The organism is Mycobacterium sp. 663a-19 (assembly GCF_035616495.1).
Lineage (GTDB): Bacteria > Actinomycetota > Actinomycetes > Mycobacteriales > Mycobacteriaceae > Mycobacterium.
Window position 1 is genome coordinate 281,861 of the sequence record NZ_JAPJAV010000004.1, and the last position, 115,343, is coordinate 397,203.

Annotated in this window: 96 protein-coding genes and 2 pseudogenes (2 of these 98 running past the window's edge); 48 read left to right on the forward strand and 50 right to left on the reverse strand. The window is 69.0% G+C overall.

Annotated elements, in window-relative coordinates; translation table 11 throughout:
• The 8 genes from OQ968_RS09990 to OQ968_RS10025 form a co-directional block, all read left to right on the forward strand.
• A protein-coding gene (locus tag OQ968_RS09990; protein ID WP_324677193.1) for an ABC transporter permease crosses the window boundary here: on the forward strand, positions 1 to 165 show its final stretch. Its footprint begins 708 nt before the window's first position; 165 of the gene's 873 nt are visible here — the last part of the coding sequence; its start codon lies off the left edge, out of view; it ends in the stop codon at positions 163 to 165.
• A gap of 5 nt (positions 166 to 170) precedes the next feature.
• The gene (locus OQ968_RS09995; RefSeq protein ID WP_324677195.1) at positions 171 to 1,487 is read left to right on the forward strand and encodes an MCE family protein; all 1,317 of its coding nucleotides are present in this window, start codon (positions 171 to 173) and stop codon (positions 1,485 to 1,487) included.
• The gene (locus OQ968_RS10000) at positions 1,484 to 2,524 is read left to right on the forward strand and encodes a virulence factor Mce family protein (protein ID WP_324677197.1); all 1,041 of its coding nucleotides are present in this window, start codon (positions 1,484 to 1,486) and stop codon (positions 2,522 to 2,524) included. The genes OQ968_RS09995 and OQ968_RS10000 overlap by 4 nt, the downstream gene beginning before the upstream one ends.
• Complete coding sequence (locus tag OQ968_RS10005; RefSeq protein ID WP_324677198.1) at positions 2,521 to 4,080, forward strand: MCE family protein; 1,560 nt, start codon at positions 2,521 to 2,523, stop codon at positions 4,078 to 4,080. The genes OQ968_RS10000 and OQ968_RS10005 overlap by 4 nt, the downstream gene beginning before the upstream one ends.
• Complete coding sequence (locus OQ968_RS10010) at positions 4,077 to 5,633, forward strand: virulence factor Mce family protein (protein WP_324677200.1); 1,557 nt, start codon at positions 4,077 to 4,079, stop codon at positions 5,631 to 5,633. The genes OQ968_RS10005 and OQ968_RS10010 overlap by 4 nt, the downstream gene beginning before the upstream one ends.
• Positions 5,630 to 6,799, forward strand: a complete 1,170-nt coding sequence (locus OQ968_RS10015) for a virulence factor Mce family protein (protein ID WP_324677202.1) — start codon at positions 5,630 to 5,632, stop codon at positions 6,797 to 6,799. The genes OQ968_RS10010 and OQ968_RS10015 overlap by 4 nt, the downstream gene beginning before the upstream one ends.
• Positions 6,793 to 8,340 (forward strand): MCE family protein, encoded by a 1,548-nt coding sequence (locus tag OQ968_RS10020; protein WP_324677204.1) that lies wholly within the window; start codon positions 6,793 to 6,795, stop codon positions 8,338 to 8,340. Before OQ968_RS10015 ends, OQ968_RS10020 begins: the two co-directional genes overlap by 7 nt.
• A gap of 193 nt (positions 8,341 to 8,533) precedes the next feature.
• Positions 8,534 to 9,031 carry a hypothetical protein gene (locus OQ968_RS10025; protein ID WP_324677206.1) on the forward strand — a complete coding sequence of 166 codons (498 nt, stop codon included), beginning with the start codon at positions 8,534 to 8,536 and terminating at the stop codon, positions 9,029 to 9,031.
• Positions 9,032 to 9,356: 325 nt separating this feature from the next.
• Here OQ968_RS10025 and OQ968_RS10030 read toward each other — a convergent pair whose 3' ends face one another.
• The gene (locus OQ968_RS10030) at positions 9,357 to 10,022 is read right to left on the reverse strand and encodes a TetR/AcrR family transcriptional regulator (RefSeq protein WP_324677208.1); all 666 of its coding nucleotides are present in this window, start codon (positions 10,020 to 10,022) and stop codon (positions 9,357 to 9,359) included.
• A gap of 98 nt (positions 10,023 to 10,120) precedes the next feature.
• Here OQ968_RS10030 and OQ968_RS10035 point away from each other — a divergent pair, with 98 nt between their 5' ends.
• From OQ968_RS10035 to OQ968_RS10045, 3 genes are read left to right on the forward strand one after another with little or no spacing between them, the layout of a single operon-like run.
• A complete protein-coding gene (locus OQ968_RS10035; RefSeq protein ID WP_324677210.1) occupies positions 10,121 to 11,251 on the forward strand; it encodes a VOC family protein in 1,131 nt (376 codons plus the stop codon).
• Complete coding sequence (locus OQ968_RS10040) at positions 11,248 to 12,186, forward strand: fumarylacetoacetate hydrolase family protein (protein WP_324677212.1); 939 nt, start codon at positions 11,248 to 11,250, stop codon at positions 12,184 to 12,186. The genes OQ968_RS10035 and OQ968_RS10040 overlap by 4 nt, the downstream gene beginning before the upstream one ends.
• A gap of 11 nt (positions 12,187 to 12,197) precedes the next feature.
• A complete protein-coding gene (locus tag OQ968_RS10045; RefSeq protein WP_324677414.1) occupies positions 12,198 to 13,781 on the forward strand; it encodes a bifunctional 3-(3-hydroxy-phenyl)propionate/3-hydroxycinnamic acid hydroxylase in 1,584 nt (527 codons plus the stop codon).
• Here OQ968_RS10045 and OQ968_RS10050 read toward each other — a convergent pair.
• Positions 13,723 to 14,601: a universal stress protein gene (locus tag OQ968_RS10050; RefSeq protein WP_324677214.1), complete on the reverse strand. Its 879-nt coding sequence runs from the start codon at positions 14,599 to 14,601 to the stop codon at positions 13,723 to 13,725. The two genes, OQ968_RS10045 and OQ968_RS10050, sit on opposite strands and share 59 nt — an antisense overlap.
• Positions 14,602 to 14,731: 130 nt before the next feature.
• Here OQ968_RS10050 and OQ968_RS10055 point away from each other — a divergent pair, with 130 nt between their 5' ends.
• The gene (locus tag OQ968_RS10055) at positions 14,732 to 15,874 is read left to right on the forward strand and encodes a peptidase M42 (protein WP_324677216.1); all 1,143 of its coding nucleotides are present in this window, start codon (positions 14,732 to 14,734) and stop codon (positions 15,872 to 15,874) included.
• A gap of 2 nt (positions 15,875 to 15,876) precedes the next feature.
• Here OQ968_RS10055 and efeB read toward each other — a convergent pair whose 3' ends face one another.
• From efeB to OQ968_RS10100, 9 genes are read right to left on the reverse strand one after another with little or no spacing between them, the layout of a single operon-like run.
• A complete protein-coding gene (gene efeB, locus OQ968_RS10060) occupies positions 15,877 to 17,163 on the reverse strand; it encodes an iron uptake transporter deferrochelatase/peroxidase subunit (RefSeq protein WP_324677218.1) in 1,287 nt (428 codons plus the stop codon).
• A gap of 1 nt (position 17,164) precedes the next feature.
• Positions 17,165 to 18,331 carry an iron uptake system protein EfeO gene (efeO, locus tag OQ968_RS10065; protein ID WP_324677416.1) on the reverse strand — a complete coding sequence of 389 codons (1,167 nt, stop codon included), beginning with the start codon at positions 18,329 to 18,331 and terminating at the stop codon, positions 17,165 to 17,167.
• A 37-nt stretch (positions 18,332 to 18,368) separates the two neighbouring features.
• Complete coding sequence (efeU, locus tag OQ968_RS10070; protein ID WP_324677220.1) at positions 18,369 to 19,976, reverse strand: iron uptake transporter permease EfeU; 1,608 nt, start codon at positions 19,974 to 19,976, stop codon at positions 18,369 to 18,371.
• A gap of 45 nt (positions 19,977 to 20,021) precedes the next feature.
• Positions 20,022 to 20,858, reverse strand: a complete 837-nt coding sequence (locus tag OQ968_RS10075) for a DUF3097 domain-containing protein (protein WP_324677222.1) — start codon at positions 20,856 to 20,858, stop codon at positions 20,022 to 20,024.
• Positions 20,859 to 20,910: 52 nt separating this feature from the next.
• Positions 20,911 to 21,981 carry a sn-glycerol-3-phosphate ABC transporter ATP-binding protein UgpC gene (locus tag OQ968_RS10080; RefSeq protein WP_324677224.1) on the reverse strand — a complete coding sequence of 357 codons (1,071 nt, stop codon included), beginning with the start codon at positions 21,979 to 21,981 and terminating at the stop codon, positions 20,911 to 20,913.
• A gap of 3 nt (positions 21,982 to 21,984) precedes the next feature.
• Positions 21,985 to 22,827 carry a carbohydrate ABC transporter permease gene (locus OQ968_RS10085; protein WP_324677226.1) on the reverse strand — a complete coding sequence of 281 codons (843 nt, stop codon included), beginning with the start codon at positions 22,825 to 22,827 and terminating at the stop codon, positions 21,985 to 21,987.
• Positions 22,814 to 23,740 carry a sugar ABC transporter permease gene (locus OQ968_RS10090; protein WP_324677228.1) on the reverse strand — a complete coding sequence of 309 codons (927 nt, stop codon included), beginning with the start codon at positions 23,738 to 23,740 and terminating at the stop codon, positions 22,814 to 22,816. The genes OQ968_RS10085 and OQ968_RS10090 overlap by 14 nt, the downstream gene beginning before the upstream one ends.
• Entirely contained in the window at positions 23,737 to 25,059 is a 1,323-nt protein-coding gene (locus OQ968_RS10095; protein ID WP_324677230.1) for a sugar ABC transporter substrate-binding protein, read from the reverse strand. Before OQ968_RS10095 ends, OQ968_RS10090 begins: the two co-directional genes overlap by 4 nt.
• Entirely contained in the window at positions 25,049 to 26,002 is a 954-nt protein-coding gene (locus OQ968_RS10100) for a sigma-70 family RNA polymerase sigma factor (protein ID WP_324677232.1), read from the reverse strand. Before OQ968_RS10100 ends, OQ968_RS10095 begins: the two co-directional genes overlap by 11 nt.
• A gap of 120 nt (positions 26,003 to 26,122) precedes the next feature.
• Here OQ968_RS10100 and OQ968_RS10105 point away from each other — a divergent pair, with 120 nt between their 5' ends.
• Positions 26,123 to 26,473, forward strand: coding sequence for a DoxX family protein (locus tag OQ968_RS10105; protein WP_324677234.1), 351 nt, complete (start codon positions 26,123 to 26,125; stop codon positions 26,471 to 26,473).
• Between the two features lie 6 nt (positions 26,474 to 26,479).
• On the opposite strand, the gene OQ968_RS10110 is transcribed toward OQ968_RS10105, so the two are convergent.
• Both OQ968_RS10110 and pncA read right to left on the reverse strand, forming a co-directional pair.
• Positions 26,480 to 27,274: a nuclear transport factor 2 family protein gene (locus OQ968_RS10110; protein ID WP_324677236.1), complete on the reverse strand. Its 795-nt coding sequence runs from the start codon at positions 27,272 to 27,274 to the stop codon at positions 26,480 to 26,482.
• Positions 27,274 to 27,834: a pyrazinamidase PncA gene (gene pncA / locus OQ968_RS10115; protein ID WP_324677238.1), complete on the reverse strand. Its 561-nt coding sequence runs from the start codon at positions 27,832 to 27,834 to the stop codon at positions 27,274 to 27,276. Before pncA ends, OQ968_RS10110 begins: the two co-directional genes overlap by 1 nt.
• Positions 27,835 to 27,928: 94 nt before the next feature.
• On the opposite strand from pncA, the gene OQ968_RS10120 reads away from it, so the two are divergent.
• Positions 27,929 to 28,855: a DoxX family protein gene (locus OQ968_RS10120; protein ID WP_324677240.1), complete on the forward strand. Its 927-nt coding sequence runs from the start codon at positions 27,929 to 27,931 to the stop codon at positions 28,853 to 28,855.
• 9 nt (positions 28,856 to 28,864) lie between these two features.
• Here OQ968_RS10120 and OQ968_RS10125 read toward each other — a convergent pair whose 3' ends face one another.
• The 5 genes from OQ968_RS10125 to OQ968_RS10145 are packed head-to-tail and all read right to left on the reverse strand — an operon-like array spanning position 28,865 to position 34,849.
• The gene (locus OQ968_RS10125) at positions 28,865 to 29,233 is read right to left on the reverse strand and encodes a DUF2784 domain-containing protein (protein ID WP_324677242.1); all 369 of its coding nucleotides are present in this window, start codon (positions 29,231 to 29,233) and stop codon (positions 28,865 to 28,867) included.
• A gap of 3 nt (positions 29,234 to 29,236) precedes the next feature.
• Positions 29,237 to 29,725, reverse strand: coding sequence for a gluconokinase (locus OQ968_RS10130; protein ID WP_324677418.1), 489 nt, complete (start codon positions 29,723 to 29,725; stop codon positions 29,237 to 29,239).
• Positions 29,726 to 29,763: 38 nt separating this feature from the next.
• Positions 29,764 to 31,761, reverse strand: a complete 1,998-nt coding sequence (locus tag OQ968_RS10135; RefSeq protein ID WP_324677244.1) for a phosphotransferase — start codon at positions 31,759 to 31,761, stop codon at positions 29,764 to 29,766.
• A gap of 18 nt (positions 31,762 to 31,779) precedes the next feature.
• Positions 31,780 to 33,285, reverse strand: a complete 1,506-nt coding sequence (locus tag OQ968_RS10140; RefSeq protein WP_324677246.1) for a carboxylesterase/lipase family protein — start codon at positions 33,283 to 33,285, stop codon at positions 31,780 to 31,782.
• 55 nt (positions 33,286 to 33,340) lie between these two features.
• Complete coding sequence (locus tag OQ968_RS10145) at positions 33,341 to 34,849, reverse strand: HNH endonuclease signature motif containing protein (protein ID WP_324677248.1); 1,509 nt, start codon at positions 34,847 to 34,849, stop codon at positions 33,341 to 33,343.
• Positions 34,850 to 34,908: 59 nt separating this feature from the next.
• Here OQ968_RS10145 and OQ968_RS10150 point away from each other — a divergent pair, with 59 nt between their 5' ends.
• Positions 34,909 to 35,592, forward strand: coding sequence for a hypothetical protein (locus tag OQ968_RS10150; RefSeq protein WP_324677250.1), 684 nt, complete (start codon positions 34,909 to 34,911; stop codon positions 35,590 to 35,592).
• Here OQ968_RS10150 and OQ968_RS10155 read toward each other — a convergent pair.
• Positions 35,579 to 36,538 carry an SDR family NAD(P)-dependent oxidoreductase gene (locus OQ968_RS10155; protein WP_324677252.1) on the reverse strand — a complete coding sequence of 320 codons (960 nt, stop codon included), beginning with the start codon at positions 36,536 to 36,538 and terminating at the stop codon, positions 35,579 to 35,581. The two genes, OQ968_RS10150 and OQ968_RS10155, sit on opposite strands and share 14 nt — an antisense overlap.
• Positions 36,535 to 37,749, reverse strand: a complete 1,215-nt coding sequence (locus OQ968_RS10160) for a cytochrome P450 (protein WP_324677255.1) — start codon at positions 37,747 to 37,749, stop codon at positions 36,535 to 36,537. The genes OQ968_RS10155 and OQ968_RS10160 overlap by 4 nt, the downstream gene beginning before the upstream one ends.
• 93 nt (positions 37,750 to 37,842) lie before the next feature.
• Here OQ968_RS10160 and OQ968_RS10165 point away from each other — a divergent pair, with 93 nt between their 5' ends.
• Positions 37,843 to 38,469, forward strand: a complete 627-nt coding sequence (locus OQ968_RS10165; protein WP_324677257.1) for a helix-turn-helix domain-containing protein — start codon at positions 37,843 to 37,845, stop codon at positions 38,467 to 38,469.
• 5 nt (positions 38,470 to 38,474) lie between these two features.
• Here OQ968_RS10165 and OQ968_RS10170 read toward each other — a convergent pair whose 3' ends face one another.
• The 3 genes from OQ968_RS10170 to OQ968_RS10180 are packed head-to-tail and all read right to left on the reverse strand — an operon-like array spanning position 38,475 to position 41,156.
• Positions 38,475 to 39,275, reverse strand: a complete 801-nt coding sequence (locus tag OQ968_RS10170; protein ID WP_324677259.1) for a mycofactocin-coupled SDR family oxidoreductase — start codon at positions 39,273 to 39,275, stop codon at positions 38,475 to 38,477.
• The gene (locus OQ968_RS10175) at positions 39,276 to 40,358 is read right to left on the reverse strand and encodes a dihydrodipicolinate reductase (protein ID WP_324677261.1); all 1,083 of its coding nucleotides are present in this window, start codon (positions 40,356 to 40,358) and stop codon (positions 39,276 to 39,278) included.
• A gap of 9 nt (positions 40,359 to 40,367) precedes the next feature.
• A complete protein-coding gene (locus tag OQ968_RS10180; RefSeq protein WP_324677263.1) occupies positions 40,368 to 41,156 on the reverse strand; it encodes an SDR family NAD(P)-dependent oxidoreductase in 789 nt (262 codons plus the stop codon).
• A 211-nt stretch (positions 41,157 to 41,367) separates the two neighbouring features.
• Here OQ968_RS10180 and OQ968_RS10185 point away from each other — a divergent pair, with 211 nt between their 5' ends.
• Positions 41,368 to 41,967, forward strand: coding sequence for a TetR/AcrR family transcriptional regulator (locus OQ968_RS10185; protein ID WP_324677264.1), 600 nt, complete (start codon positions 41,368 to 41,370; stop codon positions 41,965 to 41,967).
• A gap of 4 nt (positions 41,968 to 41,971) precedes the next feature.
• Here the strand turns inward: OQ968_RS10185 and OQ968_RS10190 are convergent, their stop codons facing one another.
• Positions 41,972 to 43,072 carry a dihydrodipicolinate reductase gene (locus tag OQ968_RS10190; RefSeq protein WP_324677266.1) on the reverse strand — a complete coding sequence of 367 codons (1,101 nt, stop codon included), beginning with the start codon at positions 43,070 to 43,072 and terminating at the stop codon, positions 41,972 to 41,974.
• Positions 43,073 to 43,341: 269 nt separating this feature from the next.
• On the opposite strand from OQ968_RS10190, the gene OQ968_RS10195 reads away from it, so the two are divergent.
• From OQ968_RS10195 to OQ968_RS10235, 9 genes are all read left to right on the forward strand, one after another.
• Positions 43,342 to 44,037 (forward strand): hypothetical protein, encoded by a 696-nt coding sequence (locus OQ968_RS10195; protein WP_324677419.1) that lies wholly within the window; start codon positions 43,342 to 43,344, stop codon positions 44,035 to 44,037.
• A gap of 136 nt (positions 44,038 to 44,173) precedes the next feature.
• The gene (locus tag OQ968_RS10200) at positions 44,174 to 45,703 is read left to right on the forward strand and encodes a MorD protein (RefSeq protein WP_324677268.1); all 1,530 of its coding nucleotides are present in this window, start codon (positions 44,174 to 44,176) and stop codon (positions 45,701 to 45,703) included.
• Positions 45,700 to 46,482: a CbbQ/NirQ/NorQ/GpvN family protein gene (locus OQ968_RS10205; protein WP_324677270.1), complete on the forward strand. Its 783-nt coding sequence runs from the start codon at positions 45,700 to 45,702 to the stop codon at positions 46,480 to 46,482. Before OQ968_RS10200 ends, OQ968_RS10205 begins: the two co-directional genes overlap by 4 nt.
• 13 nt (positions 46,483 to 46,495) lie before the next feature.
• Positions 46,496 to 46,624: a hypothetical protein gene (locus OQ968_RS10210; RefSeq protein WP_324677272.1), complete on the forward strand. Its 129-nt coding sequence runs from the start codon at positions 46,496 to 46,498 to the stop codon at positions 46,622 to 46,624.
• Positions 46,625 to 46,713: 89 nt separating this feature from the next.
• On the forward strand, positions 46,714 to 47,319 hold the full coding sequence (locus OQ968_RS10215; protein ID WP_420715883.1) for a hypothetical protein: 606 nt from the start codon (positions 46,714 to 46,716) through the stop codon (positions 47,317 to 47,319).
• Positions 47,320 to 47,339: 20 nt separating this feature from the next.
• On the forward strand, positions 47,340 to 47,768 hold the full coding sequence (locus OQ968_RS10220) for a hypothetical protein (RefSeq protein ID WP_324677276.1): 429 nt from the start codon (positions 47,340 to 47,342) through the stop codon (positions 47,766 to 47,768).
• On the forward strand, positions 47,765 to 48,820 hold the full coding sequence (locus OQ968_RS10225) for a dihydrodipicolinate reductase (RefSeq protein WP_324677279.1): 1,056 nt from the start codon (positions 47,765 to 47,767) through the stop codon (positions 48,818 to 48,820). The genes OQ968_RS10220 and OQ968_RS10225 overlap by 4 nt, the downstream gene beginning before the upstream one ends.
• Positions 48,821 to 48,833: 13 nt before the next feature.
• The gene (locus OQ968_RS10230) at positions 48,834 to 49,271 is read left to right on the forward strand and encodes a hypothetical protein (RefSeq protein WP_324677281.1); all 438 of its coding nucleotides are present in this window, start codon (positions 48,834 to 48,836) and stop codon (positions 49,269 to 49,271) included.
• Positions 49,271 to 50,530, forward strand: a complete 1,260-nt coding sequence (locus OQ968_RS10235) for a cytochrome P450 (RefSeq protein WP_324677421.1) — start codon at positions 49,271 to 49,273, stop codon at positions 50,528 to 50,530. The genes OQ968_RS10230 and OQ968_RS10235 overlap by 1 nt, the downstream gene beginning before the upstream one ends.
• Here the strand turns inward: OQ968_RS10235 and OQ968_RS10240 are convergent.
• From OQ968_RS10240 to OQ968_RS10250, 3 genes are all read right to left on the reverse strand, one after another.
• Positions 50,503 to 53,079, reverse strand: coding sequence for a sugar epimerase family protein (locus OQ968_RS10240; RefSeq protein WP_324677283.1), 2,577 nt, complete (start codon positions 53,077 to 53,079; stop codon positions 50,503 to 50,505). The genes OQ968_RS10235 and OQ968_RS10240 overlap by 28 nt on opposite strands.
• 9 nt (positions 53,080 to 53,088) lie before the next feature.
• Complete coding sequence (locus tag OQ968_RS10245) at positions 53,089 to 65,595, reverse strand: type I polyketide synthase (protein ID WP_324677285.1); 12,507 nt, start codon at positions 65,593 to 65,595, stop codon at positions 53,089 to 53,091.
• Between the two features lie 307 nt (positions 65,596 to 65,902).
• Positions 65,903 to 66,253, reverse strand: coding sequence for a hypothetical protein (locus OQ968_RS10250; RefSeq protein WP_324677287.1), 351 nt, complete (start codon positions 66,251 to 66,253; stop codon positions 65,903 to 65,905).
• Positions 66,254 to 66,410: 157 nt separating this feature from the next.
• Here OQ968_RS10250 and rbpA point away from each other — a divergent pair, with 157 nt between their 5' ends.
• Positions 66,411 to 66,746, forward strand: a complete 336-nt coding sequence (gene rbpA / locus OQ968_RS10255) for an RNA polymerase-binding protein RbpA (protein WP_324677289.1) — start codon at positions 66,411 to 66,413, stop codon at positions 66,744 to 66,746.
• Between the two features lie 4 nt (positions 66,747 to 66,750).
• On the opposite strand, the pseudogene lnt reads toward rbpA, so the two are convergent.
• The 3 genes and pseudogenes from lnt to OQ968_RS10270 all read right to left on the reverse strand — a co-directional run bounded on the left by lnt (position 66,751) and on the right by OQ968_RS10270 (position 71,587).
• Positions 66,751 to 69,452: pseudogene (gene lnt / locus OQ968_RS10260) on the reverse strand (apolipoprotein N-acyltransferase).
• Positions 69,445 to 70,977 (reverse strand): amidohydrolase, encoded by a 1,533-nt coding sequence (locus OQ968_RS10265; protein ID WP_324677423.1) that lies wholly within the window; start codon positions 70,975 to 70,977, stop codon positions 69,445 to 69,447. The pseudogene lnt and the gene OQ968_RS10265 overlap by 8 nt, the downstream one beginning before the upstream one ends.
• Before the next feature lie 103 nt (positions 70,978 to 71,080).
• Complete coding sequence (locus OQ968_RS10270; protein ID WP_324677291.1) at positions 71,081 to 71,587, reverse strand: FxsA family protein; 507 nt, start codon at positions 71,585 to 71,587, stop codon at positions 71,081 to 71,083.
• A 73-nt stretch (positions 71,588 to 71,660) separates the two neighbouring features.
• Between OQ968_RS10270 and OQ968_RS10275 the strand changes: the two genes are divergently transcribed.
• On the forward strand, positions 71,661 to 72,353 hold the full coding sequence (locus tag OQ968_RS10275) for a dienelactone hydrolase family protein (protein WP_324677293.1): 693 nt from the start codon (positions 71,661 to 71,663) through the stop codon (positions 72,351 to 72,353).
• A 2-nt stretch (positions 72,354 to 72,355) separates the two neighbouring features.
• Here the strand turns inward: OQ968_RS10275 and OQ968_RS10280 are convergent, their stop codons facing one another.
• On the reverse strand, positions 72,356 to 73,213 hold the full coding sequence (locus OQ968_RS10280; protein ID WP_324677295.1) for a type 1 glutamine amidotransferase domain-containing protein: 858 nt from the start codon (positions 73,211 to 73,213) through the stop codon (positions 72,356 to 72,358).
• Positions 73,214 to 73,226: 13 nt separating this feature from the next.
• On the reverse strand, positions 73,227 to 73,613 hold the full coding sequence (locus OQ968_RS10285) for a PPOX class F420-dependent oxidoreductase (protein ID WP_324677297.1): 387 nt from the start codon (positions 73,611 to 73,613) through the stop codon (positions 73,227 to 73,229).
• Between the two features lie 99 nt (positions 73,614 to 73,712).
• Here OQ968_RS10285 and OQ968_RS10290 point away from each other — a divergent pair, with 99 nt between their 5' ends.
• From OQ968_RS10290 to OQ968_RS10305, 4 genes are read left to right on the forward strand one after another with little or no spacing between them, the layout of a single operon-like run.
• Positions 73,713 to 74,969, forward strand: coding sequence for a DUF1214 domain-containing protein (locus OQ968_RS10290; RefSeq protein ID WP_324677299.1), 1,257 nt, complete (start codon positions 73,713 to 73,715; stop codon positions 74,967 to 74,969).
• On the forward strand, positions 74,966 to 76,111 hold the full coding sequence (locus OQ968_RS10295; RefSeq protein WP_324677300.1) for a sulfotransferase: 1,146 nt from the start codon (positions 74,966 to 74,968) through the stop codon (positions 76,109 to 76,111). The genes OQ968_RS10290 and OQ968_RS10295 overlap by 4 nt, the downstream gene beginning before the upstream one ends.
• A gap of 4 nt (positions 76,112 to 76,115) precedes the next feature.
• Entirely contained in the window at positions 76,116 to 76,727 is a 612-nt protein-coding gene (locus tag OQ968_RS10300; protein WP_324677302.1) for a TetR/AcrR family transcriptional regulator, read from the forward strand.
• Between the two features lie 24 nt (positions 76,728 to 76,751).
• Entirely contained in the window at positions 76,752 to 77,555 is an 804-nt protein-coding gene (locus OQ968_RS10305) for an SDR family NAD(P)-dependent oxidoreductase (RefSeq protein ID WP_324677304.1), read from the forward strand.
• An 82-nt stretch (positions 77,556 to 77,637) separates the two neighbouring features.
• Here the strand turns inward: OQ968_RS10305 and cobN are convergent, their stop codons facing one another.
• Positions 77,638 to 81,213: a cobaltochelatase subunit CobN gene (cobN, locus tag OQ968_RS10310; RefSeq protein WP_324677306.1), complete on the reverse strand. Its 3,576-nt coding sequence runs from the start codon at positions 81,211 to 81,213 to the stop codon at positions 77,638 to 77,640.
• A gap of 59 nt (positions 81,214 to 81,272) precedes the next feature.
• Between cobN and OQ968_RS10315 the strand changes: the two genes are divergently transcribed.
• Positions 81,273 to 82,103, forward strand: coding sequence for an SDR family oxidoreductase (locus tag OQ968_RS10315; RefSeq protein ID WP_324677308.1), 831 nt, complete (start codon positions 81,273 to 81,275; stop codon positions 82,101 to 82,103).
• Positions 82,104 to 82,106: 3 nt separating this feature from the next.
• Here the strand turns inward: OQ968_RS10315 and OQ968_RS10320 are convergent, their stop codons facing one another.
• Positions 82,107 to 83,564 (reverse strand): NAD(P)/FAD-dependent oxidoreductase, encoded by a 1,458-nt coding sequence (locus OQ968_RS10320; protein WP_324677310.1) that lies wholly within the window; start codon positions 83,562 to 83,564, stop codon positions 82,107 to 82,109.
• A gap of 68 nt (positions 83,565 to 83,632) precedes the next feature.
• Here OQ968_RS10320 and cobG point away from each other — a divergent pair, with 68 nt between their 5' ends.
• Genes cobG through OQ968_RS10340 form a run of 4 tightly spaced genes read left to right on the forward strand, consistent with a single transcriptional unit; the run spans position 83,633 to position 87,257 of the window.
• Entirely contained in the window at positions 83,633 to 84,730 is a 1,098-nt protein-coding gene (gene cobG, locus OQ968_RS10325) for a precorrin-3B synthase (RefSeq protein ID WP_324677312.1), read from the forward strand.
• Positions 84,731 to 84,734: 4 nt separating this feature from the next.
• Positions 84,735 to 85,361, forward strand: a complete 627-nt coding sequence (locus OQ968_RS10330) for a precorrin-8X methylmutase (RefSeq protein WP_324677314.1) — start codon at positions 84,735 to 84,737, stop codon at positions 85,359 to 85,361.
• Positions 85,358 to 86,833 carry a precorrin-2 C(20)-methyltransferase gene (locus OQ968_RS10335; RefSeq protein ID WP_324677316.1) on the forward strand — a complete coding sequence of 492 codons (1,476 nt, stop codon included), beginning with the start codon at positions 85,358 to 85,360 and terminating at the stop codon, positions 86,831 to 86,833. The genes OQ968_RS10330 and OQ968_RS10335 overlap by 4 nt, the downstream gene beginning before the upstream one ends.
• A gap of 55 nt (positions 86,834 to 86,888) precedes the next feature.
• Positions 86,889 to 87,257: an STAS/SEC14 domain-containing protein gene (locus OQ968_RS10340; protein ID WP_324677318.1), complete on the forward strand. Its 369-nt coding sequence runs from the start codon at positions 86,889 to 86,891 to the stop codon at positions 87,255 to 87,257.
• Positions 87,258 to 87,269: 12 nt separating this feature from the next.
• Here the strand turns inward: OQ968_RS10340 and OQ968_RS10345 are convergent, their stop codons facing one another.
• A complete protein-coding gene (locus OQ968_RS10345) occupies positions 87,270 to 88,811 on the reverse strand; it encodes a PPE family protein (RefSeq protein WP_324677320.1) in 1,542 nt (513 codons plus the stop codon).
• A 152-nt stretch (positions 88,812 to 88,963) separates the two neighbouring features.
• Between OQ968_RS10345 and OQ968_RS10350 the strand changes: the two are divergent.
• Together OQ968_RS10350 and sigC are read left to right on the forward strand one after the other, a co-directional pair.
• Positions 88,964 to 89,575 (forward strand): annotated as a pseudogene (locus OQ968_RS10350) (DUF2275 domain-containing protein); the annotation flags it as partial.
• 192 nt (positions 89,576 to 89,767) lie between these two features.
• On the forward strand, positions 89,768 to 90,322 hold the full coding sequence (sigC, locus tag OQ968_RS10355) for an RNA polymerase sigma factor SigC (RefSeq protein WP_324677425.1): 555 nt from the start codon (positions 89,768 to 89,770) through the stop codon (positions 90,320 to 90,322).
• A 3-nt stretch (positions 90,323 to 90,325) separates the two neighbouring features.
• Here the strand turns inward: sigC and OQ968_RS10360 are convergent, their stop codons facing one another.
• From OQ968_RS10360 to OQ968_RS10375, 4 genes are read right to left on the reverse strand one after another with little or no spacing between them, the layout of a single operon-like run.
• Positions 90,326 to 91,051 carry a cobalt-precorrin-6A reductase gene (locus OQ968_RS10360; protein WP_324677322.1) on the reverse strand — a complete coding sequence of 242 codons (726 nt, stop codon included), beginning with the start codon at positions 91,049 to 91,051 and terminating at the stop codon, positions 90,326 to 90,328.
• The gene (gene cobM / locus OQ968_RS10365) at positions 91,051 to 91,806 is read right to left on the reverse strand and encodes a precorrin-4 C(11)-methyltransferase (protein WP_324677324.1); all 756 of its coding nucleotides are present in this window, start codon (positions 91,804 to 91,806) and stop codon (positions 91,051 to 91,053) included. The genes OQ968_RS10360 and cobM overlap by 1 nt, the downstream gene beginning before the upstream one ends.
• Positions 91,803 to 92,963: a precorrin-6y C5,15-methyltransferase (decarboxylating) subunit CbiE gene (gene cbiE / locus OQ968_RS10370; protein ID WP_324677326.1), complete on the reverse strand. Its 1,161-nt coding sequence runs from the start codon at positions 92,961 to 92,963 to the stop codon at positions 91,803 to 91,805. The genes cobM and cbiE overlap by 4 nt, the downstream gene beginning before the upstream one ends.
• Positions 92,960 to 93,709, reverse strand: coding sequence for an SDR family NAD(P)-dependent oxidoreductase (locus tag OQ968_RS10375; RefSeq protein ID WP_324677328.1), 750 nt, complete (start codon positions 93,707 to 93,709; stop codon positions 92,960 to 92,962). The genes cbiE and OQ968_RS10375 overlap by 4 nt, the downstream gene beginning before the upstream one ends.
• Before the next feature lie 35 nt (positions 93,710 to 93,744).
• Here OQ968_RS10375 and OQ968_RS10380 point away from each other — a divergent pair, with 35 nt between their 5' ends.
• The 6 genes from OQ968_RS10380 (at position 93,745) to OQ968_RS10405 (ending at position 99,301) form a co-directional block, all read left to right on the forward strand.
• A complete protein-coding gene (locus tag OQ968_RS10380) occupies positions 93,745 to 94,155 on the forward strand; it encodes a F420-dependent biliverdin reductase (protein ID WP_324677330.1) in 411 nt (136 codons plus the stop codon).
• Between the two features lie 197 nt (positions 94,156 to 94,352).
• Positions 94,353 to 95,924, forward strand: coding sequence for a hypothetical protein (locus OQ968_RS10385; protein ID WP_324677332.1), 1,572 nt, complete (start codon positions 94,353 to 94,355; stop codon positions 95,922 to 95,924).
• A 20-nt stretch (positions 95,925 to 95,944) separates the two neighbouring features.
• Positions 95,945 to 96,253, forward strand: coding sequence for a hypothetical protein (locus OQ968_RS10390; RefSeq protein ID WP_324677334.1), 309 nt, complete (start codon positions 95,945 to 95,947; stop codon positions 96,251 to 96,253).
• Between the two features lie 618 nt (positions 96,254 to 96,871).
• On the forward strand, positions 96,872 to 97,708 hold the full coding sequence (locus OQ968_RS10395; protein ID WP_420715884.1) for a hypothetical protein: 837 nt from the start codon (positions 96,872 to 96,874) through the stop codon (positions 97,706 to 97,708).
• Between the two features lie 364 nt (positions 97,709 to 98,072).
• On the forward strand, positions 98,073 to 98,525 hold the full coding sequence (locus tag OQ968_RS10400; protein ID WP_324677339.1) for a hypothetical protein: 453 nt from the start codon (positions 98,073 to 98,075) through the stop codon (positions 98,523 to 98,525).
• A 353-nt stretch (positions 98,526 to 98,878) separates the two neighbouring features.
• Complete coding sequence (locus OQ968_RS10405; RefSeq protein WP_324677341.1) at positions 98,879 to 99,301, forward strand: hypothetical protein; 423 nt, start codon at positions 98,879 to 98,881, stop codon at positions 99,299 to 99,301.
• A 62-nt stretch (positions 99,302 to 99,363) separates the two neighbouring features.
• Here OQ968_RS10405 and OQ968_RS10410 read toward each other — a convergent pair whose 3' ends face one another.
• Positions 99,364 to 99,864, reverse strand: a complete 501-nt coding sequence (locus OQ968_RS10410; RefSeq protein ID WP_324677343.1) for a hypothetical protein — start codon at positions 99,862 to 99,864, stop codon at positions 99,364 to 99,366.
• A 1,035-nt stretch (positions 99,865 to 100,899) separates the two neighbouring features.
• Between OQ968_RS10410 and OQ968_RS10415 the strand changes: the two genes are divergently transcribed.
• Positions 100,900 to 101,550, forward strand: a complete 651-nt coding sequence (locus tag OQ968_RS10415; protein WP_324677345.1) for a DUF5631 domain-containing protein — start codon at positions 100,900 to 100,902, stop codon at positions 101,548 to 101,550.
• Between the two features lie 53 nt (positions 101,551 to 101,603).
• Positions 101,604 to 101,948 carry a DUF2563 family protein gene (locus tag OQ968_RS10420; protein ID WP_324677347.1) on the forward strand — a complete coding sequence of 115 codons (345 nt, stop codon included), beginning with the start codon at positions 101,604 to 101,606 and terminating at the stop codon, positions 101,946 to 101,948.
• On the opposite strand, the gene OQ968_RS10425 is transcribed toward OQ968_RS10420, so the two are convergent.
• Both OQ968_RS10425 and OQ968_RS10430 read right to left on the reverse strand, forming a co-directional pair.
• Positions 101,920 to 104,175, reverse strand: coding sequence for an alpha/beta hydrolase-fold protein (locus OQ968_RS10425; RefSeq protein ID WP_324677349.1), 2,256 nt, complete (start codon positions 104,173 to 104,175; stop codon positions 101,920 to 101,922). The genes OQ968_RS10420 and OQ968_RS10425 overlap by 29 nt on opposite strands.
• A 10-nt stretch (positions 104,176 to 104,185) precedes the next feature.
• On the reverse strand, positions 104,186 to 105,310 hold the full coding sequence (locus tag OQ968_RS10430) for a Xaa-Pro peptidase family protein (RefSeq protein WP_324677351.1): 1,125 nt from the start codon (positions 105,308 to 105,310) through the stop codon (positions 104,186 to 104,188).
• 41 nt (positions 105,311 to 105,351) lie between these two features.
• Here OQ968_RS10430 and OQ968_RS10435 point away from each other — a divergent pair, with 41 nt between their 5' ends.
• Positions 105,352 to 106,308: a 5'-3' exonuclease gene (locus OQ968_RS10435; RefSeq protein WP_324677353.1), complete on the forward strand. Its 957-nt coding sequence runs from the start codon at positions 105,352 to 105,354 to the stop codon at positions 106,306 to 106,308.
• A 4-nt stretch (positions 106,309 to 106,312) separates the two neighbouring features.
• Here the strand turns inward: OQ968_RS10435 and OQ968_RS10440 are convergent, their stop codons facing one another.
• The 8 genes from OQ968_RS10440 to prcA form a co-directional block, all read right to left on the reverse strand.
• Positions 106,313 to 107,068: a DUF4333 domain-containing protein gene (locus tag OQ968_RS10440; RefSeq protein ID WP_324677355.1), complete on the reverse strand. Its 756-nt coding sequence runs from the start codon at positions 107,066 to 107,068 to the stop codon at positions 106,313 to 106,315.
• Between the two features lie 76 nt (positions 107,069 to 107,144).
• Positions 107,145 to 109,901 (reverse strand): RNA helicase, encoded by a 2,757-nt coding sequence (locus OQ968_RS10445; RefSeq protein ID WP_324677357.1) that lies wholly within the window; start codon positions 109,899 to 109,901, stop codon positions 107,145 to 107,147.
• Entirely contained in the window at positions 109,885 to 110,841 is a 957-nt protein-coding gene (gene tatC, locus OQ968_RS10450) for a twin-arginine translocase subunit TatC (RefSeq protein ID WP_420715873.1), read from the reverse strand. The genes OQ968_RS10445 and tatC overlap by 17 nt, the downstream gene beginning before the upstream one ends.
• 55 nt (positions 110,842 to 110,896) lie before the next feature.
• Positions 110,897 to 111,151: a Sec-independent protein translocase subunit TatA gene (tatA, locus tag OQ968_RS10455; protein WP_324677359.1), complete on the reverse strand. Its 255-nt coding sequence runs from the start codon at positions 111,149 to 111,151 to the stop codon at positions 110,897 to 110,899.
• 72 nt (positions 111,152 to 111,223) lie between these two features.
• Complete coding sequence (locus tag OQ968_RS10460; RefSeq protein WP_324677361.1) at positions 111,224 to 112,198, reverse strand: YafY family protein; 975 nt, start codon at positions 112,196 to 112,198, stop codon at positions 111,224 to 111,226.
• The gene (locus OQ968_RS10465) at positions 112,195 to 113,196 is read right to left on the reverse strand and encodes a YafY family protein (RefSeq protein ID WP_324677363.1); all 1,002 of its coding nucleotides are present in this window, start codon (positions 113,194 to 113,196) and stop codon (positions 112,195 to 112,197) included. Before OQ968_RS10465 ends, OQ968_RS10460 begins: the two co-directional genes overlap by 4 nt.
• A gap of 43 nt (positions 113,197 to 113,239) precedes the next feature.
• The gene (gene pafA, locus OQ968_RS10470; protein ID WP_324677365.1) at positions 113,240 to 114,598 is read right to left on the reverse strand and encodes a Pup--protein ligase; all 1,359 of its coding nucleotides are present in this window, start codon (positions 114,596 to 114,598) and stop codon (positions 113,240 to 113,242) included.
• A gap of 65 nt (positions 114,599 to 114,663) precedes the next feature.
• A protein-coding gene (gene prcA / locus OQ968_RS10475; RefSeq protein WP_324677367.1) for a proteasome subunit alpha crosses the window boundary here: on the reverse strand, positions 114,664 to 115,343 show its 3' portion. Its footprint extends 52 nt past the window's final position; the window shows 680 of its 732 coding nt (coding positions 53–732); the start codon falls outside the window, past its right edge — the gene reads right to left on this strand; it ends in the stop codon at positions 114,664 to 114,666.

Consider the following 115,343-nt stretch of genomic DNA (forward strand, 5'->3'; position numbering starts at 1 on the left):
ACCACCCACTGCTACTACGGCTACACGGCCCGCGGCGGGCCGGTCGGCGTCGGCGAAGCGGTCGGCCGGTCGATGCGGCTGTCCCTGATCACGATCGTCGTGGTGGTCGTCCTGACGGCGATGGCGGTCTACGGCAAAAACCCGAACTTCAACCTCACTGTGTAGCCGCCATGACAGCCCCGGCCCCGAAACTCAAGGAGAACCCGCCACGGATCCCGCCGTACAAGACGGCGGCCGCGGTGTTCCTGGTGATCTCCACGGCGGCGTTGGCGTTGGTGTGGCTGCAGTTTCGGGGCGAGCTCACGCCGACGACGCGGTTGACGATGGTGGCTCCCCGGTCCGGCTTGGTGATGGATCCGGGATCGAAGATCACCTACAACGGCGTGGAAATCGGGCGGGTGGCCGGTATTTCGGAGATCCAGCATGACGGCAAGCCGGCGGCCAAGGTCGTCATGGACGTGAATCCGAAATACATCGAGCTGATCCCGGCCAACGTGGACGCGAACATCAAGGCGACCACGGTGTTCGGCAACAAGTACGTGGCGTTGACCTCGCCGAAAAACCCTGCGCCACAGCACATCAACCCGCAGCAGGTGATCGACGCGAGGTCGGTCACGACGGAGTTCAACAGCCTGTTCGAGACGCTCACCACGATCGCGGACAAGGTGGACCCGGTCAAGGTGAACCTGACTTTGGCCGCGGCCGCGCAGGCGCTGGCCGGGTTGGGCGACAAGTTCGGCCAGTCGATCGTCAACGGCAACGCCATCCTCGACGACATCAACCCGCAGATGCCCCAGATCCGCCACGACATTCAACAGCTGGCGGCCCTCGGCGACACCTACGCCAACGCGGCGCCGGACCTGATCGACTCCCTCAACCACGCGGTGGTCACGGCGCGCACGCTGCACCGGCAGGAGGCCGACCTGGACGCTGCGTTGCTGGCCGCGACCGGGCTGGGCAACACCGGCGCGGACATCTTCGCCCGCGGCGGGCCCTACCTGCAGCGGGGTGCCGCCGACCTGGTGCCCACCGCCCAGCTGCTGGACACCTACAGCCCGGAGATCTTCTGCACCATCCGCGGCTATTACGACACGGAACCCAAGGGCTACGAAACGACGGGCGGCGGCAACGGCTACGCGCTCAAGACCATGACCGAGCTGACGTCGGGATTGGGCGGCATTCTGACCCTCCCCGGGCTGGTCGGCACGGTGGCCACGGCGGGGCTGCTGGGGGTGGCCGGGCTGGTCGGCGGCGCGCCGAATCCCTATGTGTATCCGGACAATCTGCCCCGGGTGAACGCTCGCGGCGGCCCGGGGGGCGCGCCGGGTTGCTGGCAGTCCATCACCCGCGATTTCTGGCCGGCGCCGACCCTGGTCATGGACACCGGTGCCAGCCTCGCGCCGTACAACCATCTGGACACCGGCTCGCCGTACGCGATCGAGTACGTGTGGGGCCGCCAAGTCGGGGACAACACGATCAACCCATGAAAATCACCGGCTCCGCCCTCAAACTCGGCATCGTCTCGTTGGTGCTGGCGCTGATCACCGCGTCGATCGTCGTGGTCTTCGCCCAGATGCGCTTCAACCGCACCAACAGCTATTCCGCCGAGTTCCACAACGCCACCGGCCTGAAGGACGGCCAGTTCGTCCGCGCCGACGGCGTGGAGATCGGCAAGGTCAAAAAGGTGCGGCTGGTCGACGGCGGCACCCGGGTGATGGTGGACTTCGCCGTCGACCGCTCGATACCGCTCTATCAGTCGACGACCGCGCAGATCCGCTATCTCAACCTGTTCGCCGACCGCTACCTGGAGCTCAAACGCGGCGAGGGCGAGGGCGCCGACCGGATCCTGCCGCCGGGCGGGTTCATCCCGCTGTCCCGCACGTCGCCGGCGCTGGATCTCGACGCCCTGATCGGTGGCTTCAAGCCGCTGTTCCGGGCGCTCGATCCGGAGAAGGTCAACACGATCGCGTCGGCCATCATCACCGTCTTCCAGGGCCAGGGCGGCACCATCAACGACATCCTCGACCAGACCGCGCAGCTGACCGAGCACCTCGCCGAGCGCGACCAGGCGATCGGCGAGGTGATCAAGAACCTGAATGTCGTGCTGGACACCACGGTTCGGCATCGCAACGAGCTCGACCAGACCGTCGACAACTTCGAGCGGCTAATCACCGGGCTGCGCAACCACGCCGACCCGCTGGCCGCCGGCACGGCGAACATCAGCAACGCCGCCGGAACGGTGGCCGAGCTGCTGGCGGACAACCGGGCCTTGCTGCACAAGGAGATCAACTACCTGCAGGCCCTGCAGCAGCCGCTCATCGACCAAAAGGATCGGCTCAGCGATCTGATTCACAAGACGCCGACCGCCCTCAACCTGATCGGGCGCAGCATCGGCCTCTACGGCGACTGGGTGAACTTCTACGTCTGTGACCTGACGATCAAATGGAACGGGTTGCAGCCCGGCGGCCCGGTCCGCACGGTCAAGCTCTGGCAGCAACCCACGGGCAGGTGCACGCCGCAATGAGAACGCTGACGGAATTCAACCGCGGCCGTGTCGGTCTCATGGGCATCACGGTGCTGGTGCTCGGCGTCGCCGTCGGCCAAAGCTTCACCAGCGTCCCGATGCTGTTCGCCAGTCCGGTCTACTACGGGCAGTTCACCGACACCGGTCAGCTGAACAAGAACGACAAGGTGCGCATCTCCGGCGTGAATGTCGGCAACGTTCAGGCGCTCGACATCGACGGCGACCACGTCGTGATCAAGTTCTCCATCGGCACCAACAGCATCGGCACCGAGAGCCGGCTCGCGATCAAGACCGACACCATCCTGGGCAAGAAGGTGCTCGAGATCGAGCCGCGCGGAGCCAAGAAATTGCCACCCGGGGGTGTGTTGCCGCTGGGCCAAAGCACCACCCCCTATCAGCTCTACGACGCGGTCTTCGATGTCACCAAGGCCGCCACGGGCTGGGACATCGAGAGCGTCAAGAAATCGCTGAACGTGTTGACGCAGACCATCGATCAGACCTACCCGCACCTGAGCCCCGCCCTCGACGGCCTGGCCAAGTTCTCCGACAGCATCGGCAAGCGCGACGACCAGATCAAGCACCTGCTCGCCCAGGCCCACCAGGTGGCCAGCGTGCTCGGTGACCGAAGCGAGCAAATCAACCGGTTGCTGGTCAACGCGAAGACGCTGCTGGCCGCGTTCAACGAACGGGGACGGGCCATCGACGCCCTGCTGGGAAACATCTCCGCGATCTCGGCTCAGGTGCGGGGGTTCATCAACGACAACCCGAACCTGAATCCCGTGCTCGAACAGTTGCGCACGCTCAGCGACGTGCTGGTGGCGCGCAAGGACGACCTGGCCCAAACCCTCACGTATGTAAGCCAATTCGCCGCGTCGCTGGGGGAATCCGTCGCGTCGGGACCGTACTTCAAGATCGTCCTGGCCAATCTGCTCCCCTACTGGGCGCTGCAGCCGTGGGTCGACGCCGCCTTCAAGAAGCGCGGTATCGACCCGGAGAACTTCTGGCGCAGCGCCGGGCTGCCCGCGTTCCGCTGGCCCGACCCGAACGGCACCCGGTTCCCCAACGGCGCGCCGCCGCCCGCACCGCCGGTGCTCGAGGGCACCCCGGATCATCCGGGGCCGGCCGTCCCGCCGGGAACGGCGTGCTCGTACACCCCGGCGCCCGACGCGCCACCGCGGCCGTGGAACCCGTTGCCGTGCGCGGGCATTGACGTTGCCCCGTTCGGCGGAAGCTTCCCGGCGCCGATCGACGTGCAGACGTCCCCGCCCAACCCGAACGGGCTGCCACCGACCCCCGGCATTCCGATCGCCGGGCGACCGGGCGAGCCGCCCCCGGACGTCCCGGGCACGCCGGTGCCGCTGCCCGCCCAGGCGCCGCCGGGGGCTCGCACCGAGAACCTGCAACCGGCCGGACCCGCCCCGCCGCCGTCGACCTTCGCGCCCGGGCTGCCCCCGGGGCCGCCCGCGCCGCCGGGACCCGGGCAGCAGCTGCCGGCGCCGTTCATCAACCCGGGCGGCGCGGGAGGCAGCGGCATCACGGGAGGTAACCAGAATTGAGCACCCGCTTCGACATCCGAAACCTGCGGCGCCGGAGGACCGTCGTTGCGCTGGTGGTCGCGCTGGCCCTGGTCGCCGGGCTCATCGGCTGGCAGCTCTACAAGAAGCTGACCACAAACACCGTGGTCGCCTACTTCCCCGCGGCGAACGCGCTCTATTCCGGGGACAAGGTCCAAATCATGGGCGTACGCGTGGGTTCGGTCGACAAGATCGAGCCGGCCGGCGACAAGATGAAGGTGACGTTCCACTACAACAACAAGTACAAGGTGCCCGCCAACGCGTCCGCCGTGATCGTGAACCCCACGGTGGTGGCGTCGCGGAGCATCCAGCTGGAGCCGCCCTACAAGGGGGGCCCGGTAATGGCCGACCACGCGGTGATCCCCATCGAACGCGCGCAGGTGCCGACGGAGTTCGACCAGCTGCGCGAGAGCGTCGCCAACGTCATCGACAAACTCGGCCCGACGCCGCAGCAGCCCAAGGGCCCGTTCGGTGACGTCATCGAGGCGTTCGCCGACGGGCTGGCCGGCAAGGGCAAGCAGATCAACACGACGCTGAACAGCCTGTCGCGCTCGCTGACCGCCCTGAACGAGGGCCGGGGCGACTTCTTCGCGGTGGTGCGCAGCCTGGCGATGTTCGTCAACGCCCTGCACAAGGACGACCAGCAGTTCGTCGCGCTGAACCACAACCTGGCCCAATTCACCGACCGGCTAACGGGATCCGACCAGAGCCTCGCCGATGCGATACAGCAGTTCGACAGCCTGCTGTCCACCCTGCGCCCGTTCCTGGACAAGAACCGCGAGGTGCTCGCGCACGACATCGACAACCTCGCCACCCTGACCACCACGCTGGTCCAGCCCGATCCGCTGAACGGGCTGGAGACCGCCCTGCATGTGCTGCCGACGCTGGAGACCAACCTCAGCCAGATCTACCACCCGTCGCACGGCGCGGTGATGTCCATCCCGGCCATCCCGAACTTCGCCAACCCAATGCAGTTCCTGTGCAGCATGATTCAGGCCGGTAGCCGGCTGGGCTATCAGGAATCCGCCGAGCTGTGCGCGCAATACCTGGCGCCGATCCTCGATGCGATCAAGTTCAACTACCCGCCGTTCGGGCTGAACCTGTTCAGCACCGCCGAGACGCTGCCCAAGGAGGTCGCCTACTCCGAGCCCCGGCTGCAGCCGCCGAACGGGTACAAGGACACCACGGTGCCCGGGATCTGGGTGCCCGACACCCCGTTGTCGCACCGCAACACCCAGCCCGGCTGGGTTGTCGCGCCGGGCATGCAGGGCACCCAGGTGGGGCCGGTCACGGGCGGCCTGTTGACCCCTGAATCCCTGGCCGAACTGCTGGGCGGCCCGGATGTTGGACCCCCGCCGCCGGGGCTGCAGACCCCGCCGGGACCGCCGAACGCCTACGACGAGAACCCGGTGGTGCCCGTCATCGGGCAGAACCCGCCGCAGGTGCCGATCCCGCCGCCGCCGCCGGCACCGGGCGTGATCCCCGGACCCGTCGCACCGACGCCGGCCGCCGCGGCGACGGGAGCCGGATCATGATGGGCGCCTTGGCTATTCGAATCCGGCACCGGACCTGGCAGGGGCTGGCCCTGCTGGCGAGCGCCGTGGCGCTGACGTCGTGCGCGAAGTGGCACGGGATCGCCAACGTGCCGATGCCCGGCGGGCCGGGCAGCGGGCCCGGCTCCTACACCGTCTACGTGCAGATGCCCGACACGCTGGCGCTGAACGACAACAGCCGGGTGCGGGTGGCCGACGTCTTCGTCGGCACGGTGCGCGCGATCGCCCTGAAGAACTGGGTGGCCACGCTGACGCTGCGACTGGACAAGAACGTCAAGTTGCCCAAGAACGCCACTGCCAAGATCGGGCAGACGAGCCTGCTCGGCTCCCAGCACATCGAGCTGGCGGTGCCGCCCAACCCGTCCCCCGAGCTGCTGAAGGACGGCGACACCATCCCGCTGAAGAATTCGTCGGCGTATCCCACGACCGAGCAGACGCTGGCCAGCATCGCCCTGATCTTGCACGGCGGCGGCATTCCCAACCTCGAAGTGCTGCAGAACGAGGCCTACAACATCCTGCACGGCCGGGCCGACCAGATCCGCGCCTTCCTCGGCAAGCTGGACACCTTCACCGCCCGGCTCGACGAGCAACGCAACGACATCACCCGGGCCATCGACTCCACCAACCGGCTGCTGGCGTACGTGGGTCCCCGCTCAGACGTGCTGGAGCGGGTCCTCACCGAATTCCCGCCGCTGATCAAACATTTCGCCGACAAACAGAACCTTCTGATCAACGCGGTCGACGCGACGGGACGGTTCGGCGGACTCGTCGACCAATACCTGTCCGCCTCGCGGGGTGACCTGCACCAGGACCTGCTGTCGCTGCAGTGCCCGTTGCGGGAACTCGGCCGTTCCTCCCCGTATCTGATCCAGGCGCTCAAGCTGATCCTCGTCCGGCCGTTCGACGTCGACGCGGTGCCGAAGTCGTTCCGCGGCGACTACTTCAACCTGTCGCTGACGGTGGACCTGACGCTGAGCGCGGTCGACAACGCGGTCCTCACCGGGACCGGGTTCTCCGGAGCGCTGCGCGCGCTCGAGCAATCGTGGGGCCGTGACCCCGAAACGATGATCCCCGACGTCCGCTACACGCCGAACCCGAACGACGCCCCGGGCGGGCCGCTGGTCGAAAGGGCGGACAGGCAATGCTGACCCGCTTCATCTGGCGCCAGCTGATCATCTTCGGCATCCTGAGCGCGATCACGGCCGTCGTGCTGGGCTGGTACTACTTGCAGATCCCCACCGCGGTCGGAATCGGCCAGTACACGCTGAAGGCGGACCTGCCCACGTCGGGCGGGCTGTACAAGACGGCCAACGTGACCTATCGCGGTGAGACCATCGGCACGGTCACCGCCGTCGAGCCGAGCCACACGGGCGCGCGGGTGACCATGAGCATCGGCAGCCGCTACAAGATCCCCGTCGACGCCTCGGCGAACGTGCATTCGGTGTCGGCGGTCGGCGAGCAGTATCTGGACCTGGTGTCGGTGGGCAACCCCGGCGAATACCTCTCGCCGGGACAGACCATCACCAAGGGCACCGTGCCCACCGAGATCGGGCCGGCGCTGGACGCCGCCAACCGCGGGCTGGCCGCGCTGCCCAAGGACAAGATCGCCTCGCTGCTCGACGAAACGGCCCAAGCGGTCGGCGGATTGGGCCCGGCGCTGCAACGACTGGTCGACGCGACTCAGGCGATCGCCGGCGACTTCAAGACCAACATCGCCGACGTCAACGACATCATCCAAAACTCCGGGCCGGTCATCGACAGCCAGGTCAACTCCAGCGACTCGATCGAGCGCTGGTCGCACAACCTGAACACACTGGCGGCGCAGAGCGCGGAAAACGATCAGCACCTGCAAAGCATCCTGACCCAAGCGACACCGACCGCCGATCAGGTCAACGAGGTCTTCGGCGACGTCCGCGAGTCGCTGCCGCAGACGCTGGCGAATCTCGAGATCGTGCTGGACCTGCTCAAGCGCTACCACAAGGGCGTCGAGCAACTGCTGGTGTCCTATCCGCAGGGCGCAGCGGAAGGCCAGACGGTGACGGCGCCCTTCCCCGGCTACGCCGCGCTCGGCACCTCGCTGACGATCAACCAGCCCCCGCCGTGCCTGACCGGGTTCTTGCCCGCATCCGAGTGGCGCTCCCCCGCGGATACCAGCCTGGCGCCGATGCCGTCCGGAACCTATTGCAAGATCCCGCAAGACACCCCGGCCAACGCCGTGCGCGGCGCGCGCAACCTGCCCTGCGTCGACGTGCCCGGTAAGCGCGCCGCGACGCCGCGGGAGTGCCGCGACCCAAAGCCCTACATCCCGTTGGGCACCAACCCCTGGTACGGCGACCCGAACCAGCTGTTGACGTGCCCGGCGCCCGCGGCGCGCTGCGATCAGCCAGTGAAACCCGGCCTGGTGATACCCGCGCCGTCGATCAACAACGGCGTCAACCCGGCGCCCTCCGACCGGGTGGCGGGGACACCGCCGCCCGTCAGCGACGCACTGCAGCGCCCGGGATCGGGCACCGTCCAATGCAACGGTCAGCAGCCGAACCCCTGCGTCTACACCCCCAGCGGGCCTCCCTCGGCCGTCTACAACCCGCAGCGCGGCGAGCTGGTGGCGCCCGACGGGGTCAGGTACGCGGTCGAGAACTCGACCAAGACGGGGGACGACGGCTGGAAGGACATGCTCGCGCCCCGCTAAACGTCTGAGGCAGAATGCTTTTCGCTCGCGAGACGGAACTGTCCGCGGTGTTGATGCCTGCCCGGGTCTGCACCGGCCCGGCGCGGCCGGACGCCTTGACACTGACCGCACGTACAGTCATATACTTAGCGTCGAGGTTCGGGTGCCGCGCCCACTCGGCGGCCGGTCGGTGAACCCCGGAGATCGGAGCGAGATGCCGGAAGTGATTGGCCTGGGCCAACTCCGGAGCGACGCGTGTGCGTATCTCGAGCGGGTGGCCGCCGGCGAGACGATCGATGTCGTCCGGCGCGGCAAGCTCGTGGGCCGGATCGTGTCGGTCGGCGACTGGCGGGTGGCCCCGATCCCCGCGCGATCCGTCCAACTCCTCGCCCCGAGCGCCGGCGGTTGGGTCGGGCTCGACGAGCTGCGAACCCGCGCCGGGCGGTGCTTCGATCGGGTTGCGGCCGGAGAGACGATTTACGTCGTCCGTGGCGGCACGTTGCTGGCGCGGATCGTGCCGGCCGGCGACTCGGCAACGGCCCCGATCCCGGTCGACACCGGCCGGCAGATCGAGCTGGACGAGCTGCGCAAGCGTGCGGGCCGCTGCCTCGATCGGGTCGCGGCGGGCCAGACGCTCGACGTCGTCCGCGGCGGCGAAGTGGTTGCTCACATCGTGTCGGCCACCGGAAACGAGGCACGCAAGACCGCCTGATGCGGGTGTGACCGGAAACACGGTTGCCTAAGTTGCCCAGTCCAGTTGGTTAGCCTACCCTAACCAGAACTCTGGACGGAAGGGCTCACCGTTGGCGATTTGGCGGCCGATCGTTCCCCATGCCGACGCCTCTCGGCGTGCCTGGCTGACCTGTCCGAACTGCGGATGGGGCCGCAACAGGTGTTCGGAGTGCCGAAGCACCCGCAACTGCGGCTCGCACTGGCAGTACCTGTTGGGCAATCGGGCCACGCGGGTCAGCCTGCAATGCCCGGGTTGCGCCAACCTGTGGTCGATCGACACACGAAATCGCTAGCGGCACAACGGTTTAGGACTCGAACGACGCATCGTCGGGCAGCGGGCGCCGACACACCGCGTGCGCCTCGTCGGCGCTCAGCCCGAAGAGCCGCAGCACGTTCTCGGTGACCGTGTCGGCGGCGCGCCCGTCGTCACGGTCGGGATCGTCGCGCAACAGCTGTCCCAACCCCAACAGCGCGCCGCCGGCCACGGCCAGCGCGAGTTTTGGGTCCGCGGCAACCTCACCGCGGAACCTGCCCGCGTCGGCACCGGCCTTGATGTCGCGCAGCGCCCGTGGCGCCAGGCCGCGGTCCGACGACAGCAGTGCGGGCCCGTTCGCCAACAAGATCTCGCTCTCCTGGGGGCGCCGCCGGAACAGCCGGCCGGTCAGCCGGAAGCTGGTGGCGAACGTTTCGGCGGGGTCGTCGATCGACGCGGTGAGCCGGTCCAGCATCGCCCCGTGGGCGTCGAGCACCTCGGCCACCGCGGCCTCGAACAGCTGCTCCTTGCTGTCGAAATGGTTGTAGAAGGAACCCATTCCGACGTCGGCGGCCTGGGTGATCTCCAGGACCGGCACGTTGATCCGCCCCTCGGCCATCAACCGCTGCGCGGCCTTGACCAGCGCCGCCCTGGTGCGCCGTTTGCGCCGCTCCAGGCGGTTGGACGACGGCGCGGACTCGTCGGGAACCGTGCTCACGAGTAGAAGTATGCATCACTTTTGAGGATTTCGTCATTGGGCTTGACTGAACGTTGCCTCGTATGTGACGATTTCGTCAGTTAAAAGGGAGACGACGAATGATGCCGATGGATGCCACCCACCATGGCCTGCACAGTGAGCACGGCGGGCTGCCCGATGAACACCCGGGCCGCTCGCGGAATCCGATCATCAAAATCGTCGACATCGCCTGGCTGGAGTTCGAGAAGCCGGACCTGCCCCGCACCGAGGCGTTCGCGCGGGCCTTCGGCTTCCACGCCGCACACCACGGCCCGGACGAGGTTCGGCTGCGCGGCACCCGCGCGGGCGCACCGTGTGTGATCGTGCGCCGCGGTCCGCGGACCCGCTTCAGCGGCGTGGCGTTCCGGGCCTGCGACGAGGCCGACGTGCTGCGGCTGGCCGACAGATCCGGCGCCGCCGCGCGGCCGCTGCCGGAAACCATCGGCGGGTTGTCGGTCGACCTCACTGATCCCAGCGGCATGCCGGTGCGCGTCGTCGCCGGCATGCACGAGCTTCCCGAGCTTGCGGACCAGCCGCCGCACGTTTTCAACTTCGGACGCGACGCGCGGCGCACCAACGCCGCCCAACGTCCCCCGCGCGCGCCCGCGCGGGTGCAGCGCCTGGGCCATCTGGTGGTGCAATCGACGAAGTACCTGCAGACGTTGAACTGGTATCTGGACAACCTGGGAATGATCGTCAGCGACTTCCTGTTCTTTCCCGGCCAGCGCCGACGCGGGCCCACCATGAGCTTCATCCGCTGCGACCGGGGATCGACGCCGGCCGATCACCACACGCTGGCGCTCGCACTGGGCCCGGCCAACCGGTACGTGCACTCGGCTTACCAAGTCAGCGACCTCGACGCGCTCGCGGCCGGTGGCGAATACCTCAGGGAGAAGGGATATTTGCGGTCCTGGGGAATCGGCAGGCACATCCAGGGCAGCCAGATATTCGACTACTGGCGCGATCCGGACGGCTTCCTGGTGGAGCACTTCGCCGACGGCGACCTATTCGACAACACACTCGAACCCGGCTGGGCGCCCTTCACCGCATCCGGGTTGGCCCAATGGGGACCCCCGGCGAGCAGGGACTTTCTCGGGACCAACCTCAAATCCGCCCCGCACGAGGTGGTTTCGATGATCACCGCGCTTCGCGACAGCAACGAGTTCGACATTCGCCGCCTCGCCGGCCTGCTGAAGGTGGCCACGTCATGAGCGTCTCGATCCTGCGCACGGCCGAAGCGTGGTGGCGCAAGACGCCGAAGGGCGCGGTGCAGATCGACACCGACGCGACCACGACCGCGCAGCTGTTGGCCGACCGCGCGGCGATCGATGCCGCCGCCGCGGGCACCGACACCGTCGCCGTCGAAAGCCTGAAGCTGGTCTCGCCGGTGACCCGACCGTGCCGAGTCGTGGCCCAGATGACCAACTTCGCGTCCCACGTCAAGGATGCGGGCATGGACCCGGCGACGGTTCCGCTGACCTTCTTTCGCAAGGCGTCGGCGTCGATCAACGGGCCGTTCGACGACATCGTCAAACCCGAACACGTCAAGCTGCTCGACTACGAGGTGGAGATCGGGTTGGTGATCGGGCGCCCGATCCCGGTCGGCACCAGTATCTCCGACGCGAACCTCGCCGAGCTCATCGCCGGGCTGGTCGTCACCAACGACGTTTCCGCGCGCGACATCCAGCTGCCGCAGACGCAGTTCTACGAAGCGAAGTCCTATCCGACGTTCACACCTGTCGGCCCGGAGTTGGTGCTGCTGAGCGCCGACGAGCTCAACCGGTTCGGCGAGCTGAGGCTGCGCCTGAGCGTGAACGGCGAGGAGCGGCAGAACGCACTCGTCGACGGGGACATGCTGTATCGACCATTGCAGGCGCTGCAATCGCTCACCCAGTTCCAGGAGCTCGCCCCGGGCGACCTGATACTCACCGGCACCCCGGTCGGCACCGCGCTGAGCGCGCCGCCCAAGCCGCTGCAGCTCATCGGAAACCTGTTGCCGCCGGCGGTCAAGTGGAAGGTGTTCTTCAAACGTCAGGCCGGTAATCCGAAATATCTGCGGCACGGCGACGTCGTGGAGGCCTCCGTGGCCACCGACGACGGGGCCATCGACCTGGGGACGCAGCGCACCGCCGTCCGATTCGCGTGACCGGCAGGGCTATTCGGGACGTTCCGGCCGTTCCCGTCGTTCCGGTCGTCTCCGTCGTCCCCGTCGTCATAGTCGGCGCCGGGCCGACGGGTATCACCGCGGCCACCCTGTTGGCCCAATACGGCGTGGAATGCCTCGTCCTGGACCGCTGGCCCGGCGTATACCCGCAGCCCCGTGCCGTCCATCTGGACGACGAAATCTACCGCGTCATCGCCCGTCTCGGGGTCGCCGAGAAATTCGCGGCCATTTCACGGCCCACGACGGGTTTGCGGTTGCTGGACAATCGATTCAGGGTGCTCGCCGAGTTCCACCGCGACACATCGCGCAGCCGCAACGGCTTCCCGCAGGCCAACATGTTCGACCAGCCGGAGTTCGAGGCCCTGCTGCGAGCGAACCTCGAGCGCTTTCCGAAAGCGCAATTGCGCGGCAACGCCGAAGTCACCGGGGTGACGGCGGGCGAGAATCTCGTGCGCGTCACCTACACCGACCGCTGCGACGGGCGGGCCCATCATGTCGATGCCGAGTACCTGCTGGGCTGCGACGGCGCCAACAGCATGGTGCGCACGCACATCGGCTCGGTCATGCGGGACTTGAGGTTCGAGCAGCGCTGGCTCGTTGTCGATATCGCCGCCGAAGCCGAACTGCACCAGTGGGAGGGCGTACATCAGCTCTGCGACCCGGTTCGCGCCGGAACCTACATGCGCATCGGAGCGGGGCGCTACCGCTGGGAGTTCCAGCTGCTGACCGGCGAAACCGCCGGCGACTTCGGCACTTTGGAGGCGTTGCGGCCGCTGATCGCGCCCTGGACCGCCGACATCGCGGACGCTGAGTTGACGCTGCTGCGGGTCGCCGAGTACACCTTCCGCGCCCAGATCGCCGATCGCTGGCGCCGGGGCAACATCTTCATCCTCGGCGATGCGGCGCACCTCACTCCCCCATTCATCGGCCAGGGCATGTGCGCGGGACTGCGGGATGCCATGAACCTCGCCTGGAAGATAGCCGCGGTGCGCGAGGGCACACTGGCGCCCGATGTCCTGGACAGCTACGAGCACGAGCGTAAGCCGCACGCTCGGGCCATGATTCGGCTCGCGCTCACCGTCGGGTGGTCCATGACCGGGGGCGGGCGGCTGGGCAACCTGTTGCGCCGCGCGCTGCTTTCCCGGGTGCGGCTGATCCCGGGCCTGCGCAACAAGGTCGTCGACTCCACCACCCCGGCGTTGCGCTCTTCCGCGCTGGTGCACAAGGCCCGGCGGCCGCGCCAGCTTGCCGGCACGCTGTGCCCGAATCCGCTCCTGCCCGAAGGTCATCGGCTCGACGACGTGCTTGGCGCGGGCTTCGCCATGATCACGGGCAGCCAGCCGGGTGCTCAGGCAGAAGCGTCGCTGCGCCAGCGCGGCATCGCCGTGCTGGTCGTCGAGGCCGGCAGCGCGCTTTCGACGTGGCTGCACCGCGGGGGCGCAGCGGCCGCGATCGTGCGTCCCGACCGAACGGTCATGCGAGCCGACCGTGACGTTGCCGCGCTGTGCGCTTGGACGCTCACGACGGTCGGGCGACGATCAACGGCCGGTGAACCGAATGCAGAACGGCGTTGCTGACCGAGCCCAGCATGCCGGCCAGGCCGCCGCGGCCGTGGCTACCCACGACGACAAGCTGTGCGCCCTCGGACTTTTCGACGATTTGTCGCGCCGGGCGGTCGCGCACGAGCAGCCGGTACACCGCCACGTCGGGATAGCGCTCCTGCCAGCCCGCCAGGCTCTCGGCGAGACTGCGTTCCGCTTCGGCCTCCACCGCCGCCCAGTCCAGACCCGCCAGGTCCAACACGGCGACGTCGCTCCACGCGTGCAGGGCCATCAGGTCGACGCCCCGGCGAGACGCCACGTCGAAGGCGATCTCCGTCGCGAGCTCGGACGCGGGTGAGCCGTCGATCCCCACCAGGACGGGCGCGTGCTGCGGATCCGGCGGCGACTCGTCGTCGTCACGGATCACCGCGACCGGGCACTTCGCGTGCCGCACCACGGTCGAACTCACCGAACCGAGCACGCCGCGGGCCAGCAACCCTCGTCCGGAACTGCCCACGACCACCAGCTGCGCCTCGTCGGACATCTTGAGCAGTGCCAGCGCCGGGGTCGAATACACCAGCTCCCGGTTGATGGTGACCTTCCGGTCCGCGGCGTCCTCGGCGATCTTGATCGCGTGCATGACGAGCTTCTTGCCCTCGTCTTCCAGCCGCACCACCAAGGAGTCCGGGTATGGGACCGGCGGCCAGGTCGTGGTGGGCGTCACCACCGCGTGAACCACGGTCAGGCAGACGTTTCGCATCGCCGCTTCGCGGGCCGCCCAGCTCACGGCGGCGTTCGATGCGGGCGAGCCGTCGACCGCGACGACGATGCCGAGTTGTTTGGCGGATGCCGACATCTCGTTCTCCTCTCGTCAGGAGCGACGCTATACACCGCAACCACGGTCCGTCGTGAGGCTTTGGTCCTCAACCACCGGGACAAACGGCGTCGGCGGCCGATACGGTTGCCGGTGACACAAGGGGGACCTCATGGAACACCACGACCGCGACTCTACCGACGCCCTGTTACAGGAACTGTTGTGGACCTACGGACCGTGTGGCCACGAAGACGCGGTGCGGGCCGTGTGCGCCCGCGAACTGCGCCCCCTCGTGGATGACATGTGGACCGATGACGCCGGCAACCTGGTCGGCTATGTCGCTGCGACGCCGAGTGCCGGCGACGCGCCCACGACCCACGACCACCGCCAGCGCTTGACGTTCGGACCCAGCGCCGCGACTCGGGTCATGGCGCACATGGATGAACTCTCGATGCTCGTCAAGCGGATCGAACCGGACGGCACGCTGCACCTGACGGAGCTCGGGGTGATGTATCCCGGCAACTTCGGGCTCGGTCCGGTCGCCCTGCTCGGTGAGCACCAGACGCTCACCGCGGTGCTCACGCTCGGCTCGGAGCACACCACGAAAGAGAGCCGGCGGATCTGGGAGACGAAACCCGATCAGGGCGACCGCGCCCTGGACTGGCAGCACGTCTACATCTTCACCGGCCGCAACCCCGAGGAGCTCGCCGCCGCGGGAGTACACGCGGGTACCCGGGTGTGCGTCGATCGCAGCAAGCGAGACTTGGTCGAATTCGGCGACTACGTCGGTGCCTATTTCCTCGACGACCGCGCCGCGGTGACCGCCCTGCTGCGCGGCGCCCGGCTGCTCCACGACCGCGGTCAACGACCCGCCGAGGACGTCTACCTCGTGTTCACCACGAACGAAGAGATCGGCGGGGTGGGTGGTTCGTATGCCAGCGGCACCCTGCCGGGCACGCTCACGCTGGCCTTGGAGGTGGGGCCCACCGAGCGGGAGTATTCGACCAGCGTCACGGGTGGTCCCATCGTCGGCTACAGCGATGCCCTATGCGTGTACGACAAGGATGTCGCCGACCGGCTGATGAAGATCGCCACCGACCGGGGTCTGGCGCCGCAGGCGGCGACTCTCGGCGCGTTCATGTCCGACGCCTCCCACTCCAAGGCCAGCGGGCTGACACCGCGAGCGGGGTTGCTGTGCCTGCCGACGCTGAGCACCCACGGTTTCGAGGTCATACGGCGCGATGCCATCGACGACATGGCCGCGATCGTCGCCGACTTCCTGCTGCAACCCGACGCTGACACATCGACGAATTAGCCTCAGCTGAACAGGCTTTGCGCGATGTAATGCCCTTCGGCGGGAGCGGGCGGCACCGCGAAGATGGCCGAGCCGATGTGCCGGATGTATTCGTTGAGCAGGTCGTTGGCCCCGAGACGGTTCTGCAGCCGAATGAAATGCTGCGGATCGTTCTGGTAGGAGACGAACAGCAGACCGGCGTTGAGTTGGCCGTTGGCGTCCAGGCCGTCGGTGTAGTTGTAGGACCGCCGGCGGATCATGATGCCGTCGTTGTTCTCCCGGGCGGCCAGGCCGATGTGCGACCGCGGGTCGATGAGCGGATTGCCGTCGTCGCCCTTGGCGGCGAAATCCGGCGTGTCGAACTCGGCCTTGCCGCTGAGCGGCGCACCCTCCTCCTTGGTGCGCCCGAAGATCCTCTGCTGATTGCCGATCCGGTCGACGTCCCAGGTCTCCATCAGCATCCGGATCTTGCGGACGACCTGATACGTCCCGCCGTTCATCCAGGGCTGGTCGCTGTTGGCGACCCACACGAAGCGGTCATACTCCGCGTCGGTGCTGATGTTGCGGGTACCGTCCTTGAACCCCAACAGGTTTCGCGGGGTGTGCTGGCCCGGGCCGGCCGAGGCCCGTCCGAAGCCCAGCACCGCCCAGAACGGCGACACGATGTTGCGCCCGAGGCGGGCCAGGTTACGCACGGCGTGGTAGCACACCTGCGGGTCGTCGGCGCAGGCCTGCACCGACAGGTCGCCGCCATGCAGGCGGGGATCCAGGTTGTCCCCGTTGAGCGGGGGCAGGTCGGTGAACACCGCGGGGCGCCGCGCGGCCAGCCCGAATCGGTCCCCGAACAGCGACGGCCCCAACCCGATGGTGACCGTGAGACTGGCCGGGCTCAGCCCGTAGGCCTCCCCCGTGTCGGTGGGGGGCTGCACCTCGACCTGCGGCTGCACGGTGCCCACGGGATTTCCCTGCTGCAGCACCGAAGCCGCGGCCGACCACCGCGCCAGCAGACTCTGCAGGTCGCGACGGCCGGCGCCGGCGGCCAGCGAGAAGGACATGAACACGGCGTAACGCTGTGGGAGCGTGGCGATTCCGCCCTGGTGGGCCTGGCCGTAGAAGGGGTAGCTGCGGCGCAGGTCGACGGTGTCGTTTTCGTCGCTGCGGTGTGCGGCCGCGGTCGCGTAGCCGGCGAACCCGCCGCCGACGGCGCCCACGGCGGTGCCCGTCAGCCCCGCCAGCATTGCGCCGCCCAGCATGCGCCGGCGCGACACCTCGGTGGTGTCCGTGGGTTCGGCGAGTTCGTCGTCGGTCATGTCAGCGAGCCGAGACGACTTTTTGGGCGACGGTGGACAGGCTCTGGTGCAGCGGCTGGATCACCGCGGTGAGTTTGGTTGCGTCGCTTGCCTGTAGCGCGGGGGTGTACGTCCGGTAGCCGCCGAGCGCCGACGGGTCGCGGTAGCCGTCCAACACTTTCAGCACCGCCTGGAACTGCTGGTCGATCTGGTTGACCAGGTTCGCGTCGATCTTCTCCAGACCCGGCCGCAGCGAGGCGTAGGCCTGTTGGGCGCCTTCGACATTGCCCGAGAAGTCGACCAGGTCGATGTGGCTGAAGGCCTCCTCCTCGCCGGTGATCTTGGTGTTCTGCACCTCCTCGATCAGATCGCTGGCACCGTTGGCCAAGTCCTCGGGCTTGTATTGCAGGGTGGCCACCGTCGTGTTCAATTTGGCTACGTTGCTTACCAATTCGGTGCTCAACGCCTTGGTGGCCGGGGTGATCGCGCCGCCCTGCCACAGGTCGCGTTCGATGGCGTGGAAGCCCTTCCACCCAACCTTGGCGTCGACGGGAGTGGACGCCCGCATGTCGATCAGGTAGTCGAGGTTGCCGGCGTTGTCGCCGACCGCGAAGCCCGGCAGGACGAAGCCCTCCACGCTGGATTCCGATCGCTCCCAGGACAACCGCGCCTTGGCGTAGGCCGTTTTCGCGGCGTCGACGTCGCCCGATTGAACCGCGGCGTCGAGCGCCTTCACGCCGTCGCCGAGCTGACCGATCTGGTTGACGATGTAGGCGGCATAGTCCTTGGTGCCCTGGGCGAGGATGCTCGCCACCGTACCCGTCGGCCCCGCCGGCGCCTGACCCGTCACCGTCAGGGTTTGGTACTCGGTGCTGGCGCCGGGGCAATACAGCTGATAGGAGCCGCCGTCCAGGGTGACGGTGAACGACACCGGATCCAGCCCGGGCGCCAGGTTCTCCTTCTCACCGACGATGCGCTGGTCCCTGAGCAACTCCATCTCGGTGATCCCCGGCGCGCTGGCGTTGACCACCGTGAAGGTCACCGGTCCGGCCGGCACGCTGGTGGTGTCCAGCGCGCAGCTGTCCTTGCCGCCGTTGTTGGCCATCGTCACCTTGACGGCGTTGGCTTGCCCGGGCTTCGCGGGGCTGGAGCTGCCGCTCGAGTGGCCGCACGCCGCCACGGCAAACACTGCGACCGCAACGAAAGCCGGTGCGGTCAGCCAGGATTCACGGGACCGGCACCGTGCCCGGACGGTGCGATTCACCATCGATGGATCTCCTCTCCTGTTCTATCGCGCGGTCGCCGCGCCCCGAGGCCACCGCGCCCAGCGCGCAGGCCACCGCAAAAGCGCCCAGCACCAACGGAAGCCAGACCTTCCAGAGTTGCCGCTCGTCGCGCTCGTGCGCGTAGGCCGAGATGTGCGCCGCGGTCGCCTGGTCTTCGGCGGCCGCGGTGGACCAGTCGGTGGGCAGCGCACCGACGCTGACGGTCTTGGGTCCGGTGAGGCCGCCGCCGGTGAGCACGGCCGTGCGGTTGCTGGCGGCTTGAGCGCTCACCATCGAATCACCTTGGGCCAGAACGGTATAGACGGTGGTCGCCGCCCACTGCGCCTGGAAGGGCCCCGGGGTGCGAGCGAGCGTCACCCCCACCGGCAGCCGCCCGCCCGTCAGGCTCGACAACTCCGGCAGCGCGACCGTCGGCGGGCTGGGCCCGGGGTCGGTGGGAACCGTCGCCTCCCACACCCGGACCGCGATCCCGCCCAGGGTCTGGTCGCCGCCGGCGGCGAGTTCGACGGTGCTCGGCCCGCCCTCGCCCGTGATCGCCAGCGACCGCCCGTCCGGCTTGGCGAGCAGCGACACGCTGGCGGTGTGGCCGAGGCGATCGGTAACGGTGCGCGCCCGCGGCCCGGGCGCGGAGCCGCCGGCGGGCACCAGGATCGCCAGCAGCGCAGCGGCGACGAGCAGGGCCGCCGAGGCGGCGACCAGCAGCCGGCGCCGGATTCGCGGCGCCGCGGCGAGCCGGGCCGGCCACAGGAACACGACGAGCACCGGAACCGCGTAGAGCAGCCAGCCCAGCACCTCGATGAGCCGGGGGTCGGCGGGCAGCCCGAACACGCCGGTGATCAGCGCGCCCAGCATGGATTGGCTGGGCATCCAGGCCGAGAAGTCGAACACCTGTCGCTGGCCGATGGTCACCCAGCCCGCCTCGTGCGCGGTGCGCAGGCCGCCCATCACCAGCCCCGCGGCGATCAGCACCAAAAACACCCCGGTGACCCGGAAGAACCGGCCGAGATTGAGTTTCAGACCACCGAAGTACAGGCCGACGCCGAGAGCGATCGACACCGCGATGCCGGCGGCCCCGCCGAGCACGGCGAACCAGCGGTTGCCGTGCGACGTCTCGGCGGCGGCCAGCAGGAACACCGACGTCTCGAAGCCCTCCTTGAGGACGGCGAGAAAGGCCATGACAACCAGGGCCAGCGCGCCGCCCCGGTTGATCGCCTGGCGGGCCTCCCGCTCGAGCTCGCCCTTGAGCCGCGGGGCGTTGCGGTTCATCCAGATGATCATGGAGGTCACGAACACCACCGCGATGGCGTTGATGACGGTCTCCATCATCTCCTGCTGGGCCTGCGGCAGGGTCGCCGAGACCAGGTCCAACCCGACCCCCACCGCGACGCTGATCAGCACGGCCAGGCCGACGCCGGCAAACATCGGGCGCACCGACTGGCCGTTGCGCTTGAGGAAGGCGCCCACGATGCTCACGATGAGCGTCGCCTCCAGGCCCTCGCGCAGGCCGATGAGGAAAGTGCCTATGAAAACGCCGTATACGCCCTGCATCCACCCGATTCCTGTCGCGCGCTCAGGCGGGCAGTTTACCGGTATTCAGGGGCCGACCGGCTGCGTCACGAAGTCGATGAGCTCCTCGACCCGGCCGATCAGCGCCGGCTCCAGGTCGTTCCAGTCGCGCACGCGCGAACGGATGCGCCGCCAGGCCCGGGCGATGTCCGCCTGGTTGGCGTGCGGCAGGCCGAGCGCTTCGCACGCGCCGCGCTTCCACTCGACGTGCCGCGGCACCGCCGGCCACGCCTTGAGGCCGAGCCGCTGCGGCTTCACGGCCTGCCAGATGTCGACATAGGGGTGGCCGACGACCAGGGTGTGCTCGCCGCCCGGTCCGCGGCGCACCGCGTCGGCGATCCGCGCCTCCTTCGAGCCCGCGACGAGGTGGTCGACGAGCACGCCCAGCCGGCGTCCGGGGCCGGGCTCGAACTCGGTGACGATGCTCACCAGGTCGTCCACCCCGCCGAGGTGCTCGACGACGACGCCCTCGATCCGCAGGTCCTCGCCCCACACCTGCGCGACGAGCTCGGCGTCGTGGCGGCCCTCGACGTAGATCCGGCTGGCGCGGGCCACCCGGGCGCGCGCGCCGGGCACCGCGACCGATCCCGACGCCGTCCTGCCCGCGACGGCCGGTGCCGGCCGGCGCGGCGCCGTGAGGATCACCGGGCGGCCGTCGAGCAGATACCCGGGGCCCAGCGGAAAACCGCGGGTGCGCCCGTGCCGGTCCTCCAGCTCGAGCCTGCCGTGTTCGACGCGGACCACCGCCCCGACATAGCCCGTCTCGACGTCCTCCACGACGAGGCCCGACTCGGCCGGGTGCTCGGTCGAACGGGGCTTGCGCCGGCCGGTGGCGAGGACGTCGGGCCCGTAGCGATCCATCACCCGGCCATACTAGGAAGCGTTGCGGCCGAACGCCGTTACGGCGCGCCGCGCACTAGGTGATTCGCCGGCCGTCGACGCCGAAGAAGTGCAGGTGCCCCGGTTCCGGATGCAGGCGCACGCGGCTGCCCTTCTCGGGCGGGTGACGGCCGTCGGCGCGAGCGACGACGTGTTGCTCGATCGCCTTGCCGGAGCTGGTGATTCGGCCGTACAGGTAGGCGTCCGCCCCGAGCTCCTCGACCACGTCGACCTCCATCTCGACGCCGAGGTCGCCCAGTTCGAAGTGCTCGGGACGCACCCCGACGACGACCTCGCTTGCCGTGCCGGCGATCTCACGCGGCAGCCGGATCGGCCAATCCCCCAGCGACACGGCAGAATCCACGATCGGCAGGGTGAACAGGTTCATCGCCGGCGACCCGATGAATCCCGCGACGAAGACGTTGCCCGGGTTGCGGTAGAGCTCGCGGGGCGTCGCGAACTGTTGCAGCACGCCGTCGCACAGCACCGCGACCCGGTCCCCCATGGTCATGGCCTCGACCTGGTCGTGGGTGACGTACACGGTGGTGGTCTCGAGGCGCCGCTGCAGTGCCGCGATCTGGTTGCGGGTCTGCACCCGCAGTTTGGCGTCGAGGTTGGACAGCGGCTCGTCCATCAGGAACACCTGCGGGCGGCGCACGATCGCGCGCCCCATCGCCACCCGCTGGCGTTGCCCACCGGAGAGGTCCTTGGGCTTGCGATCCAGATACGGTTGCAGGTCAAGCAGTTTCGCCGCGGCCAGCACCTGCTCGCGGATCTCTGCCTTCGGCGTTTTGGCGATCTTCAGCGCAAAGCCCATGTTCTGCGCGACGGTCATGTGCGGGTAGAGCGCGTAGTTCTGGAAAACCATCGCGACGTCGCGGTCCTTGGGATCGACGTCGGTGACGTCGCGGTCGCCGATCAGGATCCGGCCCGAGTCCAGCGTCTCCAGTCCGGCCACCATCCGCAGCGACGTCGTCTTGCCGCATCCGGACGGCCCCACCAGGACGACGAATTCGCCGTCGCCGACGGCCAGTTCGAGGCTGTCCAGGGCGGGCCGGTCCGCGCCCGGGAAGCGCCGCGTCGCTCGCTCGAAGGTCACCGAGGCCATGGGCTACCCACCGAGTCCCGTCACCGCGATGCCGCGGACGAAGGATCGCTGCGCGATCGCATAGATGATGACGAGCGGCAGCATGATCAGCATCGAGGTCGCCATGATCACCGGCCACCGCGCGACGTACTCGCCGCGCAGCCGAACCAGCCCGATCGTCAGCGTGGCCAGGCTGTTGCGCTGGATCATCAACAGCGGCCAGAGAAAGTCGTTCCACACGTTGACCCAGGTGAGCACCGCCAGCACCATGACCGCGGGCCTGGCATGGGGAAGCAGGATCCGCCAGTAGATCTGCCACGGCGAGCACCCGTCGAGAATCGCCGCCTCCTCGAGATCGCCTGGGAGCGTGCGGAAGAACTGCCGCATCAGGTAGGTGCCGAACGCGCTGCCGAACAGGCCGGGCACGATCATCGCCCACGGCGTGTCGACCCACCCCGCCAGCCGCATCAGGATGAACTGCGGGATGACGGTCACGGTCAGCGGCACCATCAACGTGCCCAGGTACAGGACGAACAACGTGTCGCGGCCGCGGAATTGCAGGCGGGCGAACGCATATCCGGCCAGGGAGCAGAAGAAGACGTGCCCGGCCGTGACGCATCCGGCGTACAGCACGGTGTTGAGGAACATCCGCCCAAAGGGCATGAGCGCGAACACGTCGGTGTAGTTGGACCACCGCGGGTGGGCCGGCAGCAGCCTGGGCTCGGTCACCTCGCCTTCCCGTTTCAGCGAGCCCGAGACCGCCCAGGCCACCGGGAACAGCGCGCACCATGCGATCGCGATCAGCGCGGTGTAGACGGCGACGCCGCGGAGGAGGTTGCGCGTGACCACGCGCTCAGCTGAGGGCACCGGAAGCCTCCCACGAGCGCCGCCGCGTGATCCGCAGCTGCAGCACCGTCAGCACCAGCAGGATGGCGAACATCACCCACGCCAGCGCCGACGCATAACCGAATTCCAGGAACGAGAACGCGTGCTGAAAGAGCATGATGCCCAGGACATACGTCGCCGATTCCGGCCCGCCGTTGGGGCCGTTGAGGACGTAGACCATGTCAAAAGCCTGGAACGCGTGGATGATCGAGATGACCACCACGAACGAGATCGCCCCGCGGATCAGCGGCACCGTGATGGACACGAACTGCCGTATCTCGCCCGCCCCGTCGATCCTGGCCGCCTCGTACACGGTTTCCGGAACGCCCTGCATCGCGGCCAGCAGGACGACGGTGGCGAACGGCACGCTGCGCCACACGGCGACCGTGCACAGCGAGGCCATCGCCCAATTGGGGTCCACCAGCCACGGGATCGGGCCGATCCCGACCCAGCCGAGCATGATGTTGAGCAGCCCGTTGTCGGTGTTGAAGACGAACTGCCAGACGACGGCCATCACCACCGACGAGATCGCCAGGGGCAGAAAGACGATCGTGCGAAAGACGCCGATGCCCTTGACTTTCCGGTTCAGCACGCCGGCGACGACGAGGCTGATGGCGATGGTCGGCACCACGGTCCCCACGGTGAAGACCACGCTGTTGCGCAGCGCGATCGGAAACAGCGGATCCGAGGTGAACAGCTCCCCGAAGTTCTTCAGCCCCACGAACTTCGGCGCCCTGAACACGTCCCACTGCTGGAAGCTCATGTAGAGGGAGAACCCGAGCGGAAACAGCATGAACACGGCGACCGCGACGAGGTTGGGCGCGACGAACAGGCGCCCGGCGCGCGCGCGCCGGGGCGAGGGCCCACGGGCCGCGGTGGTGTCGACCGATGTCATGGGGTCCGCAACACCTCGTCGACGGCGCGGGACAGCCCGGTCAGCGATGTGGCCGGTCGCGCCCCGCGCAGAACGGGTCCCATGTTGCGGTCCATCAGCGCGGAGACCTTTTCCCACGCCGGGCTGACCGGAAGCCCTTCCGAATACGCCGGCCCCTCGGTGAGCACCGCGAGGTTACCGACCCTGGCGTGGGCCCGCCGGAATCCGTCGGAGTCGAGCGCGGACCGCAGCACCGGCACGAAGAGGCTGGACTCGCCGATCAATGCCTGTCCCACCGGGCCCGTCGCGAACTTCACGAATTCCCACGCCTGCTCCTTGCGCCGGCTGCTCGCCGAGATGGCCAGCCCGGTGGTGCCGATGTTGGAGTGGGCGGGCTGTCCCTGCCGTCGCGGACCGACCGGCAACGCGGTGACATCGAAATCGAGGTCCTCGGCCCGGATGAAGGTCTGGTAGCGCCAGTGGCCGCCCAGCGCGATCGCCGCCTTGCCCGCGGCGAACAGGTCGGGCGTCGACATCGACTGCGTCTCGGATGCGTTGGGCGCCACCCGGTGCTTGTTGGACAGGTCGGCGTAGAACTGCACCGCCTCGATGAACGCGTCGTCGTCGAAATTGAAATGTGTCGGGTTCTTCAGCGGGGTGGACCACGGCACCCCGTTGTTCATGGCGAACAGCCCGGCCGAATAGTAGGAAACAAACGTGTTGACGAAACCCCATTGGGTGGCTCGTCCGGATCCGTTCCGCTTGGTGAGAGCGGTTGCGGCGTCCAGGAATTCGCCGAAATTCCATGGCCGTTCCCATGTTCCTGGCGGTGCCGGCCGGCCCGCCTCGGCGAAAAGCCGTCGGTTGTAGAACAGGTAGTTTCCCGACCATTGCTCGGGGAGGGCGTACTGGCCGTCGTTGAAGGTGAAGGTGTCAAACAGGTTGGCGATGCCATCGGATTTCAGCTGCGCGGCGAAGGCCGGATCCCGCGCCAGCAACGTGTTCAGGTCCAGCAGCACCCCGCGGTCGGCGAGTTCGGCGTAGGTCAGCTCCCACGCCATCAGGACATCGGGGCACTTGCCCCCGGCGCAGAACGTCGACAGCTGCTGCATGACGCCCGGCCCGGACAGCACCGCGCGCACCTTGATGTCGGGATGGCGGCGGCAGAACTCGTCGATGATGCGCATCCGGGCCTGGCGCTCCTCCGGATTGGCCGCGAAGAAGAACGTCAACGCGTCGTCGTCGGAAGCGCAGCCCGCGGCCCACGGCGCCAGCGAGGCCGCGGTGAGCGCGCCGGCGCCCCGCAGCAGATCCCGCCGTCCGAATGGCCTATCGAGCATGGTGCTCCCGATCCTGCCCGACGCGCCCGGGATGTGCCTGCGACGGCGGGGCCGGCAGCGTGAGGACGGCCCGGCGCAGCCGCTCGGCGTCACCCGTGATGTCGATGGTGTGTATGCGGTTGTCGGCCCCGATGCCGATCCGCAGCATGATCCGGGGACGCCCGCGCGGTGCGATCACGACGCCCGGCGCGCCGTCGATGAGCAGGACCGCGCCGACCCTCGCGCGCCCGGCGAAGCGGCGGGTCTCCTCGGCGACCGCACGGGCGCCGCGCACCTCGGTCGGCACGTCGGCGGGAACCAGCGCCCGATCGACCCGGCGCACCACGTCGGGGGCGAGCAACTCGAGCAAGGTCGCGATGTCGCCGCCGCGCGACGCGGCCAGGAAGGCGTCGACGATCTCGACGTGGTGGGCCGTCCGGCCGGGCCGGGCGGGCGCGTCGCCGAGCAGTCGCCCGCGGGCCCGGCTCGCCAGCTTCTTCGCGGCGGCCGGCGTCCGGTCCAGCAGGCCGGCGATCGTCTCGAACGGCACGGCGAACACGTCGTGCAGCACGAAGGCGACGCGCTGGGCCGGTGAGAGCCGGTCGAGGACGACCAGCAGCGCGCGACTCACCGAGTCGGCCAACAGCGTTTCCTCGTCGGCCGGGGCCGACCCGGTCCCGGCCAGCCGGTCCAGCTCCTCGGCGTCGGCCAGCGGTTGCTCGGCGCGCCGCTTGCGCGTTCGCAGCTGATCCAGGGCCTCGTGCGCGGTGATGGTCGTGAACCAGCCGGTGAGGTTTTCGATCTCGTCGACGGCGCCGGAACGGCTGGCCTTCAGCCAGGCCGACTGCACCGCGTCGTCCGCGTCGGCCAACGAGCCGAGCAGCTGATAGGCGACCGACCTGAGATGCCGGCGATCCGCGTCGAACCGTTGCGCCAGATCCTCGAGTCTTTCGACAGCGCCCAAGAGGTCACCTTTTCCGCACGGGGGTCGTCAAGGAGATGACCACGTCCATCGAGCCCTCTGTAGCAAATCTGTAGCAAAGGAGACCAGCACCATGACCCTACCGATCGACGGGGTTGACCCATGAACACCACATTCGTCATCGTCACGGTGGCCACCGCGGCCATCACCGCGGCCGCCGGCGTCGCCGACCTGGTCCCGGCCGGGTTCGTGCTGGCAAACTCGGCCGAGGTCGGTGTGCCGCGTTCCTGGCTGCCGGCGCTGGCGGGGCTGAAACTGGCCGGCGCCGTCGGGCTGGTTGTCGGGCTGCTGGGGCTGCGGGCGTTGGGAATCGCGGCCGCCGCGGGCCTGGTGCTGTTCTTCGTCGGTGCCGTGCTCACGCATCTACGGGCCCGCGTCCTGTACAACATCGCGTTTCCCGGCGCCTTCCTGTGTCTGTCGGCCGCGTCGCTGGCGCTGATGGTCGCGCGGTGACGGGGATCAGGCGGGAAAATAGCGAATCTGGTTGATGGTGTCGGCCCGCCACGCCATGTCGGCGAACACAATGTCGCGCCCTTGGCTGAGGGCGACCGCGACCGTTGCGCCCGCGCCGATCACCTTGGTCCAGCCGGCCCCGTCGAGTTGCTCGACCAGCTCGGCGAGCTCGAGCGGATCGTTGTCGCCCAAAGTTATTGGGGCAGTGGGTGATAGCGTCCGCACGGCGCCGGGCCGATCGTTGCGCGCGACGGCCCCGAGGAACGCCTCCGTCAGCCTCTTGTGCCGCGCCCTGGCCCGCCGGAAGCCGGCCATGAAGCCCGCGGTGCCCCGCAGCCCCTGGTTGGCCAGCAGGCCGCGCGACAGTTGCAGGGCGGGCGTCAGGGCCGGGGTCCCGGCGCGCACGAACTGCAGCATCATCACCGGCAGTTCCCAGTACGCCCGCATGTGGGCAATCTGCCACTGGCCGTTGGCCTCTCGGAGGTCATAGCGCAAGACGGCGGGGATGTGCATCGTCACGGCCGGGCCCATCGTCACCTCGAGCTCGAGGTCACGCAGCACTGCGGCGCCGAAGACGATGTCGTTGCCGCGATGGAACGTGATGTCGTGCGGGCCGATGAAGGTGTCGTAGAAGCGGTAGATCTGCTCGCGTCCCACGTGCGGCCGCGACCCGACCGGGTCTTCGACGCGGGCGTCGGTGGTGAAGATGCCCACCCAGTCGTCGCGGTCGTGCGCGGCGACCGCCCGAGGCGACCGCTCCACGGCGGCGAGCAGACGCTCACGGTCCAGGGGCACCACCATCAGCGGCCCTCGACCAACTCGACGCCGGCGGATCGCAGCTCGGCCAGGGCCGCGTCGGCCGAATCCGGCGCCACGGCCGCCGTCAGGTCGACGAGCACCCTGGTGGTCAAGCCGGCGCGCGCGGCGTCCTCTGCGGTGCAGCGGACGCAGTGATCGGTGGCGATCCCGGCCACGTCGACCTCGTCGACATCGTGTTGCCGCAACCAGTCGAGCAGCGGCTTCCCGTTCTCGTCGCGGCCCTCGAAGCCGCTGTACGCCGCGGCGTAGGCGCCCTTGCGGAACGTCGCCTCGATCGGGCCGGTGTCGAGGCCGGGGTGAAACTCCGCGCCGAAGGTTCCCGCGACGCAGTGCGGCGGCCAGGACGACGAGAAGTCCGGGTGGTCGGAGAAGTGGTCCCCCGGGTCGATGTGGAAGTCCTGGGTGGCGACGACGTGCTGGTAGCCCGGCCCGCCGGCGAGATAGTCGTTGATGGCTGGGGCCACGGCGGCGCCACCGGCCACCGCCAGCGAGCCGCCCTCGCAGAAGTCGTTTTGCACGTCGACGATGATCAACGCTCGCACGTGATCCACCCTATCCTCGTCGCGGCGGGGCGACCGCCGATAGCTGCGGCGGTCCGGCGGTTTGTTTGCGGGCACGTCGGGTAACCCCCCTGCCATGTTGATCCGGAGAATCGCACGTCCCCTCTTGTCCGTTGCGTTCATCGGCCAAGGCGTCGAATCGCTGCTCAACCCGAAGCCGGCGGCGGACGCCGCCGCGCCCGCGGTGGAGGGCCTGCAGTCGCTGCCGGATCCGGTGGGCAGCAAGATTCCGAGCGACCCGCAGACGTTCGCGCAAATCACCGCCGCCGTTCAGATCGGGGGCGGCCTGCTGCTCGCCACCGGCAAGTTGCCGCGAGTGGCGTCGGCCGCCCTGGCGGTCACGGTACTGCCGGCCAACCTCGGCGCGCACATGTTCTGGGCCGAGACCGACCCGCAGCGCAAAGCCGAGTTGCGCCAAGCCTTCCTGAAAGACCTGAGCCTGTTGGGTGGGCTGGTCATCGCGTCCGCGGACACCGCGGGCAAGCCGTCGCTGGGGTGGCGCGGGCGCCGGGCGGCCGAACGGCTCTCCGAGCGGGTGTCCTCGGCGCTACCGGGCTCGCAGGTGGACGGCGAACTCGGCGAACTCGGCGAGAAGATCGTGCACCGCCTGCAGGTCGGCGCCGAACGCGGCCGCGAGCTCGCCAGCACCGCCGCCGAACGGGGCGCGCCCTACGCCGAGGCCGCCCTCGAACGCGGCCGCGAGCTCGCCAGCACCGCGGCCGAAAGGGGCGCGCCCTACGCCGAGGCCGCCCTCGAACGCGGCCGCGAACTGGCCAGCACCGCGGCCGAAAGGGGCGCGCCGCTGGCGAAGAAGGCGCGCAAACGCACCGAAGAGCTGGCGAGCACGGCCGCCGAACGCGGCGGGCCGCTGGCGAAGAAGGCGCGCAAGCGTGGCGAAGAGCTTGCCGACACGGCGTGGGCGCGCGGCAGCCGATTGGCCGACACCGCGCGCGACCGGGTGGGCGGCCAGGTCAAGACGCGCCGGCGCAGGCGCCCCTGGTAGTCGCTCGTTTCAGCGGCCGGCGTGGCGGCGCTCTTGGCGGCGCCGCAGGTAGAGCGCCCACGAGAGCACCACGACCACGAACGAGACGAGCTGGACGCCCACCACCCAACCCGCGGGGTAGATCACTCCGTTGATGTAGTGGGCGATAAAACCGTCGGGCGGCAGCGGCGGCATTCCGGCGCGGGCCCGCGCCCAGCGTTCCACCCAGGTCAATGGGCAGTCGACGCTTTTGGTGGCGATGGCCGCACCCCAGATCACCGCGGCGACGTGCAGCCAGATCGTGCGTGGCCAGCGCAGCGCGAGGAAACCACCGGCCACGACGTAACAGATGAAGGCGAAGTGCAACGCGACAACGAGCCCGACCACCGATTGGTACACGGCTCAGCCGCTCGAATCATGTTGTGGTGCGTGGTTTTTCAGGAAGGCGTCGACGACGGCGTCGACATCGGGGCCGATGTCGACGGTGACCCCGCGCTCGTCGGCCCCAAGGGGTTCCAGGATGTCGAATTGCGAGCTCAGCAGCGCGGGCGGCATGAAATGGCCGGTCCTGGCCGACATCCGGCGGTTGATCAATTCCGGTGAGCCGTTGAGGTGCAAGAAATCGACGCGCGGGCAGCGCGCCCGCAGCCGATCACGGTAGTCGCGCTTGAGCGCCGAACAACTCACCACGCCGCCGGCGGGGTGGCCGGCGAGCCACTCGCCCACCTTGTCCAGCCACGGATAACGGTCGTCGTCGTTTAGCGGTTCACCCGCGGTCATCTTGGCGATGTTGGCCGCCGGGTGCAGCGTGTCGGCGTCGAGGTAGGGCACCCGCAAGCGTTGTGCGAGTGCGCAACCCACCGTCGACTTGCCCGACCCGGAGACACCCATCACCACGATGGGTGACGGCGCGGCGCCCGGGACCGCGCTTATGTCCGGTCCCCAAAGTTGCGGTTCCACTCCACCCAGCCGACGCCGCTGCGGCCGTCCGGTGTGCTGACGCGCGCCCACGCGCGGGGGAACTGGCTCACCCGCCCATCGGCGGCGACCAGGCGCACCGGCGCGTGGCCGCGCACGTCGACCTCGGCGGCGATGTCGCCCGGTTCGAAGCTCAGCGTGGCGTTCAGGGGTAACCCGTTGGCGCCGAACGGTTCCCGGGAGGTGATGGTCCGCAGCTCGCTCACCTTGCCGTCGGCGCCCTGGATGTAGCCGATGCTGAACGGCGGCGCGTCGGGAATCCGGATGTTCACGCCGTGCAGGTGGGTGCCGTCATCGAGGTGCAGCGCGCTCCACAGCCAGTCCATGCTCCACCAGTCGCGCACGCCCCACGAGTGGTCGCGCTGCCCGGGAACCGAGTCGAGGCGATACCTGGTGTCGCCGACCGTGACGGTGCCCGAAACCGTGCACGGGATCTCATAGCGCGTGGTGATCCGGTACTTGTACGGGCTGCCGGCGGTGGCCCACTCCAGCCGCATCGTCATGTCGACGGGGGTGCCGGGCTCGCCGCGCAACAGGGCCGACGGGTCCTGATGGGCCTCGCCCCGCGCCCGCACGTCGACGCTGTAGGTCCGCAGCGGCGCGACGGCGGAGTGACCGACCTCGACAGCGTCGGTGCGCAGCACCCATGGATCCGCCGGCAGCGGGACCCGCGCGTCGACGGCCACGGTCGGCATGTCGGGTCCGCACAGCAGCGCATGAACCCACGCCGTCCGCTGGTTCGCGATCAGGCCGATGCGGAACCAACCGCCCAATCCCTGGGCCGCGTCGACGAAGTCGGCGTACCAGCTCTCGCTCCACAACGGTTCGTCGGTCGGCGCGTGCGCGAGTTCGTCCTCCTCCGACGGTCGCAGCGGCTCCGGCGCCGCCGCGGCGGGCAGCGTCGCCAACGCGTCGCTGTCCAGCACATGGTCGCAGTGGCGTTCCAGCATCGTCATGAACAACCGGTCGCCCCGCTCGGTGCGCTCCACCAACATCGACGACACGATCGCCATCATCACGCCGAAAAAGCTTTGGCGGCGCACACCTTCCGCGACGTCGTCGACGGTGATCGGGGCCGCCGGTCCCAGCGCCTCGTGGTAGGCGCGCAGCAACGCGTCGTAGGCGGCGCGACGATCCCGCGTCGACAGCGCACAGCCGAGGAAGTAGGACAGGTCGGTCAGGGCCGGGCCCCAGGACACGGTCTGCCAATCGACGACGGTGAGCGGGCGGTCGGCTTCGGCGGTACCGAACAACATGTTGTCCAGCCGGTAGTCACCGTGCACCAGGCCCTGAATCCGGCCCGCCTCCTGGGCCAGGTAGCCGTCGAAGGCGGCGACCAGGCGTTCGCACACCGCGCGGTGCTCCGGGGCGATCCGGTCGCCGTAGCGCTCGACGAAGCCGGCGTAGAGCTGGGTGATCATGGTCTGGTCGAGCGGCGCGTCACGGTTGAGCCAGGGCGCTTCGGCCAGCGACGTGTCGCCGAGCAGCGGGCCGTGCAACCGCCCCAGTTCGGTGACCGCGAGCCTGGCCTGTTCGATTGTGGCGCCGGCGATTTCGTCGCCGACGGTCGCCGGACCGGCGTCTCCGAGCAGCAGGTCGAACGCTCCCGTCGCGGTGTCGATGGCCGCGTGGTAGCAGGGCGCGATCGGCCCGCCGAGCCGCGGCGCGATGTCGCCGTAGAACCGGACCTCGCGCTCGTAGAGGCCCAGGGCCAATCCGGTCTGCCGGCTCACCGGATCGGTGGCCGCGACCTTTAGCACCACCGACTCCGGGCCGCCCGGGCCCGCATCGTCGTAGCGCAGCCGGACCCGGTAGCACTCGCTCATCTGGCCGGTCCCGATGCGCTCGACGGCGAAATCGGCGACCACGCCGGCGCCGATCGCGGCGGTCAGCCAGGTGGCGGTGAGGTCACCGGGGCGTTCGATGACTTGTTCGGTGTCGGCGTGCATGGGGGTCAGCGTGCCAGGTCACTGCGCCAAGGAGAAGCCGTCCCAGGCCATCCGGCGCTGCGGGTGCGGGTCGAACTCGATGCGGCTCCTGCGATCGAAGACCATGACGGCGCGCTGGGTGGGCGTGTAGGCGGGCCAGTCGTCGTGCGGCACCCCGGTGCGGCTGAAGTTGCGCCACCGTCGTTGCACCTGGTTGCTGACCCGCAGGGCGGCGCGCTGATCGGCCGCGGCGGTCAGCAGCGCGCCGAGCCTGGTGCGATAGAAGTCGAAGACGGCCAGCAATTCGGTGGCGTGGGTGGCGCCCAATCCCGACCACCGCAACGTTCGCGGGGCGTAGTCGTACCGGTACAGGTAGGTGGGCGCATGGCGGCCGTGGGCCTCGGCGATCTGCCAGGCCGCCGAGCTGAACGCGAAGTCGCCGCCGAGCTGAATGCACGCCGACGGCGACGGGTAGTCCGGGTACGCGGCGGTAATGCGTTCGCGCGCAGCCGGTTCGGCGTCGGCCAGCAGCTCCTCGATCATCGACTGGTTCGTTGGCAGCATGCGCAGGAAGCGGGTGAACAGCCGGCCCTCTTCGGCGTTGGTGCCCACGATGAGCGGGGCGCGATGCGCGCGGCCGTCGCGCATCGCCTCGACGGGATCCATCGGCAGGATGTCGTCACCGGTGACCGGACCAATTGGGAAGGCCCCCAACCTTTTTTGCATGCCCTGCTCGATCAGCCGGTGTTGGGTTTCCACCAGTTGGGCGGCGGACGCCTGCATCAGCGCACTGGCGGCGTCGCGGGTGCGGGCCCCGAGGAGGTTGGCGAACCGGTCCGCGAACTCGTCGGCAACCTCCTTCGACCGCACCAGGCCCGACGCCGGGCTTTCCGAGATCGCGCGGGCGAACAGGCCTTCGGTCGCGGGCACCGCCAGCAGCGTCGCGGTTATGCAGGCGCCGGCGCTTTCGCCAAAGATGGTGACGTTGCCCGGGTCGCCTCCGAACCCCGCGATGTTGTCCTTGACCCATTGCAGCGCCATCACCAGATCGCGCAGGTACAGGTTGCTCTCGATGGTGATTTCCCGGGTCGACAGCGACGACAGGTCCAGGCAGCCCAGCGCGCCCAGCCGGTAGTTCACCGACACGTAGACGCAACCGCGCCGGGCCAGCGCGGCGCCGTCGTACAGCGGGGTCGCCGAGCTGCCCAGGATGTACCCCCCGCCGTGGATGAACACCATGACCGGCAGTGGTTCGGCTTCTCGGGATTCGGGTGCGACGACGTTGAGCGTCAGGCAGTCCTCGCTCATCGGCTGGTATTTGCCGACGCCCAGCATGGTGTAGCGGCGCTGCTGGGGCGCGCAGTGGGTGAAGCCGTGGCAGTGCCGCACACCGGACCACGGCAGGGGAGGCTGCGGCGCCCGGAACCGCAGCGGCCCGACCGGCGGCCGGGCATACGGAATGGATCGCCAGCGGTGCACGCCGTCGCGGGTGAAGCCTTCGACGATTCCGGCGGTGGTGCGGGCGCGAATGGTGCGCTCATGCATAACCCGACGTTAGCGGACACTACGTACGTAGGGCGCGCGCAGCGCCTGAATCCGGTCAGAACGGCGGTGGGTCGTCGTCGGTTTGGGGTGGGGCGGGTCCGACGAAGCTGACTGGCTGTTCGCGCCGGGCCGTGCGGGCTTCGCGATTGTGGTTGCGTTCGGTGGCGATGCGGTAGGCGCGGTCTTGGGCGCGGGTGCGGCGTCGTTTGGGCATCATCGCGGTGCGCTCGGCGCAGTAATCGGGCGGCGGGTCGGCTTCGACGGCGGCGAACCCGCCGACCGCGCGGCACAAACTCGGGAACAGCAGCGCGCTGCCCGGGGTGGTGACATAGGTGTGCCCGGTCGGTGCGGTCAGGATCAGCGTGCCGTCGGGCAGTTGCTGTTCGGCCCAGCCCAGGAAGGTCTTCACCAAATGATGGGTTCTGCAGTAGCACTTCAGGTTTGACGCATGCGTGGGCCCGCCCTGGCTGTAGGGGATGGTGTGGTCGAGATCGCACCCGGCGGCCGGAGCATCACAACCGGGCCAGCGACACGTCAAATCCCGGCACCGCACAAAATCGGCCAACGCCGTCGATGGCACATAGCCGTCCTCCGGGGGCGCGTCGCCAGGGTGGATCAGCGGCACCAGTTTCGCCGACTTGGCCAGTTCCTCGACGAGTTCGGGCGGGATCAGCCCATCAGTGCCCACCTCCGACGCCGGTGGACCGCCGCCGTCGAGGGTGGCTTGCTCGGCGATCATATGAATCACCACCGGGCCAGCCGCGGGCCGCTTTCCGGCTCCACAGTCGGCTCTCCCGCACCGACAGCCCAGTCGGTCAGCCCCGGCGGCCAGCGCCCCCAGCGCGTCGGCGCGGCGCTGCTCACGGGTGCGCGGATCATGCTCACACACCGTGGCCGCCAACGCATCCAACCGTTTGTCCAGCGCATGAGCATCCGGGGTGAACAAATGGCCTTCGATCTGCGAGATGCCCTCGCCGGCATCGGTAATCCAGATTTGCCGGTCGATCTGGCGCTGCCGGCGTCGGCGCACCGCATCGGCATCGGCGCGGGCCACGATCTTGTCCACCTGGGCGGCCAGCCGGCCCTGCGTCATCGACGGCCAGCGCACCACGCTGGCCGCCAACGTGGCATCGACCGCCGCGAGCACCCCGTCATCGGTGATCAAATCGGTGCGATACACCAAGGTCTGAAACATCCGATAGTCGATATCCCCGGCGCTGAAAACCTCGCCCACCCGCGGCAGGCGCTCGCGCATCGCGCGGGCATAGCGCAACCGGCTCGCGGCCAGACCCTGGCTGATCCGCAACGCCGCGCCCACCTCGGCGGCCACGGCCTCCATCGTGTCGATCGCCCACTCATCGGACTCCGAACACCGCGAGAGTCGATAACCGAACAACCGCCCGATCGCCTCCAACTGCGCGGCCGCGGCCCGGTTCTCGGCCCGCGCGGCCGCACCGATCTGGTCAATCAGCGCCGCCGACTCCGCAGTCCTCGACGGATAACGCCGCTCGAACAGCTCATCGAGCCTGGCGATCGCCTCGGGATCCACTCGGGTTTCGAACATGCATTCGATTGTGGCAGAGGGGTCTGACACGACGGGCGTCGCCGCTTTAGCCTGACGGAATGCGGATCGCCGCGCTGATTGCCCTGTCGTTGCTGATCGCCGGATGCTCCCACGGGGGTGGTGGCCGGCCGGGTCAGACGCAGACGAGCGGAGCGCCGCCGGGCCCGTCCGCCGCCGCTCCCCCGTCGGGCAAACCGCCGGCGCCGTCGACCGCAACGGCAGCCGGGGCGGCGATCTCCGACGTCATCGCGTGGATCGAGGCCGGTCACCCCGCCGATCCCGGCCGCTACCACACGGCGACGCGCGACGGCGTCGCCACACCGTTGGGCAACGACATCGCCTTCACCGCCGCGGCCGGGAAAGTCGCGTGCATGACGGATTCCAAGCACACCGGCAACGCGCTGTCCTGTCTGGTCGACCTCGCCAATCCCCCGGCCCGGCCCGAGACGGCCTACGGCGAATGGAAGGGCGGCTGGGTCGACTTCGACGGGACGAACCTGCAGATCGGGTCGGCCCGTGGCGACCCGGGTCCGTTCGTCAGCGGCAACGGGCCCGAGCTGGCGAACGGGGACTCGTTGTCATACAACGACAATCGCTGTCGCTCAGACCAGGCCGGCGTGGTCTGCGTGAACTACGCCCACCAGTCGGCGGTGCGGTTCGCCGCCACCGGCGTGGTGCCGTTCGGCTGCCTTCGGTCGGTGCCGCCGCCCGACGGGGTCGGCGCCGCGTTCAGCTGTCCATGATCGTCGCGAACAGCTCGCTCATCTCGTCGGCAGGTCCGCCGGGCACGGTGTGGCCGGCTTCGTCGCGGATCTCGTCAAGATGGTCGCGCACATCCTCGATGGACAGCCCGGGGTTGTGGAAACCCTTTGTCCTGCCGATGAAGAAGCGCGCGACGTGCCCGGCGCCGACGGTGTAGATCTCCCCGGAAACCGGGCAATCCCGGTGGGCCAGGAAGGCCACCACGGGAGCCACCAGCGCCGGGTCGAGCCGCTGAAGGTATTGGCCCACAAGGTCATCGAGCATGGCCTGCGCCGCCTCGTCGTCCTGCCGGCCGGCGCGTTCGACTTCGCGCGCAAGCATCCGGGTGTAGGCGATCGGCGCGACGGCGTTGACCTTGATGTCGTGCTCGGCCCCTTCGGCGGCCAGCACCCGTGTGAGGCCGATCAGACCCGTCTTGGCCGCGCCGTAGTTGCTCATCCGTTCGGCGCCGAGGATTCCGGCGGCCGAGCAGGTGTTGACCACCCGGCCATACCGCCGCTCGCGCATGACCTTCCACGCCGGACGGGTCACGTAGAACGCGCCCTTCAGGTGCACGTCCAGCAGCGGCTCGAGCCGGTCGGCGGTCATGTCCTCGAACGGGGCGTCGCGCACGATTCCCGCGTTGTTGACCACGATGTCCACCCGGCCCCAGGTTTCGAGCGCGGCATCGATGATCGCCTGTCCGCCTTCGGGAGTCGTCACGCTGTGGGTGTCGGCAACGGCCGCGCCGCCGCGCCGGCGAATCTCGTCGGCAACGGCGTCCGCCGGCCCGCTGTCCGAGCCGCCGCCCGTCACCGACCCGCCCGTGTCGTTGACGACGATGCGTGCCCCGCGCGAGGCGAGCAGCAGCGCGTACTCCTTGCCCAATCCCCCGCCGGCACCGGTGATCACGGCGACCTGCCCGTCGAATCGCAGCTCGTTGGTCACCAGCTGACCGGCAGCTCTTTCATTCCGTAGATATTGGACACCTTGAAGCTCAGCCGATCCGGCGATACCGCCAACGTCAGCCCGGGCAGTCGCCGCGCCAGTGTGGTGAACGCCACCTGCATTTCGACGCGCGCCAGGTTTGCCCCGATGCATTGGTGCACGCCGTAGCCAAAGCCCAAGTGCCCGCGCGTGTTTCGGTTGACATCGAACGCTTCCGGGTTTTCCACGAATTCTGGATCCCAGTTGCCGGCGGGCAGGTTCATCATGACGAATTCCCCGGCGCGGATCAGCTGACCTCCGATCGTTAGGTCTTCGGTGGCCACGCGATCGACCTGACTGTGCACGATGGTGAGGTAGCGCATCAGCTCCTCGACGGCGTTCGCGACGACGGCGGGATCGTCGGTCCGCCCGAGCCGCTCGAACACGTCGGGATGTGCAAGCAGCGCAACCGTTCCCAACGAGATCATGTTGGCGGTGGTTTCGTGGCCGGCCTGCATCATGATCACACTGCTCATGGCCGTAGTCGCATGGTCGAGCTGGCCCGTCGCCACGTATTCGGTGACGAGGCGGCTGATCAGGTCGTCGCCGGGTTCGCGTTCCTTGCGCTCCACCAACTCCTCGATGTAGGCGTACATCGCCCCAAAGGCCTGGCCCCTCTCCTCGTCGGAGGACCTCTGGTCCAACCCCACGGTGGTGTGGTGCTGGAACAGCCCGAGGTCTTCGGGCGGCACTCCCAGCAGCAGCGCGATCACCAATGACGGTACCGGCAAAGCGAATTCGCGCACCAGATCGGCCGGCGCACCGTTGGCGACCATCTGGCCGAGGTAGTGGTCGACGATCTGCTGGATTTGCGGCCGCATGGCTTCGCAACGCCTGAAGGTGAAGTTGCTTGTCATCATGCGCCGCAATCGATGATGCTCGGGATCATCGGTCCGGGCGAACATCACCGGAACCTTGTTGTCGGCGTCCTTCGGCATGATCGAGTCAGAAATGGTCTTCGCGGACAGTCGCGGATCGACCAGCGCCGCCCTGATGTCCTGGTAGCGGCTCACCACCCAGACGGGGTTGCCCTGGAACGTCGCCTTTCGGAGCCCGGGCTGGTCTCGCCAGTTCGCGAATTCGGGTGGTGGCGCGAGCGGGCAGTGCGCAGCGCGCGGGACGGGCAGCACAGGAAGATCGACGTCCGGTCGGAACTCGGAAGTTGTTGACATCACCGGCATTTCCGTGTAAGTGGCAGATAGCTGTCAATTACATGAGCGTAGAACCCGGCCGACTGACAGTCAACCGTCAGTTAGGCTGTCACCATGACCGCGGTTGAGGACCGGCCGTTGCGCGCGGACGCGGCACGCAACGTCGAGCGGATTCTGCGCGCAGCGCGGGACGTCTACGGCGAGTTCGGGCCCGATGCACCGGTGGAGGCGGTCGCGCGCCGGGCGGGCGTCGGTGAACGAACGCTCTACCGTCGGTTTCCGACGAAGGCCGACCTGGTCCGCGCCGCCCTGGACCAGACCGTCGCCGACGATCTCATCCCGGCGATCGAGGAAGCCCGCCGCAGTGCCGACCCGCTGCGCGGCCTCGGCCGGCTGATCGAAGCCGCGATATCGCTCGGCGCCCGCGAGCGCAACCTGCTGACCGCGGCGCACCGGGCCGGATCGCTGACCGCCGACATCTCGGACTCGCTGAACGAGGCGCTCGGCGAGCTGGTCCGCCGTGGCCAGCAGGCTCGCGTCGTCCGCGCCGATTTGGTGGCCGACGATCTACCGCGTTTGATCGCGATGCTCTATGGGGTGCTGCCGACGATGGATTCGGCCAGCGATGGCTGGCGGCGATACGTCGCCCTCATTCTCGATGCGATATCGGACTCGGAGAGACAACCGCTGCCCTCTGCGCCCGCCCTTCGTTTTGCCGAGCCGAGCAGCTGGCGGGTGTGACCGGTCTAGTTGATGGTGACACCGGCGTCGACCTTGAACTGCAGGCCCGTCACGTATCTGGACTCATCGGAGAGTAGGAACAGCACCGCGTTGCTGACGTCGACGGGCTCCACGGCCGGCGTGGGCATCGCATTGACGAAGATGGGGATCAGGTCCGACCGTTGCTCGCCCAGCAGGGCTCCGAACGACGGCGGAATCATGCCGGTAGGGCAGCCCGTCGGAAGCACAGCATTGACCCGCACGTTCTGGGCGGCCAATTCGTTGGCCAACGCCAGCGTCAAGCCCACGACACCATACTTCGCGGCGGTGTAAGGGGTTTGCAGCGGAAAACCTTTGACGGCGCCCGCCGAACTGATGTTCACCACGCTGCCGCCTCCCTGTTCGAGCAGATGGGGAATCGCGGCCGCGCAAGTGTTCCACACGCCAATGAGGTTCACGTCCACCACGGTGCGCCAGTCTTCGACGGTCGTTTTGTCCCACGGCGCGATCGTCAACACACCGGCGTTGGCCACCGCCCCGTCCAGCCCCCCGAGTTCGCCGACGCCGTCGTCGACCGCCTTGCGCAACTGTTCACCATCCCGGACGTCGACGACATAACTGACACAGCGACGACCGATTTCGTCGACCATCCGTGTTGTTTCGTCGAGATCTTCCCTTGCGGCCAAGGGATATTCGATCTGCGGAAGGGACTGGCAGATGTCGACCAGGATCAGATCCGCACCCTCCTGCGCGAGCCGCAGCGCATGGCTGCGCCCCAGACCGCGGCCGGCGCCGGTGATCAGAATGCGTTTACCGGCGACGCGCACCTAACGCTCGTTCCACATCAGGCCGCGCATCGTCGCGGACAACGGGATGTCCTCCACACCGATCAGCCCCGAGGGCGCGCGGCACACCCAATCGATCGCGTTGACGGCCCGGCCCGCCGTCGAGATGCAGCCGGCATCGGTGGAATCGAGAACCGGGTGCGAAACGTGCGTGTTGATCTCCACCCGCGGCTCGCCCTCCACCACGACGCGGTGTACGCCGGTGTGCCCGTCGGGCGGGTACTCCCAGTCGGGCGCGGCGGCCGTTGTCAGCCTGGTGACGTGCTCGAGGGTGATCACCGGTTCGCCGTCGCGCACACCCTCGGTGGCAAACCGAACGGCGGCCATTTGCCCCGGCTCCACCGTCATCATCGTGCAGTCGATGCGCTCCGGTGTGAACCAGCGTTCGGTGCGCTGCCGAACATCGTCGAGTTCGATGCCGAGATTGTCCGCCAGGCTGCGCACCTGACCGCCCCACATCGACACGATCACACCGGGCAGGAACATCATCGCCGGCTCGTCGTCGGCGGTGGTTCCGAACCCCATTGCGGCACCGGTGAACTCGGCGTCGTCGTAGTTGCCGTAGTCGAAGATCTCCTGCACCGTGATCGACGAGACGCGGGTGGTCAGGCTGACCGCCGAGTGCACGAGGGTGTCGCCGGAAAAGCCGGGGTCGATGCCGTTGACGTAGAGCGAGGTGTTGCCGGCCGCACAGGCTTGTTCGAGCGGCACCCGGAGCCAGTCTTCGGCGTGGCGAGGGGTGACCAGCCAGACCATCGATGTACCAACGACGTTGGTGCCGGCGGCCAGGAACTTGGCCATCTGGTCGATAGCCTGCATCGGCCTCGTCTCGCCCTGCGCTGTGTAGACGACGCAGTCTGCGCCGAGGCCGACCAGGGCGTCGACGTCGTCGATGGCGATGATGCCGGTCGGTTTGTCCAAACCGCACAGCTGCGCCGCGTCCCGGCCGATCTTCTCGGAGCTCGCGGCATGCACGCCGACCAGCTCGAGATCGGGTCTGCCGATGATCGCCCGCAACGAATGCCGCCCAACGTTGCCGGTCGAGAATTGAATCACTCTGCGCACTGGTAGCCCTCAGTAGTCCGGTATCGGCAGCGGCGAATTGTTCGAGTCGATGCCGCCGTCGACGTGAAAGATCGCGTTCGTCGCATAACAATCGCGCGTGCAAAGGTACACCGTCAGCCTCCCGAGATCCTCGACGTCGCCCAGACGATGCAGCGGCGTGGCCTCTTTCATCTTTTCCAGCGACCCCGGCATCAGGTCCAGGCTGCTCTGCAGACCGTCGGTGGCGAACGAACCAAGCGCGATGGCGTTGACGCGAATCTTCGGCGCGAGCTCCTGGGCCATGGCACGCGTCAGGGCTTCGAGGCCGCCCTTCGCGACGCAATACGCGGTCAGCGCCCGAATCCCGAACCGGGCCGAACCCGACGAGATGTTGACGATGGAACCGCGCCCGGCATCGAGCATGTGCGGGGCCACCAGCTGACTCATGATGAAGGCGGACGTCACGCACCAGTCGAAGGTATGCCGGAAATCTTCGTCGGTGATGTCCAGGAACCGCGCGTAGGTGGAGCCACCGACATTGTTGACGAGAATGTCGATGCGGCCGAATCGTTCCATGGCGGTGTTCACGACGCGCTCGCCATCGGCACGACTCATCGCGTCCGCGACCAGCGCCAGTCCCTTGCCACCGGCATCCTCGATGCCCTTGATCGAGCCGACGATTTCGGACTCGGTGCGAGCGGTCCCGACAACCGTGGCGCCGGCCTCCGCCAACACCCGGGCGATGCCCGCCCCGACACCGCGCCCGGCGCCCGTGACGATCGCGACCTGTCCGTCCAGCCGGAACTGTTCCAACGCCATGCCGGGCTCCCTCGGCCGAGTGATGTGTGCGCCGTTCACTGTAAGAATGCAACCTGACTAAAGTCAATGAAATCATGGGGTCCGGGTTGGCGTCGCCGTGGTGTAACGTAACGATGCTCAAGGCATACAAGCTTTTCTAGCGGACGCACGTCATAATGGCTCAAGTGCCCTCGGAACTCTCACATGAGTCGGGTCAACAGTTAGGAACGAGATGGCTGTGACGGACAGGTTGTCTGCACGGGAGGCAAAGCGCCTGCAGACGAGGGAGCGATTGATGGGCGCCGCGATCGCCGAGTTCGCCAGGGCCGGAATGGCCGAGGCTGACGTCAGCGCGATTGTGGCTGCGGCGGGGGTCGCCCACGGAACCTTCTTCTTCCACTTCCCCACCAAGGAGCATGTTCTGCTGGAGCTGGAGCGCCGCGAAGAGGACCGCATCGCCAAGCAGTTCGCGCAGTTCCTGAAGTCCAAGCACGATCTCGCGGCCGCTTTACACGAGGCCGTCCGCCTGGTGGTCGGGCTGGAACGTCGACTGGGCGATCGGCTGTTCAATGACTTTCTCGCGCTGCACTTCTCCCAAACCCGTCCACCCGTCGAGGACGGCACCGATCACCCCTTGATCGTGTTGGTCGCCCAGGAGATCGCGCTTGCTCGCGAACGCGGCGAGACGGATCCGCAAGTCAATCCCATGAACAGCGCGGTGTTCTTCCTGCTGGGTCTCTACTCCCTGTTGATCACCACAAGCCACTGGCCGACCGGCCATGATCTGCTGGAGGACTACGTCGCGAGGACATTGCGAAGCATGGCGCCCTGAGTCACTAGCGCACCAGGCCGCGCAACGGCACCAGCCCGAGCTCCCTGTGGGTGAGGAACCCCGGCGGAGCCTCGCAGACGGCCGGAACCGTGTTCGCCGGACCCATCGCGGTCCAGGTGTAGCCCGGCTTGGGGTAATTGCCCTGCGGATCGGCCGGCGCCTGGAGGATCAGCTCGGTGGGCTCATCGCCCTCGATCACGATGCGGTAATGATAGTGCCCGCCCCAATCGGGCTGCGGCTCAATGGCATCGTATTCGTCCATCGTGTACATCTCGTGGAAGGTGATGAGCGGCTTGTTGTCGACCCACGTCGTCCACTTGTGATGCTGGGAGGCGACGGTGCCCTTCTTGATCACGCCTCTGAAGCCCGGCATGTCACTTGTCGGCCCCCCTTCGTAGGGGATGTCACGAATCGCCGTCCCCAGTTCGACGTCCGTGGTGTACTTTTCGACCGTCTTCCCTAAGCCCTCCACCACCATCGCCATCGATTGCGCGAACAAGGGCCACGCGTTTCCCAGCAGATTCGGCCCGGCCAAGAACTCTTCGGGATCGCTCCCCATCCCCATCTCGTGCAGGTACTTCAACGTGTCCTTGCCGAAATTCACCACCTCGTAGATGTGGATGGCGTCGATCCGGCTGACGATTCTGGCCAGCGTCAACACGAGCAGGTCCCCGGCGAAACCCGGGTTGACACCCCCCGCGTGGAACGAGGTACCGCCCTCGCGGCAGGCGGCGTCGATCTTGTCGATGTCGGCCTTGCTGTGTTCGGTTCGATACCACCACGCGCCACCCGAGGCGACGACGTTCTTGCCGCCGCGCAGCAGGCGACAGACCTCGTCGGGGTCGGACCACAGCGGCGCGTAGAAGACGCAATCGGCGTCCAGCGCTTCGATCGCCGCCTTGTCGGTGGTGGCGAGCACCCCGATCGGCGCGGTGCCGACGAGCTCACCGGCGTCCTTACCCACCTTTTCCGGCCGATTGCAGAGCACCCCGACCACCTCGAAGGCGGGGTTATGGGCAAAATGGCGCAGCGCCACCGTTCCGACATTGCCCATGCCCCACTGGATTACGCGATACTTCTTCTCGGCCGGCGATTCGAGCGTCATCGCTACTCCTCTGCATACACCCACAGCGTCATGACGCGGCTGAGCGCCCGCTGAGCGTAGGCGCTGCGCGACGTGAGTGTCAACGATTCAGCGCCTGACTGTTGTCAGTAGTAGCAGGCCGGCCTGACTCGGAAATCTCTGTCAGGGAGCCATAAGCACGGCCCACCGCGCTGCTCCGGCGTGCTCTTATGCTGACTACAGTCAGCCTGTTATAGTGCTCGCACCTGTTTGATCTTCGATGACGGGGAGGGTTTGTGAATCCGTCGAAGCTGCAACAGCGCGGCTCTGCGCTGCCGGGGCTGGCGCTCGACGCGCACACGGAGCAATCGCAGCTGGCCCAGCGCCGGGCGGACAAATGGCTCATTTCCGGCAGCCTCCTGATCGGGACGGCGGCGTTGGGCGTCTTCGGGCTGCCGCTGTTCCTCTGGGGTGTGCGGTTGCTGCGCCGGGCGCAGCGGGATGGGCTCTCGGTCCGGCCGATGCTGGTCACGTTGCTCGGTTACCTCGTCATCATCGACGCGGCCATCAACACCGTGGGATGGGCGCTTGACCTGGTGGCAAACCACACCCTGCTGGCCCGCGTGCTGTTGAACGGCTGGGGCAACATGTTCGACGCGGGCTACTTCTGGCACTACAACGAGCTGTGGGTCGGCGGCGCGGCCGGCCCCGGCGAAAAGGCCTGGGAGGTCGGCCTCATCCTGACCGTCTTCACCATGCGCATCGCCGCCGCCATCGGCTTCCTGCAGATGAAGCGCTGGGGCCACCAGTGGATGATCGTCACCTGCTGGATGGGCGTGGTGATCTGGATCGGCTACGTGTTCAACATGACGATGTTCGCCGACGTGCGCTTCGCCGGCGTCGTGTTGCCGGTCGTCGGCTGGTGGCTCTACGACATCTTCTACATCACCCCCTTCCTCGCCATCCCGTACCTGCACACCGTCAACCGCGAAATGTTCACCGACTGAATACCTTTGATGAGGAGGTCAGATGGGCTATGTCTGGGAGATCCTGCGCTACGTCGCCGCGTGGGGCGGCACCGGCCTGATCATCTGGTTCTGGTATTGGCTGTTCTCCAACATCGGCACGTTTTGAGCGCGGCCAATGACTGAACGTTCCCATGCGGATGCGATGACGCTCGAGCGAAGCTGCGCCGTGACGGCGGTCGCGCTCAGTGAGCAACGTCGCGAGGGTGCCCGGCTCGTCACCGGCGAGCGCCGGGCCTTCGGTCTGAATGCCGCGCTCACCTTCGTTCATGTCCCCTACCCCGCCCCGTCCGGCTGGACACGCAGGACCCTGACATGCGGTGTGGCCCTGCAATGCTCGCCGTCGAAGGAGCGCGTCACCGCATATCGGCTGAACGAGCTGTCCGCTCGCGAGCTGCGGGCGCTCGCGATTGTCGAGGGCGGCGTCGCGCTTGGCTGGATAGCGTCGCGGTGGCCCGGCCTGCTACCCGAGCTGCAACGGCTACTGCCGGACTTCGATGCCCGGGCCGGGGACATGGACGCCGGCGAGATGCTCAACCGGGCGATCGCTTTGGCGGCCACCGGGCGGGCATTGACGGTTCATCCACTGCTGGGCAACCTGCCGCTGGCCTACACGGTGCCGCGGGGATGGACCGACAGATTGCGACGCAGCTTTGGCAGGATGCCATGGACCACAACGCAGCAGCGCCTGCCGCGGCCGTACTCGGTTCCCGTCGGTGGCGACGGCGGCGTCCGCAACCCCAACCTGCCGCCGCCGAGCCGACCGCAAGACAATGATTTGGACGTCACTCCACAACACCGGCCCGGGATCCCCTATCCCGAATGGAACGTGTGGACGCAGCGATTCATGCGCGACCACGTCGCCGTCGTCGAAACCGCAGACACCCGGCGCATCGGTCCTGCCGCGCCCGTGACCGTTGACGTGCGCAAGTGGTTCGAAGAGCACACCCATCGTGCGATGACAAACAGCCTCGAAGACGGCTCCGACCTGGATGTCGACCAATACGTCAGCCACTACATCGATCTGACGACCGGCGAGGCCAAGGAGCCGCGGATATTCCGCGACCTGCTGCCCAGCGGCCGCGACGTCACCACGGCTCTGCTGCTCGACGGCAGCTCGTCGCTGGGGGTGCACGGTGGGCGAATCTTCCGGCTGGAACTCGCCTGCGCCGACGCGCTGTCGCGTGCCATGACGCTGGCGCGCGAACGCCACGGCGTCTTTGTGTTCACGGGCAACACCCGTCATCGAGTCGAAGTGCACTGCCTGAAGGACTTCGAAGACCGCGGGTTCGTGAAGCCGAGCGGGCTGGGACTGTCCACCCGCGGATACACCAGACTCGGTGCGCCACTTCGCCATTTGACGAGCCGACTGCTGGCGCAGCCCTCCGAGCGGCGTCTGCTGATCGTGATCGGCGACGGTCTGATCTCCGACGAGGGCTACGAGGGCCGTTACGCCTGGGCGGATGCGGCACACGCCGTCGAGGAGGCCAACGATGCCGGTGTGTCGACGTACTACGTGGGCGTGGGACCGACGCAAGTCGATCCCCTCCCGGAGGTTTTCGGGCCGCGGCGGTCTCAACGGATTCGGCGGGTCGAGGAACTCCCGCGGGTGTTGGCCCATGTCCATCGGGAGCTGGTGGCCGCATGACGGATACCTATCTCGCAAACGGCAACGAGGTCCAGCTTTTCGAGCAGGCCTTCCATCGGCGGCTGCCCGTGATGCTCACCGGTCCGACCGGGTGCGGCAAGACGCGCTTCGTCGAGCACATGGGCGTGCTGTTGCGGCGGCCCGTCGTCACCATCAGCTGCCACGACGATCTCACCAGCTCCGATCTCGTCGGCCGCTTCATGGTGACCGGCGGCGACGTGGTGTGGACCGATGGCCCGTTGACGCGGGCCGTCAAGGCCGGCGCGATCTGCTACCTCGACGAGGTCGTCGAAGCCCGCCACGACTCGTTGGCGATCCTGCATTCGCTCACCGATCACCGGCGTTCGCTGTACCTGGACCGCGCCGGCGAGGTGGTGCAGGCGCCCGACGAGTTCATGCTGGTGTGTTCGTACAACCCGGCGTATCGCAGCTCGCTCAAGGAGCTCAAACCGTCGTTCCGGCAACGGTTCGTCACGCTCACGATGACCTATCTGCCGCCCGAACGCGAGGCCGAGGTGATCGTCGCCGAGGCCGGAATCCCCATGGCCGCGGCGCGACGGCTGGTCGGATGCGCCGTTGCGATCCGCACCGCCGACGAGGCCTTTCACTTCGAGCCTCCGTCGACCAGGGTGCTGGTCACGGCCGCACACCTGATCGCCTCCGGCGCAACCGAATTGGACGCGGCCGACGCATGCATACTCGCGCCGCTGAGCACCGACGACGCGGTCACCGACGGTCTGCGTGAGGTCGCGGCGGCCAGCCTGGCGACCGCACCCTAGAAAGGAGCAACGCATGGATCTGAAAGAGCGGAAACGTAAGCGGGCACTCATCGTCTTCCAGATATTCATCTACGGCTACCTGGCGGTGATGTTCGGCATCCAGCTGTACATGTCCTTCGCCCGCGGGTGGTGGAACTTGTGAAACCTGTTGTGGCGCAGCCGGCAAGCTCGGTCAGCTTCGAGGACCACCACGACGAATCCCGCCAGGCGCAGCGGCGTGCCGACAAGTGGATGATCGCCGGCGCCGCCCTGATGGGCATGTGGGCTCCGGGTCTGATCGGATTCCCCATCTTCATGCGTGGGGTCTGGCTGCAGCGCCAAGCCCTGCGCGCCGGCCTGTCGGTTCGGCCGATGATCGTGACCCTGATCGGTTACCTGGTCCTGATCGACGGAATGCTCAACAGCCTGGGCTGGGCCCTGGACCTGGTCGCCAACCACACGCTGATCAACCGCGTGCTGATGGTCGGGTGGGGCAACATGTTCGACGCGGGCTACTTCTGGCATTACAACGAGCTGTGGGTCGGCGGCGCGGCGGGACCGGGCGAAAAGGCCTATGTGGCGGGGCTGATCCTCACGGTGTTCTCCATGCGGGTGGCCGCGGCGATCGGGTTTTTGCAGATGAAGCGGTGGGGGCATCAGTGGATGGTGGTCACCTGCTGGATGGGCGTGGTGATCTGGTCGGCCTATGTGTTCAACATGACCATGTTCGCCGACGTGCGCTACGCCGGGGTGGTGTTCCCCGTCGTCGGCTGGTGGCTCTACGACATCTTCTACATCACCCCCTTCCTCGCGATCCCGTACCTGCACACCGTCAACCGCGAAATCTTCACCGACTGAACAGGTTTAGGAGCATTGCCATGACCGAATCCTCACCAACCAAGGCCGCGGATTCCGACGACCTCGAGCCGGGCACGACGCCGTACTACGCGCGGATGCACAAATGGATCAAGCGGGCCGTGTTGGTGTGCCTGGTCGCACTGGTGATCGAGGGCGCGTTCACGTTGCCGTTCATGGCGGTCTATTACGGCTACCCCACGCTCAGCCTCACCGAGATCTGCAGCGAGCTACTGAAGATCCGCTACTCCAACGACACGTTGGAGTGCAAGTACCCCTACCCACCCTTCGGTCCGCCTGAGGGCGCCGAGGGCAAGGCCACCGCGCAGGACGTGTGGGGCATTCAGCCGATACCGAAGTACCACCGGCTGGGCTTCCGCGAACTGGTCAGGATCCACAACGAAAGGCTCGCCCGCCAGGCGGCCCAACAGCACGCGACACCGCACCCATGACCTACCGCGTCGTTCAGTGGACGACGGGCAACGTCGGCAAGCGCTCGGTGCGGGCGATCGCCGCGAACCCGAACTTGCGGCTCGTCGGATGCTATGCGTGGTCCGACGACAAGATCGGCCGCGACGTCGGCGAGCTGTGCGGTATCGAACCGCTGAACGTGAAGGCCACCAACGACGTTGAGGCCCTGCTCGCGCTCGAGCCCGACTGTGTGGTCTACAACCCGATGTTCGCCGACGTCGACGAGCTGGTCCGCATCCTGTCCGCGGGCGTCAACGTGGTGTCCACGTCGGAGTTCGTCACCGGCCACTTCCTGGGCGACGGTCGGGAGCGCATCGCCGGGGCATGCGAAGCCGGCGGCTCCACCATCTTCGGCAGCGGCATCAACCCCGGCTTCATTCAGCTGCTGGCCATCGTGTCGGCCGGGCTTTCCGAACGCGTGGACAAGGTGTCCGTCGTAGAAGCCATCGACACCACGATCTACAACTCGCCCGCGACCGAGAAACCAATGGGCTTCGGCTATCCCATCGATCAGCCAGATCTCAAGGCCATGACCGCGAAGGGTTCGGGCATCTTCCGTGACGGCGTGTTGCTGATCGCCGACGCGCTCGGAGTGCAGCTCGACGAGGTGCGCTGCGACGCCGAGTACGCCCAGACCACCCAGGATCTTCAGCTGCCGGGTGACTGGACGATCCCGAAGGGCTGTGTGGCGGGGGTGGATGTCAGCTGGAACGGAATCGCCGGTGGCCGAGATGTCATCGAGATCCGTGGGCGCTGGCGCAAAGGCCAGACATTGGAACCGGATTGGCAGCTCGACATGGGCTACACGATCGAGGTGCAAGGCACGCCCACCATCAAGACGACGCTGAGTTTCCTTCCACCGCCGGACTTTCAGGGCGAGACGCTGGACGACTACATCATGATGGGTCTCACGATCGTCGCCATGCCGGCGATCACCGCGATTCCCGCCGTCGTCGCGGCCCGCCCTGGCATCGCCACCTACAACGACCTGCCCCTGCTGCTTCCGCGTGGAGTCCTGAGCGCCAACGCTTGAGAGGAAGACCTCGATGCCTGAAGAATCAGCCACACCGGACTCGTCGCCGCTGCTCCATCACGTCGTGTTCGCCGTGGCGCCGCATCGGCACGCGGACGTGACAAGAATGTTCACCGATCTCGGATTCGGTTTCGAGGACTTCGAATTGGCCGAGCTGGGCCTGCACGTGTGCCTGGACTGGAATCGCGGTATCGAGCTGATCAGCCCGATTCCGGGGTCGGCCGGGGCGGTGGCCGCGTCGGTGAACGAATTCCTCGAGCGTCACGGTGACGGCGTGTACACCGTGGTGCTGCGAGTTCCGGCTGCCTCGACGGCCGAAGCGGTCGCCGAGCGCTACGGGGCGACAACGCGCTTCCGGCAGAGCCTTGCCGGTAAGGGCTCCCATCTCGACGAGGTCGACCTGTCGGTGTTCGGCCTTCCGCTGACGTTTCTGGCGACGGACATCCCGTGATCGTCGACGGACCCGTCGGTGCGGCGAAGCCAAGTGTCTTCGAGGCCGGGCTACCGGTACTGGACTACGACGTCACGGACACGCCTCAGCAGATCTATCCCCAGTTTCGGGCGGCCCAGCGAGTGGCGCCCATCGCGCTGGGTCCCGTCGGGCCCGAGGTGCTTTCCTACGAACTTGCTCGAACGGTGCTGGGCGACCCGCGGTTCGGGATTCCCCCGGGCATTCACCTCACCGCGCACGGCGTGACGTCGGGTGAGCTGTGGGATCGGGTGGTGCGCAGCATCCTCTGCATGGAGGGCGCCGAACATCGTCGGCTGCGCGGCCTGGTGTCGAGGGCCTTTACCCCACGGGCGACCGCGCGCATGGACGAGACGATCCACGCCGTCATCGACGAACTCGCCGATACCGTTGTCGCGGAAGGGAGTTGTGAATTCGTCGAGGCGATCGCGCGCCCGTACCCGATCCCGGTCATTTGCGCCCTGCTGGGTGCGCCGCGGCAGGACTGGAAACTGTTCTCGAAATGGGCGGAGGACATATTCAAGATAGTCAGCTTCGACTGCAATCTCGCCGAGGAAGAGCCCAAGGTCCTGAAGGCCTGGGATGCCTTCGACGACTACATCGACGGGATGATCGCCGATCGGCGCAAGGCCCTGACCGACGACCTACTCTCCGAACTCATCCGGACCGAAGATCGCGGCGACCGGCTCGATGCCGGTGAAGTCAGGATGCTGGCGTTCAGCATCCTGCTGGCGGGAACCGACACCACCCGTACGCAATTGGCGGCCTCGATGCAAGTGTTGTGCGAGCACCCGGAACAGTGGGCGCTGCTTCGCGACAGGCCCGACCTCGGCATGAACGCCGTCGAGGAAACCATGCGCCACTCCCCGTCGATGTGCAGCACCCTGCGCAGCGTCACCGACGACGTCACGATCGGCGACTACACGTTCCCGGCCGGCACGTTCATCATCGTGAACACCTATGCCGCCAATAGAGATCCGTCCATCTACGACGACCCCACGCGTTTCGACATCACCCGCAACGATCCGCCGCCCATCCTGACGTTCGGCGGCGGGGCTCACTACTGCCTGGGCGCGAACCTCGCGAGGCGCGAACTCTCCGAGGCGCTCAAGATCCTTGCCCGCCGGCTGCCGAACCCACGGTGTGTCGAAAACCCGCCGTGGAGGCCGCTTCTCGGCATGAGCGGCCCCACCAGTTTGCACATCGAGTTCGCTCAGGGGGTCGGTGCTTCGAGCACGTGAATCTCGCCCGTCGTGCCGTCGACCTCGATGAGGGCGCCGGGCGGCAAAATCTTGGTGGCCCCCTGAACATCCACCACGCACGGGAAGCCGAATTCGCGGGCCACCACCGCCGCGTGTGACATCGGGCCGCCAAGCTCGGTCACCACGGCCGCGGCGTAGCAGAACGCGGCGGTGTAGCCGACATCGGTGACCTCGGCGACCAGGATCTCGCCGGGCTGCAGGTCGTCGATCGTCTCGGGCTGCACTATGCGGACGCGGCCCCGCACCCGTCCCCCGCAGACGCCGACACCGCGCAGGGTGTCCCCGCCGGCCAGGGCCGCCGACGTCGTTGCGGTCGGCTGCCAGCTGCCGCTGAACACCGTCGGCGGAACGACGGTGGCCAGCCTGCTCCGTTCGGCTCGGCGCCGGGCCACCAGACCCCCTACGTCCGCGGGGAGCGCATCCAGCTCGTCGACCAGCAGATAGAACACATCGTCGACGGTCTGCAAGACGCCGGCCTCGACCAACCTGCGCCCGTACTCGCGCATCAGGTTGCGCAGCACCCAGTTGGCCCGCACAACTTTGTCGCGACGGACTTCCCGATCGCGAAGTTGACGTCCGGCCAGGCGCGCAATGGGCTTGGCCCGCAGTGGGATCCGGGCGGGTTCCGGCTGCGGTGCGGGAGGTGCGCTCATCGCTCTGGCCACCATGCGTACCAGCAATTCGGGATCGTCCGCGTAGCTGCTCGACAGCATCTCGAGTTCGGCCGGGCCGCGATGCCCGATCAGCGCCAGCTCGGCCAGCACCGCGGCGTGAAACTCCGGCGCCTCGACCGCCAGCTTGCCCAGCCGCTCCCCCGGTTCGGCAAGCAGCGCCGTCACTTTCGGGTCGCGCTGTGCGGCGACCACCAACCGCTGCATCGCCTCGACCGATCGCGCACTGACCAGTTCCGGTCCCGCCGGCGCGGCGGTGTCTCGCCCGCACAAACCGCGCAACAACACGTTGAACGCGGCGCACAGCATGAACGAAGCCGATGCCAGCACCCAGCCGTGCACCACATCGTCACGCGCTAACGCGATCAGGCTCAGCAGCCGGCGATCGTCGAGCCGGGTGACGTCGTCGCCGGCCAGGCCTTCCAGGCGATCGACATCGGCGACGAACTCGTGGGTGTCGTCGGCCGACCCGGTGGACAGGCCGATCAGGTTGACTCCGAATACCCCGATATTGCGCACGGTCCGCAATTGCCTTCGCAGACGGCCGGTTTCGGAGCGTGGACGCTCCGCACCGAAGATGGGCAACGACGCCATGCTTGGGCCGAAGAATCCGCTATTGCTGACGATCGTCGCGGGTTTGGCGAACGGCACCGTCTCGGCCATGAAATGCGCCGAGGTGATGGCGCCGTACAGCCGGTTGGCGAACACCGCGACGGTTCGCATCGCGATCTCGCGCTGGATGACGCCGCCCGGTCGCAGCCGCTGGGCGATCGCCACGCCGCCGGCGCGCAGCCCGCGCACCGTCACCGAGGCCGATGCCGGAGAGAACGGGCCGGGCAATGCCTCCGACAAATTGGTGGCCAGAAAAGTGGGAAAGCGCGGATCGATCGGGGTGTCGAACTCCCCGTTATCCCCCGCCGGGCCAGCCCAATTGGGCTTCACGCCGTCCTCGCTCGGGGCGTCGACGGCGGGCAACTCCTGGACATTGGTCATCCGCCAGGGCAGCGACACCACCCGCTTGCCCACGGTGACCCGGCCCCGTACCGCGATGGCGAAATCCTCGACACACTCGGCGGAGTTCCACGCCGGTCGGAATTCCCACTGTTCGCGCAACCGCGCGGTATCCATGAACGGCGCGCTCTGCACGAGTTGCAGCTCGGCGGGTCGTATGCCCGACCGCACGATCGGGCGCCCGAGCGCCGCGGCAACCCGCCGGAAGGTCAATTCGCCCGGTGCGGCGAGATTGACCGGGCCGCTGCCGACTTCTGTGTCCACGATCGCACGATTGAACAGCCGAAGCGCGTCGTCGAGGTGGACAACCTGCATGCGCCGATCGACCGCCGCGGCGGGAAACGCCGGCAATGCCAACACCCGGCGCACCCAGTTGTCGACGCTGCGGCCAAGGATGAGCGCGGAGCGGATGACGACCCATTCCAGGTCCGAATCCTCGAGCAGCTGCTCGACGCGCGCCTTGTGCCGGCCGTCGGCAATGACGGGGGTTCTCGCGTCATGCTCGGTATTGGGCGCGTCTCCCCCGCCGTAGACGTGCGCCGACGACGGGAAAACGATGCGCCGCGTTCCGGATTCCGCCGTCGCCGCAAGGACGTTGAGCGTTCCACCGATATTGACCTGCTCGCTGTCGATTGCCCACGCGCAATGCGCGACGACCTCCGCACCGGCGATGGCGCGCTTGACCGCTTCCGCGTCGCGGATGTCCGCCTCGGCGAAATCGGCTACGGTCGGCCAGCTTTCGGGCCGATGCCGGGCGATTCCGACGACGTCATGGCCCTGGCTGAGCAGTCGGGCGGCGAGGCCGCGGCCGAGCACACCGCTGGCCCCGGTGACCCCGACTCTCACGGACTGCCCTTAATCGTCGTCGTCATCGTCGCGCAAGGCCGCGTTGACCAGGGCGTCGAGGTCCATGTCCGCGATGTCCTTCTCGGTGGTCACCGCCGGCGTTGCCGCCTGGCCGTCGGTCTCGTTCGCCAACGCCAGCAACATTTCCAGGACTCCGGCCTGGCGCAGGCGCTTGACCGGAATCGACCCGACGACGCGCTGGATCTCGGCTTCCCCGAGCGCGGCGGCCGAAGCCTGTTGCTCGGATGCGCCGACGAGCTCGCGGTGCATGTAACCGGCCAGCGCGGCGGAGTTGGGGTAGTCGAAGATCAGCGTCGGCGACAGCGCCAGTCCGGTGGCGGATTTGAGCCGGTTGCGCATCTCGACGGCGGTCAGCGAGTCGAAGCCCAACTCCTGGAACGCCCGGTCCGGGTGGATCGCCTCGGCGCTGGAGCTGCCCAGCACCGTGGCGATGTTGGAGCGCACCAGGTCCAGCAGAACGGCCTGTTGCTCGTCCTCGGGCAGCCCCTCCAGGCGTTGCAGCAGAGCCGATTTCGATTTGGCGGCGGCCAGCGAGTCGTCGACCTGGCGGCGGGTGGGCGCGTTGATCAGGTCGACGAACATCGGCGGCAGGGTGCCCGCGTCGAACTTGGCCCGCAAGGCCGCCAGGTCGATGTGGGCGGGCAGCATGAACGGCTCGTCGACGATGAGCGCGGTGTCCATCAATTCCAGCGCCTGGTCCGAGGACATCGCCACGATCCCGTCGCGGCCGAATCGGGCAAGGTCGGCGGCTCCCAGCCCACCGGTCATGGCGCTGGCCTGATCCCACAGCCCCCAGCCCAGCGAGATCGCGGGCAACCGGTGGGCCCGCCGGTGGGCGGCCAACCCGTCCAGGAACGAGTTGCCCGCCGCGTAGTTGCCCTGGCCCGACGCGCCGGCCAGCCCGGCGATCGACGAAAACATCACGAAGGCCGACACATCCAGGTCGCGGGTCAACTCGTGCAGGTTCCAGGCCGCGTTGACCTTGGCGCGCAGCACGGCGTCGAGCCGCTGGGGAGTCAGCGACGTCACCACCGCGTCGTCCAGCACCCCGGCGGCATGAATCACCCCGGTCAGCGGGCGCTGCACCGGGATATCCGCGATCACCTTGGCCAGCGCCTCGCGATCCGCGGCGTCACAGGCCACCACCTTCACCCCGGCGCCGACCGAGCTCAGCTCGAACACCAGCTCCGCGGCCCCCGGCGCGTCCAGGCCGCGCCGGCTGACCAGCACCACGTTGCGCGCCCCGTGGCGCGTCACGACGTGCCGCGCGACCGCCGAGCCGGCCATCCCGGTGGCGCCGGTGATCAACACCGTTCCCGACGTCCACGCGTCGGGCATGGTCATCACGACCTTGCCCACGTGGCGGGCCTGGCTCAGATACCGCAACGCGGCGGGCGCACGTCGCACATCGAACCTCGTCACCGGCAGCGGCCGCAGCACGTCCTCGCCGAACAGGGCGGCCAACTCGTCGAGCATCTGCGCGATGCGTTCCGGTCCCGCCTCGAAGAGGTCGAAGGCGCGGTAGCGCACGCCGGCGTGGTCTCGGGCGACGACCTCGGGGTCACGGATGTCGGTCTTGCCCATCTCCAGGAACACCCCGTCGGGGGCTACCAGCCGCAGCGAGGCGTCCACGAAATCACCTGACAGCGAGTCGAGCACCACGTCGACTCCCCGCCCGCCGGTCACCGCCCGGAACTTGTCCTCGAACTCGAGGCTGCGCGAGTCGGAGATGTGATCGTCGTCAAAGCCCATGGCCCGCAACGTGTCCCACTTGCCGCGGCTGGCGGTCGCGAACACCTCCAGGCCGAAGTGGCGGGCCAGCTGGACCGCGGCCATGCCCACCCCGCCGGCGGCGGCGTGCACCAGCACCCGCTGACCGGGCTTGACGCGCGCCAGGTCCACCAGCGCGTAGCACGCCGTGGCGAACACCACCGAGGCTGTCGCGGCCGCGGTGTGCGACCACCCGGCCGGCATCTTGACGAGCAGCCGCTGGTCGGTGGTGGCGATGGTTCCGGTCCCGTCCGGGAACAGGCCCATCACGCGGTCGCCGACCGCGAAACGACCGCCCTGCGAGGCGGTTTCGACCACGACGCCTGCGGCCTCGATGCCCATGACGGCGTCCGGGTCGGGATAGAGGCCCAGCGCGATCATGACGTCGCGGAAGTTGGCGGCGATGGCCGACAGCGCGACCCGTACCTGACCCGGCCCGAGCGGTGCGTCGGCGTCGGGAATCGGTTCCAGCCGCAGGTTCTCGATGGTGCCGCGGCTGCTCATGCCCAGCCGCCACGGTCCGTCGTCGGGTGGCACCAGCAGGCCGCCGACGGCGCGGCTGCCGAGCACCCGCGCGGTGTGAACCGTCCCGTTGCGCAGCACCACCTGCGGCTCGCCGACCGCCAAAACCGCGGCTATCGCGTCGGGATCCGGGGTTGCGTCGGTGTCGACCAGCGCGATTCGGCCGGGGTGTTCGGTCTGCGCCGACCGCACCAGACCCCAGACCGCCGCGCCCGCCAAATCGGTAACGTCCTCCCCCGGCAGCGCCACCGCGCCCCGCGTCGACACCACCAGGGTTCCCGCGCCGTCGCGCGCCAGCCACGACTGCAGCACCGACAGCACCGCGCGCGTGGCCGCATACACCTCGGCGATGACGTCGCCGGACACCGGTTGCGACTCGAACAGCACCGCCGATCGCTCGGCCTCGGCGTCGTCGGAATTGCTGGATTCCGGTGCGCCCCAAGGGCACACCGATACCGGCTGCACCGCCGACACCGGCTGAGCCGACCAGATGACCTCGAAGAGCCGATCCGGCCCCGAGCTCGTCACCGCGGCCAGGAGCTGCTTGTCGGTGACCGGGCGGGCAACCATCGACGCGACCGAGAGCACCGGAAGGCCAAGCCCGTCGGCCAATTCGATCGACACCGCCGACTTGCTGACCGGCGCGATCCGCGCGCGCACCGCGCCCGCCCCCGCGGCGTGCAGCGACACCCGCTGCCAGGAGAACGGCACCAGCATCGAACCTTCGGGCAGTTCCTCGCCGTCGGAGGCCAACATGACCGCGTGCAGTGCCGCGTCGAGCATCGCCGGGTGGACGCCGAATCCGGCCGTCGACACCCCCGCGTCCGCCGGCAGCGCCACTTCGGCGAACACCTCGTCGCCGCGACGCCACATCGATGTCAGGCCGCGGAACGCGGGACCGTACCCGTAGCCGCGCTCGGCGAGTCGCTCGTATCCGTCGCCGACCTCCACCGGGACCGCGCCCACCGGCGGCCAGGCCGACAGGTCCGCGCTCGGCTGCACCGATCCCGCGCGCAGCACGCCCTCGGCGTGCAACGACCAGCCGGACCCCGCGTCGGCCCGCGAGAACACCGATACCTGGCGGGCGCCGGAATCGTCCGGGCCGCCGACCAGCACCCGAACCGCGACCGATCCGTCGGCCGGCAACACCAGCGGCGCAGCGAGATTCAGCTCGTCGATAACGCCACAGCCCACCTCGTCGCCGGCGCGGATCGCCAACTCGACAAACCCCGCGCCGGGGAACAGCACGACACCGCCGACGGCGTGATCCGCCAACCAGCCCTGCGCGCCCTGCGACAACCGGCCGGTCAGCACCACGCCGCCGGAGTCCGGCAGTTCCACCACCGCGCCCAGCAGGGCGTGCTCGCCGGCGGCCAGGCCCAGGCCGGCGGCATCGGCCGGGGCGCCGTCGCCGGAGAGCCAAAAGCGGCGCCGGTCAAAGGCATACGTGGGGAGCTCGACGAACTTGGCCGCGCCGATCGCCCCGCGCCAGTCCACGTCCATCCCGGTTACGAAACCTTGCGAGAGCGCGGTGGCCAGGGCCACCGGTTCCGCGCGGTCCTTGCGCAGCGCGGACATCGTGACGACCGGTGCGTCGGGCAGCGATTCCTCGATCGACGCCGTAAGCCCGCCGCTCGGCCCGACCTCGAGGAAACGGGATGCGCCGGCCGAGTGCACGAACCGGACGCTGTCGGCGAATCGCACCGCCTCGTGCACGTGCCGCTTCCAGTACGCCGCCGACGCGAAGTCGTCTCCCGCGAGCTGCCCGGTCACGTTCGACACGATCGGGATGGTGGGCTTGCCGACCGCGAGTCCGGCGGCGACGGTTCCGAATTCGTCGATCATCGGGTCCATCAGCGGGGAGTGGAACGCGTGCGAGACGGCGAGCCGGTGGACGCGGCGCCCGTCGGCGCGGAGCCGGTCCGCTATTGCCGTCACCGCCTCTTGTGCGCCCGAGATCACCACGGAGGCGGGCCCGTTGACCGCGGCGATGCCGACCTGCGGCGGGAGCAGCGGCCGCACCTCGTCCTCGGTGGCCTGCACGGCGACCATCGCCCCGCCCTCCGGCAGCGCCTGCATGAACCGGCCCCGGGCCGCCACCAGCACCGCGGCGTTCTCCAGCGACAGGACTCCGGCGACGTGCGCGGCCGACAGCTCCCCGATCGAGTGGCCCATCACGAAATCGGGTCGCACGCCCCAGGATTCGAGGAGCCGGAACAGGGCGACCTCCACCGCGAACAGCGCGGGCTGCGCGAATTCGGTGGTGTGCAAGACGTTTTCGTCGTCGCCCCACATGACGTCGCGAAGCGGCCGCAGCAGGTGCCGGTCGAGTTCGGCCACTACGGTGTCGAACGCGTCGGCGAACACCGGGTAGGCGGCGTGCAATCCCATTCCCATGCCCAGCGTTTGGGAGCCCTGGCCCGGGAAGACGAAGACGGTCTTGCCGCCTTGCGTCGCGGCGCCGCGAACGATCGAGCCTGCCAGGTCGTCCCCGGCCAGCTCGTCCAGCCCGGAAAGCAAGCCGTCGCGGTCACTTCCGACGATGACGGCCCGATGCTCGAAGGTGGAGCGGCCCGCCAGCGACCACGCCACGTCGGCGATGTCCAGGTCCTCGTGGGCGCGCAGGTGGGCCGCCAACCGCGCGGCCTGAGACCGCAACGCCGACGGCGACTTCGCCGACACCGGCCACGGCAGCACCGGCGCCTTGGGGCGGGGTTCCGGTTCGGCGGGCTCCTCATTCGGGACCGCCTCGATGATGACGTGCGCGTTGGTGCCGCTGATCCCGAACGACGACACCCCGGCCCGACGTGGCCGACCCGGTTCGCCCTTCCAGGGCCGGGCCTCGGTCAGCAACGACACGGAGCCCGTCGACCAGTCCACGTGCGGGCTGGGCTCGTCGACGTGCAACGTTGCCGGCAACGTCTCGTGGCGCATCGCCAGAACCATCTTGATGACACCGGCCACACCCGCAGCGGCCTGCGTGTGGCCCATGTTGGACTTGATCGACCCCAGCCACAGCGGCTCGCCGCGGTCCTGTCCGTAGGTCGCCAACAGGGCTTGGGCCTCGATCGGATCGCCCAAAGTCGTTCCGGTGCCGTGGCCCTCGACCGCGTCGACGTCGGCCGCCGACAGGCCGGCGCCGGCCAGCGCGGCGCGCACCACCCGCTGCTGCGACGGACCGTTGGGCGCGGTCAACCCATTGGAGGCGCCGTCCTGGTTGATGGCCGAGCCGCGCAGCACCGCCAGCACCGGGTGCCCTAACCGCCGCGCGTCCGACAGGCGCTCGACGACGAGCATGCCGCCGCCCTCGGAGAACCCGGTGCCGTCGGCCGCGCCGGCGTACGCCTTGCACCGGCCGTCCGCGGACAGCCCGCGCATGCGGCTGAACTCCACGAAGATGTCCGGCGTGGCGTTGACGGTGACGCCGCCGGCCAGGGCCAGATCGCACTCGCCGGAGCGCAGCGACTGCGCCGCCATGTGCAGCGCCACCAACGACGACGAGCACGCCGTGTCCACCGATACCGCCGGGCCCTCCAGCCCCAGCGCGTACGACACCCGCCCCGAGGCAACGCTCGACGATTGGCCGGTCAGCCGGAAGCCCTCGGCGGCCTGTGCGGCGCCCATGCCGTAGCCCTGCGTGTATACGCCGGCGAACACGCCGGTGGCGCTGCCGCGCAACGCGCCGGGCTCAATCCCCGCCCGCTCCAAGGCTTCCCAGGACAGTTCGAGGAACATCCGCTGCTGCGGGTCCATCGCGAGCGCCTCGGTCGGCGTGATGCCAAAGAAGGCGGGATCGAAGTCGGCGACGCCGTCCACGAACCCGCCGGTGCGGGTCGAGCACGTCCCCGGAACGTCGGGATCCGGGTTGTACAGCCCGGCCAGGCCCCAGCCGCGATCGGTCGGGAATTCCGAGAGCACGTCGCGCCCCTCGGCCAGCATGTCCCACAGGTCGTCGGGGGAATTCACCCCGCCCGGGTAGCGGCACGACATGCCGACGATCGCGATCGGGTCGTCGCCTGTTACGCGGGCGGCCGGGGCTTGCTTGATCTCCCGCGGCACCCCGGCGAGCTCGGTGCGGATGTAGCCCGCCAGGCCGTTCGGGGTCGGGTAGTCGAAGATGAGCGTGGGCGAAAGCGCCAGCCCGGTAGCGGTTTTCAGCCGGTTGCGCATTTCGACCGCGGTCAGCGAGTCGAAGCCCAATTCCTGAAACGCCTTGTCCGGGTCGATCGCCTCGGCCGTCGTGTTCCCCAGCACGGTCGCGATGTGCGAACGCACCAGGTCCAGTAGCACGGCGTGCTGCTCCGCCTCCGGCAGCCCGTCCAGGCGATGCGCCAGAGCCGATTTCGATTTTGCCGCCGCCAGCGAGTCTTCGACCCGGCGCCGGGCCGGCGCGTTGAGCAGGTCGGTGAACATCGGTGGCACCGCGACCGCGTGGGCGCGCAGCGCGCCGAGATCGATGCTGGCGGGCGCGAGGAACGGCTCGTCGACAATGAGTGCGCTGTCGAACAATTCCATCGCCTCGTCCGACGACAACGCCAGGATCCCGTCGCGGCCCAGCCGTGCGCGGTCGGCCGCGTCCAGCCCACCGGTCATCGCGCTGGCCTGATCCCACAGCCCCCACCCCAGCGAGACCGCCGGCAGGCCGTGCGCCCGCCGGTGAGCGGCCAGCCCGTCAAGGAACGCGTTGGCCGCGGCGTAGTTGGCCTGGCCCGACGAACCCACCAGCCCGGCCATCGACGAAAACATCACGAACGCCGACAGGTTCAGGTCGCGGGTCAATTCGTGCAGGTTCCACGCCGCGTCCACCTTAGCCCGCAACACCGCGTCGATGCGTTCGGGCGTGAGCGAGGTGACCACCGCGTCGTCCAGCACGCCGGCGGCGTGGATGACGCCGGAAAGCGGCCGCTGCGCGGAGATCTCGGCGATCACCGCCGCCAGCGCGTCGCGGTCGGCCGCGTCGCAGGCGACCACCCGCACCCGCGCGTCGGCGGCCTCCAATTCGGCGACCAAGGCGGCGGCCCCCGGTGCGTCCGGGCCGCCGCGGCTCAGCAGCACCAGGTCCCGCACGCCGTGCCGCGCCACGAGGTGCCGCGCCAGCGTCGAGCCCGCCATGCCGGTCCCGCCGGTGATCAGCACCGTGCCCTCGCTCAGCGCGCCCGGCATGGTCATCACGACCTTGCCGATGTGGCGGGCCTGGCTCAGGTAGCGCAACGCGGTGCGCGCGCGTCGCACGTCGAATGTCGTCACCGGCAACGGCTTCAGCACCCCGGCGTCGAAGAGCCCGGCCAGTTCGAGCATCCACTGATGCATCCGGGGGCGGCCCGGCTCGAACAGGTCGAAGGCGCGGTAGCGCACGCCCGGGTGTTCGCGGGCGACCGCACCCGGGTCGCGGATGTCGGTCTTGCCCATCTCCAGGAACAGCCCGCCGGGGGCGACCAGGCGCAACGAGGCGTCGACGAATTCACCGGCCAGCGAGTCCAGCACGACATCCATGCCGCGGCCGCCCGTGGCCGCGCGAAACTTGTCCTCGAAGTCCAGGCTGCGCGAGTCGGCGATGTGGTCGTCGTCGAAGCCCATGGCCCGCAACGTGTCCCACTTGCCGCGGCTTGCCGTCCCGAACACCTCGAGGCCCAGGTGTCGGGCCAGTTGGACCGCCGCCATCCCCACTCCCCCGGCCGCGGCGTGCACCAGCACCCGCTGGCCCGGCTTCACGTCGGCCAGGTGGACGAACGCCATGTACGCCGTGGTGAAAACCGCTGAGATGCCGGCGGCTTCGGTGTAGGACCAGCCGGCGGGCATCGGCTGCAGCAGGCGGACGTCGCCGGGCACCAGTGTGCCGCTCCCGTCGGGGAAGAATCCGTACACCGCATCGCCGACCGCGAATTCGGTGACGCCCGGCCCGACCTCGACGACGACGCCGGCACCCTCACCGCCGAGCAGGGCGTCGTGGGTGAACATGCCCAGGGTGATCATGACGTCGCGGAAGTTGGTGGCGATCGCGCGCAGGGCCACCCGAACCTGGCCCGGCTCCAGCGGCGCATCGGCGTTGGGAACCGGCTCCAGTTGCAGGTTTTCGAAGGTGCCCGCGCTGCTGATGCCCAGCCGCCAGGGCCCCTCGGCGGGGGGCGCCAGGACGCCGTCGACCGCGCGGCTGCCGCGCACCCGCGCGGTGTACACCTTGCCGTCGCGCACGAGCACCTGGGGTTCACCGGCGGCCAGAGCCTTCGCCACGGCGCTGTCATCAAGGGCCACATCGGAATCCACCAGCACGATCCGGCCGGGGTGCTCGGTCTGCGCAGAGCGCATCAGGCCCCACACCGCCGCGCCGGCCAAATCGGTGACGTCCTCGCCCGGCAATCCCACGGCGCCCCGGGTCGCCACGACCAGCACCCCGGAGTCGCGCTCGGTCAGCCACGACTGCACGGCACCCAGCGCGCGGTGCGTGCGCTCGTACGTCGCCGCGACCGGATCATCCTCTGCCGCAACGGATTCGAACACCTCGTGCGCCGACGCCTCGGCCGGGGCGGTCTTCGTCGTCGGCGACCACACCAGCTCGAACAGCCGGTCCGGGCCCGCGCTCGATATCGCCGCGCGCAGCTGCCGTTCGTTCACCGGGCGTGCCACCATCGCACGCACCGACAGCACCGGCAGTCCCAGCCCGTCGGCCAGCTCGATCGAGACCGCCTGGGACGCCGCCGATCCGCCCGCCGGCGCGATGCGCGCGCGTACCGCCGACGCGCCCGCGGCGTGCAGCGACACGCCCTGCCACGAGAACGGCAGCACGACATCGGCGGTCTGGCCGGCGATCTGGTGAGCCAGCGCGTGCATCGCCGCGTCGAGCAGCGCCGGGTGCACGCCGTACCCGTTGACGCCGCCGGCGGCGTCGGGCAGTCGCACCTCGGCGAACACCTCGTCACCGCGCACCCACGTCGCGGTCAGCCCCCGAAACGCCGCGCCGTAGCCGTACCCGCGCGCCGCCAACCGCTCGTAGCCGTCGGCCGGGTCGACCGCGACCGCGTCCGCCGGCGGCCACGCCGACAGGTCGGCGTTCGGCTCGACCGGCTCGGGGCTCAACGCGCCCTCGGCGTGGCACACCCACGCGACGCCCGCATCGGCGCGCGAGAAAATCGAGACGCTTCGCCGGCCCGACTCCTCGGCGGGGCCCACCACCACCTGCACGGCGACCGAGCCGAGCCCGGACTCGCCGGCCGGCAACATCAGCGGCGCCTGCAGGGTGAGCTCGTCGACCGTCGAGCAACCCACCTCGTCACCGGCGCGGATCGCCAGCTCCACGAACCCGGCGCCGGGGAACACGACCGTGCCGGAAACGGCGTGATCGGCAAGCCAGCCCTGCAAGCTGGGCGACAGCCGGCCCGTCAGCACCACCCCACCCGAGGCCGGCAGCTCCACCACCGCGCTCAGCAGCGGGTGCTCGCTGCTGCCGAGCCCCAGGCCCGCCGCGTCGGCCGCCACGCCCTCGCCGGACAGCCAAAACCGCCGGCGGTCAAAGGCATACGTCGGCAGCTCCACGAAGCCGGCGCCATCCAGCGCGCCGCGCCAGTCCACGCCAACCCCCGCGACGAACGCGGTGGCCGCCGAGCTCAGGAACCGATCCAGCCCGCCGTCGTCGCGGCCCAATGTGGGAACGACGGTGGCCTCGGTGGCCTCGGCGTCGCCGCCGATGCAGTCGTTGACGGTGTCCTCGATCCCGGCGACCAGGGCCGGGTGCGGACTGGATTCGATGAAGGTTCGGTACCCGTGCTCGCAGGCGCTGCGCACCGCCTGGTCGAACTGCACGGTCTGCCGGATGTTGCGATACCAGTAGTCGGCATCCAATCCCGCTGTGTCCAAGCGGTTTCCGGTGACCGTGGAGAAGAAGGCGACGCGCGAGGAACGCGGCTCGATGCCGGCCAGCGCCTCGGCGAGCTCGGCGCGGATCGCCTCGACCTCGACCGAATGCGAGGCGTAGTCCACGTCGATGCGCCTGGTTCGCAGCTCCAGGTCGGCGCAAAAGCCGACGAGCTCGTCGAGCGCGGCGACGTCGCCCGACACCACGACGGCCGAACGGCCGTTGACCGCGGCGATACCGACCCGATTGCCATAGGGCGCCAACAACTCCCGGGCCCGCTCGGTGCTGCAGGCGATGGACAGCATGCCGCCGGGGCCGGCCAGCGACGTCAGCAGCTTGCTGCGCAACGTGACCACGCGGGCGGCGTCCCGCAACGACAGCGCGCCGGCGACGTAGGCCGCGGCGATCTCGCCCTGCGAATGCCCGATCACGGCGTCCGGGCTCACCCCGAGCGACTTCCACAGTTCGGCCAGCGACACCATCACCGCGAAGAGCGCCGGCTGCACGACGTCCACGCGGTCCAGCCCGGGGGCCCCGGGCGCGCCGCGCAGCACGTCGGTCAGCGACCAGTCGACGAATTCCGAGAAGGCGTCCTCGCACGCCCGGATGTGCTGCGCGAATACCGGTGCGGCATCGAGCAATTCGATGCCCATGCCCAGCCATTGGGAGCCCTGGCCGGGGAACACGAACGCGGTCTTGCCCGCCGGGGTCGCGGTGCCCCGAACGACGGAGCCCGTCGGATCGTCGTTGGCCAGTTCGTCCAGCCCGGCCAGCAGCCGGTCCCGGTCACCGCCGACGACGACGGCCCGGTGCTCGAACCTCGAACGCCCCGCCAACGTCCATCCCACGTCGGCGATGTCCAATTCGCCATGGGCGCGCAGATATTCGGCCAACCGCGCGGCCTGCGCCGCCAGCGCCGGCGCCGACTTCGCCGAGATCGCCCACGGGACAACCGGCGGCGCCGGGGCCGCCTCGCGTGCCGGCTGCGCGGGGGCGGCCTCGACGATCACGTGGGCGTTGGTGCCGCTGATCCCGAACGACGAGATGCCCGCCCGGCGCGGGCGTTCGGCCTTCCATGGCCGCGCCTCGGTGAGCAGTGACACCGATCCCGCCGTCCAGTCGACGTGCGGGCTGGGCGCATCCACGTGCAGCGTCGCCGGCAGCAGCCCGTGGCGCATCGCCTGCACCATCTTGATCACGCCGGCCGCGCCGGCCGCGGCCTGGGTGTGACCCATGTTCGACTTGATCGACCCGAGCCAGAGCGGCTCGTCGCGATCCTGCCCGTAGGTCGCCAGCAGCGCCTGCGCCTCGATAGGGTCGCCCAGTGTGGTCCCGGTGCCGTGCCCTTCGACCACGTCGACCTCGGCGACCGACAGCCCCGCGTTGGCCAGTGCCGCCCGCACCACCCGCTGCTGCGACGGGCCGTTGGGCGCGGTCAACCCGTTGGACGCGCCGTCCTGGTTGACCGCCGAACCGCGGACCACCGCCAACACCGGGTGCCCCAGCCGCTGGGCGTCCGACAACCGCTCCACGACCAGCATCGCCCCGCCCTCGGACCAGCCCACGCCGTCGGCCGCGCCGGCGTAGGCCTTGCACCGCCCGTCGGGCGCCAGTCCGCGGTGCCGGCTGAACTCGACGAAGACCGTCGGGGTGGCGTTCACGGTCGCGCCGCCGGCCAGCGCCAGGTCGCACTCCCCCGAGCGCAGCGACTGCACGGCCATGTGCAACGCCACCAGCGACGACGAGCACGCCGTGTCCACCGACACCGCCGGGCCCTCCAGGCCCAGCACATACGAGACCCGCCCCGAGGCGACGCTGGAGGTCATGCCGGTGAGCCGGTAGCCCTCGATCTCCTCGGCGAGCATGCCGTAGCCCTGCACGATGAGACCGGCGAACACCCCGGTGGCGCTGCCGCGCAGCCCGCTGGGGTCAATCCCGGCCCGCTCCAACGCTTCCCACGACAGCTCCAGCAACATCCGATGCTGGGGATCCATCGCCAGGGCCTCACTCGGCGCGATCCCGAAGAACGCGGCGTCGAAGTTCCCGACGTTGTCGACGAAGCCTCCGGTGTTCACGTAGCACTTGTGGCGGGCGTCGGGGTCGGGGTCGAACAGCGCCGCCAGGTCCCAGCCGCGATCGGTGGGAAACTCCGATATCACGTCGCGGCCGTCGGCAACCATCTGCCACAGGGCCTCGGGGCTGTCGACGCCGCCCGGGAAGCGGCAGGACATGCCGACGATCGCGATCGGCTCGCTCGACCGCTCCAGCAGTGCGCGGTTGGTGCGCTTCAGGCGCTCAACCTGGACCAGCGCTTTGCGCAGCGCTTCGGTCGCATGCTGGAGTTGATCCGCCATCACTACCCCTCGCCTACCATTGGCCGTCTGCAACCGCCGGGTGCGGCTCTCGCCAAGTCACGGAAGTTGCTGCACGAAGCGGCCCGGTGGATTTTTCGACCAGCGCCGTGCTGCTGTCCGACCCAAGAATGTCGCTGGTGAGTATGGCCAACTCCGGCGGGATTTCAAAACGTCCTTCAAAACGTCCGAAGCTCCGCGACACGCGCGGCGGCCCCGAAGTGCCTCACATCCGGCGCCACGCCCATGGCGTGACTGTACCTGGCTACGCATCGGCGGTGGTCAGGCGCATGGCCGCGCGGCGTCGCGGTCAGACACCCACGCGGCGCCAGCCGTCGGCGGCCCGGGCGGCGCGGATCAGCACATCGCAAAGCTCGCGCAGCTCGGCCGCGTCGGCGCCCTCGTCGAGCGCCGTGGCGACGTCCTCCGCCGCGCATCGCACCTGGTAGACGCGGTCCGACAGGTCGGCCGCCTCGTCGGCCGACAGCACCACCGCGTCGGCGGGCAGCGCCGCCACCTCGCCCCTGCTCAGCGAGGCCCGCTGCTCGTATGCCCGCTGCCGGCAGGACTGCCGGCAGTACTGGCGGCGACGGCCCATCCCGGCGTCGGCCACGTCCCGGCCGCACCAGCGGCAGGGCTGCGGGCGGGTACGGCGGGTCACGCCTGCCGACTTTAGTCGGGCCCGCCGCGCGATCCCGGTATCATTGATGGTCGCGCCGCGTGGGCCGCGTGTCGGCCCGGGAACTACGCCCGGGCGCCGTAACGTTTGCCAAGCGGAGACAATCCCACCAGCCCAAAGGACCTAAGGAGTAGCCCCCATGGCTGATCGCGTACTTAGGGGCAGTCGCCTCGGAGCCGTGAGCTACGAAACCGACCGCAACCACGACCTGGCGCCGCGGCAGATCGCGCGGTACCGCACCGAGAACGGCGAGGAATTCGAGGTCCCGTTCGCCGACGACGCCGAGATCCCCGGCACCTGGCTGTGCCGCAACGGGATGGAGGGCACCCTGATCGAGGGCGACCTGCCCGAGCCGAAGAAGGTCAAGCCCCCGCGGACGCACTGGGACATGTTGCTGGAGCGCCGCTCGATCGAGGAACTCGAGGAGCTGCTCAAGGAGCGGCTCGAGCTGATCAGGTCGAAGCGCCGCGGCTGACCGGCTACGCCCCGGCCGACTTCGTGCGGTTTTCGGCGCGCGCCGCGCGGGCGCTCGGGGTTCGCCCCTGGACGCCCCACCGGCTGACCTTGACCAGCGCCTCGCGGATGTTGGAGCCGCTCATCTTGGACACGCCGAGCTCGCGTTCGGTGAAGGTGATCGGCACCTCGACGATGACGAACCCGTTGCACACCGTCCGCCAGGTCAGGTCGATCTGGAAGCAGTAGCCCTTGGAGTCGACGGCGTCGAGGTCGATCGCCTCCAGGACCTCGCGGCGGTAGGCGCGGTAGCCGGCGGTGATGTCGTGCACCCCGATGCCGAGGGCCAGCCGCGCATAGGTGTTGGCCGTCCAGGACAGGGCCCAACGCCGCCACGGCCAGTTGCGCACCGCTCCGCCCTCGACGTAGCGCGAACCGATGGCCAGGTCGGCCCCGGCGTCGACGGCGTCGAGCAGGCGGTGCAGCTGTTCGGGCGCGTGGCTGCCGTCGGCGTCCATCTCGACGAGCACCGAGTACTGCCGGCTCAGACCCCAGGCGAAACCCGCGAGGTAGGCCGCGCCCAGGCCGTCCTTGGTGGTGCGATGCATGACGTGGGTGCGGCCCGGGTCGGCCGCGGCCAACTCGTCGGCGAGCTTGCCGGTGCCGTCGGGGCTGTTGTCGTCCACGATGAGCAGGTGCACGTCGGGGCAGGCGTCCCTGAGCCGCCGGTGAATCACCGGCAGGTTCTCCAGCTCGTTGAAGGTGGGGATGATCACCAGGACGCGCTGGCTCGGGCGATTGCCCGGGACGCGGGGTGCCTGCTGGCCGGTGGTCATGTAGCTCCTCTGTCTCGCCCGAAATCGGGTCGGCCGCCCTCGTCGGCGGGCTCGGTGTCGTCGCCGCCGTCTGCTGGCGGGGTGTGGTCGCCGTCGTCGTCGGGCCCGGGCCTCGACCGCCTAGACCTCCGCCGAATGGGACGCGGGAACCACCCATTGTGCCGTATCGCGACCAGAATCACCGCTCCGGCCGCCGCGGCCAGCACCCATTGCAGGATCGCGCCCCAGCGCGTCGCCGGTGTCAGCTGCGTCTTGAGGCGGACCTGAATGTCCAGATAGCCGGGCTCGAAGAAGCCGGTGCGGACCAACTCGGCGCCGTCCGGCGCGATCACCGCGCTGATGCCGGTGGTCCCGGCGACCACGACGTATCGGTCGTGCTCCACGGCCCGCACCTTGGCGAACGCCAGCTGTTGCTCGCTCATCCGCCGGTTGAAGGTGGCGTTGTTGGCGGGCACGGCCAGCAACTGTGCGCCGTTGCGGACCGCCTTTCGCGGCTGACGGTCGAAGATCACCTCCCAGCAGGTGGCCACGCCCACCGGAACCCCGGCGATCTGCACCACGTCGCTGCTCTTGCCGGGGACCATGTGGCCGGCCCGGCCGGCGTATCCGGACAGGTGCGTGAACAGCCACGGCATGGGCAGGTATTCGCCGAACGGCTGCACGATCTCCTTGTCGTGGCGGTCGGCAGGTCCGGTCACGGGGTTCCAGACGATGACCGTGTTGGTGTACTGCTCGGGATCCTGGGGGTGGCCCGGCACCGCGAGGACGGTTCCCAGCAGGATCGGCGCGCCGATCGCGTGGGCCGCCTGCGCGATCTGCTGTCCCGCGTCGGCGTCGAGCAGGGGGTCGATGTCCGACGCGTTCTCCGGCCAGATGACGAACTGGGGTTGCGCGGCGGCTCCGGAACGCACGTCGTCGGCCAGCCGCAGCGTCTCCTGGACGTGGTTGTCCAGCACCGCCCGTCGCTGCGCATTGAAGTCGATTCCGAGCCGGGGCACGTTGCCCTGCACGGCGGCGACGGTGACTGTGGGCTCGCCGCCCGATCCGGCGCCCGCGTGCCGCACCTGCGGCCAGACGATGACGGCGGTGAACAGCGCCAGGCAGATGCAGATGCCCGGCAGCAGCACCGCGGGCGGCTGTTGCTCGGGGGCCGTGTCGCGGGGGCGGGCACCGGTTCGCCACCATGTGGCGATCTCCTGGGCGATCGCGGTCGCGCTGAATCCCACCAGCACGACCGCCGTCGACAGCAGCGCGACCCCGCCGAGCTTGACCAACGGAAGCAGCGGGCCGTCGGCCTGACCAAACGCCACCGACCCCCAGGGAAAGCCGCCGAACGGAAAGACCGACTTCACCCACTCCTGGCCGGCCCACACCAACGCGAACCAGACCGGCCAGCCGGGCAGGTCCCGGACGACGACGGCGAAGAGGCCGAAGAGCGCGGGAAACAGCGCGCACGTCGTCGCCAGCGCCAACCACGGCACGGCGCCCACCAGCAGGCTGATCCACGGCAGCAGCGGCAGGTAGAACGCGAGCCCGAACAGAAATCCGTAGCCCAGCCCGCCCATGACCGTGGTGGCGGGATGCTTCAGCACCCAGGCCAACAGCGCGGCGGCGACGACGGCGGCCCACCACCAACTCAGCGACGGGAAGCTGGCGCACAGCAGCAATCCGGCCACGATGGTGACCAGCAGCCGCGCCAGCCGTGGCTGCAGCGCCGCCCGCAGACCCGGCAGCCGCGCGGCCGCCGCGGCGCCGGCCCCGGCCAGCGCCCGACGCGCCAGCGCGCCGACGCGCCCGGCCGGGCCCTCTCGGGTGTCCGGGCTCTCCTGGGTCTCCGGGCCCGGCTCGAGCTGGTCGGGCTCGTCGGTCCGCTCGTGCCGGCCGCTAGCCATAGATGACCGCGCCCCTGTGCACGGTCCGGCGGCAGCGCGGCAGGGCGTCGGCCGGGCCCAGGCGCGGCAGCGCGGGCACCCGCGAGCGCGGGTCGGTGGACCAGCGCTGGACGGCGTCGCGCGGTGCGCTCACGTCGAGGGGTCCGGCGTCCCAGATGGCGTAGGAGGCGGGCGCGCCGGGCACCAGGGTCCCGGTCGTGCCGTCGCGGACACCGGCCGCCCGCCAGCCGCCGCGGGTCGCGGCGGCGAACGCGGCCCGGGCCGACACCGCGCTGCCCGGGGTGCGATGGTTGACGGCCGCGCGCACGCTTTCCCACGGGTCGAGAGCCGTCACCGGGGCGTCGGTACCGAGCGCGAGGGGCACGCCTTGGGATGCTAACAGCGCGAGTGGGTTGAGCCGGCCGCCTCGTTCGGGGCCAAGCCGGCGGGCGTACATGCCGTCGGCGCCGCCCCATTGCGCATCGAAATTGGGCTGCACGCTGGCGATGACGCCCCACGCGCCCAGTTTGGCGGCCTGCTCGGCCGTCACCATCTCCACATGCTCGAGCCGGTGCCCGCAGCGGGCGACGGCGGCCACGCCGAGGTCCTCCACGACCCGTTCCAGGGCGTCGACCACCGCCGCGACCGCGGCGTCCCCGATGACGTGGAAGCCGGCCGTCGCCTCCGCCTGGGTGCAGGCCCGCAGGTGCGCCTCGATGGCGTCGGGTTCCAGGTAGCAGGTGCCGACGCGGTCGGGCGCGTCGGCGTACGGCTCGTGCAGCCAGGCGGTGCGTGACCCGAGCGCCCCGTCGACGAACAGGTCACCGGCCAGCCCGCGGGCCCCGGTCCGGTCGATCAGCGCGCGCGCCTGCGCCGGAGTGCTCACCGCCTCACCCCAGTAGCCGATCACCTCGACGCCGTGATCGAGGGCGCGAAGCTGCAGCCAGTCGTCGAGCCCGCCGATCTCGGGGCCGGCGCATTCGTGCACCGCGACGATGCCCGCCGCCGCGGCGGCCCGCAGCGCCGCGGCCCGGGCGTCGGCCAGCTGCCCGGCGGTCAGCAGCTCCCGGGCGGCGGCGCGGACCAGGTGGTGCGCGTCGGCGGTCAGCGGCCGCTCCGCGCTGAAGCCGGCCGCCGCCGGGAGCTCCGGGACCAGGCGTCGCAGCGCCGAGGAGGCCAGCGCCGAGTGGACGTCGACGCGAGCCAGGTAGGCCGGCCGGTCACCGAGCGTCGCGTCGAGGTCGGTGGTGCTCGGCGGCGCGTTGTCGGGCCACGACGACTCGTCCCAGCCGTGCCCCCACACCGGCCGGCCGGGGTGAGCGGCGGCGTGCTCGGCGATCATCCGCATGCACTGCGCGCGCGACGTGGCGAGCCGCAGGTCCAGGCCGGTGAGGGCCAGACCGGTCGCGCTCAGGTGGATGTGGCTGTCCACGAATCCCGGCGCGACGAAGCCGCCGTCCAGGTCGACGACCTGCGCGTCCGGGAACTGGCCGCGTCCGACATCGTCGCTGCCCAACCACGCGACGACGTCGCCGCGCACCGCCATCGCGGTCGCGTCGGGGTGGCTGGGGCTGTGCACCCGGCCGTTCACCAGCAGCGTCGTGGAAATCGTCGTAGCCCGACGATCGGATTGCGCCACACGCCAAAACTTAGATGGGGCCCGGTGACAACGGGGGCCGCGGTGGCGGCTCGACGTCCGTGACGTCGATGACTTCGCCGTCGATGTAGTCACGGCCGTCGCCGGCGTAGCCCGAGTCGGCCGTGAAGGTCACCCTTTCGGTGATCAGCGGTACCCGCCGCTGCAAACCGCGCAGCGCGATCCCGGCCAGGCCGGGCCCGGCGAGCGTCCGGATCGGCGGCATCAGCAACAACAGGCCCAACGCCGAGGTGACCAACCCTGGAATCAACACGAGCGCCATGGCCAGGCCGACCATGGCGCCGTCGTTCACGGCGGACTGCGGTTCGGCCAGGCCGGATCGGAGCTGCCCGAGTTGGCGGATGAGCTGCGATCCGGCCATCGGCGCCAGCAGGCCCCACCCGAGCAGGAAGGTGGCCAGCAGCACCAGCAGGGTCCAGCCCCACCCGATCGTCGACACCAGCGCGAAGATCACCGCCAGTTCGACGACCGCGTAGACGAGCAACAGCCGCGACAGCATGTCACGCCAACGTCTGCGGATCGCTCCCGAGTTCCCCTGGTGATGCACAACTCGGCTGCAGTTAGATGACGCTATGACGACGATTCAGATCGAGGCCCCCGACGGACCGATCGATGCGCTGCTCGGCATGCCCGAGGGAACCGGCCCGTGGCCGGGTGTGGTGGTGATCCACGACGCGGTCGGCTACGGACCGGACAACGAAATGATTTCGCGGCGCATCGCGCAGGCGGGCTACCTGGCGCTGACCCCGAACATGTACGCCCGGGGTGGCCGCGCGCGATGCATCACGCGGGTCATGCGCGAGCTGATGACCAAGCGTGGTCGCGCACTCGACGACGTCCTGGCCGCTCGGGATCACCTGCAGTCGATGCCGGAGTGTTCCGGCCGCGTCGGGATCGCCGGGTTCTGCATGGGCGGTGGCTTCGCACTTATCATGTCGCCCAAGGGTTTTGGCGCCTCCGCGCCGTTCTACGGCACGCCGCTGCCGCGCAACCTGAGCGAGACGCTGGACGGGGCGTGCCCGATCGTGGCCAGCTTCGGCAGCCGCGACCCGCTGGGCATCGGCGCGGCCAAGAAGTTGCGGGAGGTGACCGAGGCCAAGCAGATCACCGCCGACATCAAGTCCTACCCCGGCGCGGGTCACAGCTTCGCGAACCAGCTACCCGGCCAGCCGCTGCTTCGCGTGGCCGGTTTCGGCTACAACCGGGCCGCGGCCGACGATGCGTGGAGCCGGGTGTTCGCGTTCTTCGGCGAGCACCTGCGGTAGCGCTAGGGCCGCAGCTTGCGCGACAAGACGGTCGCGAAGGTGTGCGCGTCGCCGGGCCAGCGCGCCGACACGTAATTGCCGTCGTCGACGACGAACGCCGGCCGCCAATCCGTCGCGGTGTCGCGTGCGATTCCCGACGACTTGCGCCGCCAGTGCGGCGATCCGCGGACGACGTCGCAGAAATCCGCCGGGTCCTTGAGGGCGCGGGTGACCTCGGACTGCACCGACATGTACCCGCCGGGCTGCCCGGGCTCCTCGGTATAGGTCCGGTAGTAGTCGGGGTCCCAGAAGCGGGTGACCCGGGTCAGCCGCCAGGCGAGCCGCTCCATCGCCCACGTCAACGCCGTGGTCTTGCGCCCGTAGAGCACCGAGTGGCCCGTGGCGGGATCGACGCTGCGCGCGGCGAGCAGCACACCGTGACAGATCGCGGCCACCACCAGGCCGCGGGCGAAGGCGTCCACGACCAGCCGCTGCAGGATGTCGCTGTCGATGTAGCCGCGCATCCCGCGGGCGCGGTGCCCGCCGGGCAGCAGCAGCGCGTCGACGTCGTCGAGGGTGGCCTGCGACCAGCTGACGGGACGGCGGAATTCGGTGGAGCCGACCATCGCGGCGTACGCCTGGCGGCCGTCCTTGTTCGCCCGCAGCGCCAGCCCGATCGCCGGGACCGCGCCCAATACCGGTAGTGCGGACCAGATGTCGAGGCCGCGGCCGGTGACCATGATGTCGTCGGCCACGCCCGGTGCGCCGCTCTGGGTGGCGAACACCACCCGATGACCGTTGCGCGTCAGAACCCGCCAGCTGACCGCGACCTCGGTTGGGTCGAAGTCGCGGTCCGGGATCGGGATCAGGACGGCGCCCATGGTCTGTGTCCGGTTAGCCTCCAGGCACTTTCAGCTCGAGGCCGACGTTGTTTTCCATCCCGCCGCGCAGCTTGCTGACGAAGTTGAACAGCCGGCCCTGGATGCCGTAGCGCTTGCCGATCGCGTCGTACACGGCGCGGGTCTGCGACTTGTCCAGGATCGCCGCGGTGCCCTCGACCGCCTCGCTGGTCGGGCGGCCGCGCAGGGTGCAGGTGGCCAGCGTCACGCGAGGGGTGTTGCGGATTCGCTTGACCTTCCACGACTTTGCCTCGGTGATGACGAGCAGCCGGTCGCCGTCGGCCGCGGCCCAAATCGGAACCGGCTTGGGCCGGCCGTCCTTGGTGAAGGTGGTCAGCAGGATGTATTGCGCCTTGGCGAGATCGGCGAGGGTGGGCGTCACGCTGTCAACCTACCGCCGGGTGATCGTGCCGTTGACTTCGCCGCCCTCGGCTGCAATAGTCGACCGGATTAAATGAAAATATTATTTTCGCTTAATCGTATGCAGCTACGACTGGAGCGGGGCAACGTGGGCGACCCGAAGAAGCCGTTGGCGTGGTTGCCGTTCTCGATCGCCGAGGCGCCGTTATCGGGGGCGGCGGGCGATGTCGATCCGTCCCGGGCGTGGTCGCACCTGATGGACGGGCTTCGCGACGCCGCCCGGGTCGTGGAATCCGATCCGGCGTGCCGGAATCGGGTCGATTTCGCCGCGGGCATGCGCCATCTGCTCGTCCTGCTCGCCGCCGGCATCGACGAGGCGCTGCGGTTCGATCCGGATCCGGTACTGTGCGTCCAACGCACCAGCACCGACGACATCCTGACCTGGGGAATGGAGTGCCCGGACTGCCTCTACACCCGGGCCGTGCTGCGGGGCGGGGAGAGATACCGGTTGTTCGGCAATCGCGGCACCGCCCGCTACGTCGGGCTGCAGACGATGAACGGCATCGCGGCGACCGCGAACGAACTGGTCGACGAGCTCGAGGTGGACGCCGACGGAAACTTCGAGGTGGTGCTGTCGGCCTCGGAGCCGACGGGGCGGGCGGGAAATTGGATGCGCATCGAGGGCAAGCACCCCACCCTGACGGTGCGGCACTTCTTCTACGACTGGGAGACCGAGACGGCGTCGTCGCTGCGCATCGAACGACTGGGCGACGCAGCGCCGGCGACCCGCCCGGCCGTCGATCCCGACGCCGCGCTCTCGCGCCAGCTGATCGCCCTGGGCGACTTCGTTCAGGACAACCTGGCCTTCTTTCTACAATTCGGCGCCGCGCCGCCGCCGAACGGCTTCCTGCCCCCGATCGACCGCACCGACATCGGCGCCGCGGCGGAGAACAAGCCGGTCATCGGTCGGTGGGAACTGGACCGGGGCGAGGCGCTGATCGTGGAAGTCGAACCGCCCGAAGGGATTTACTGGAGCTTTTCCATCGGCAACCCGTGGTGGGAAACGATTCACTACGGGCGCCACCAGTCCAGCCTGAACGCCCATCAGGCCGCGGTGGACTCCGACGGGCGGGTGCGTGTGGTGCTGTGCGCCGAGGATCCCGGGGTCGCGAATTGGCTCGACACCGCGGGCCACAGCAACGGCCCGATCATCCTGCGCTGCGTGCGAACCAAGACGGCGCCGACACCGACGACGCGGCTCGTGTCGTTCGACGACGTGCGCGCCGAGTTGCCGGGCACGGCGACGGTCACGACGGAGGAACGGGCAGCCGTCCTCGCGACGCGTCGGCGCGCCGTGCGCGAAAGGTTCGGACGGTGACGTTCGACGCCGACGAGCTGGAGGAAGGCGCCCGCGCCGCAACGGGTCTCGACGATTTCGGCTCCCCCTACTACCGGGAGGGTCTGGAACGCATCGTCGATGCGCTGAACACCGAGGCGGACCTCAACGACATCGGCCGGGTCATCCAGCACGCCACCATCAGCAACGCCCTGATTCAGCGGCTCAAGATCGAGGACACCTACCACCGGCACCCCGAGATCGACGACCAGGTGGTCGGCGGCCCCGTTTTCGTCATCGGCTTACCTCGCACCGGGACGACGGCGCTGAGCCAGCTGGTGGCCGCCGATCCGCAATTCCGGTCGCTGCGAGTGTGGGAATCCCAGGCTCCCACCCCGCCGCCGGAGGCCGCCACCCAGCACACCGATCCACGGATCGCCCAGGCCGAGGCCGGTCTGAAGATGCTCAACGACATGTTCCCGTTGATGAAGACGATGTACAACTCCGAGCCCACGGCACCGACCGAATGTCAGGACCTGATGGGCATGAGCTTTCGCACCTTCCACTTCGACGGCGCCGTCCGCGCGCCGGGCTACCTGGCCTGGCTGATGGGCTGCGACATGCGCGAGACGTACACCTATCACCGGCGAGTGCTCAAGTTGCTGCAATGGCATTGCCCGCCGGTGCTGTGGCACCTCAAGACCCCGGTGCACATGTTCGCCCTCGACGCGCTCGTCGCCGCCTACCCGAACGCCAAATTCCTGTGGAGCCATCGCGATCCGGCCAAGGTGATGGGCTCGGTGTGTAGCCTCATCCGGTACGTGCGCAGCTGGAGCAGCGACCGCGACGACGCCAGGGAGCTGGGCGCGGAACAAGTCGACAGCTGGGCCGAGGGCGTGCGGCGGGCCATGGATTTCCGCGACCGTGTCGGTGACGACCGATTCGCCGATGTCTCCTTCGCCGATTTGCAGACCGATCCGGTGCGCGCGCTGCAAACCCGTTACGAGAGGCTGGGTTTGACGTTCACCGATGCCACTCTGCGCTCGGTCCAGCAATGGGCGCGGGCACACCAGCCGGGCTCGCGCGGGGCGCACGAATACGACCTCGCCGACTACGGCCTGACACCAGAGGGTGTCCGCGAACGGTTCGCGGACTACCTCGCCACCTACGATGCGAGCGCCTGACCCCGTGAGCGCCCCCCGCGCGCGGCGCCGCCACAAGCTGGCTCCCGACGCGGCGGTGCGTCGCGCGATCCTGGCGGCCGCGTCGACCGTCGTGCGCGAGCAGGGAATCGGCAAGCTCAGCGTCGGCGCGGTCCTGGAACGGACCGCGCTGGGAACCCGCGCGTTCTACCGGCATTTCGACTCGAAGGACGAATTGGTGGCCGCGCTCTTCCTCGACGCGGCCCGCGCGGAGGAACGGCGGCTGCGACGCCGAATGGCCTCCGCCACAACGGAGATCGATGCGGTCGCGGCGTGGATCGATGGACGCCTCGATCTGGCGTTCGACGACAGCGTCGAATCCGATTTGCGTCGCATGTCGCTGGAGGCTCAGTCGCAGTCCCCCGCGCTGGTTCAGCCCGCTTACGCGGTAATGCTCGAGCCGCTGCGCGACGCGCTTCGGCGCGGCCTGCAGGGCGGGGTATTCCCGCACATCGACCCCGTGACCGACGCGCAGTTCATCCACGGGGTGGTGTGGGCGGGCATCAACCAGCAATGGGCGACGGGCGATTGCGACCGCGACGAAATCCGCGACCGCATGCTCCGGTTTTGCCTGCGCGGGCTGGGCGCCGGCGCCTGAGAATCAAACAGAGGGAGACATTCGATGGACCTGGGTTTCACCGGATCGACGGCCGTCGTCACGGGCGGCAGCAAGGGCATGGGGCTGGCGATCGCCGAAGCCCTTGCGGCCGAGGGGGCCAGCGTCGCGGTGATGGCGCGCGGCCAAGGGGCGCTCGATGCCGCCGTCGAGTCGCTGCGCGAGGCCGGCGCCCCGGACGCGGTGGGGATCAGCGTCGACATGGCCGATGCCGAATCGATCGCCGACGGTTTCGCCGCGGTCTCGCAGCGGTGGGGTCAACTCAATTGCCTGGTCCACACGATCGGGCCGGGCGACGGCTATTTCGAGCAGATGGACGACGCCGAATGGGACGCCGCGTTCACGCTGGGCACCATGTCGGCCGTGCGATCGATCCGCGCCGCCCTGCCGCTGCTGCGCGCTGCGGATTGGGCGCGCATCGTGACCCTGTCGGCGCACTCGATTCAGCGGCAGAATCCGCGCCTCGTCGCCTATACGGCGTCGAAGGCGGCGCTGGCCAGCATCACCAAGAACCTGTCCAAAAGCCTTGCCAAGGACGGCATCCTGGTCAACTGCGTGTGTCCCGGAACCATCGTGACCGCAAGCTTCACCGAGGTGCTCAAGGACATCCTCGCGGCCGAGGGCCTCGACGCCACGAACCCGCGCGACGTCATGACGTGGATCGACAACAACTTTCACCAACCGTGCGACCTCGGCCGCGCCGGCCTTCCCGAGGAGGTCGCATCCCTCACCGCGTACCTGGTGTCGCGGCGGAACGGCTATGTCACGGGCGCCACGGTGAACGTCGACGGCGGATCGGATTTCGTCTAGTTGCGCCTCCACCGCGAGCAGACGCAAAAGCACCACAAAACCACGGGTTTTGGGTGCTTTTGCGTCTGCTCGCGGGGGAACGTCAGCCCTCCAGGTCGCCCTCGGTTTCCAGCAGCGCGCGGCGCAGCCCGTCAAGGGTTTCCCGTTGCGGGTCCGCCCACATGCCACGGCCGGCGGCCTCCAGCAGCCGCTCGGCCATGCCGTGCAGTGCCCACGGGTTGGACTCCGCCATGAATTTCCGGTTTTCGGCATCCAGCACGTAGCGCTCTGTGAGCTGTTCGTACATCCAGTCGGCCATCACGCCCGCGGTCGCGTCGTAGCCGAACAGGTAGTCGACGGTGGCGGCCATCTCGAATGCGCCCTTGTAGCCGTGCCGGCGCATCGCGGCCATCCACCGCGGATTGACCACGCGGGCGCGGAAAACCCGGGTGGTCTCCTCCGACAGGGTGCGGGTGCGGATCGCGTCGGGCCTGGTGTTGTCGCCGATGTAGGCGGCGGGCGCCTGGCCGGTCAGCGCGCGCACCGTGGCCACCATCCCGCCGTGGTACTGGAAGTAGTCGTCTGAGTCGGCGATGTCGTGCTCGCGGGTGTCGGTGTTCTTGGCGGCCACCGCGATCCGCCGGTACTGGCGGTTCATGTCGTCGACCGCCTCGCGACCGTCCAGGTCGCGGCCGTAGGCGAAGCCGCCCCAGGCCGCGTACACCTGCGCCAGGTCCGCGTCGTCGCGCCAGTTGCGGCTGTCGATGAGCTGCAGCAGACCGGCGCCGTACGTTCCGGGCTTGGAGCCGAAAATCCTTGTGGTGGAACGTCGTCGATCGCCGTGCTGCGCCAGATCGGCACGGGCGTGCGCCCTTATGTAGTTTTGGTCGGCCGGCTCGTCGAGGTCGGCGACCAGGCGCACCGCGTCGTCGAGCATGGTGACCACGTGCGGGAAGGCGTCGCGGAAGAAGCCCGAGATCCGCACCGTCACATCGATGCGCGGCCGGCCCAGCTCGGCGAGCGGGATCGGTGTCAGCCCGACGACCCGCCGTGACGCGTCGTCCCAGACCGGCCGAACGCCCAGCAGCGCAAGGACTTCGGCGATGTCGTCGCCAGCGGTGCGCATCGCCGAGGTGCCCCACACCGACAGCCCCACCGATTGGGGCCAGCGCCCGTGGTCGCCGCGGTAGCGGTCCAGCAGCGAATCCGCCAGCGCCACACCGGCTTCCCACGCCAGCCGGGACGGTATCGCCTTGGGGTCGACGGAGTAGAAGTTGCGCCCGGTGGGCAGCACGTTGATCAGCCCGCGCAGCGGCGAACCCGACGGACCCGCCGGGATGAACCGGCCGTCCAGCGCCCGCAGCACGTGGTCGATTTCGGATGCCGTCCCGGCCAGCCGGGGCACCACCTCGGTGGCCGCGAACCGCAGCACGCTTGCCACCTCGGTGTTGTCGGTGAGGCTTTCGGCAGCGTCGGGATCCCACCCGGTGGCCTGCAGCGCCGCGACGAGCTCACGTGCGGCGGCCTCGGCCCGGTCGACCGCGGACCGGTCATCGTGGCCGTCCTCGGCCAGGCCCAGCGCCTGCCGCAGGCCCGGGAGGACGTGCTCACCGCCGAACAACTGCCGGGCCCGCAGGATGGCCAGCACCAGGTCGAGTTCTTGTTCGCCGGTTGGCTTTTGGCCCAGGATGTGCAGCCCGTCGCGGATCTGGACGTCCTTGATCTCGCACAGCCAGCCGTCGATGTGCAGGATCATGTCATCGAACGAGTCCTCGGCGGGACGCTCGGTCAGGCCCAGGTCGTGGTCCATCCTGGCGGCCCGGATCAGCGTCCAGATCTGCTGACGGATCGCGGGCAGCTTGCCCGGATCGAGCGCGGCGACGGTGGCGTGCTCGTCGAGCAACTGCTCCAATCGGGCGATGTCGCCGTAGGTTTCGGCGCGCGCCATCGGCGGGATGAGGTGGTCGACGAGCACCGCGTGCGCCCGCCGCTTGGCCTGCGTGCCCTCGCCCGGGTCGTTGACCAGGAACGGGTAGATCAGCGGCAGGTTGCCCAGCGCGGCGTCGGGCCCGCAGGCCGCCGACATGCCCAGCGTCTTTCCCGGCAGCCATTCCAGGTTGCCGTGCTTGCCCAGATGCACCACCGCGTCGGCCTTGAACCCTTCATCCAGCCAGCGGTAGGCCGCCAGGTAGTGGTGGCTCGGCGGCAGGTCCGGGTCGTGGTAGATGGCGACGGGGTTGTCCCCAAAACCGCGCGGCGGCTGCACCATCAGCACCAGGTTGCCCGCTTGCATTGCGGCGATGACGATCTCGCCGTCGCGATCGTTGCTGCGGTCGACGAATAGATCGCCGGGCGGCGGACCCCAGTGCTCCTGCACGGCGTCGGCCAGCTCCGCGGGCAGCGTCGCAAACCAGGCCCGATAGTCCTTGGCGGACACCCGGATCGGGTTGCCGGCCAGCTGCCCCTCGGTGAGCCAGTCGGGATCCTGGCCGCCGCGTTCGATCAGCGCGTGGATCAGGGCGTCGCCGTCGTTGGCGTCCACCCCGGGCAGCTCGCCGATCCGATACCCGCGCTCGCGCAGCGCGCGCAGCAGCGCCACCGCGCTGGCCGGGGTGTCCAGCCCGACCGCGTTGCCGATCCGGGCGTGCTTGCTGGGATAGGCCGAGAACACCAGGGCCACCCGCTTGTCGCCCGGCGCGACATGGCGTAGCCGCGCGTGCCGCACCGCCAGGCCCGCGACGCGCGCGCAGCGCTCCGGGTCGGCGACATAGGAGATCAGGCCGTCGTCGTCAATCTCCTTGAACGAGAACGGAACCGTGATGATGCGGCCATCGAACTCCGGGACCGCCACCTGGCTGGCCACGTCCAGCGGGCTGAGCCCGTCGTCATTGGCGCGCCATTGGTCCCGCGGGCTGGTCAAACACAGGCCCTGCAGGATCGGGATGTCCAGGGCCGCAAGGTGTTCGACGTTCCAGCTGTCGTCATCACCACCGGCGGCCACCGTGGCGGGCTTGAGTCCCCCGGCGGCGAGCACCGTGACGACCATGGCGTCGGCGTCGCCGAGCCGTTGCAGCAGTTCGGGTTCCGCGGTGCGCAACGACGCGCAGTAGACGGGCAGCGGCCGCCCGCCCTCGTCCTCGATGGCCCGGCACAGCGACTCGATGTAGGCGGTATTGCCGGCCAGGTGCTGCGCGCGGTAGTACAGCACCGCGATCGTCGGGCCCTGGGCGTCCTTGGCATGCGGCCGCTCCAGCTCTCCCCAGGTGGGGGTCATCACCGGCGGCGTGAACCCGAACCCGGTCATCAGCACGGTGTCCGACAGGAACGCGTGCAGCTGGCGCAGGTTGTCCACCCCGCCGTGGGCCAGGTAGATGTGAGCCTGCACCGCGATCCCGGCGGCCAGCGTGGACAGGCCGGTCAGCTCGGCGTCGGCGGCCTGCTCCCCGCTGACCAGCACCGCCGGGATACCGCTGGCGATGACGGTGTCGATGCCGCTCTGCCAGGCGCGGTAGCCGCCGAGGATGCGGACCACCACGACCGCGGCGTCGGCCAGCAGGTCGGGCAGCTCGTCGTCGGAGAGCCGCGACGGGTTGGCCCATCGATAGTTCTTGCCGCTGGACCGGGCGCTGATCAGGTCGGTGTCGGACGTCGACAGCAGCAGGATGGTCGGCTCGGCCACCCACCATTCGTACCGCAGCGGGACTCGGTGATTCGCGGCGGCACCGCTAGCGTGAGGCCATGAGGAATGCCGCGGTCGCAGACAAGGTCATCGCCGTCACCGGCGGAGCGCGCGGAATCGGTCTGGCCATTGCCACGGTTCTGCAGGGTCTCGGCGGCAGGGTGGCAATCGGGGATATCGACGAATCCGCCGTCAAGGAGGCGGGCGCCCGGTTAGGGCTTGAGGTCTGCCGCGGATTGGACGTGACCGACCGGCAATCCTTCACCGATTTTCTCGACGCCGTCGAAAACGAACTCGGGCCCGTCGACGTGGTTGTGAACAACGCCGGGGTGATCGCGGTGGGTAGCGCGGTCGACGAGCCCGACACCGTCACCCGACGGGTGTTCGACGTCAACGTCCACGGCGTCATCCTGGGCACTAAGCTGGCCGCGCAACGGATGCTGCCGCGCGGTCACGGTCACATCGTCAACATCGGGTCGGTGGGCAGCGTGTTGCCGGCCGCGGGCCTCGCAACCTATTGCGCGACAAAGCATGCCGTGCTCGGGTACACCGAAACCGTTCGCATGGAGAACCGTGGGCGCGGTGTCCACTTCTCGGTCATCATGCCGACTTTGACGAACACCGAGATGGTCGCCGGATTCGGACACGCGAGGGGATTCAAGAACGCCGAGCCGGAAGACGTCGCCCGGGCGGTCGCCGGTGTGATTGCCAAACCGAAATCACGCGTGGTCGTTCCTCGTTCGATGGGCATAGTCCTCTCGGCTCAGCGCTTCATGCCGCAACGGATGTCGGAGGCGATTGGGCGCGCGCTGGGGACGGATCGCGTTTGCACCACCGACCTCGAAGTGGAGAAGCGCGCGTCGTACGCCCGCCGGACCGGGACGTCGTGATCGTCAGGCCGGGCGCACCTCGAAGTGCGACGGCTCGGGTCGGCGCAACAGCTCGCGGTGTGTATCGGGAGACCACGGGAACAGCTCCGGCAGGCCGTCCTTGCCGAGATACCAGCTGTTGCAGCCCGAGACCCAGATCGTCTGCGGCATAGCGGCTTTCATGCGCTCGTTGTATTCCTTGGTGGCCGCCTCGGTCGGCGCCGCGGCGCGTACGACACCATCACGGAGCTGCTCGATCCACCACATCACGTAATCGGCCTGGTCTTCGGCGATCGGCACCAGCGACTGGTTGCCGATCGGCGAATGCGGCCCCATCAGCATGAACAGGTTCGGGAACCCGGGCACCGCGACCGACCGGTACGCCATCGGACCGTCGGCCCACGCCTCGTCCAGAGAGAGCCCGCCCTCCCCGATCACCTCCAGCGGGCGCACGTAGGCGCGGGCATCAAAGCCGGTGGCGTAGACCAGCAGGTCGAGTTCGTGCAGGGTGCCGTCGGCGGTGACGATGCCGCGGGGCTCGATGTGGTCGATCGAGTCGGTGATGATCTCGACGCCGGGCTTTTGTACGGACCGGTAGAAGTGCCCGGCCATCACCTGCCGCTTGCACATCGGTTGGTAAGTGGGGGTCAGCTTGGCCCGGAGCTGCGGGTCGCGCACCGACAGCCGCAGGTTCCACCGGCACCAGGCCTGGATCTGACGGCGCTGCCAGCCCGGGCGGATCGGCGCCACGCCGAACCAGTGCCGCATCAGCCACCCCCAGAAGCGATACGGCAGACCGTTCAGCGCCGGCCACCTCGACAGCGCCGCCTGAGCCAACTTCGAATAACGCGGGTTGGGGAATGGGTAAACCCACTGCGCGGTGCGCTGAAAGACCTTCAGCTGGCGCACCTTGCCGCCGAGCTCCGCGACGATCTGCACGCCCGTCGACCCGGTCCCGATCAAGCCGATCCTCTTGTCCGGCAACGAGACCGAGTGGTCCCAGCGCGACGAGTGGAAGGCGGGACCGGCGAACGACTCCCGCCCGGGGATATCCGGGTAACGGGGCACCCGCAACACCCCCGTCGCGGTGACGAGCAAGTCGAACGTCTCCTCCCCGTCGGGGGTGGTGAGCCGCCAGCGGCCGTCGTCGTATTCGGCCCTGGTGACGTTGGCGCCGAACCGGATGTGCTTGCGGATGCCGCGTTCGTCGGCCACCTGCCGGAAGTACGCCTGGATCTCCGGACCCGGCGGCAGCCAGTGCGACCAGTTGGGGTTCGGCCGGAACGAATAGGAGTAGTAGCGCGACGGGACGTCGCAGGTGAGCCCCGGATACGTGTTGTCGCGCCAGGTGCCGCCGACGTCGTCGGCCTTCTCGTAAATGGTGAAGGAGTCGATGCCGGCGTCCTGCAGCTTGGCGGCCATGCAGATGCCGGACATCCCGGCGCCGATGATCGCGACCTTCAGTGGGCGCTTCGGTGTCATAGCAATCACCCGACCTCTCGCTGGTGCGCACGTTACGCCGGATTGCCCCCGGTGCGTACCGTAGGCGGATGGCCAGAGCCCGCGACGTCGACGGCTGCCCGGGTGCGCTGCAGGTGCATCAGGCGGCCGACGGCGCGCTGGTTCGGGTGCGGCTACCCGGCGGCATGATCACGGCCGCCCAGCTGGCGACGCTGTCCCTGGTGTCGCAGCGGTTCGGCTCGGGGGCGCTGGAGCTGACGTCGCGCGGCAACGTACAGCTGCGCGGCATCACCGACGTGACGGCGGCCGCCGAGGCGATCGCCGGCGCCGGGCTGTTGCCGTCGACGACGCACGAGCGGGTCCGCAACGTCGTCGCGTCGCCGCTGTCGGGCCGGGCCGACGGCAAACTCGACGTGCGCCCGCTGGTCGGCGAGCTGGACGCGGCGATCCGCGCCGAGCCGCGGCTCGCGGAGCTCGGCGGGCGGTTCTGGTTCAGCCTCGACGACGGCCGCGCCGACGTGTCCGGGCTGGGCGCCGACGTCGGCGCGCACGTCCTGGGCGACGACTGCGCGGTGCTGCTGGCGGGGCGCGACACCGGCGTCCGGGTGGGTGTGGGCTCCGCGGTCGAGGCGCTCGTCGGCGTTGCCGCCCGGTTCGTGCAGATGCGCGGAAGGGCTTGGCGCGTCAACGAATTGGACGACGCCGCGGCGCTGCTGCCCGGGGCCGCGCTCGGTGACGCGCCCTTCCCGCCGGTCACCAGGGCCCCGGTGGGCTGGCTGGGCCAGGACGACGGCCGGGTCGCGCTGGGCGCCGCGGTGCCGTTCGGGGCGCTGCCCGCACACGTCGCGGATTTGCTCGCCGCCGTCGGGGCGCCGCTGGTGGTCACGCCGTGGCGGTCGGTGCTGGTGTGCGACCTCGACGAGCCTTCCGCGGACGCCGCGCTTCGCGTGCTCGCACCGTTGGGCCTGGTGTTCGACGAGAACTCCCCCTGGCTGAACGTCAGCGCCTGCATCGGCAGCCCGGGATGCGCGCATTCGGCCGCCGACGTGCGGGCCGACGCGGCGCTGTTGCTCGAGGAGGATTCGGCGGTGCACAGGCACTTTGTCGGCTGCGAACGGGCCTGCGGCAGCCCGCCGGCCGGTGAGGTGCTGCTGGCGACGGGCGACGGATACCGGCGGCTACGGTAATCGGGTGCTCGACTACATCCGCGACGCGGCCGAGATCTATCGCCAGTCGTTCGCGGCCATCCGCGCCGAGGCCGACCTGACGCGATTTCCCGACGACGTCGCGCGCGTCGTGGTCCGGCTGATCCACACCTGCGGACAGGTCGACGTCGCCGAGCACGTCGCCTTCACCGACGACGTCGTCGAGCGGACCGGCGCCGCCCTGCGCGATGGCGCACCGGTGCTGTGCGATTCGTCGATGGTGGCCGCCGGGATCACCACCGCGCGGCTGCCCGCCGACAATCGGGTCGTGTCGCTGGTGGCCGACCCGCGAGCGGCCGACCTGGCCGCGCGCCGAAAGACCACCCGCTCGGCGGCCGGGGTGGAGCTGTGGGCCGACCGGCTAGCCGGGGCTGTGCTGGCGATCGGCAACGCGCCGACCGCGCTGTTTCGGCTGCTCGAGCTGATCGACGAGGGCGCGTCGCCGCCGGTCGCGGTGCTGGGTGGGCCGGTCGGGTTCGTCGGGTCGGCGCAATCCAAGCAGGAGCTCGTCGAAAACCCGCGCGGGATGTCGTATCTGGTGGTGCGGGGCCGCCGCGGCGGCAGCGCCATGGCGGCCGCCGCCGTCAACGCGATCGCGAGCCGCAGCGAATGACCAAGCGCGGCACCCTGTGGGGAGTCGGCCTGGGGCCCGGCGACCCGGAGCTGGTCACCGTCAAGGCGGCCCGGGTGATCGGCGAGGCGGACGTCGTCGCGTATCACAGCGCCCGGCACGGCCGCAGCATCGCGCGCGGCATCGCCGAGCCGTACCTGCGGCCCGGCCAGGTCGAGGAGCACCTGATCTACCCGGTGACCACCGAGGTGACCGATCATCCCGGCGGCTACGCCGGCGCGATCGAGGACTTCTACGCCGACGCCACCCGGCGGATCGCCGCGCACCTCGACGCGGGCCGCAACGTGGCGCTGCTCGCCGAGGGCGACCCGCTGTTCTACAGCTCGTACATGCATTTGCACACCCGGCTGACGCAGCGGTTCGACGCCGTGATCGTGCCGGGTGTGACGTCGGTGAGCGCCGCCTCGGCGGCCATCGCGACGCCGCTGGTGGCCGGCGACGAGGTGCTGTCGGTGCTGCCGGGCACCCTGCCGGTCGCCGAGCTGACCCGCCGGCTCGCCGACGCCGACGCCGCCGTCGTCCTCAAGCTGGGGCGCTCGTATCACGCTGTGCGGGAGGCGCTTTCGGCCACCGGGCAGCTCGACGGGGCGTTCTACGTGGAGCGCGCCAGCACCGCCGGCGAGCGCGTACTGCCCGCCGCCGAGGTCGACGAGAGCAGCGTCCCGTACTTCTCGCTGGCGATGCTGCCGGGTGGGCGGCGCGGTGAGCCGTCGCTGGCCGGCACCGTCGCGGTGGTGGGCCTGGGCCCCGGCGACCTCGACTGGATGACGCCGCAGAGCCGACGCGAGCTGGCCGCGGCGACCGACCTGATCGGCTACGGCGGCTACCTGGACCGAGTTCCGGTCCGCGACGGGCAGCGGCGCCACCCCAGCGACAACACCGACGAGCCCGCCCGCGCCCGGCTGGCGTGCACTCTGGCCGAGAAGGGGCACGCCGTCGCGGTGGTGTCGTCGGGCGATCCGGGCGTGTTCGCGATGGCCACCGCCGTGTTGGAAGAGGCCAAACAGTGGCCGGGGGTGCGGATCCGGGTGATCCCGGCGATGACCGCCGCGCAGGCCGTCGCCAGCCGGGTGGGCGCGCCGCTGGGTCACGACTACGCGGTGATCTCGCTGTCCGACCGGCTCAAGCCGTGGGAGGTGATCTCGGCGCGGCTGGCCGCCGCGGCCGCCGCCGATCTGGTGCTGGCCATCTACAACCCGGCCTCGAAGTCGCGACGCTGGCAGGTCGGTGCGATGCGCGATGTGCTGCTGGCGCATCGCGAACCCGGCACGCCGGTGGTGATCGGCCGCAGTGTCTCCGGGCCCGACGAAGAGGTGCGCGTGGTGCGGCTGGCCGATCTCGACCCCGACGAGGTCGACATGCGCTGCCTGCTGATCGTCGGATCTTCGCAAACCCAGTGGTACTCAGACGATTCCGGGGATCGGGTGTTCACCCCACGCCGCTACCCTGGCTGACGGGGCCGCCAACGGGCCGCCAACAACGGGCCGCCAACGCGGAAGGAGACTTTCGATGATCGAAATACTGCCGGACATGCCGCAGGGAGTGACCGGTATCCGGGTGTCCGGCCGGCTGCGGGGTGATGAACTTCGCGAGGCCAAACCGGACCTGGAGGAGCGGCTGAAAACCGGCGAGATCAGGATCGTGGAGGTCATTGCGCCCGACTACGAGGGCTTCGGGCCCGGCGGCTTGGTCGAGGACCTGAAGCTGGGCCTGGGCACCGTCTTGCCGCACCATTCGGCGTTCAAGCGAATCGCTGTCGTCTCCGACAAGGACTGGATCACCCATACCGTGCACGCGCTGGCGTGGATGATCCCCGGCGAGCTCGCGGTGTTCGGCCTCGACGAGCTCGAGCGCGCCAAGGAGTGGGCCGCCGGCTGAGCGCCGTGGTTTTTAGTCGCGGTCCCAGCTGCGCGGCACCATGGGCAGGGTCGGAGGCTCGCCCAGCCCGTCGCCGGCCAGGGTGATCAGCCCGGCGGGCTGGGGATCGCCGGATTTGGCTGTGGCACCGGCGAATCCGAGCGATCCCGCCCCCTGCGCGGAGGTGTGCACGGGGTCCGGTTCGTGTAGTTCCATGAATTCGTAGCGGTGCGCGCGATCCTGGGCGGTGGCGCGCCGGCGGGCCCGGGCCCGGTCCTTGTCCGCCGCCACGGCCGCGGCGGGCGCGTCGACGTCGTCGGGCGCCGGCTCTTCGGACTTCCCACGTGCCCGGCCGCTCGCGCTGTTGCGCGCCGACGATCCCGTCAGGCCCACGGCGTACAGCGAGTCGGAGATGCCCGTGCCGATTCCGTCGGTCGCCGTCGGACCGAAGCCGACGCCCGGACCGCCGCCGACCGGTCCGCCACCCGACGCCGTGGCCACACTTGGCGCCGGGCTGGAAGCCGTGGCGCTGCTCGCATTCGCCGGGGTACTGGCGGACATTGTCGGCGTCGGAGCCGGCGTGGTGGCCATCGGCGTCGGCGGTGCCGTTGCCAACGGCACGCTTACCGCCGGCGCAGCAGCGGCGGCGGTGGCGCTCACCGCACCGGCGACAGCTGCGGCCACGCCTGCGGCAGCGGCGGCGGAAACAGCCGCGATCATGACCGGAGCAAGCATTACTCCCAGCTGAGCCGTTTGTACTAAGGGCCAGACGAGCATCAACGAGTGAAAGATGAACCAACCCAACGCTGTGGCCAGCGCGGGGCTCATGCCGGGAATTTGCATGAAGAAGGAGGACACCGCGTTGGCAAATGGAACCGCGTCAATTGGCCAGCCGTTGGGGTATATCTCCTTCCCGAGCGGCCAGAGGACGTTTTGGGTGAAGTCCGAAAGTTGCTTCGCTAGCTCGTCCTGCCACGAGGTGGCGGTAGGAGTCTCGGAAGCAGTATTCGCTGCCGCTGCCTGGACCTCGCCGCCCGGAGTGACTATCTGCGGCGCGGGCGTCGTCGCCGGAACCGCGGTGAGCGCGGATTCGCTGACGGCCTGGTAGGTGGTCATCGTCGTGGCTGCCTGCACCCACATGCGCGCGTAATCCGCTTCGTTCACCGCGATCGGGATGGTGTTGACGCCGAAGAAATTGGTGGCGACGAGGGCGGCGTGGGTGGCATGGTTTGCCGCGAGCTCGGCCGGCGTAGGCATGGTGGCCAGCGCGGTGGTGTAGGCGGTGGCCGCCGTCGTGTGCAATGTGGCCGCGGCCGAGCTCTTGGTGGCGCTTTCGAGCAGCCAGCTCAGGTAGGGGGCATGCGCCGCCACGTACCGTTCGGCGCTGGGCCCGTCCCAGGCGCCGCCCTGCACGGCGCCCAGTAGCGCGGTGAGTTCGTCTGCCGCAGCGGCATATTCGGTGCCCAGCGCCGACCACGCGGCCGCGGCGGCGAGCAGCGGCCCGGGTCCCGGGCCGCTGCTGAGCAATGTCGAATGCACCTCCGGCGGAAAGGCGATCCAGATCGGGGCGGTCATCGTCGGCGGCCGTCGAGCGGGGACACGGATACCTCTTCGGTTCTCAAGGGGCTGTTGCTTGCCTCCAGTGGTCGGTTTGCGGAGCGGTTTGGTTCCCCGCCCGTTTTCCCGCCGCCTTTGCGCGCGGCCCGGGCATGCGCAACGATGCAGGGATGCGGTGTGACGTTGCACGTGAGGCGCTTTCCGCGCGATTGGACGGCGAGCGACCCCAAGTGCTCGCGCAGCAGGTGGACGCCCATCTTCAGTCGTGCCGAAGTTGCCGGACCTGGCTGATCGGCGCCGCCGTGCAGACCCGGCGGCTGGCCTCGATGGAGCCCGGCGACGCGCCGGATCTGGTCGACAAGATTCTGGCAAGCGCCGCTGAATCCGGTACCTACCACCGCGGGATGCGCTGGCTGCGGTCTCACTATCGGCGGTGGGGCCTGATCGGCGTCGGTGCGTTCCAGGTGGCGATCGCCGCGGCGCAAATCAGTGGAACCGATTTCGGCATGGTGTCGGCGCATATGCACGGCGCGATGTCCGGAGAGCACCTGATGCACGAGTCCACCGCGTGGCTGCTGGCATTGGGCCTGGCGATGATGGCCGCCGGCATCTGGCCCATCACCGCGATCGGCGTCGCGGCGATCACCGGCGTGTATTCGGTCGCGCTGTTGGGCTACGTGGTCGTCGACGCGTTCAACGGTGAGGTGACCGCGGCGCGCATCGCGAGCCATGTGCCCCTGTTGCTGGGTCTGGTGTTCACGCTGCTGGTGGCGCGCGAGCGCGCCGGCTCGCACGTATCGCGCCGGCGCGACACCGATGGCTCCGATGGTTCGGCCGATCGCCCGCGCGCCGCGCCGAACGCCGTCCGGCGGCGCGGGCACCTGTGGCCGATCAACCGGTCGTCGCATCCGGGCTCAGCGCCTACGACAACCCGTCGTAGACTGACCGCGCCCGCGCAACTAAGGTGGTTGGCCATGACCGCGTCAAGCGACGACGAGGCCGTTACCGAACTCGCTTTGGCAGCCGCACGGGGGAATGCGCGGGCGCTCGAGGCGTTCATCAAGGCCACCCAGCAAGACGTGTGGCGCTTCGTGGCCTACCTGTCCGACGCGGGCACCGCCGACGATCTGACCCAGGAGACGTACCTGCGGGCGATCGGCGCCATCGAACGGTTTTCCGCGCGCTCCACGGCCCGAACCTGGTTGCTGGCCATCGCGCGCCGGGTGGTGGCCGACCACATCCGCCATGTCCGATCGCGGCCCCGCACCGCTCCCGGCGCCGATCCCGAACAGGTACTAAGCGGCGATCGCCACGCCCGCGGATTCGAAGACCTGGTCGAGGTGACGACGATGATCGCCGGCCTGACCACCGAACAACGGGAAGCCCTGTTGCTCACCCAGCTGCTGGGGCTGCCCTACGCCGACGCCGCGGCGGTGTGCGGTTGCCCCGTTGGCACCATCCGGTCCCGGGTCGCCCGCGCCCGCGATGCGCTGCTCGCCGACACCGAGCGCGACGACCTGACCGGTTAGTCCTTAGTCCAGCCCGGCGACCCAGTCGGCCGCCTCCTGCACGGTGCCGACCGCTCGGACGCCTGCCGGCAGCGGCGGGCGGGCAACCATCACCACCGGAATGCCCAGCGCGGCAGCGGCATCCAGCTTCGCGCGGGTCATCTCGCCGCCGCTGTTCTTGGTCACCAGCGCGTCGATGCGGTGCTCGCGCATGATGGCGCATTCGTCGTCGTATCGGTAGGGCCCGCGGGACAGCAGCAGCTCGTGGTGGCGCGGCAGCGCGGCCGCGTCGGGTTCGGTGACCGCGCGGACGAGGAACCACGCGTCGCTGTTCGCGAAGGCGTTGACGCCGGACCGGCCGGTGGTCAGGAATATGCGCGAATATTGTTGTTGATCGATGGATTTCGCGGCTTCGGTGTCGGACTGTACGACTGTTGCGGCGCCGGGATCCCACGCCGGGCGGGCCAGCACGAGGTGGGGTATCTGTGTTTGCGCACATGCTTCGACGGCGTGCGCGGTCATGGTTGCCGCGAACGGGTGGGTGGCGTCGACGACGGCGTCGATGCGGTCCTCCTGTAGCCAGCGCCGCAGCCCGTCGACACCGCCGAATGCGCCGATGCGCACCGGCCCCACCGGCAGCGCCGGCTCCGGCACCCGTCCGGCCAGCGAGCTGATGATGTCGACCCGCGGGTGCAGCGCTTTGGCCAGGGCGCGGGCCTCGGCGGTGCCGCCGAGCAGCAACACCCGCATCAGTGTGCGCCTTTGGCGCGACGCGCTCTTGAGTAGAGGTAGCTGTCGGTGAATCCCTCGGCGGCCAGCACGTCACCCACGATGATCACCGCGGTCTTGGTGACGTCGGCGTCGTGCATCTGTGCGGCGATGTTTTCGAGCGTGCCGCGTAGCACGACCTGTCGCGGCCAGCTCGCGAAAGCCACTACCGCGGCGGGGGTTTCGGGCTTGTAGCCGCCTTGCAGTAGTTGCGGGACGATGTTGTCGATCTGGGCCGCGGCCAGGTGCAGCACGAGGGCGCCGCCGGAGTGGGCGAGGGTTTGGAGGTCTTCTCCTTGCGGCATCGGCGTCGACAGCGTCGCGGTTCGGGTCAACGTCACAGTCTGCGCCACCCCCGGGACGGTGAGCTCGCGCTTGAGGGCGGCGGCGGCGGCGGCGAAAGCCGGTACACCCGGGACGACTTCGTAGCCGATGCCCAGCGCGTCGAGCTGGCGGCACTGCTCGGCCAGCGCGCTGTAGAGCGACGGGTCACCGGAGTGCAGCCGGGCCACGTCGTGGCCCGCGGCGTCGGCGTTCTGGAGTTCGGCGATGATCTGGTCGAGCGTCAGCGGGCCGGTGTCGATGATCTTCGCGTCGGGCGGGCACAGGGCCAGCAGGTCGTCGGGCATGATCGAACCCGCAAAGAGGCATGTCTTGCAGCGTTGGAGCAGTCGTTGTCCGCGCACGGTGATCAGGTCGGCGGCACCGGGCCCGGCGCCGATGAAGTACACCGTCACTTTGTCACCGACCACTGCGTGACCGGGCGCTGTGGTCGCCAGCCGGTGAAGCCGCCCAGCGGCTCGCCCTGATAGTGCTGGAAGCGGCGCAGCTGGCCGCCGAGGCGTGAATACGCCTGCAGCAGAACGGCTTCGGACTCGGTGGTGACGGTGTTGGCGACCAGCCTCCCGCCGGTGGGCAGGTTGTCGAGGCAAGCGTTCAGGAGGCCGGTCCGGGTCAGGCCGCCGCCGATGAAGATCGCGGACGGCGGTGGGGCGCCGTCGAACGCGTCGGGGACCTCGCCGCGCACGTCGATGTCCAGGCCCGCGGAGTTGAACCCGATGTTGTTGCGGCGGCGTTCGTCGCGTTCGAAAGCCACGGCGCTGCAGCCTCGGTGGCTTCGGCACCACTCGACGGCGATGCTGCCCGATCCCGCGCCGACGTCCCAGAGCCGCTCCCCCGGCCGCGGCTGCAGAGCCGCCAACGTCACTGCCCGGATTCCGTATTTGGTGATCTGCCCGTCGTGGACGAAGGCATCGTCGGGCAGCGGCGACACGCGCTCGTCGGGCAGGTAGCGGACGGCGATGACGTTGAGGTCGTCGACGTCCGCGGGCGCGTCGTGGGCCCATTGGTGCGCGGTGGCGTCGCGGCAGCGTTCGCTCGGGCCGCCGAGCTGTTCGAGGACGGTGAGGTGGGACTCCCCGCGGCCGTGTTCGATGAGCAGTGCCGCCAGGTCCTTGGGCGTGGATCCGTTCTGCGACAGCACGATCGCCTGGCCGCCACGACGCACCGCGGCGCGCGGCGGGGCGGTCACGAGACTGATCACCTCGGTGTCGTGGACGTTCCAGCCCATCCGCGCGCAGGCCAGCGTCACAGAAGACACGTGCGGCAGCACCCTTACCTTTTCTGCGCCGTAGAGGCGGATGAGGGTGCCGCCGATGCCGTGCATCAGCGGGTCGCCGCTGGCGACGATGTGGACGTCGTCGTCGACGGGCAGCGCCTGCAGGGCGGACAGCATCGGCGAGGGCCACTCCCGTCGGGCGGCGCGAAGCGTGTCGTCGAGCAGGGCGAGTTGCCGTCTTGCGCCGTAAATCACTGTCGCCCTTTGTAATTCGGCGCGTGATGCTTCGCCGAGCCCCGCCATGCCGTCGGCACCGATACCGACCACGGTGATCATCGCGGCATCCTGCGCCAGATGGATTGCGGCAGCACCCGCATGACGGCGGACGCGGGCCCCAGCGCCCATGGGATCCACACGGTTCTCCGGCCCTTGGCCAGCGCACGCGCGGTGGCCGCGGCCACTCGCGGCGGGGTGCTGGCCAGCGGTGCGGGCTTCATGCCCTCCGTCATGCGTCCGATCACGAAACCCGGGCGCGCGATCAGCAGTTTGACGCCGCTGCCGTGCAGGGCGTCGGCCAACCCGCTGGCGAAGCCGTCCAGGCCGGCCTTGGCCGAGCCGTAAACGTAGTTGGCGCGACGCACCCGCGCGCCCGCGATCGACGAGAACACCACCAGCGACCCCTTGCCGGCCGTCCGCATCGCGGTCGCCAGGTGGGTGAGCATGCTGACCTGTGCGACGTAGTCGGTGTGCACGATGGAGATTGCGTGAGCTGCGTCGGCCTCGGCGCGGGCCTGGTCGCCGAGGATGCCGAAGGCCAGCACCGCGACGCCGATCGGGCCGTGATCGGCCAGGATTGAGGCGACCAGCGGGCCGTGGGAGGCCAGGTCGTCGGCGTCGAACTCCCTGGTGTGCACCGCCTCGGCCCCGGCTTCTTTCAGCGCGGCGACCTGCTCGTCCAGGCGGTCGGCATTCCGCGCGGCCAGGATCACCGTCGCCCCTTTGGCCAGGAGTCGCGCGAGTTCGATGCCGATCTCGCTGCGGCCGCCCAGAATTAGTACCGGACCTGCGCCCGTGTCATCCACGGCTGCGATTATCACCTGCGCTAGCGTGAGCGGTGATGACGAACACCACCACGCGGCTCACCGACGACGCCTTGGCGTTTCTGTCCGAACGTCATCTGGCCATGCTGACCACGCTGCGTGCCGACAATTCGCCGCATGTGGTGGCCGTCGGTTTCACCTTCGATCCCAAGACGCATATCGCGCGGGTCATCACCACCGGGGGGTCCCAGAAGGCCATCAACGCCGACCGTGCCGGGATGGCCGTGCTCAGCCAGGTCGACGGGGCCCGGTGGCTGTCGCTGGAGGGCCGCTCCAAGGTCAACAGCGACGTCGACGCCGTGCGCGACGCCGAGCTGCGCTATGCCCAGCGCTATCGCACCCCACGTCCCAACCCGCGCCGGGTGGTCATCGAAGTCCAGGTGGAACGGGTGCTCGGGTCGTCGGATCTGCTCGACCGCAGCGAGTAGCTCTTGGGGTCGCCGGACCGCAAGTTTGCCAGGGCAGCACTGAATTGACCGGCATCGTTTGCCCTGGTTAGCCTCACCACCAGTGCAAACTGGGCAACCGAGGCTTCCCCTGGCCAAGACATTCCACGACAAGCGAGGCGCACGGTAGGCAGTTCGAACATGGATGAGCGCGGTGTCGAGAAGCCCGAGGCGGTGCGATGAAGCTGGGCTACATAAGTGTCGCGGCGCTGATCGCCGAGGCCGGTGGCGATCCCTGGGCGATCAACCAAAGCCTGCAAGCCGGCCGTCCCGCGCAGGTTTCCGATCTGGCCGAGGCGTTTCACGCCGCGGGCCGGTGCACCGCCGAGTCCACCAAGGCCTTCGACGAGGCCCGTCGCCGCTTTGAGGCGTCGTGGAATCGGGACAACGGCGAGAACCCGATCAACGACTCCGCCGAGGTGCAACGGGTGACCGCGTCGCTGGGCGCCCAGGCCCTTCAGCTGCCGAAGATCGGCGTCGACCTGGAAAACATCGCCGCCACCCTGGCCGAAGCACAGCGAACGAGCGCGGGGGTGATCTCGACCCTGGAGGGCCGACTCCAGCAGCTCGACAATGAAATCGGCCAAGCGGTGGAACAGGAGAAACATATCCATCTCAGCGCGGCCGACATAGCCGCGCTCGATGCGCTGATCTCTCATCTCGAGCAACAGGCCATCGATGACACCAAATCAGCGCTGGGCCAAGTTCAGTCAGTACGCAACGGTTACTCCGACTGCCTACAAGGCTCGCTGAATAACCTACGCAACGAAGGCTATGACCCCGGCGTGATCCAACCTGTGGACGCGCATGGAATGCCGTCGAAGGCCGAACCCGAGGCCAACCGACAGCAAAACCAGATCGACGCGTTCGCAAAGGTTTTCGGCCGACCACCAAGTTCCGCCGCCGACTGGGAGACCGCCGCGGCGCTCGATCCCCATAGCTATGACCCGAAGAACGGCGGCGTGCCCCCTAACGTCGTTGTCGGGCGGATCAAACCGATGCCCGGCCAAGGGGTAGTACGGTCAAACCTCTTCATCCCGGGCCGCGCCGTTTTGGATCCCCAGCTCGATTGGCCGCCAGACCACGACAACTTGGGTGATAACCGCGGCTTCTCTTCCACGGCGGGCCCCGAGGCGTCGAGGGTGTCAATATTTGTCGACTACGAGAATGGGATCATCGTCGCGCGACAGAATCCATCGGTAGACGCGACGACAGGTCAGATACGAGTTGGGACGCCCGCCATCTCGGCAGTCCAGCAAAGCAACGGCTCGGTCCTGGTCAAATACAGCGCCGCCGACCCCTTCTCACCCGGGGGCGAAGGCCTCGCCAAGGCGGTCCCGTTCGATGTGAATGGGACGATCGCGATTGAGCCGGCACCCGCAGGTCCCCGGGTCGGCGGAACGGTGACGAATTTCCCTGCGATCGAGATCTACGGTGACCAAGCAGGAAGGACGACGAGGATCGTTCAGTCGTGGCCCGTCTTCGTGGATGGCCCCTTGGGGCCGGCAGCGGGTCTCTGGTGGCACAAGCCGATCGGGGACCAAGCCGTTGAACTCGGCTTTAACGATCAGTATCCGGCTCCGAGGATTCCCGCCCCTCCCCACCCCGGACATGTGCCGTCCGCAGCGCCCATCGCCCCACCGCTTGTTGCGAGCCCACCGGGGACGTATCCCCTCGGGCCCGTAGATCATCCGCCTGAAATCGGTGTCCACGATCCCGTTGTCATGCTGCCGCCATTGCCCGTGAAATGAGAAAGGGTCACGTGGAATCCATGAAAGAGCCAGTCGATTGGGTACGTGCGGTGTTTTCCGGCGCAATTATCGGTGGGGTTTTGTGGGCGATCATGGTGAAGATGCTGTCAGTGATCACCCATGAGCACATGCCCATGCGGGACGTTTATACCTTCCTCCCGGTCGTATCCTCTATTGTGCTTATAGCTGGAATAGTCGTGTGCATCTTCTCAAGACATTCGTTTTGGCGCAGCATAGCGGTCGGTATCATCTTGGCCCCGCTCACGGGATGGTCGATCCTGCTATTCGTTACCTTGACCATGGTCTTGCCATCGCACTGGATGCACTGACGTGGCCTCTTCGGAATATGTAAGTCCCTTTGACCAGGCGCGCGACCGGCCGGCGCAACTTATGGCTGGCCTATTTGTCGGCGTAATGTCGACGATGCTAACGTTCGGTTTCCTTTGGTTCTTCGCTCCAGTATTTCCTCTTTTCCTTTGCGGAGCGACAATGGCCTTCCGCCGTACGACTGCGTTCTCTGTCGGTGCGTTCGCCGCCTTTTTTGGCGTCTTTACTTTTGTCGCCTTATTCGCGATATTGTGGTGGGTATAGAAAGCGGCTAAGGCGGTAATACGCAGCGGGATTACGAGGATCCCCAGAATGCCGAGCGTGATCGCCACAGGAACCCTTGATGGTGACCAGAGCGGGACCGTCGAGCGCGTGGTCGCCGCAAACCTGAATAACTTGAAGACCGCATCGGCGATACCATCGGCTGATACGACGGAGACGACACGGGTAGTCCACGCGATGTGGACATCTCACGTTGCTGAGGCAGGCAGCACCGCACGGGAGGGTCAATGAGCGGGGGCGACGACCAAATACGAATAATTCTCGAGCGGCTCGCACAGTTGAGTGGGCAGCCACCACCGCCGGGGATCACGCCTGATCAGCTGGCGGCGGGCCGCTCGATGATCAGCCAACTGCTGAAAGTGCTTGGTATAGCCTCTAATAGCGGCGATCCCGCCGACATCGACGCGGCGCTGGCCGGATACGACGAGCGCAGCCTGAAGACCGGTGACGCACTTACGAAATTTCCTGCCAACGAAGCAGAGTCGTCGGCGAAGATGGCCGGTGTCGGCGGTCAAGGCGAGATGTCGCAGATGCTGCAGCAGTTTCCGCAGATGGCGTCTGGGCTTGCCGGCGGCCTCTCGGGTGCCCTCGGTGGCCTCATGCAACCGCTGGGCCAGATCTCGCAGCAGGTCGCTCAGATCGGCCAGCAAGCGATGCAAGCGGGCATGGGTGGACTGCAACATGCGACCGGAGCTGCGGCAGGGGCGGGCGAGGCCATTCCTGGTGAATTGCTCGGGGCTACCGGCGGCGCGGGTGAGCTTGGCGGTGGTGGCGGTGGTTTAGGCGGTGGCCTGGGCGCCACTACACCGACCGCGATGCTCGGGCCGCTTCCCGCCCCATCCGCCGGTACCGAGCCCGCATCGGCGCATACCGGTTCGCCACCGCCTGCCAATCCGTCGCCGCCGCCCAGCGGGCCGAGGGGTGCTATGGGCGCGATGCCGATGGTGCCGCCGGGTGCCATGCATGGCGCGGCCGGGACGGGCAATGATTCAAAGCCCGACACCAAACGCATCGTCGCGCCGTCCGTAAAGAACGGCGCCCCCGTGCAGGGGCGTATCACCACACCACCGCCGACACCGGAAGTGACCAAACGTATTGAGGGCAAACCGATTGCGAGCCGGCGGATTCTGCTGCCCGAACACAAGCGCGACGAGGATCCGGACTCGAGCCGGTAAGGGCAGTTCACTGTCGGGGCGGTCATCTAGATGGGTCGCGCACCAGACCATTTGTCCACGAGTGAGTTCCGGATCTTTGCTCTTGTGTGTTTCGAAATTGCTCGCTCTCGTTGAGTTCTGACTCTCGCTCCTGACAGCAAAGAAAACCTCGCATCACGGCGGCGGTGCGGTCCGTATCGCCCTTCGCGAAATCGATTGACCTAACTCTCAGCAGCGGGAAGTATGCCAAGCGGCTCTGACTACCACTAGTGTTGCTGGACGATACGATCTAGACGTGTCGAACCTGTCCCAACCTCCAAATGGTCCGCTCGGCGCCCCCCCGTGGCCGCCCGCTACGCCACCTCCGCGGAGGCTGCAATGGCCGATGTTCGCATTCCTGTCGATCGCCCTGTTAGCCACCCTAGCTGTCGCGATTGTCGGCTGGTTTCGACCTGAACCAGCCAAACCGCCGACCGCCCCGAGGTACACCGATCAACAGATAGCCGACGCCAAAGCTAAAGTCTGTTCTACCTACGAGCAAGTGCGGAAGGCGGTCGTCGCCAATACAAGCCGCAACGGAGGTGACGATCCCACGGCAACGCTTGCCGTAGCCGCGAACGCGCGAACGGCGTTGTACGACGGCGGAGAGTATCTGTCGAAGACTTTGGCTCAACAGCCAGCAACCCCTCATGAGCTCGTTAAGGCAATCCAGACACTCGTCGATTCATACCAACAGCTCGCAATCGGCTACATGGCAGAGGTCCCCGATTCCGACCTCCAATCATCCCGGGACGCCGTTACTAACGCTGGCACTGCGGTCTACGGCCTGTGCAAATGACATTTTCTTCCGACGGGCTGCGCTGTGACGAACTTGCCCAGTTGTCGAAATGAAACCGGAGGGATCAGACAATTTATTTGCGGAAATTTTGCCAATCAAAGCTTTTAAATAAATCGCTTCCGTGGTACAACATGATTTCCATTCAGTCATGGCCATCGGCCTTTCGATCGCCGATTATCGCATGCCGGCTGCGACTGACTAGCACGTTGGTCTAGGAGCGATACGATTATGGAGTGCCGAACCTGCTCCCGCCTCACAATGCTCCGCTCGGCGCCCGGTGGCCGTCCGCAATGCCACTCCCACCGAGACGGCAGTGGCCCATATTCGCATTTCTGACCGTCGCCGTCCTTCTGATGCTTGGTGTCGCGATCGTCGGCTGGTTTCGACCTGTGCCGGCCAAACCCGCGCCTCCGCCGCCCACATACACGAACCAGCAGATCGCCGAAGCCAAAGCGAGAGTATGTGCCGCTTACACGAAGGTCCACAGCGCGGTCGGCGTTAGTATGGCTCGCGATCTGGGAAGCGACCCGGCTGCACAGCTTGCGGTCGCGACAAGCGCACGGCAAGCCCTACTTGCGGGCCGCGAATACCTTATGACCACACTTTCTGAAGAGCCCGCAACGGCACCGGACCTGGCAGGAGCAATTCGAAAGCTTGCAAACCTGTTTCAGCAATACACAGTTGACTACTTGAATGGACGCAAAAATGCTGAGATGGAATCGGCCTTACGAGCTGGCGATGAGACAACCTTGACAATTGAAAGCTTGTGCAAATGATTTTCCCTCCTGGTGAATGGTCCTTCTTACTTGTTGGCGATCAATGGCCCGATGATCAAGATCTAATGGCCCTTTCGCATGGGAAGATGAATCGGGGACAGATCAAAACTGGGTACGCTCATTTCGCAGATATGCTGCGAATGGCGCAAACCGGTCCGCTCGCAGAACAACAGGGCCACACAGCTGATGACCTCCGCGACGCCTTCCGCCAGGGTGAGGGCCAAGCGCGGCGGGTGGCAGAAAAGAATGGGGTCAAAGAGAGTGCGTATGGCACCGCGTACGACAGCATGCAAAGCCTTCAGAGCGATCTGACAGGTCTGGCAGACGAGGGTAATCAACGGATCAAAGAGATCCAGGACTCCAAAGAGCCGGTAGAAGCCAAGGTGCCTCAGATTGTCGCCGCAATAAACGAGTATCGAGCACTGGCCAGCATGGCTGCCGCGAAATATAGCGGCAACGTCTTCGACGCGATGCAGCGAATCCTGGACGAAGAGGGACTGGGGCAATCGGCTCGTCAGTTCGCGCAAGCCCACGGCCTTGATGCCGGACAAATGTTCAGACACTCCGACGACCCGAAGGATCTTGAGGGTCAGGTAAGAAGTCTGCTGGGAGATGCTGGTTCTACGAGGCCAGGGGCCGGACACGATGCAGTGCCGAGCCCTAGTCCCGGGGCGACATCTCCAACCGGCTCCGCGCCACCGCAGCTCGGTGCACCAGGCAGCAACGCACCGACTGGGCAGGGATACCCAGCGAACTTCACCACAACGTCCGCGCCACCCCAAGTCGGCACACCAGGAGGCAAAGCGCCAGTTGGGCAGGCAAACCCAGCAAACTTTGCCACAACATCCGTTCCACCCCAAGTCGGCACGCCAGGAGGCAAAACGCTCCCAGGGCTTGATGCGGGAGCGACGTCGCCAAAAATCTCAACTCCCCCAATAACAGCGCCAGCGGTTCCTGCGGCCCCGACGATGACCGGCGCCGTGACTCCGGGATTATCTGCAACACCACAACCACCCGTCTCACCACTGACCGGCGGCACACCACTCGCGCCTACGAGCCCTGTCCAAGGCGTGACGCCGAGCGAACTGATGCAAAGCTTCGACAAGGGATTGCAGACAGGCGCGCCGTTCTCGAATGCAGCCGGTGCGATACCGCCAGCCCAGATGGCACCGACCGACCCAACAGCCGCGACCACCCCGTCCGCGGGCATCGGCGCCCCAGTCAACGCACCCGTCTTTGACTCGCCGCCGCCCGTCGCGCACGCGCCCACACCGGACGCACCCCCCGCGCCGCAGGTGGTGGCGGGGCCAGCGGCCACATCGGGACCCGTCGCGGCGACACCCCCGCCGTCGGGACCCCTCCCCGCTTACGCCTCCGACATAAGGCCGACGATGTCTGCTGCCACGACGCCCGCCGCACCGCCAACCCCGCCCCCGTCGACGATGCCGGCTTCGGCGCCGGTCCATCCGTCGGCCGGCCAGGGCAGTCCGGCTCAGCCCACGGTCGTGCGTCGAGAGACCCCGCCGGTGCCGCCGTCCTCGCCGTCAAGCCTGGGAGCCCAAGCCGTCACGGCGACTGCCACCGGGGCGGTCGCCGGCGTGGCATCGGCCGACGCAACGGCGCGTGCGCGCCTGCAGCGCCTGGTGTTTGCGGTGGCCCGCCAACAACCGCGGCTGGCCTGGGCGGCCGGGGATCGCCCTGACAACACCACCGTGCTGGCAACCGATCTCGCGAGCGGCTGGATACCACCGGGCATCGATCTCCCGGCCGCGGTCAAACTGCTCCCTCCGGAGCGACGCCGAGGCGATCTGGAATTCCTCCTCGGCGAAGTCAGCGTCGCCGTCGGCTATACCCCCATCCACCACATCCCGGAGGACGACGAGCCGGTCGCCACGTCGCCGCGGCCGCGGTGTGTACCCGATATCGACGAGCTCGGCTGGGAGCTCAATCAGGCGACCCAGTGGCGCGATGGACTCCCGCGGCTTGCCCACACGCTGGCCAAAGCCGCGTCAGCCGGTACCGGCGTGGTGGACAAGGAAGTCGACCAACTGCGCGAGCACCTGGCCGCGATTAGCGCCCGCGTCCTCGACAGCTATCCCGACAACGTGGATTCGAACGACATTGGCAACTGGCAGCTGCTGGCCGCCATTGACGCGCTGGTGGCCGGTGACAAGACCGCCGCGAATTATCACCTCGCCTGGTTCAAAGCCTGCAGCACAACGACAACCGGACAAGCCCTCCCAAGGTGAATTGACCAGCAAACCAGCGGTAGTAATGTCACACCTGCTCGGAAGGGGTTGCGATGGAAGTCGACATGGGGTTGCTGCATTCGGGCGGCAACGAGTCGCACCGCGCGGGCGGGCACGCCCGAGAGGCGGCAAACAACCTGTCGCGGGGACCCCTGACACCCGGGATGTTCGGTGAGTTCCCCGCGGCCGAATCGTTTCACGAGGCGGTCACCTCGGCGCAAGCCCACCACGCGAAAACCCTTCAGGCCCACCAGGAAACGCTGACTTCAGTAGGCAAGAACGCACACACGGCCGCCAACGGGTTCACCGACATGGAGACACGCAGCGCCGCACAGCTGCGGGCGGTGCACCCAGCCCAGCCGAAGCCAATTAGCGAGTCGCCTGCTCCCCCAACGTAATTCGGTGCCGTCCGGGCGATACGGCCACGGTCGGGCCCGCGGGCTGACCATCGACTCGCACCCGGACCCCGGCGGGTAGCTCGGCTAGCGTGATCTGCACCACCGCATCTGTGGACACCGTGATCGTCGACGACGGCAACGACGCCAGCCCCGCGCGCCGCAAGTCCACCGTAACAGCGGCGACCCCGCTGAGCCGCAGCGTCAGGTACGGCAGCGGGTCGACGGGCAACCCGATCCGCCAATCCAATTCGCTGTACACCCCGGGCGACGGGTCGAAGTTGAGGACCACGCCGCGGCGATGCCTAACGGTGTGCGTCGGGTCCGGGCGGGCATACGACCGCGCGTCGACCTCCGCGACGGCCCCGCGCCGCGCCACCACCGACGGATCCGCGGTCAGCCCCGACAGCCACCACACCCGATCGGGTCCGATGCCCAGGTCGCCCCGCACCAGCTGCGGATACCACGCGAACGTGATGTGTCCCGGATCCGCTTGGCGCAGACCGGTTCCCATGTGGGCGATCGGATCCTCGAACTTGTCCTGGAACACCCAGGCGATGTGATCCTCGAACGGGTACACCGTAAAGCGGTGGCGGTAGCCGAGCCGGTCGAGCTCGAGCACCTGCTCGGCCGCGGACGCGAACGGCACCAGCTCGTCGACCAGCCCGTGGGCGATCACATACGGAAGCCAACGGGCGTTGACCAACAACTTCCAGGTGTCGCCCTCGCGGGCGCAGGGCGAGTCCGGGTCCAGGTCGGCCGGAACGTCGACGTCGGGCAGCAGGCGCACGCCACACGTCGGCGGTCCGGCCAGCACCACCGCCTGTGCGAACACCTCCGGATAGCTCAGCCCGAACTTGTACGCCGCGTAGCCGCCCATCGAATAACCGGAAACCACAGTGCGATTGGGGTCGGTACCCAGCTGTTCGGCCACCCGCGCCCACACTTCCCAGACGTCGAGTTCGCCGGTGTCGAAGTACCAGGTCGACGGCCCCCGGGCCAGCGGCGTGACCACCACAGTGTCACGGCCCTCGCACACCTCGTGCAGCAGCCGCGGGTCGATCGCCGCAAACTGGCTCTGGCCCAACGCAAGCGAGTGCAGCAGCAGCGTCAGCGGCAACACCCGACCGGGCGCGTACGTCGACGGCAGGCATATCGCGTACGGCTGGACCCGGCCGAGGAATTGCGGCTTGGTGCTCAAAATGTCGTCGGACGACGCGACGCCCTGCCCCAGCTCGATCGACGACACGTACCACCGCGTCGACGGCCCGGTGATCACCGGTTCGAGCGTGGTTTCGCCGGCCGCCAGCCGGTCCCACTGCACCGTCACCGCAAACTCCGAGACGTCGCCGCGGGTCAGGGCCGCGGCCTGGGCCGCATCGGACCAGAAGTTCAGATGCGGCGGCTCCTGCGCGTTGGTCCGGAACGCGACGTTGTACACGTTGGGCTGCCCGGGCAGCGCGCCACGCCCGGCGGGCACGTCGGCGAACCCGTCGCCCGCCGCGTTGGCCAAACCGGCGACCAGCCGCACCGTCCAGTCGCCGACGGGATCCACCAGCGACCGCGGAACCCGCGCCACGAACGACCGCGACGCCATGTCCACGCTGTGCTCCACGGGCGTGCTCATCCCGGTGGTCAGGTCGATCAACGCGGCGCCGGAACCCGAAACCCGCAGCGCCAGGTCGATTCCCGGCGAGCGCACGCCCGCGCCGGCCGGCCACTGCCCCGACCCCGCCCGGCCCGGGTCCGTGTCGAACGCGAACAGCGCGATCGGCACCGAGGCGTCCACCAGCGTGTTCCAGTCGATCCGCCACCACGTGTCGGTCGCGGTGAGCCCGACGGCGACGCGAAAGATGTCGGCGCCGTTGCCCGCGGCGGGGCCGTCGGGATAGACGTAGGTGCCGCGCGGCGGCGCCTGGATTTTCAGGTCGCCGACCGGCAGGCCGGTCGCGCCGTGGTCGTCGTAGAGGAAGTCGGTCCAAAACAGGGCGCCGCCGGCCACCCGGCCGGTGCCGCAGGTGCGCGGGAACTCCTCGCCGAACGGCCATCCCTCCGGCGCGGGAAGCCGCGGCTCGGGCCGGCGCGCGGCCGGCGGCGCCCCCTCGGGCATGCCGTCGAGCACGACGAGCTGGGCCGGCGGCGCCGGTGACGGAGGGGCGGGGTGCAGCACCGCGTCGGTGAGGTGTCGTGCGATGCGGATCGGAAGCAGGGCTAGGTCCAGGATCGACACCACGCCCAAACTACGCGTGCACCACGATCAGCTCTCGCGGCCGGTTGTTGACGGCCACCGCGCCGTCCTCGGTCACCACGACGATGTCTTCCACCCGCGCGCCCCAGCGGCCGGGGAAGTAGATGCCCGGCTCGATGGAAAACGCCATGCCCGCGGCCAGCGGCAGGTCGTTGCCCGCGACGATGTAGGGCTCTTCGTGCACCGACAGCCCGATGCCGTGCCCGGTGCGGTGCACGAAGAACTCCGCGAGCCCGGCCTCGGCCAGCACGCCGCGGGCGGCGGCGTCGACCTGCTCGGCCGTCACCCCCGGGCGCACCGCGTCGAACGCCGCGCGCTGGGCCCGCTGTAACGCTGAATACTGTTGGGCCACTTCGGGTTCCGGGTCGCCAATGCTATAGGTGCGGGTGCAGTCCGAATGATATCCGGGCTCGTAGGCCCCGCCGATGTCGACGACGACGATGTCACCGGCGTGCAGTTCGCGATCCGAATAACCGTGGTGCGGGTCGGCCCCATGCGGGCCGGAGCCGACGATGACGAACGCCACATCCGAATGCCCTTCGGCCACAATAGCTTCGGCGATGTCGGCGGCGACGTCGGCCTCGGTGCGGCCCGGACGCAAGAACTTCGGCACCCGGGCGTGCACCCGGTCGATGGCCGCCCCGGCCTTGCGCAGCGCGTCGATCTCGCACTGCTCCTTGACCATCCGCAGCGTGCGCAGCACGTCGGTGGCCAGCACCGGCACCGCGCCGAGCACACCGGCCAGCGGCAACAGGTGCAGCGCCGGCATGGAATCGGTGACGGCCGTCGCGGCGGGGCCGCCGCCCAGGGCGTCGGCCACCAACCGATACGGGTCGTCGCCGTCGACCCAATCCCGCACCGCCAGGCCCAGTTCCGCGACGGCCGACCCGCGCAGCGACGCCAACTCCAGCCGCGGCACCACGACCGTCGGGTCACCGGAGGCCGGCAGCACCAGCGCGGTGAGCCGCTCGAACGTCTGCGCCCGCGACCCGATCAGGTAGCGCAGGTCGTAGCCCGGGGTGATCACCAGACCGGCCAGCCCGGCGTCGGCGGTCGCGCCGGCGGCGGCCGCCAGCCGGCGGGCGTACACCGCGGCGTCGAATCGGTCAGAACCCATGGCAGCCAGGCTAACCGCGCGGCCGTGAGACCATAGCCCGCATGCCCACACCCGTGTTGCTGCTCGACGGCGCCAGCATGTGGTTCCGCTCGTACTTCGGGGTGCCGTCGTCGATCACCGCCCCCGACGGCCGGCCGGTCAACGCCGTGCGCGGGTTCATCGACTCGATGGCGGTGGTGATCACCCAGCAGCGGCCCGCCCGGCTGGTGGTCTGCCTCGACCTGGATTGGCGCCCGCAATTCCGGGTGGACCTCATCCCGTCGTACAAGGCGCATCGGGTGGCCGAGCCGGAACCGCCGGGCGAGCCCGACATCGAGGAGGTGCCCGACGACCTGACCCCGCAGATCGACATGATCCTGGAACTGCTGGACGCGTTCGGGATTCCGACGGCGGGCGCGGAGGGTTTCGAGGCCGACGACGTGCTGGGCACCCTGGCGGCGCAGGAGCGCCGCGACCCGGTCGTGGTCGTCAGCGGGGACCGCGACCTGCTGCAGGTGGTCGCCGACGACCCGGTCCCGGTTCGGGTGCTCTACCTGGGCCGCGGGCTGTCGAAGGCCACGCTGTTCGGGCCCGCCGAGGTGGCCGAACTCTATGGCGTGCCGGCGGATCGGGCCGGGGCGGCCTACGCCGAACTGGCGCTGCTGCGCGGCGACCCGTCCGACGGGCTGCCCGGCGTGCCCGGCGTCGGTGAGAAGACGGCGGCCACCCTGCTGGCCCAGCACGGCTCGCTGGAGCGGATCCTGGCCGCCGCGCACGATCCCAAATCCAAGATGGCCAAGGGCCTGCGGGCGAAACTGCTCGCCGCCACCGATTACATCGAGGCCGCGGGACGGGTGGTCCGGGTGGCCACCGACGCGCCCGTCACGCTGTCGACACCCACCGACGAGCTGCCGCTGGCCGCCGCGCACCCCAGACGCACCGCCAAACTGGCGACCGAACTGGGCGTCGGGTCGTCGATCGGCCGCTTGCAGAAAGCGCTCGACGCGCTGCCGGCGTGACGCCCTACTGGGGCCGGCCCACCTCGTAGGTGCCCTTGTTGTCCTGGAAGGTCACCGTGACGTGCTTCTGGGCGCCGTCGATGCTGACGCTGCAGTCGAAGGTGCCGCCCTTGGTGACGGTGGGGTCTTGGCCCTTGTTGCACTTGACGTCCTTGACGTTCTTCGCGCCGTACCCGTTGGTCTCGTCGCTGAGGATCTGCTGCACCCCGGCCTGCGCCTTGTTGACGTCCAGTTTGGTGGTGACGAAGAACCCGGGCTCCCAGAAGCCGAGCACCAGCACGACCGCGATGAGCAGAAAGGCGATCACGCCGGCGACGCCGCCGATCAGCGCCATCGAGCGCTTCTTGCCGGGCTGTTCGTAGGGCGGGTACTGCTGCGGGTACTGGCCCGGCTGGCCGTACTGAGCGGGCTGCCCGTACTGGCCGGGCTGGCCGTACTGCGGCTGGCCCGGCAGGCCATAGCCGTACTGACCCGGCTGCCCGTACTGTCCCGGCTGGCCGTACTGGGGCTGGCCCGGCTGGCCGTAGCCGTACTGCCCCGGCTGACCGTACTGGCCGGGCTGCTGCGGGTAGGCCTGCTCGGTCGGCTGCTGGTACTGCGGGTACTCGGCGGGCGGCGTGTACGCCGGCGCCTGCCAGGTCGGTTCCTGGGCCGGCTGCTGCTGTTGCCACGGCGATCCCACCTGGGTCGGTTCCTGGGACCGATCGCCGCCCTCGCCGGGCGGCTGCCACTGCTGGTCCGATCCCTGCGGTCCGCTCATCGTCTCTCCTCAGTCCCTGTCTGGCCCGAACGGGTCGGTGTTCACATCTCGGATGCAACGGTAGCTCGGGCCCAGCCTACCCGGCGTCAACTGCGACGACGCCGCGCCGGACGTCATTGATGGCACGTTTGGCGGTTGCCCGCAACTCGGCATCCGGGGCGGCGTTGCGAACCTGGTCCAGCAGGTCGAGCACCTGGCGGCACCACCGTACAAAATCGCCGGCCAGCAACGGCGAACCGGTGCCCGCCGGATCGGCGGCGGCCAGCGCCGCGGCCAGGTCGCCGGTGCGCGCCCAGCGATAGATGACGGTGACGAAGCCGTCGTCGGGCTCGCGGGTCGGAGCGATCCGGTGGGTTTGCTCGTCGGCGCGCAGCGCCAGCGACAGCCGCGACGTCTGCTGCAGCGCCTGGCGCAATCGGGGTGTGGGCGCGTCGGCGGCGAACGGCCCGCCGGGTCCGTCGCCGCCCCGGCTCTCGTAGAGCACCGCCGAGACCACCGCCGCCAGCTCGGCCGGTTTCAGGTCCGCCCAGGCGCCGGTGCGCAGGCATTCGGCGACCAGCAGGTCGCTCTCGCTGTAGATGCGGGCCAGCAGCCGGCCGTCGTCGGTGACGCGCGGGTCGGTGGCCGGGCCCCGGATGAACTCGCGTTCCGTGAGCAGCCCCACGATCCGGTCGAACGTCCGCGCCAGCGAATTGGTCGCCGCGGCAACCTTTTTCTCCAGCTGCGCGTTGTCGCGCTCGATGCGCAGGTAGCGCTCGGCCTGACGCATCCGCTCCTCGAGGCCGGGGCTGTTGTGGGCGGGATGCCGGCGCAGCTCCTCCCGCAGCGACGCCAGCTCCGGGTCGTGAAACGCGCCGTCCTCCGCGGCGCGCCGGCGCGTGGGCGGGATGGCCAGCCCGGCGGCGGCGGATCGCAGCGCCGACGCCAGGTCGCGCCGCACCCTCGGCTGCCGGTGTTCGACCCGCTTGGGCAACGACATCGATCCGACGGGCGCCGAGGCGCCCGAATAGTCCGCCGACGAAATGCGCCCCGCCCACCGGTGTTCGGTGAGCACCAGCGGCCGGGGATCGGAGCTGTCGCGGGCCGACTCCAGCACCACCGCCAGCCCCCCGCGCCGCCCGTGGGTGATGTTGATGATGTCCCCGCGCCGCAGCGAGGCCAGCGCGTCGCTGGCCGCCTGCCGTCGCTGCAACCGGGACGCGCGCGACTGCGCGCGCTCCAGCTCCGACACCCGGGCCCGCAGCCGGGCGTACTCGAAGATCGGCGCGTCCGCCCCGCCGAGCTCGGCGGCGATCTCGTCGAGCATCTGCCGCCCGCGGTCGATGCCGCGCACCAGGCCCACGACGGACCGGTCGGCCTGATACTGGGCGAACGACTGCTCCAGCAACTGATGCGCCTGCTCGGGCCCCATCCGCTGGACCAGGTTGATGGTCATGTTGTACGACGGCGCGAACGAGCTGCGCAGCGGGAACGTCCGGGTGGAGGCCAGGCCGGCCACCGCCGACGGTTCGGTGGTCTCCTCGGCGGGATGCCACAGCACCACCGCGTGGCCCTCGACGTCGATGCCGCGCCGCCCGGCGCGCCCGGTCAGCTGGGTGTACTCCCCCGGCGTCAGCGGGACGTGCTGCTCGCCGTTGAACTTCACCAGCCGCTCCAGCACCACGGTGCGGGCGGGCATGTTGATGCCCAGCGCCAGGGTCTCGGTCGCGAACACCGCCTTGACCAGGCCGGCGGTGAACAGCTCCTCGACGGTGTGCCGGAACGCCGGCAGCATGCCGGCATGGTGGGCCGCCAACCCGCGCAGCAGCCCCTCACGCCACTCGTAGTAGCCGAGCACCGCCAGGTCGGAGTCCGCGAGATCACCGCACCGGTGCTCGATCACCTCCGCGATCTGCGCGCGCTCCTCCTCGCTGGTCAGCCGCAGCGGCGACCGCAGGCACTGCTGGACCGCGGCGTCGCAACCCGCCCGGGAGAACACGAACGTGATCGCCGGCAGCAGCCCCTCGGCATCCAGGGTCGCGATGACGTCCGGGCGCGACGGCGGCCGGTAGAAGCGGGGCCGTCCGGGACCTGCCCGACGTCCCCGGCGCGGCTGCCAGTCCGAGATCCGGTCGGCCTCCCGGCGATGCGCGATGTGGCGCAGCAGATCGGGGTCGACGCGCGGCTGGTGCTCGCCGGCTTCGGTCTTGCGGTAGTCGAACAGGTCGAACAGCCGCTTGCCCACCAGCACGTGTTGCCACAGCGGAACGGGCCGATGCTCGTCGACGACGACGGTCGTGTCGCCGCGGACCGTCTGGATCCAGCCGCCGAACTCCTCGGCGTTGCTCACCGTCGCCGACAGGCTGACCACCCGCACCTCGTCGGGCAGGTGCAGGATCACCTCCTCCCACACCGGGCCCCGCATCCGGTCGGCCAGGAAATGCACCTCGTCCATCACCACGTACGAAAGTCCGTGCAGCGCATGCGAATCGGCGTAGAGCATGTTGCGCAGCACCTCGGTGGTCATCACCACCACCGGCGCGTCGGCGTTGACCGACATGTCGCCGGTGAGCAGCCCGATGCGGTCGCGGCCGTAGCGCAGCGTGAGGTCGGTGTGCTTCTGGTTGCTCAGTGCCTTCAGCGGTGTGGTGTAAAAGCACTTGCCGCCGGCCGCCAGCGCCAGGTGCACGGCGAATTCGCCGACCACCGTCTTGCCGGCCCCGGTCGGCGCGCAGACCAGCACGCCGTGGCCCCGTTCCAGCGCCGCGCAGGCCCGCTGCTGAAAGTCGTCGAGCGCAAACGGCAGCTCGGCGGCGAACCGGGCAAGCTCGGCCAGCTCAGGTGACGTCGTCATGTTGCCCGGCGGACAGCGACGGCTCGGGTATCGGCTCGGGCGGCTCGACGACCGACGCCTCGTCGTCGGGGATGGTGGCCTGGGCTTCGCGCTTGGCCTTGCGCTTGTCGTGCAGCCGGGCGATCTGAATGGCGAGCTCGAGCAGCACCGACAGCGCGACGCCGAGCGCCGTCATCGAAAACGGGTCGGATCCGGGCGTGAACACCGCCGCGAACACGAACATCGCGAAGATCAGGCCGCGCCGCCACGACTTGAGCCGCTCGTAGGTCAGCAGCCCCGCCATGTTGAGCATGACGATCAGCAACGGGAACTCGAAGCTGACGCCGAACACAATCAGCAGGTTGATCAGGAAGCCGAAGTAGCGGTCCCCGGACAACGCGGTCACCTGCACGTCGCTGCCGACGGTCAACAGGAAGCCCAGCGCCTTGGACAGCACGAAGTACGCCAGCACGGCGCCGCCGACGAACAGCACCGCGGCCGGCACCACGAACGCGATCGCGAAGCGCCGCTCCCGCTGGTAGAGCCCCGGCGTGATGAACGCCCAGAGCTCGTAGAGCCACACCGGGCAGGCCAGCACGATGCCGGCCGTCATCCCGACCTTGAGCCGCAGCATGAACTGGTCGAATGGCGCGGTGGCCAGCAACCGGCACTGCCCGCCCGGGGTGATGTCGGCCCGCGCCGACTGCGGCAGCGAACAGTAGGGATGGCGCAGCCACTCGCCGAGGCTCTCCAGCCCGAAGATCGAATGCGAGTACCAGACGAACCCGAAGATCGTGGTGAGCAGGATCGCGGCCAGGGCGATCAACAGCCGGGCGCGCAGCTCGGTCAGGTGATCGACCAGCGACATGGTCGCGTCGGGGTTGGTCCGGCTGCGCCGGTAGCGAGGGTTGAGCCGCTTCAGCAGGGCAGCGGTGCGCGCTGAAGTCTTGAAGAATTTCACGACGCTCGGTCAGTGGCGCTCGGGCACCGCGACGGCTAACCGCGATCGACCCGGGCTACGCCGGGCGCGCTTCGGTGTGCCCCTGCTCGTTCGCCGCAGGCGGGTCGACCCGCTGCGACTGCACGGGCTGGGGTGTCTCGATGGAAGGCGCTTGGGCCTTGGTCTCCGTCTGCATTTCGCGCATCTCGGACTTGAAGATGCGCATCGACTTACCCAGCGAGCGCGCCGCATCGGGGAGCTTCTTGGCACCGAAGAGCAGGATCACTACGACAGCGAGGATCGCCCAGTGCCACGGACTAAGACTTCCCACTTTGATTACCTCCAGACGTCCACCCGATGCTACCGCAGCGGAGACAACTGCCGGTTTCCCCGCGCCGCGCCGTCAGCCCTGGGCCGCGACTTGATAGGACTCCAGCGCCGCCGCCGCGGAATCCCGGACCCGCTGCGCAAGCGACGCCGGCGCGAGCACCTGCACGGCCGCCCCGAATCCCAGCACCAGGCGCGTCATCCAGTCCTCGGAGGCGTACGTCATGACCACCTCACACGATCCGTCCGGCCGCTCGCGCACGTCCCGCATCGGGTAGTACTCGAGCATCCACGACGCCGACGGCGCCACCCGCAGCGTGGCCGACGGCAGCGACGGGTCGCCGTCGAACAGCGACGTGTCCGGCGGCGCGTGCAGGGCCGACTCGGGCGCGGCGGCGGGCTCGCCCAGCTCGGTGGCCTCCACGATCCGGTCGAAGCGGAACAGCCGAACCCCCTCGGCCTCGCGCGACCACGCCTCGAGGTAGCTGTGGCCGCCGATCAGCAGCACCCGGATGGGGTCGACGATCCGGCTGGTCAGCGTGTCGTGCGACGCGGCGTAGTAGTCGATGGCCAGCGCGTGCTTGTTCTGCACCGCCGCGCGCACCGCGGCGGCGGCCCGGCTCTCGACCGGCGCCTGCTCGTCGACGGCCGCCGGCGGCCCGTGGTCGTCGTGCCCGGCGGCGCCGGCGGCGGCCTCGATCTTGGCGATCGCGCTGCGCGCCGCCGCCGGGTCGACCACGCCGGGAATGTCGGCGAGGGCCCGCAGCGCCACCAGCAGGCCGGTGGCCTCGGGCGAGGTGAGCTTGAGCGGCCGGTCGATGCCCGCCGAGAACGTCACCTCGATCTTGTCCCCGGAGAACTGGAAATCGATCAGGTCGCCGGGGTAGTAGCCGGGCAGCCCGCACATCCACAGCTGGTTGAGGTCCTCCTCCAGCTGCTTGGCGGACACGCCCAGGTCGGCGGCGGCCTTCGCGCGGGTGACCCGCGGGTTGGCCTGGAAGTACGGCACCATGTTGAGCAGCCGGACCAGGCGGGTGGACACGGGGGTCATGAGCGCCGCTCCTCCGTGTGGGCGCGCAGCCGGGCCAGCACGTCGTCGCGCAGCGACGGCGGCTCGAGCACGACGGCGTCGGCCCCGTAGCCGGCGATGTCGCGCGCCAGCCGGTCGCTGTACACGACGTCGAACTCGAGCACCTCACCGTCGCGGCCGCCGAGCTGCCGCGCGCCGGTGGGCCGTCCGGCGCGGCGCAGCGCGGTGGCCCGCCCGTCGGCGACCCACACCCGGGCCTGCCCGCCCGTCGGCGTCTCGGAGACCGTCTGGGCCACGATCGTGCGCAGGTCGGCGTCGTCGGGCACGGTGACCGCGCCGGACGGGCCGATGGGAACGACCTCGGCGCCGATCCGCGAGAGCCGGAAGGTGCGGGTGGCGTCGCGGTCGCGGTCGTGCCCGACGAGATACCAGCGGCCCTTCTCGGTGACCACGCCCCACGGCTCGACGGTCCGGGTGGTGTAGGGCTCGGCCCGCGACGGCCGGTGCGGGAACTGCACCGCCTGCCGGGAATCGATGGCCGACAACAGGATTCCCAGCACATCCTCGGACCCGCGCAGGCCTGGCACCGCTCCCGCGGAGGCGATGGCCACCGGGGCGTCGGCGTCCACGGGATCGACGTCCACCCCGGCGGCGCGCAGCTTGAGCAACGCGCCCTGGGTGGCGGTGATCAGCTCGGGCGACTCCCACAGCCGGGTGGCGACGGCCACCGCGGCCGCCTCGTCCGGGGTGAGCTCGACGGGCGGCAGCGCGTACGCGTCGCGGTTGATCCGGTAGCCCTCGGTGGGGTCCAGCGCCGAGACCCTGCCGACCTCGAGGGGGATGCCGAGGTCACGCAGCTCGTTCTTGTCGCGTTCGAACATCCGGGAGAACGCCTCCGCGCTGGGGCTTTCGGAGTAGCCCGCCACGCTGGACCTGACCTTTTCGGCGGTGATGTAGCCGCGGGTGGACAGCAGGGCGATGACGAGGTTTACCAGCCGTTCGACTTTCGAGGTCGCCATTCGCACCAGATTAGATCGGTTGATCGAGCGCCGTCTCCCAGCCCTACATGCTGGCGATGAGCCGCTTGACCCGCTCGTCGACGGCCCGGAACGGGTCCTTGCACAGCACGGTGCGCTGGGCCTGGTCGTTGAGCTTGAGGTGCACCCAGTCGACGGTGAAGTCGCGGCCGGCGGCCTGGGCGGCGCTGATGAACTCGCCGCGCAGCCGGGCGCGGGTGGTCTGCGGCGGCTGTTCGACGGCCTCGGCGATGTCCTCGTCGGTGGTGACGCGCGCGGCCAGGCCCTTGCGCTGCAGCAGGTCGAAGACGCCCCGGCCGCGCTTGATGTCGTGGTAGGCCAGGTCCAGCTGGGCGATCTTCGGGTCGGACAGCTCCATGTCGTAGCGGTCCTGGTAGCGCTGGAACAGCTTGCGCTTGATCACCCAGTCGATCTCGGTGTCCACCTTGGCGAAGTCCTGGCTCTCGACGGCGTCGAGCTGACGGCCCCACAGGTCGACGACCTGCTCGATCTGCGCGTTGGGCTCGCGGACCTGCAGGTGCTCGACGGCGCGGCTGTAGTACTCCCGCTGGATGTCCAGCGCGCTGGCCTGGCGCCCGCCCGCCAGCCGCACCGGCCGCCGGCCGGTGATGTCGTGGCTGACCTCGCGGATCGCGCGGATGGGGTTGTCCAGCGAGAAGTCGCGGAACGGCACGCCGGCCTCGATCATCTCCAGCACCAGCGCCGCGGTGCCCACCTTGAGCATGGTGGTGGTCTCGCACATGTTGGAGTCCCCGACGATGACGTGCAGCCGCCGGTACTTCTCGGCGTCGGCGTGCGGCTCGTCGCGGGTGTTGATGATCGGGCGGCTGCGCGTGGTGGCGCTGGAGACGCCCTCCCAGATGTGCTCGGCCCGTTGGGAAAGGCAGAACGTGGCGGCCTTGGGCGTCTGCAGCACCTTGCCCGCCCCGCAGATCAGCTGGCGAGTGACCAGGAACGGCAGCAGCACGTCGGAGATCCGGGAGAACTCGCCGGCCCGCACGATCAGGTAGTTCTCGTGGCAGCCGTAGGAGTTGCCCGCCGAGTCGGTGTTGTTCTTGAACAGGTAGATGTCGCCGCCGATGCCCTCGTCGGCCAGCCGCTGCTCGGCGTCCACCAGCAGGTCTTCCAGCACCCATTCGCCGGCCCGGTCGTGGGTGACCAGCTGGACCAGGCTGTCGCATTCGGCGGTGGCGTACTCGGGATGGCTGCCCACGTCGAGGTACAGCCGCGCGCCGTTCCGCAGGAACACGTTGGAGCTGCGGCCCCACGACACCACCCGGCGGAAGAGGTAGCGGGCCACCTCGTCCGGGGACAGCCGCCGGTGCCCGTGAAATGTGCAGGTGACACCGAACTCGGTCTCGATGCCCATGATCCGCCGCTGCACACAATTGAGGGTACTGGTTGTCAGACCGCGACCGTGAGCATGCCGCGCCTGCGGATGTTGTCGGGTTAGGAATCGCCCTTCGACCCGGCCCCGTCGAGCAGGCCCTCCAGGGTGGAGCGGCCGAGCCGGCGAAACGCGCGCCGCGGCCGGTTGGCATCCAGGATGGCCACCTCCAGGCTGGCCACCTCGAGGGTGGGCTGGTCGCCGTTCGAGCCGTCGGCGCTGCCGGCCCGCAGCGCGTCCACCGCGATGTGCAACGCGTCGTGCAGGTCGGCGTTCTCGGCGTAGGACTCCTTGAGCGCGTTGGCAATCGGCTCGGTGGTGCCGCCCATCACCACGAAGTGCGGCTCGTCGGTGATCGACCCGTCGTAGGTAATCCGGTACAGCTCAGGCGGTTTGGTTTCGCCGTAGTGCGCGACGCCGGCCACGCACACCTCGACCTCGTATGGTTTGGCCTGCTCGGTGAAGATGGCACCGAGCGTCTGCGCGTAGACGTTGGCCAGCTGGCGCGCGGTGACGTCGCGGCGGTCGTAGGCATAGCCTCGGGTGTCGGCGAATTGGATGCCGCCGCGGCGCAGGTTCTCGAACTCGTTGATCCGGCCAGCGGCGGCGAAGCCGACGCGGTCGTAGAGCTCGCTGATCTTCTGCAGCGACCGCGACGGGTTCTCCGCGACGAACAGCACACCGCCGGAGTAGGCTAGCGTGACCACGCTCTTGCCCCGGGCGATGCCCTTGCGCGCGAGCT

Excerpts from the sequence above, each read along its gene's own strand:
- OQ968_RS09995 (WP_324677195.1), top strand. The coding sequence starts at position 171 with ATGACAGCCCCGGCCCCGAAACTCAAGGAGAACCCGCCACGGATCCCG.
- OQ968_RS10000 (WP_324677197.1), top strand. The coding sequence starts at position 1,484 with ATGAAAATCACCGGCTCCGCCCTCAAACTCGGCATCGTCTCGTTGGTG.
- OQ968_RS10005 (WP_324677198.1), top strand. The coding sequence starts at position 2,521 with ATGAGAACGCTGACGGAATTCAACCGCGGCCGTGTCGGTCTCATGGGC.
- OQ968_RS10015 (WP_324677202.1), top strand. The coding sequence starts at position 5,630 with ATGATGGGCGCCTTGGCTATTCGAATCCGGCACCGGACCTGGCAGGGG.
- OQ968_RS10020 (WP_324677204.1), top strand. The coding sequence starts at position 6,793 with ATGCTGACCCGCTTCATCTGGCGCCAGCTGATCATCTTCGGCATCCTG.
- OQ968_RS10025 (WP_324677206.1), top strand. The coding sequence starts at position 8,534 with ATGCCGGAAGTGATTGGCCTGGGCCAACTCCGGAGCGACGCGTGTGCG.
- OQ968_RS10035 (WP_324677210.1), top strand. The coding sequence starts at position 10,121 with ATGATGCCGATGGATGCCACCCACCATGGCCTGCACAGTGAGCACGGC.
- OQ968_RS10040 (WP_324677212.1), top strand. The coding sequence starts at position 11,248 with ATGAGCGTCTCGATCCTGCGCACGGCCGAAGCGTGGTGGCGCAAGACG.
- OQ968_RS10050 (WP_324677214.1), bottom strand. The coding sequence starts at position 14,601 with ATGTCGGCATCCGCCAAACAACTCGGCATCGTCGTCGCGGTCGACGGC.
- OQ968_RS10055 (WP_324677216.1), top strand. The coding sequence starts at position 14,732 with ATGGAACACCACGACCGCGACTCTACCGACGCCCTGTTACAGGAACTG.
- efeB (WP_324677218.1), bottom strand. The coding sequence starts at position 17,163 with ATGACCGACGACGAACTCGCCGAACCCACGGACACCACCGAGGTGTCG.
- efeU (WP_324677220.1), bottom strand. The coding sequence starts at position 19,976 with ATGCAGGGCGTATACGGCGTTTTCATAGGCACTTTCCTCATCGGCCTG.
- OQ968_RS10080 (WP_324677224.1), bottom strand. The coding sequence starts at position 21,981 with ATGGCCTCGGTGACCTTCGAGCGAGCGACGCGGCGCTTCCCGGGCGCG.
- OQ968_RS10090 (WP_324677228.1), bottom strand. The coding sequence starts at position 23,740 with ATGACATCGGTCGACACCACCGCGGCCCGTGGGCCCTCGCCCCGGCGC.
- OQ968_RS10095 (WP_324677230.1), bottom strand. The coding sequence starts at position 25,059 with ATGCTCGATAGGCCATTCGGACGGCGGGATCTGCTGCGGGGCGCCGGC.
- OQ968_RS10105 (WP_324677234.1), top strand. The coding sequence starts at position 26,123 with ATGAACACCACATTCGTCATCGTCACGGTGGCCACCGCGGCCATCACC.
- OQ968_RS10110 (WP_324677236.1), bottom strand. The coding sequence starts at position 27,274 with ATGGTGGTGCCCCTGGACCGTGAGCGTCTGCTCGCCGCCGTGGAGCGG.
- OQ968_RS10120 (WP_324677240.1), top strand. The coding sequence starts at position 27,929 with ATGTTGATCCGGAGAATCGCACGTCCCCTCTTGTCCGTTGCGTTCATC.
- OQ968_RS10130 (WP_324677418.1), bottom strand. The coding sequence starts at position 29,725 with ATGGGTGTCTCCGGGTCGGGCAAGTCGACGGTGGGTTGCGCACTCGCA.
- OQ968_RS10135 (WP_324677244.1), bottom strand. The coding sequence starts at position 31,761 with ATGCACGCCGACACCGAACAAGTCATCGAACGCCCCGGTGACCTCACC.
- OQ968_RS10140 (WP_324677246.1), bottom strand. The coding sequence starts at position 33,285 with ATGCATGAGCGCACCATTCGCGCCCGCACCACCGCCGGAATCGTCGAA.
- OQ968_RS10145 (WP_324677248.1), bottom strand. The coding sequence starts at position 34,849 with ATGTTCGAAACCCGAGTGGATCCCGAGGCGATCGCCAGGCTCGATGAG.
- OQ968_RS10150 (WP_324677250.1), top strand. The coding sequence starts at position 34,909 with ATGCGGATCGCCGCGCTGATTGCCCTGTCGTTGCTGATCGCCGGATGC.
- OQ968_RS10160 (WP_324677255.1), bottom strand. The coding sequence starts at position 37,749 with ATGTCAACAACTTCCGAGTTCCGACCGGACGTCGATCTTCCTGTGCTG.
- OQ968_RS10165 (WP_324677257.1), top strand. The coding sequence starts at position 37,843 with ATGACCGCGGTTGAGGACCGGCCGTTGCGCGCGGACGCGGCACGCAAC.
- OQ968_RS10180 (WP_324677263.1), bottom strand. The coding sequence starts at position 41,156 with ATGGCGTTGGAACAGTTCCGGCTGGACGGACAGGTCGCGATCGTCACG.
- OQ968_RS10185 (WP_324677264.1), top strand. The coding sequence starts at position 41,368 with ATGGCTGTGACGGACAGGTTGTCTGCACGGGAGGCAAAGCGCCTGCAG.
- OQ968_RS10190 (WP_324677266.1), bottom strand. The coding sequence starts at position 43,072 with ATGACGCTCGAATCGCCGGCCGAGAAGAAGTATCGCGTAATCCAGTGG.
- OQ968_RS10200 (WP_324677268.1), top strand. The coding sequence starts at position 44,174 with ATGACTGAACGTTCCCATGCGGATGCGATGACGCTCGAGCGAAGCTGC.
- OQ968_RS10205 (WP_324677270.1), top strand. The coding sequence starts at position 45,700 with ATGACGGATACCTATCTCGCAAACGGCAACGAGGTCCAGCTTTTCGAG.
- OQ968_RS10210 (WP_324677272.1), top strand. The coding sequence starts at position 46,496 with ATGGATCTGAAAGAGCGGAAACGTAAGCGGGCACTCATCGTCTTCCAG.
- OQ968_RS10215 (WP_420715883.1), top strand. The coding sequence starts at position 46,714 with ATGATCGCCGGCGCCGCCCTGATGGGCATGTGGGCTCCGGGTCTGATC.
- OQ968_RS10220 (WP_324677276.1), top strand. The coding sequence starts at position 47,340 with ATGACCGAATCCTCACCAACCAAGGCCGCGGATTCCGACGACCTCGAG.
- OQ968_RS10225 (WP_324677279.1), top strand. The coding sequence starts at position 47,765 with ATGACCTACCGCGTCGTTCAGTGGACGACGGGCAACGTCGGCAAGCGC.
- OQ968_RS10230 (WP_324677281.1), top strand. The coding sequence starts at position 48,834 with ATGCCTGAAGAATCAGCCACACCGGACTCGTCGCCGCTGCTCCATCAC.
- OQ968_RS10245 (WP_324677285.1), bottom strand. The coding sequence starts at position 65,595 with ATGGCGGATCAACTCCAGCATGCGACCGAAGCGCTGCGCAAAGCGCTG.
- rbpA (WP_324677289.1), top strand. The coding sequence starts at position 66,411 with ATGGCTGATCGCGTACTTAGGGGCAGTCGCCTCGGAGCCGTGAGCTAC.
- OQ968_RS10265 (WP_324677423.1), bottom strand. The coding sequence starts at position 70,977 with ATGGCGGTGCGCGGCGACGTCGTCGCGTGGTTGGGCAGCGACGATGTC.
- OQ968_RS10270 (WP_324677291.1), bottom strand. The coding sequence starts at position 71,587 with ATGCTGTCGCGGCTGTTGCTCGTCTACGCGGTCGTCGAACTGGCGGTG.
- OQ968_RS10275 (WP_324677293.1), top strand. The coding sequence starts at position 71,661 with ATGACGACGATTCAGATCGAGGCCCCCGACGGACCGATCGATGCGCTG.
- OQ968_RS10280 (WP_324677295.1), bottom strand. The coding sequence starts at position 73,213 with ATGGGCGCCGTCCTGATCCCGATCCCGGACCGCGACTTCGACCCAACC.
- OQ968_RS10290 (WP_324677299.1), top strand. The coding sequence starts at position 73,713 with ATGCAGCTACGACTGGAGCGGGGCAACGTGGGCGACCCGAAGAAGCCG.
- OQ968_RS10305 (WP_324677304.1), top strand. The coding sequence starts at position 76,752 with ATGGACCTGGGTTTCACCGGATCGACGGCCGTCGTCACGGGCGGCAGC.
- OQ968_RS10315 (WP_324677308.1), top strand. The coding sequence starts at position 81,273 with ATGAGGAATGCCGCGGTCGCAGACAAGGTCATCGCCGTCACCGGCGGA.
- OQ968_RS10320 (WP_324677310.1), bottom strand. The coding sequence starts at position 83,564 with ATGACACCGAAGCGCCCACTGAAGGTCGCGATCATCGGCGCCGGGATG.
- cobG (WP_324677312.1), top strand. The coding sequence starts at position 83,633 with ATGGCCAGAGCCCGCGACGTCGACGGCTGCCCGGGTGCGCTGCAGGTG.
- OQ968_RS10335 (WP_324677316.1), top strand. The coding sequence starts at position 85,358 with ATGACCAAGCGCGGCACCCTGTGGGGAGTCGGCCTGGGGCCCGGCGAC.
- OQ968_RS10340 (WP_324677318.1), top strand. The coding sequence starts at position 86,889 with ATGATCGAAATACTGCCGGACATGCCGCAGGGAGTGACCGGTATCCGG.
- OQ968_RS10345 (WP_324677320.1), bottom strand. The coding sequence starts at position 88,811 with ATGACCGCCCCGATCTGGATCGCCTTTCCGCCGGAGGTGCATTCGACA.
- sigC (WP_324677425.1), top strand. The coding sequence starts at position 89,768 with ATGACCGCGTCAAGCGACGACGAGGCCGTTACCGAACTCGCTTTGGCA.
- OQ968_RS10360 (WP_324677322.1), bottom strand. The coding sequence starts at position 91,051 with ATGCGGGTGTTGCTGCTCGGCGGCACCGCCGAGGCCCGCGCCCTGGCC.
- cbiE (WP_324677326.1), bottom strand. The coding sequence starts at position 92,963 with ATGATCACCGTGGTCGGTATCGGTGCCGACGGCATGGCGGGGCTCGGC.
- OQ968_RS10380 (WP_324677330.1), top strand. The coding sequence starts at position 93,745 with ATGACGAACACCACCACGCGGCTCACCGACGACGCCTTGGCGTTTCTG.
- OQ968_RS10385 (WP_324677332.1), top strand. The coding sequence starts at position 94,353 with ATGAAGCTGGGCTACATAAGTGTCGCGGCGCTGATCGCCGAGGCCGGT.
- OQ968_RS10390 (WP_324677334.1), top strand. The coding sequence starts at position 95,945 with ATGAAAGAGCCAGTCGATTGGGTACGTGCGGTGTTTTCCGGCGCAATT.
- OQ968_RS10395 (WP_420715884.1), top strand. The coding sequence starts at position 96,872 with ATGATCAGCCAACTGCTGAAAGTGCTTGGTATAGCCTCTAATAGCGGC.
- OQ968_RS10400 (WP_324677339.1), top strand. The coding sequence starts at position 98,073 with ATGTTCGCATTCCTGTCGATCGCCCTGTTAGCCACCCTAGCTGTCGCG.
- OQ968_RS10405 (WP_324677341.1), top strand. The coding sequence starts at position 98,879 with ATGCTTGGTGTCGCGATCGTCGGCTGGTTTCGACCTGTGCCGGCCAAA.
- OQ968_RS10420 (WP_324677347.1), top strand. The coding sequence starts at position 101,604 with ATGGAAGTCGACATGGGGTTGCTGCATTCGGGCGGCAACGAGTCGCAC.
- OQ968_RS10430 (WP_324677351.1), bottom strand. The coding sequence starts at position 105,310 with ATGGGTTCTGACCGATTCGACGCCGCGGTGTACGCCCGCCGGCTGGCG.
- OQ968_RS10435 (WP_324677353.1), top strand. The coding sequence starts at position 105,352 with ATGCCCACACCCGTGTTGCTGCTCGACGGCGCCAGCATGTGGTTCCGC.
- OQ968_RS10440 (WP_324677355.1), bottom strand. The coding sequence starts at position 107,068 with ATGAGCGGACCGCAGGGATCGGACCAGCAGTGGCAGCCGCCCGGCGAG.
- OQ968_RS10445 (WP_324677357.1), bottom strand. The coding sequence starts at position 109,901 with ATGACGACGTCACCTGAGCTGGCCGAGCTTGCCCGGTTCGCCGCCGAG.
- OQ968_RS10460 (WP_324677361.1), bottom strand. The coding sequence starts at position 112,198 with ATGACCCCCGTGTCCACCCGCCTGGTCCGGCTGCTCAACATGGTGCCG.
- OQ968_RS10465 (WP_324677363.1), bottom strand. The coding sequence starts at position 113,196 with ATGGCGACCTCGAAAGTCGAACGGCTGGTAAACCTCGTCATCGCCCTG.